Below are 115343 nucleotides of genomic sequence, written 5' to 3'. Positions count from 1 at the left end.
ACCCAGGTCAGCCCTGCGATCGGCCACGGCTCGCGACCGCGCGCTACGGCTGCAGCGCCCGCAGCACCCGGCTCGGTGAGGGCCGCCCCAGGTGGCCCTCCAACCAGCCGCCGGTCTCCACCAGGCGCGGCATGGAAACCCCCGTGGCGATCCCCAGCCCGTCCAGCATCCAGAGCAGGTCCTCCGTGGCGAGGTTGCCGGTGGCCGACTCCGCGTACGGGCAGCCGCCCAGCCCGCCCGCCGACGTGTCGAACGTGGTCACCCCGTGCCGCAGCGCGGCGGCGACGTTGCCGAGCGCCTGCCCGTAGGTGTCGTGGGCGTGCAGCGCCAGCACGTCGTCGCTCAGGCCGGCCTCGTTCAGCGCGTCCAGGAGCGCGACGACGTGCCCCGGCGTGCCGACACCGATCGTGTCGCCGAGCGAGAGCTGCTCCGCCCCGAGGTCCATGAGCCGCTTGCCCGCCGCGACCACCTGCGCGATCGGCACGTCGCCCTCCCACGGGTCGCCGAAGCACATCGAGACGTACGCCCGTACCCGCGTCCCCGCCGCACGGGCGCGCGTCATGACCGGCTCGAACATGGCGTACTGCTCGTCGAGGGTCCGGTTCAGATTGCGGCGCGCGAACGAGTCGGTGGCGCTGGCGAAGACCGCGACGTGCCGCAGGCCGAGGTCGAGGGCGCGGTCCAGGCCGCGCTCGTTCGGCACGAGCACCGGCAGGTCGCGGGCCCGGTCGCCGAGCCGGTCCACCAGTGCGCCGAGCACCTCCTCGGCGTCGGCGAGCTGGGGTACCCAGCGCGGGTGCACCAGGCTGGTGGCCTCGACGAGAGGTAGGCCGGCGTCGAGCAGCCGCTCGACCAGGTCCACCTTGACCGTGGTGGGCACCACCGCCTTCTCGTTCTGCAGGCCGTCGCGCGGTCCCACCTCGTAGATCGTCACGCGGTCGGGCAGGCTCGGGTCGGGTACCACCTGGGGGCGACGGAGCTCAGTCATCGGTCGCCTCCGGTCCGTCCACGACCGGTTCCACCACTGCCGGTTCCACCTCGAAGAGCACCTGCCGCGCCGCGACCTGCTCCCCCGCCGCCGCGCGGACGCGCACCACACCGGCAGCGGGCGCCGCGAGCGCCACCTCCATCTTCATCGCCTCCAGCACACCGAGCGACTGCCCGGTGGTCACCTCGTCGCCGTCGTGCACCTCGACCCGCGCCAGCACACCGGGCATCGCGGCGAGCACCACGCCGTCGGACAGCTCTGCCCGTGCCGCACGCGTGGCACCCGGCCGGACGAACCGGAACGTGTGCCCGCGCGTGCTCACCTCCACCGACCGTGGGCCCACGTCGACGGCGAACCGTACGGTCGCCCCGCCCAGCTCCAGCAGCCCGTCGCCCACCGCCCGGCACGACGTCGGCGGCTCGCCCTCGCGGCGCACCTCGCCGCGGGCAGTACTCACGCGCAGCACGGTGTCGTCCAGCTCGACCCAGGTGTCGGCGGGCGGGCCGCCGAGGCGCCATCCGCCACCGTTCGGCACCGCGGCCGCCGCCACCGACCAGGCCGCCGCCACCAGCGCCGGCCCCGGGTCGGGCGCCGGTAGCGGGTGGGTGTCGAGCCACGCGGTGTGCACGTCGCCGTCGCGGAAGGCGTCGGAGTCGGCGAGCGCCCGCACGAACCCGGTGTTGGTGACCAGGCCGCCGATCGCCGTCGCGTCGAGCGCGTCGACCAGCCCTCGCCGGGCGGTCTCCCGGTCGGGGCCCATGGCCACGACCTTGCCGATCATGGGGTCGTACGCGGCGGGCACGACGGTGCCGTCCTCGATGCCCGCCTCGACCCGCACCGCGGCGGTGGCACCGGGCCAGCGCACGTGGGTGGCGGTCCCCGCCTGCGGCAGGAATCCGTTGAAGGCGTCCTCGGCGTAGACGCGCGCCTCGATCGCGTGGCCGACGACGGCGACGTCGTCCTGCGTGAAGCCGAGCTCGGCGCCGGCCGCGACGCGGAGCTGCTGCTCGACGAGGTCGATGCGCTCGCCGCGCACGGTGACCACTTCTTCGGTGACGGGGTGCTCGACCTGGAGTCGGGTGTTCATCTCGAGGAACCAGGCGCCGCCGGGGCCTGCGCCCACGTCCACGAGGAACTCGGCGGTTCCCACACCGGTGTATCCGGCCTCGCGGGCCAGGGCCACGGCCCAACCGTGCAGCGCGTCGCGCAGGGTCGGGTCGAGGTCGGGCGCCGGCGCCTCCTCCAGGACCTTCTGGTGGCGGCGCTGGGCGGAGCAGTCGCGCTCGTGCAGGTGCAGCACGTTGCCGTGCTCGTCGGCGAGGATCTGCACCTCGACGTGCCTGCCGCGCTCGATGTAGCGCTCCAGCAGCACGGTGTCGTCGCCGAACGCGGCTGCGGCCTCGCGGCGGGCGGCGGCGACGGACGGGCCGAGCTCGTGCTCCTCGTGGACGATGCGCATTCCCTTGCCGCCACCGCCGGCGGCGGCCTTGACCAGCAGGGGGAAGGTGAGGTCGGCTCCGTCGGCGTCCGCCTGCTGCTGCAGCGGGATCGCTCGCAGCACGGGAACGCCTGCCTGGTCGGCGATCTCGCGCGCCGTGTCCTTGCGGCCCAGGGCGTCCATCGCGTCGGGCGGTGGGCCGACCCAGGTGAGTCCGGCGCCGAGGACGGCACGCGCGAAGTCCGCCTGCTCCGACAGGAACCCGTAGCCGGGGTGCACGGCGTCGGCCGCGCTCTCCTTGGCGGCGGCGAGCAGGGCGGGGATCGACAGGTAGGACTCGGCGGCCGGGGTCGGGCCGATCCGTACCGCCACGTCGGCGGCACGGACGTGGGGGGCGGCGCGGTCGGCGTCGGAGTAGACAGCGACGGTGCGCAGTCCGAGGCGGCGCGCGGTGCGGATGATCCGCAGGGCGATCTCGCCGCGGTTGGCGATCAGGAGGGTTCGGATCACTGGGTGCTCACATCCGGAAGATGCCGTAGGACGGCTCGGCGATCGGGGCGTTGGCGGCAGCGGCGAGGCCGAGGGCCAGCACGCGGCGGGTGTCGGCGGGGTCGATCACGCCGTCGTCCCAGAGGCGGGCGGTGGCGTAGTAGGGGTTGCCCTGGGCCTCGTACTGGGCACGGATCGGGTCCTTGAACGCTTCGACCTCCGCGGCGGGGGCGTCGGCGAGGTCGCGGCGCACGGTCGCGAGGACGGACGCCGCCTGCTCGCCGCCCATGACGGAGATGCGGGCCCCGGGCCACATCCACAGGAACCGGGGATCGTAGGCGCGGCCGCTCATGCCGTAGTTGCCGGCACCGAACGAGCCGCCGAGCACCACGGTGAACCGTGGCACCGAGGTGCAGGCCACGGCGGTGACCAGCTTGGCGCCGTCCTTGGCGATGCCGCGGTGCTCGTACTCCTTGCCGACCATGAAGCCGGCGATGTTCTGCAGGAAGATCAGCGGGATGCGCCGCTGGTCGCACAGCTGGACGAAGTGGGCGCCCTTGAGCGCCGACTCCGAGAAGAGGATGCCGTTGTTCGCGACGATGCCCACCCGGTACCCGTCGATGCGGGCGAAGGCGCACACCAGGGTCTCGCCGTAGCGGGCCTTGAACTCGGTGAGCTCGGAGCCGTCGACGATCCGGCGGATCACGTCGCGCACGTCGTACGGGGTGCGCGGGTCGGACGGCACGTCGTAGAGGCCGTCGGGGCCCAGCTCGGGCTCCTCGGGCTCCTCGCGGTCCAGGCTCGGGGCCGGCGCCGCGCCGGTGGTGGTCGCGATGATCTCGCGGACGATGCGCAGGGCGTGCGCGTCGTCGTCGGCCAGGTGGTCCGCGACGCCCGACGTCGTGGTGTGCACCACGCCGCCGCCGAGCTCCTCCGCGGTGACGACCTCACCGGTGGCCGCCTGGACCAGGGGCGGCCCGCCCAGGAAGATGGTGCCCTCGTCGCGGACGATGACCGCCTCGTCGCTCATCGCGGGCACGTACGCGCCGCCCGCCGTGCAGGACCCCATGACGGCCGCGACCTGCGGGATGCCCCGTGCGGACAGGTTCGCCTGGTTGTAGAAGATGCGCCCGAAGTGCTCGCGGTCCGGGAACACCTCGTCCTGCATCGGCAGGTACGCGCCGCCGGAGTCGACGAGGTAGACGCAGGGCAGGTGGTTCTCGGCGGCGACCTGCTGGGCGCGCAGGTGCTTCTTGACCGTCGCCGGGTAGTAGGTGCCGCCCTTGACGGTGGCGTCGTTGGCGACGATCACGCACTCGCGGCCCGCGATGCGGCCGATGCCCGTGACGATCCCCGCGCTGGGTACCGCCCACTCACCCCCGTACATGTCGTAGGCCGCGAGGGCTCCGATCTCCAAGAACGCGGACCCGGGGTCGAGCAGGCGGTCCACGCGGTCGCGGGCGAGCAGCTTGCCGCGCGCCGTGTGTTTCTCGCGAGCGGCGGGCGAGCCGCCCTCGCGGACGCGCGCCAGCCGCTCGCGCAGCTGCGCGGTGAGAGTGCGTAGATCCGGTCCAACGCCGGTGTCGGTGGCCATGTGCCGCAGCATAGTCCGCTGGTTAATGATCGTTAACCCCCTGCGGGTCGCGCGAGCGCCGCGACCTCTCCGCAGACGTGCACCTGGACGCCCAGCCCTGCGAAGAACGCCGCCTTGGCGACGAGCGCGTCGTCGGCGGTCGCCGCGTCCGGGGCGTAGGCCACGTTGAGGTGGTTGGCCTTGTGCCGCGCCATGAACTGGTCCCGGCTCACCCCGTGCAGCACGGCGTGCATGATCGGCCACTCCGGGTTGGTGGCCTGCCAGCGACGCTCGGTCTCCTCCGGGGGCAGGGTGACGGCCGTGGCGCGCCCCAGGTCGACGTGCAGGCGCCCGCCGGCGATGTAGACGCGGGACCAGACGATCTCGCCGGCCCGGGAGACGCCCTTGACGGTGGAGCCGCCGAGCGGGAAGTACACCGGGTTCTGCCGCCACCCCTGGGCGCCCGCGTAGCCGCCCTCCAGGTGCGACGGCGGCACGGAGCCCGAGATCTCGAACACCCACACGAACCGCCCGTCGTACTCCTCGCCCCAGCGCACGTCGTGCAGGGTCGTGGCCGGGTCCAGGCCCATCGCGGTCCAGAGCCGGTTGGTCACCAGCGCGTCCACCGCCACGCCCTCGTCGGCCTCGTTGAAGTGCGGCAGCGCCTTGCCGTCCCAGAGCACGCGGGCACCGTCGCGCGAGGTGACCGGAGGGCGCACCACGTTGTTGAGCAGGCCCTCGGCCAGGTCGGAGGCGGGACTCAGGTCCTTCAGCCCCTGCTGGTACTGGATGCCGACGGCGTCCAGCCCGAAGTCGTCGGCGATGCGCAGCGCGGCGACGTACATCTTGTGCTGCCAGCGCAGCTGTGCGGCGGTGAGCTCGGTGGCCTCGTCCTGCCCGAGGCGGAACGTCATCCCCGCGCCCTCGAGCCACGCCTGCACGGCGTCGGCCTCGCCGTCGGGCACCTGCTGCATCTCGGCCCACAGCGCGGACTGGCTCAGCCGCTCCTTGTAGATGCCGATCGGGCCCAGCAGCTCGTCGTCGATGATCGCGTTGTACATGCCCATGCAGCCCTCGTCGAAGACGCCGATGATCGCCTTGTCGCGCAGCAGCTGGTCGGCGAGCGCCCGCCCGAGGTCGACCTGGGGCCCTGCGGGCAGGTCCGGTGCGTCGGTCACGTGCGACGCGTCGTGCTCGATGCGGCCGGTGTCCAGCCACTGCCGGAGGCCGTCCCGGAACCACTGGTCCGTGAAGTCCACGCTCCAGATCGTCGAGTACGGCTTGTCCATCTTGGTCAGCCCGGCGTTCAGGCCGAGCAGACCCACGAGGCCCGGCCAGTCCCCCACGAAGTTCGCGACGGTCAGGATCGGGCCCTGGTGCGTGCGCAGGCCGGCCAGCACGTGGTGGCTGTACTGCCACACCGCCTCTGCCACGATCAGCGGCGCCTCCGGCGGGACCGAGCGGAACACCTCGAGCCCCATCCGCTGCGAGCTGATGAACCCGTGGCCCGTGGCGGGGTCGACGTCGTTGGCGCGCACGACCGTCCAGCCGAGCTCGGCGAAGGCCGCCGTGAGGTCGGCCTCCATGGCGGCCTGGGTGGGCCAGCCCGCCTGGTTCGCCGACTCGCGCAGGTCGCCGCTGGCGACGAGGTACGCGGTCTGGGGCGCCACCTGCGGGCGGGGGGTGACGGCGGGAAGTTCGTAGGACATGTGGGACTCCTTCATCCGCTCATGCTGCTCCGGCACTCCGGCTCCGGACACTCTGACAGATGCCGATCGCTCGCTCCTAGACTGCTCCCGTGACCCCGCGCCGGCAGCAGATCCTGAGCACGGCAGCCGACCTGTTCGCCGCCCGTGGCTTCCACGGCGTCTCGATGGGCGACATCGGTGCGGCCGTCGGCATCTCCGGACCAGCCCTGTACAAGCACTTCGCGAGCAAGGACGACATCCTCGGGCAGTGCCTCCTGCACGCGTCGGACCAGCTCCTCGCCGGGGCACGGGAGCTGCTGTCCGCACCGGATGCCGCACCCGAGGGTGCGCTGGAGGCCCTGATCGCCCGGCACGCCGACTTCGCGCTCGACAACCCGGCGCTGATCGTCGTGCAGGAACGGGAGTGGGGCGCGCTCGGGGCCGACGCCCGCGGACAGGTCCGCGAGCGCCAGCTCGCCTACGTCGACGTGTGGTGCGACGCGCTGCGTCCACTGCGGCCGGACCTGTCGGGCCCGCAGGCTCGGGCGGCCGTCCAGGCCGCGTTCGGCCTGCTCAACTCGACCCCGCACAGCGCCCGCATCGGCCGCACCACGATGCGCGGTATCCTCACGACGATGGCCCGCGCGGCCCTGCTCCCCTGACTACTCGACGGGGAGGCCCAGGCCCCGCGCGATGAGCATGCGCTGCAGCTCGGAGGTGCCCTCGCCGATCTCCAGGACCTTCGCGTCGCGGTAGAAGCGGGCGATGGGGCCGTCCTCCATGACGCCGTAGCCGCCGAACACCTGCGCCGCGATGCGCGTGGCGGTCACGGCGGACTCCGTGGCGTAGAGCTTGGCGACGGACGAGGCGCGGCGGAACTCGTCGAGCGGCGCGCCGCCGTCCTTCAGGGCCGCTGCCCGGTAGGTGAGCGCCCGGCTGGCCTGGAGCATCACCTCGACGTCGGCGATCTGGAAGGCCACGCCCTGCTTGCGGCCGATGGGCCCGCCGAAGGTGGGGCGCACGCCCGCGTGCTCCACGCTCAGGTCGAGCATCGCCTGGATGCACCCGGTGGCCAGGGCGGCCACGGCGACCCGGCCGGTGTTGAGCGAGATCATGAGCTGCTTGAACCCGTTGCCGCGTACGCCGAGCAGGTTCGCCTCGGGGACGCGGACGTTCTCGAACCGCAGGGCGTGGGTGTCGCAGGAACGCCAGCTCATCTTGTCGTGCAGGGGTTCGACGATGAACCCGGGGGTGTCGGTGGGCACGATGATGGCGCTGAGCTCGGGCCGCCCGTCGGGCAGGGTGCCCGTGCGCGCCGCGACGGTGCAGAGGCTGGTGATGGGGGTTCCGGAGTTGGTGATGAACTGCTTGGCGCCGTTGATGACCCACTCGCCGTCGACGAGCTCCGCCGTGGTGCTCATGGCGTTGGCGTCGCTGCCCGCGCCGGGTTCGGTGAGGCCGAAGGCGCCGAGGCGGCGGCCCGCGACAAGGTCGGGCAACCAGGTCTGCTTCTGCTCCTCGGTCCCGTAGGCCAGCAGGGTTCCCACCCCGAGGCCGACGCCGGCTCCGAGCGTGATGCCGACGGACTGGTCCACGCGGCCGATCTCCTCGACGGCGATGCTGAGCCCGGTGAGCCCGAGGTCGGACCCGCCGTATTCCTCCGGGGCGGTCAGGCCGAACAGGCCCAGCTCTCCCATCTGGTGCACCACCTCGACGGGCAGGCGACTCTCCCTGTCCCATCGGGCGATGTGGGGCGCTATCTCGCGGTCGGCGAAGTCCCGGACCGCGTCCCGGAGCTTGGTGTGCTCCGGGTTCTCTGGTGAGGTATGCATGTTAGGCATGCCACTGAGGTTAACCACCATTAACCTCATCGCGCCAGGCCCCCACCCGAAGGACTTCCCATGCCGAACCAGAGTCAGGTCGCCTACGACGTCGTAGAGCCCGAGCAGGCCGACGCCCCAACCGTGCCGTACGCCCGGATCACGCTCGACGCCCCGGAGCGTCGCAACGCGCTCTCGTACGCCGTGCTCGACCAGCTCGATGCCGCCCTGGATCGTGCGGCGCACGACGACGTCCGCTCCGTGGTCCTGGCCGCGAACGGCCCGGCGTTCTGTTCCGGTGCCGATCTCACGGAGGCGCTGGCCGACGGGATGAGCCGCTCCGCACGGCGGCTCGCGGAGGTGCTGCGTACCATCCTCGCCCTGCCCAAGCCCGTCGTGGCGCGCGTGCACGGGCCGGTGCGGGCCGGCGGGATCGGGCTGGTCGCCGCGTGCGACGTCGCGATCAGCGCCGACCACATCACGTACGCCTTCACCGAGGCCCGCCTCGCGCTCGCGCCCGCCGTCATCTCGCTCGCCGTGCTGCCGCGGATGACGCCGCGCGCCGCGTCCCGCACCTTCCTGACCGGTGCGCAGTTCACCGCCGCCGAGGCCGCGGCCTGGGGGCTGGTGACGCAGGCCGTGCCGTCGGCCGACCTCGACCAGGCCGTCGACGCCGTGCTGGCCGACCTCGCGGCGGGCGACCCGCAGGGCCTGACGGCGACCAAGGCGCTGCTCAACGAGGACGTGCTGACCCGCTTCGACGCCCACGTGGACGACGCCGTCACCGGGTCGGCCGAGCTGTTCGGCTCGGAGCGCGCACGGGCGGCGATGGAGCGGCTGCTGCGGCGCTGACCGGGAAACGGTGTTGGATGGGGGTGTGGCCACCCGGATCTCCCTGCGCAACGCGCGCTTCCAGCAGTTGCAGACCCTGCTCACCAACCGCAACAAGCGGCATCGCGCCGGGCAGTTCATCGTGCAGGGCGTGCGCCCCATCACGATGGCCGTCGAGCACGGCTGGGAGATCCAGGCCCTGCTGTACGACGGCGAGCGCCGCCTCTCGCAGTGGGCCAGGGACCTGCTCGCGGCCCACCCGCACACCGAGCACGTGAAGATGTCGCCCGACCTCCTCGCCGAGCTGGCCGAGAAGGACGAGGCCGAGCTGCTCGCCGTCGTCGCGATGCGGCCCGACGACCTGAACCGCATCGAGGCGGGCCAGGACCTGCTCGGGGTCGTGTTCGACCGGCCCACGCAGCCGGGCAACATCGGCGCGGTCATCCGGTCCGCCGACGCGTTCGGGGCGCACGGCGTGATCACCACGGGCCACTCGGCCGACGCCTACGACCCCAAGGCGGTGCGCGCCACCACCGGATCGTTCTTCGCGATGCCGGTGGTGCGGAGCCCCTCCCCCGCGGCGGTAGTCTCCTGGGTCGAGGAGCGCCGCGCCGCCGGCCTCCCGATAGTCGTCGTGGCCACGGACGAGGGCGGCGAGGCCGACGTGTCCGCGTTCGACCTCACCCAGCCGGTCCTGCTGCTGGTCGGCAGCGAGACCGACGGTCTGACCCGCGCGTGGCGCGACGCGGCCGACGTGACGCTGAGCATCCCGATGACCGGCTCGGCCAGCTCGCTCAACGCGGCCAACGCCGCCACCGTGGTGCTCTACGAGGCCCGGCGCCAGCGCCTCGCCGGGCGCTGACGGCGCCCGGCGCAGCGCCCCGGCTCAGAGCTCGATCGAGTACATCCGCGATCCCGACGTCTTGACGTAGCCGAGGCTCGCGTAGAGGCCGTGCGCGCCGCTCGGGTTGGCCGTGTCGACGTCGAGCGCCGCGTACTGCATGCCGTCGGCGGCGAACGCCCGCATTCCCGCGGCGAGTGCCGCGAGGGCGGCCTTGCGACCTCGGTAGGCACGGCGCGCCCCCAGGATGTCCGTGTACCCGAACGTGTAGCCACGCACGGCGAAGTCCTCCGTGTACCGCGCCGCCAGCTCGTAGCCCACCACGAGGGGCTGCCCGGCACGCAGCACGGCGGCCGTCTCCGGGTCGGTGTCCGGCGAGGCCAGCAACGCGTCGACGTCCGGCTCCGGGTCCACCACGAGGAAGGACCACTCGGGCGCGAAGCAGGCGCGCTGGGCCCACTGCTCACGAGTCTGCGGCTGGCTGCCCCAGTGGTCGCGGAAGGCGTCGTTGTGGGCGAGCCGGGTCGCCTCGTCCAGGTCCTTCGACCAGGGCACGAGCCGCAGCGAGCCCGCCAGGGGTACGTCCGGCACGGGCCCCGCGTCAGGTCCGCTCAGCGGCCGAGCCAGGTCGGAGTAGTACCGGCGCACCTCGAACCCAGCCCGCTCGTACAACCGGTGCTTGCCGGCGGGCCCGTCGTCCTCGGTGAACACCCCGATCCGCCCGGGCACCTCCTTGCCCGACGCCGCCAGCAGCTGCCGGGCGCGGCCCGCCTCCCAGGCCAGCAGCTCACGGCCGATGCCCTCGCCGCGCCGGTCCGGGTGCACCCCACCCCAGCAGAAGGCGCGGACCTGCGTCACGTCACCGGGCGGGCACTCGACCTGGGCCCAGGCGACCAGGGCGCCGTCGTCCGCCGTACCGGTGGAGAAGCCGAGCAGGGAATCGGCGGCCATGTCCCCCCACGCGCCCTCGAACAGCTCCTCGATCTCCTCGAGGGTCTCCGCGTACGGCTCGGCGTCGGCCCGGGCGATGTGGTTGCGCAGCGCCAGCCAGGCGGGCGCGTCCTCGCGGGTCGCGGCGCGCCAGGTCAGGTTGCCCGCCGTGGGCAGGGGCAGGGCCGCCGGCGCGGCCGCGCGCTCGGCGATGGGGGCGAGGTGCGGGGTGTCCACGGTCATGATCTCTCCGGCTGCTCAGAGCTAGATGAAGTGCTGCTGGATGAGGTGCTCGATGTGACGTGCTCGACGTGAAGTCAGAGCTCGATGGTGAAGAGGGTGGAGCCGTCGCTCTTGGTGAAGCCGAGCCGTGCGTACAGACCGGTCGCGCCGGTCGGGTTGTCCGTGTCCACGTCGAGCTCGGCCTGCTGCATGCCGGCGTCCGCGAAGACGCGCATCGCGTGCGTGAGCAGCGCCACCGCGATGCGCCGGCCACGGTAGTCGCGCCGCACGCCCAGCAGGTCGGTGTACCCGGCGGTGTACCCCTGCGACTCCCAGTCGTGCTCGTACCGCGCGGCCAGGTGCAGCCCCACGACGTAGGGCGTGCCCGGCGCGACGGTCGCGTCGCCCGGCTGCTCCTGCTCGGACCCCTGGTACCGCACCGACTCGTCCACCACCACGAACGACCACTCGGGGGCGAACGAGCTGCGGTACGCCCGCCACGACTCGGGCGTGCGCGGCTGGCTGCCCCAGTGGTCGCGGAACGCGTCGTTGCGCGCGAGCCGCGTGGCGTCGTCCAGGGCCTCCGACCACGGCAACAGGCGCAACGGCGGCTCCAGGCCGACGGCAGACACCGGCACGCTCAGGTCCCGCAGCAGGTTCGCGTAGTACCTGACGGGTTCGAAGCCACCGGCACGCAGCAGTTCTCGCCGCTCGGCGGGGGCGCTGTCCTCGATGTGCGCCGAGATCCGCGCGGGCAGGACGTCCAGCCGCGGGTCGCCGCCCAGAGCGGCGAGCGCGTGCCGCGCCCGTCCGGTCGCCCAGTCCAGCAGCTCGGTGCCGATGCCCCGACCGCGGTGCGTGGGATGCACACCGCCGGAGACGCTGACGCGCAGGCGCGTGGCCCCGTCGGTGGGGAACCGTTCGACCTGCGCGTACGCACGCAGCATCCCGTCGGCGTCGGTGCCGACCAGGGTGTCGGCGGAGGCGTCGAACACCGGGGCGTCGAAGCTCTCGGCGATCTCGTCGGCCGAGGTGAACCAGTCGCGACCGTCGGCCTCCTGGACGGTCCGCAGGAGCGTCGCCAGCGCGGGCACGTCCTCGCGGGCCCAGGCACGCCAGGTCAGATCGCCCGCCGTCGGCAGCCGCGGGGTCGCGGGCGCGGCGGCGCGCTCCGCGATCGGCGCGGGGGCCGGCTCGGGTTCCACGGGGCGGAGGGACGCTGGGGAGGACATGTCGGCCACGCTAGGCGACTGCTTCGGCGTCGGCACGGGATTTTCGGCGACCGGCGGCTCCGTTGACCAGGTCCGAACCGTGAGTTCGGCCGGATGGGATGAGATCGGTCAGTCAACCGACCGATCTCATCCCATCCGACCGAACTCAGCACGCAGCACCCAGCACCCAGCAACAGACCGAACTCAGCAGGCATCATCCAGCAACAGTCACCGCAGCGCGATCACCAGGTGGGTCAGCAGCGGCGCCACGATCAGCGCGGGCAGCAGGTCCCCCACCGGGATCTGCTTGATGTTCAGCAGCCGAAGGCCGATGCCCACGAGCATCAGCCCGCCGGTGGCCGTCAGCGCGGCGATGTGGGCGTCCGGCAGGATCGACCCGAGCAGCACGCCCGCCAGCGTCACCAGTCCCTGGACGACGCCGACCGACACCGCGGACAGCAGCACCCCCACGCCGAACGAGGATGCGAAGGCCAGCGCGGCGAAGCCGTCGAGCACGGACTTCAGCAGGAGCTGGTCGATGCCGCGGCCCAACCCGTCGGACAGCGAGCCGAGGATGGCGAGCGGCCCGACGCAGAACAGCAGCGATGCGGTGAGCCACCCCTCGATGAAGCGCTCGCGCGCCGCGTGGTCCTGGCCGGTCTCCGTCGCGTCGATCAGTACGGGGCGTCGACCTGTGCGCGTCCCGCCGGAGCGCCGGGCCAGCCAGCCCTGGATCACGCCGGCCAGCCCTTCGAGGCGCGCCTCGACCCGCAGCAGCGAGCCGGCGATGCCGCCGATGAGCAGGGAACCGAGCACGATGAGGACCGGAGCGCCGCTGCCGGTCGCGGCCTCGAAGGCGGCGTCGGTGACCGCCATCGCGGACAGCGCCGCGACGAGCAGGGTGACGAGGCCGAGGATGTCGGTCACGACCGCGTGCGTGCGCTGCGGCAGCCGGTGCCCCACGGCCATCCCGAGGAGCGACCCGACGACGATCGTCCCGACATTGACGAGCGTGCCCAACCCGGGGAAATCGACGTCCACCGCGCGAGCCTAACCCTGGGGGTGCCGGGGAACGGTACGCGACCGGGGTCTGTTGCTTGGCGTAGACATTGTCTTCCGTCGGCAACCAGCTCCGCCCGCGGGACCGTTCCCCGACACCCGGTCACCGCGTGACACGAGGACCACGGCCGGCACCGGAGCTCAGTGCACCGAGAAGCCACCGTCGATGAACAGCGAGTGGCCCGTGACGTAGGCGGAGGACGCGCTCGCGAGGAAGACGGCGGCGCCCGCGAAGTCCTCGGGCACGCCGTTGCGGCCCACCGTGGTGCGGGCCGCGAGCGCCTCGACCTTCTCGGCGTCGTCCTGGAGCCGCTGGTTCAGGGGCGTGAGCACGAATCCGGGCACGAGCGTGTTGGCGGTGACGCCGCGCGACGACCAGGCCTCGGACTGGGAGCGCGCGAGGGACTCGAGGCCGCCCTTGGAGACGCCGTAGACGCCGCTGTCGACGAACGAGCGGTGCGCCTGCTGGGAGGAGATGTGGATGAGCCGACCGAAGCCGCGCTCCGCCATGCCGGGTGCGAACCGCTGCCCGAGCAGGAAGGGGGCCTCAAGGTTCACGGTCATGGTGACGTCCCAGGTCGCCTGGTCCACCTGGCCCAGGTGCGGCCGACGGTTGATGCCCGCGCTGTTGACGATGATGTCGGGCTCCCCCGCGGCGGCGATGCCGTCGGCGGCGGCGTGGATGCCGTCTCGGGTGGAGAGGTCGGCGACCACGGGTTCGACGGCGCAGCCGCGCTCCCGCAGGCCGGCGGCGACCTCGGCGAGCCGGTCGGCGCCGCGGGCGACGAGCACGGTGTGCGCCCCGGCCTGCGCGAGGGCCTCGGCGATGGCCCGCCCGATGCCGGAGCTCCCGCCGGTGACGACCGCGGTGCGGCCCTCCAGGGAGAACAGGGACGCCAGGTAGTCGCGCGTTGTCATGACGGGGACGATACCGACCTTCGACGCCGGCGCCGGTACCGGCCCCCGGGCAGGCGCGGCGCCGTCGTGCGGCCAAGGTTTACGCTGCCGGGGTGACCGCTCTTCCCGCACTCGCCGAACGCTCCGCCGCCCTGCTGGAGGCCATGCGCACGCGCGTGGTCGTGGCCGACGGCGCCATGGGCACCATGATCCAGGCGGCGAACCCCACCCTCGAGGACTACCAGAACCTGGAGGGCTGCAACGAGATCCTCACGGTCTCGCGCCCCGACATCGTCGCCGGGGTGCACGACGCGTTCCTCGAGGTCGGCGTGGACGCGATCGAGTCGAACACGTTCGGGGCGAACTGGTCGAACCTGTCGGACTACGGCATCGACGACCGCATCCGCGAGCTGGCCCGCAAGGGTGCGGCGATCGCCCGCGAGCGTGCCGACGTGTACTCGACGCCCGAGAAGCCACGCTGGGTGCTGGGCTCCATGGGGCCGGGCACCAAGCTGCCGTCGCTGGGCCACACCACGTACGCGCACCTGCGGGACACGTTCGCGGAGCAGGCAGCCGGCCTGGTCGAGGGCGGCGCCGACGCGCTGCTGGTCGAGACCAGCCAGGACCTGCTGCAGGCCAAGGCCGCGGTGACGGGTTGCCGGCAGGCGATGGCCGACGTCGGGCAGCGGGTGGCGATCATCGTGTCCGTGACCGTGGAGACCACCGGGACCATGCTGATGGGCTCGGAGATCGGCGCGGCCCTGGTAGCCCTGCAGGCGATGAACATCGACGCGATCGGCATGAACTGCGCGACCGGCCCGGAGCAGATGAGCGAGCACCTGCGACACCTGTCGCAGCACGCCGAGATCCCCGTGACCTGCATGCCGAACGCGGGCCTGCCGGTACTGGGCGCCGACGGTGCCTCGTACCCGCTCACCCCGGAGGAGCTGGCCGCCGCGCACACGCAGTTCGCGCGGGAGTTCGGTCTGGGCCTGGTGGGGGGCTGCTGCGGTACGACGCCGGAGCACATGCGGCTCGTGGTCGAGGCCGTGGGCGGCAGGCCGGTCGGCGAGCGCGAGCCGGTGCGGGAGAACGCCGTCGCCTCGCTGTACTCCGCGACCGACCTGCGCCAGGAGACGAGCTTCCTCGCGATCGGGGAGCGCACCAACGCGAACGGTTCCAAGGCGTTCCGCGAGGCGCTCCTGGAGAGCCGCTGGGACGACATCGTCGACATCGCCCGCGCGCAGACGCGCGACGGGGCGCACCTGCTGGACGTGTGCGTGGACTATGTGGGACGCGACGGCGTCGAGGACGTGCGCGCCGTGGTCTCGCGGCTGGCGTCCGCCTCGACGCTGCCGCTCGTGATCGACTCCACGGAGCCCGCGGTGATCCGCGCAGGCCTGGAGCTGCTGGGCGGCCGCGGCGTGGTGAACTCGGTGAACTTCGAGGACGGCGAGGGGCCGACGTCGCGGTTCGGGCGCATCATGCCGGCGGTCATGGAGCACGGCGCCGCCGTCGTCGCCCTCACGATCGACGAAGAGGGCCAGGCGCGTACGGCGTCCGGCAAGGTGGAGATCGCCTCCCGACTCATCGACACCCTGGTGGGCGAGTGGGGCATGCGCGTCGATGACATCATCGTCGACGCCCTGACCTTCCCCATCGCCACGGGCCAGGAGGAGACGCGGCGCGACGCGATCGAGACCATCGAGGCGATCCGCGAGATCACGCGCAAGTACCCCGGTGTGCACACGACCCTCGGCGTCTCGAACGTGTCGTTCGGGCTCAACCCGGCGGCGCGTGCGGTGCTGAACTCGGTGTTCCTGCACGAGGCGACGGAGGCGGGGCTGGACTCGGCGATCGTGCACGCGGCGAAGATCCTGCCGCTGGCCTCGATTCCCGATGAGCAGCGGCAGACGGCGCTGGACCTGGTGTGGGACAAGCGCGAGTGGGACGCCGACGGCAACCTGACCTACGACCCGCTGTCCAAGCTGCTCGACCTGTTCGAAGGAGTCGACGCCGGAGCGATCCGGGATGCCCGGGCCGCGGAGCTGGCGGGGCTGCCCGTGGGTGAGCGGCTGGCGCGGCGCATCATCGACGGCGCCCGCAAGGGTCTGGAGCCGGACCTGGAGGAGGCGCTCGGCTCGGGGATGAAGGCGCTGGACATCGTCAACGACCACCTGCTGGAAGGCATGAAGGTGGTGGGCGAGCTCTTCGGCAAGGGCGAGATGCAGCTGCCGTTCGTGCTGCAGTCCGCGGAGGTGATGAAGGCCGCCGTCGCGCTGCTGGAACCGCACATGGAAAAGGTCGAGGGCGACCAGACGAAGGGCACGATCGTGCTGGCCACCGTGCGCGGCGACGTGCACGACATCGGCAAGAACCTCGTGGACATCATCCTGACGAACAACGGCTACAAGGTGGTGAACATCGGCATCAAGCAGCCGGTGAGCGCCATGATCGACGCCGCGCTGGAGCACGACGCCGACGTGATCGGGATGTCGGGGCTGCTGGTGAAGTCCACCGTGGTGATGAAGGAGAACCTCGCGGAGCTCGTCTCCCGCGGGCTCGAGAAGAAGTGGCCCGTGCTGCTGGGCGGGGCCGCGCTGACCCGGACCTACGTGGAGGACGATCTGGCGTCCGCCTTCCCCGGCGTCGTGCGCTACGCCAAGGACGCGTTCGAAGGGCTGCGGCTGATGGAGCCGCTCGTCGCCGTGGCGCGTGGGGCGTCGCCCGACGACGTCGGGCTGCCCGCGCTGCGCAAGCGGAGGCACTCCGTGGTGACGGTGACGCAGACGGCCCCGGAGGATCTGCCGGCGCGATCGGACGTCGCTGCCGACAACCCGGTCCCGGAGCCGCCGTTCTGGGGCACGCGGATCGTCAAGGGCGTGCAGCTCTCGGAGTACGCCGCCTTCCTGGACGAGCGGGCCACGTTCATGGGGCAGTGGGGGCTCAAGCCAGGGCGCTCCGCGGACGGCGCGTCCTATGAGGAGCTCGTCGAGACCGAGGGCCGGCCGCGGCTCGCGGAGTGGCTGGACCGGATCCTGACCGACCAGATCATGGACCCGACGGTGGTGTACGGGTACTTCCCGGTGTGGTCGGAGGGTGACTCCGTGGTGGTCGCCCACCACGACGGGCCCGACGGCGGGTCCGGCGGCGCACTCGGGACGGAGCGGCTGCGGTTCACCTTCCCGCGGCAGCGACGCGACCGGCACCTGTGTCTTGCCGACTTCGTCCGGCCGCGTTCCTGGGTGGAGGAGACCGGCCGGTTCGACGTGCTGCCGGTACAGCTCGTGACCGTCGGGGACTCGGTGTCCGCGCATACCGCGAAGCTGTTCGAGGCGAACAAGTACCGCGAGTACATGGAGCTGCACGGGCTCTCCGTCCAGCTGACGGAGGCCCTGGCCGAGTTCTGGCACGCGCGGGTGCGGTCGGAGCTCGGGTTCGCCTCCGAGGAGCCCGCCACCGTGGAGGGCATGTTCAAGCTGGAGTACCGCGGGGCGCGGATGTCGCTCGGGTACCCGGCGTGCCCCGAGATGGAGGACCGGCACAAGGTGGTGGAGCTGCTGCGGCCCGAGCGGGTCGGGGTCACGCTGTCGGACGAGCTGCAGCTGCACCCGGAGCAGTCGACGGACGCGTTCGTGTTCCACCACCCGGAGGCGAAGTACTTCTCGGTGTGACTTCTGAGGTGGTCGGCACTTGAGCAGGTCGGACGTATTCTTGCTGGTTAGAGTACCGAGCGTATTCCCGGGAATCCCCTATCCAGACGTCGCTGAACGTACTTCAGCGTATCAACTCGTGTCACATGCGTGTCAGGATCCACGGGTTCGGGATCCGGATCGGGACAGTGACACGAATCGAGCCCCTGACCTGCGCGGACACCGGCGTGCATGGCACGAATGGGGTGCTGACCTGCGACTTCATCAGAGTGCCCCACGTCGGCAGCATTGAGGTGCCCAGTCACGAGCCTCTCGTTTCCGGCTCGGCGCCGCGATCAAGATCGCACCGGAGGCCGGGCGCCTGGGCGTGCCCGTCGGGGCAGTCCCCGGACCGATCACGAGCATTAAGCAGGCTTGCCACGCGCGGCGATGCCCGGACTTCTGTCAAGGCGGGATCACGGGGTGTCGATGCGCTGCTGCCACCATAGGGTCAGGGCGATGACCACAGCAGTGAGGCCTGCCACGAGCAGCGCGACGATCGCGACCACGTCGATGCTGTCGGCGGTGACGAGGTAGCTCACACCGTTCGCGGCGAACACCCTGGCCGCGAGATAGCCCAGCGGCAGTGCGACGAACATGGGCAGCATGGTCGCCAGCCCGTACACCCAGTCCGCTTCTTCGCTTCGCAGTCCGGCGCGCAGCAGGTGTGATCGCTCGCTCACGACGACCAGGACGCGGTCGCCGATCTCGCGGATCAGGCCGATCGCCAAGAGGCCGGTGGCGGCGATCATCCCTCCGGCAAGCCAGTCGTAGGTTGCGGTGCCGAAATCGTCGTGGCCCACGAGTTTCCACGCGTTGACCGCCGGCAGGCCGGAGAACAGGGTGATGGCGTCAGCTTCCGTCCACGTTGTCGGAACGCTGAGAAGCAGCTCGGAAATGGGCTGGGCTGGATCACCGTCTCGGTTCCCGTGGGAACCGAACTCCACGAGGTATGGCAGATCGGACACGATCGCGTCGCTGGCCGTGCACGCCACGGCTTGCTCGTCCAGGCCGAAGAACTGCTGTGCCGCATGACAGTCCGGGAGGGTGACTTCGGCCAAGGGCGCGGGCCCGTTGACCAGGTCCTCGGGCTCGGGGGGCGGCAGCGGCGTGACGGCCAGGGTTTCCGCGCTTGCCTCTGTCGCCCGTTCGGTGACCGTCTCGATGTCGCTGTCGCGGGAGTCGACCCAGCTGACGGACCACACTGCTCGGTCCACACTTGGTAGCACTGGTACCGGAGGATTGGTGGTTAGTGCTGCGATCATCGCTGTGGTGGCTCCGGCCAGGTATACCAGGACGGCGGCCATCACGGCCGGGCGGGCCAGGGTCGACCGGCGGGTCACGACCAGGCGGCTGGCTAGCCATGCCGTTGGTCTCCGTACCAGTTTCCCTACGGCGCCCATACCCCCGAGCAGTGCTGGTATGGCCATGGGCAGCGTGATAGTCGCTCCGACACCCGCGCAGATCAGCACTGCGACGCCGACGTCGTAGAACGAGTCGTACCCCAGGATCTGCGGTGCCCAGCCAGCGACGGTCATCAAGCCCACGCACAGTGTGAACGGGAGCACCCACAGGATCGACGTACCGATGCGTGGCTGGCTCCGCTCACGCTTGACCCACAAGGCGGCAAGCATTCCGTTGAGCAGGATCAGCACCACCGCCGCGGCGATGACGTATACAGGCAGCTCGAACGACTGCGGTAGCAGGGTTGCGCGGATTCCGGGCAATGACGTTCGGGGAGCCACGGCTACTGCCCAAGCCACGACGCCGAGCACGGCACCGATCGCTGCCAAGGACAACGTCTCCAGGGCTAGCAAGCTGGCGATGCTGCGGCGGGCAATGCCTAGTCGCCACAGTATGCCTGCCCGCTCGGTGCGAATCTGTGACTCCGCCCGGGCCGCACTTGTCATGAGCAGTAGTGCAGGCAATATCAGCAGCCAGACGGCTCCGAGCATCGCAGCGCCGGCCGACGGCACATCGAGCGTGGTCTCGACCGGATACTGGGACCCTGGTCCACCGAATCCGGAGCTGAACGTCGCACTCTCGCCCAGGGAGCGCCCTTCGGCTACGCGTGCGTAGATGAAGCCTTCTGAGCGGGAGGCCAACCCGGCGTCGCCGATCGCGCCGTCGTGACCGGTGCCCGCGTCACTTGCGTCGAACCCGAAATCCGGTGAGGTGTAGCCGAGCGCGATGAGGCCGGGCGAGAGGACAGCCTCCCCGGGCCTAGGCAACGAGGACAGTCCTGGAGGAACCACGGCTGGATCGTCCTCGAACCCGGGGCTTCACCCCGTTTGGTGGACACGCTGATACTGGATCGTGGATCCAGAGGAAGCGAGTTTGATCCGCATGGCTATGAAGAACTATCCGGAGGAGTTCAAGGCCGATGCTGTGGCCTTGTACGAGTCCACACCCGGGGCGACGATCAAGGGGATCGCCCGGGACTTGGGCGTCTCGCGAGAGACGTTGCGGTTATGGGTGCGCCGCGCGGCTGAGCAGCGCGGGCAGGCCGCCGTGACGGCCGGTCCGGCAGCGGGCACGACGCCCGGCGAGCCGGCGGTGCGTTCCGGTGGCCGGGTCGGGCAGCTGGAGGCACGGGTCGCCGAGCTCGAGGCAGCCAACGCTCGCCTGGAGGCTGACAAGCGCAAGCTCGCCACCGAGCGGGAGATCCTGCGCAAGGCCGCGAAGTATTTCGCGGGAGAGACGACCTGGTGAGCCGCTTCCAGTTCGTCGCCGAGCACCATCCCACCTACTCGGTGAAGCGGCTGTGCCAGGTTCTTGAGATCAACCGGTCGAGCTACTACAAGTGGCGCGACGGTGCCGCTGGTCGTGCCGCCCGGGCCAGGGCTGATGCCGGGCTGGCGGCACGGATCCGGGCCCTGCTGAAGGAGGATCCGGCTCTTGGCTCGCCGCGGGTCACGACCGAGCTGCGTAAGACCGACCCGGTCGGGCCGCCGGTGAACCACAAACGGGTCGCTCGTGTGATGCGCGAGCACGGCATCGCGGGGATCCGGCTGCGCCGACGGGTACGGACCACGGTCCCGGACCCGTCCGGGCAGAAGGTGGCCGACCTGATCAAGCGGGACTTCACCGCTCCGGCACCCAACCGCCGGTATGTCGGCGACATCACCTACCTGCCGATCGGTGGCGGGCAGTTCTTGTATCTGGCGACGGTGATCGACCTGTACTCGCGCCGTCTCGTGGGCTGGTCGCTGGCCGATCACATGCGCACCGAGCTGGTCACCGACGCCCTGCAGGCCGCCGTAGCCGAGCGGGGTTCGCTGGCCGGAGCAATCTTTCACAGCGACCACGGAGCCCAGTACGGATCGAAGGACTACGCGCAGCTGTGCGGCCGGCTGCAGGTGACTCAGTCCATGGGCGCGGTCGGCACCAGCGCCGACAACGCCCTGGCCGAGTCGTTCAACGCCACGCTGAAACGCGAGACCCTGGCCGGCGCACCCGCGTTCGACGATGCCCGCGCCTGCCGCCTCGCAGTGTTCCGCTGGATCACGCGCTACAACCTGCGCCGACCGCATTCCCGGCTCGGGAACCAGAGCCCCATCGACTACGAACACGAAACCGACCCGGCTACGCTACGGCTGGCCGCCTGACCACACGAAGACGTGTCCACTTCTCGGGGCGAAGGCCCCCCGGGCTCCGGATCGAGCCAGACCACGGGAAACTGGTTCAGGTCAGGCTGGACCGGCCCGGTGACGTCGACCGCCATCTTGCCCTCGGTCGTTGCCTCGGCGACGACGGGGTGCCGCGCGTTGGTGTGCTCGGTGACTTGCACGCCGAGGTGGATGATGCAGATTCCGGTCAGCGCAGCGCATGTGGCAAGCATGGCACCTGCCACGACGCTGATCTGGCGCCACCGCTGACGACGATCCGTGGACAGAGCCAGACGGCGGGCAACTGTCCAGACCGCTCTGTTCACTGCGCCATCGCCATCCGCAGCTCAACAACACGGTCGCAGCGATCTGCCACGCGCTGATCGTGGGTGGCGATCACGGCCCCGATACCGCGCTCATGCACCATGCCGGTCATCAGTTCGGCGAGCCGGACCGCGTTCGCTCCGTCGAGGCTCGCGGTCGGCTCGTCCGCGACCAGCAAACTCATCGACTCTCGCACCAGAGCGCGTGCTAACGAGACCCGCTGCGCCTCACCGCCTGACAGGTTTTCCACGCCGCGCGCGGCCAGGTGCTCGATCCCCACGGCCGCCAGCGACCGGCGCGCGTCCGACAGCGCCTTGTCACGGCCGACGCCTTCGAACAGCAGTGTGATCGCCACATTCTCCTGGACACTGATCTCGGTCAGCAGATCCGGCGTCTGGTAAGCCGTACCAATGAGCTCACGCCGCAGATCGGCGCGCTTTGCGGCCGAAACACCTGTCATCGCCGACCCGGCCACTTCGATACTGCCAGCGGACGGAATGGTCAGTCCGACCAAGCACTTCAACAGACTGGTCTTGCCCGAACCGCTCGGGCCCATGAGCGCAACCGACTCCCCAGGATCAACCTGGAGCGCGAAATCCCGGAGAAGAACGTGGTCAGCAAACTTGACAACCACCTCGTCTACACTCAATGGAATTCGCATGCAGTTCTCCTCATAATTCCTTCGACCAGGTCTCGTGCCAGCAGGCATCGGTAGCGGCCGATCGATTTTGGTTCGACCGGAGGGGCGCGGTCAACGCTTTGCCAGTACGCCACTAACATATCGTCTCCTGAACTTGCTGAGAGTTCATCAGGGGAACTCACGCACTGCAGGGGACCGCAGTTGTCGAACACTTGGTCGCGGCAGCCGCGGAACCTTACCTGCTCCCGGACGTAGCTGAGCCCATTGCAGATACCACCAACATTGTCCCTGATGACCGACCTCTGGTTCGAGGAATTCCAGCTCTGGTTCTCGAACGCGGCTCCGTCGTCCCGCGTGTCGCACGAGTACATGCTCTGGGTGCTCTAGTTGTAGGCGTAGCCACCTGTGGTTGAGCTCGTTAGTGCCTGAGCCACCGTCGTCGTTGCTGAGACGCTGAAGACAGCGACGATAAGCAAACCGAGGAATTTCCTCATGGGACCCCGCTTTTGAGTCACATGAAATCTACAGCCAGACATTTCGGGAATCAACCGACTTGACGATCTTCAAGGACGCTCAGGAATCCGCTCCCAGGAATTCTTCACCCGGCTTGTTTCCTGATTTTCCTTGACTACGTCGAGACGGAGAGGGCGGAATCGAGAAAGAACTCCACGTGCCGCTGGGCGAGCTCACGCGCCGTGGCTCGATCCTCGGCACTGGCTGCTGCGTGCAGGTGCAGGAACCGGACAGCGAACAACGATGTGAACAGCTCCCACACCAGCGTCGAGGCCGGGACACCGTCCCGAAACTCTCCCCGCTGACGCCAGGACTCGAAGACCGGCTCCAGGCGCTGACGAGCAGCGGCTGCTGCAGCGGCAAGTCCATTCATTCCTGCGCCCGGTATTCCCTCTCGCAGCAGCATGCTCGTCAGCGCGCGGGAGGCGGGCTTCTCCCACAGCCGCAGTAGCCGGTCGACGATCTCGGGCACCGCTTCGCTGGGCGAATCTCCCGCCAGCTCGTCCGGGTCGAGATCCAACGCACCGAGGAAGACCGGGCCCATCTGGCTGAACAACTCGTCGTAGATAGCCTGCTTGCTGGGAAAGTGCGCATACAGGCCGGCTTCACTGAGCCCCGCTTCACGCGCGATCTGGCGAACCGACGTGCCAGCGAATCCATGCGAGGCGAACAGGTCAAGTGCCGCTTTCAGCAGCAGTTCGCGGGTGTCCTGGGCTTCGCTGGCCCGAGGCCGGCCCCGTCGACGAGTTCCGTCGCTCATCGCGCGGTCCCGCCGGATCGCTGTGCCCGGCCGACGCGGCTGATGACTCCGACCAGGGTCGTGTCCACGAACCGGTCCGGTAGCAACCCCGCGAGCCGCACCCGGGCTCTGGCGTCCCGGCCCACCACGTAGCGTGTGCGCGGCCGGGAAACGGTGAGTGCGCGAAGGACGACTGCGGCCACCGCATCGGGGCTCATACCGTGCTGTGCGCTGCGTTCGACGATGCCGTGCCGAACGCCCGCGAGCAGGTCGCCGTACACGTCGTCCGGCCCCGTCGGATCGAGCCTCAGCGATGCCTTGCCCCAGATCGGAGTAGCAATGGCTCCAGGTTCCACCAGAACCACGTGCACTCCCTGACCACGAACCTCGCGGCGCAGTGCGTCACTAGCACCTTCCAACGCGAACTTCGTCGCCGCGTAGGGCCCGAAGACCGGGCCGGCCACTCTTCCAGCCATCGAACCGATGTTGACCACACGGCCGCCAGCACGGCGCAGATGCGGCAGAAGCGCCTGGATCATCGCCATCTGCCCGACGACGTTGACCTCCAGCAGCTGGCGGAACTCCTCGAGACTTACCCGTTCCCAAGGCCCCAACAACGTCGCACCGGCATTGTTGACCAACCCATGAACACCGGCGCCGTCCTGCTCCGTCGCCATGCGCGCCGCGACCGCTGCGACCTGATCGGCGTCGGTGACATCCAGCCGGACCGGTACGACATCGCCGCGCACGTCGGCCACCAACCGATGCGCATCCTGATCTCGACGCACGCCCGCGAACACCCGGTACCCGGCAGCGGCGAGGCGCAACACAGTCGTCCTACCGATCCCGCTGGAGGCTCCCGTGACTACTACCGCGCGCCCTGCAGGCCTCCTCTCCACATCAGAATTAAACAATCGATCGCTTATTTTTTCAAGACCGGATGCACGACGGAGACCTGTTCGCCTACCGGTGCCGCTCACCTCGGTCCACACCCCGTTCGAGCAGATCGCGACGACCGCGCTCGAGATGCTCCTCGCCGACACGAGCCCGAGCACGCCTTTGCGACGCGCACTACCGACCCTCATCCCGCGCGCGTCCACGACTCGCGCCTGAGGACCATCCGACGCACGCCGAACGCGCCGAGGAGACGTGACCCATGGGTATCGCTCTGGCGCTGGCCTCGGCACTGAGCTACGGGATATCCGATGTGCTCGGCGGGCTGGCATCACGGCGCATCGGCGCACGGCCACCCTGGTTGACGTGGACAGGGATTCTGATCGCGCTGCCCGTCCGCGCTCCGCACCGAGCCCTCCGCCAGCCAGTCAGCCGTCCGGAAGGTGCGGCCCTGGATCAGTCGCCGTCGTCGGGGACCCACCGCAGCACATCTCCAGGCTGGCAACCGAGAGCCTCGCAGATCGCGTTGAGCGTCGAGAACCGGACCGCCTTCGCACGGCCGTTCTTCAGCACCGACACGTTGGCCGGGCTCAGGCCGATCGCATCGGCGAAGTCGCCGACCGACATCTTCCGTTTCGCCAGGAGTACATCGATCTCGACGACGATCGCCATCAGAGCACGCCGTCCAGCTCGGTCTGCGCGTCCGTCGCTCGTTCGATGAGCCGATGTGTCACGAACACGACACCGAGCAGCGCGACCCCGACCAGAGATCCCATGCCGCTCGCCATCCACAGCCCCAGCTCCCCCATGTCCTCGTCGGGCATCGGGATGCCCACGAACGTCAGGTACAGGAAGAAGCCGCCGGTGAGCAGCGTCGCGGCGCCGATCGCCGCGCCGATCGCGATCACCCAGCGCTGCGTGCCCGGCCGGAAGAAGATGCCCGCCTGGGCGCGGAACACGAGGGCCCAGAGGGCCGCGAGCGACACCTGCGCGCAGGCGATGAACGAGATCCCGGCGGCCAGGAGCGGGACACGGTAGGGCTCGTAGGCCGGAAAGTGCCTCACCTCGTCGGCCGCGATCCCGGGCAGGATCACCATCTGGGCGAACAGGCCGAGGGCGATCCCGCCGACGATCAGGAGCGTGAGCATGGTGAAGACGATGCGATTCATACAGCGATTGTCGATGAGAATCGCTCGATAATCAATAGATTATCGCCAACCCGAACTCCGGCGGTCGCACCGACTCACTCCTCGATGGCCCCACCGATGGCGCGGAGGTGCTGACGGAAGGTCGTGCCGTCCCGCTCGCGCGCGGCGAGGTAGTCGGTGAACCTGGTCTGCTCGCGCAAGCTGGTGCCGAGGTGCATGTGTATCGCCTGCCGGCGTTCGGTGTCGCGGATCGTGGCCGCGAGCTCCGCGATGTCGGCCGCGCGGTCGAGGGGGAGGAACAGCACGCCGTCGTCATCGCCGAGCACGAAGTCGTCGCCGGTGACCGTATGGTCGCCGAATCGCGCGGCGGTGAGGGCGTCTGCGTGCTGGGGATCGAGGCGCTGCGGGCCGGCCGGGACCGTGCCCTGGCTGAACACGGGCAGGCGGATGGTGCGCAGCTCGCGCGAGTCGCGGTGCAGGCCCCAGATCACGATCCCGCCGAGCCCGGCACGCTGGATCTCGAGGGTAATCAGGTCTCCGACGCAGGCCTCGTCGTCCCGACCTTCGTTGTCGACCACGAGGACGTCGCCCGGCTCGCCGCGTTCGATGGCTTCGAGGAACACGTCGACGCTGCCGACATGTCGCGCCGGCCGAGCGCGGCCGACGATGTGCGTGTCGTCCCAGAGAGGACGGACGTCCGGAGGCGCCTGGCGGACGGCGATGCCCAGGCGCACCATCGCGTCGGCGACATGCGGTGTCGTGAGGTCCACGTAGGCGCCTTGCAGGTCGAGCGCGTCCATCAGTCTCCTCGGGGTAGGGGCGCCGAGCAGGCTCCTGACGCTCTCCGACGCAACCATAGCGGCGGGCGGGACCACGCGGTCCGACCTGGCACCCGACCTGGCAAGATCCAGCCGTGGACTACTACGAGCAGTTTCGGCGCGCGGCGATCAAGCAGGGTGTTCCCGAGGACGAGGCAGAGAGGTTCGCTGGACTCCTCCGGTTCACGGTCTGCGCGAACCGGCGCCACGACGGCCACGTCCTGCCGTATCCGCAGGGCCTGCCGCCGGGGCAGACCGCCGACGTCGTGGTCGGCCGGACCGGTGGGTTGCCCCGGCTCCCCGTGGGTATGCCATGGCCGACGACCGACCCGGGGGTCCCGCTGCCGTTCGTCGCGTCCTTCGACTGTGCCGCACTTCCGCGGGTCGACGGTCTGCCGCTGCCGCTGGATGGCTCGCTGCTCGTCTTCCTGCATCACGAAGATGCCTACGACACCGACCGGCGCAGCGAGGAGCAGCAGTTCGCGCGCCTCGTCCACGTTCCGGCCGGCACGGAGACCGTGGTAGCGACCCTCGCGGACTACCCCCGGAACCACTTCACCACGGAGCGGGAGTTCATCGGCCCGGAGCACGACCTCTTCGCCACCGTCCACGCCGACCTCCCCGCCTGGCTGGCGGACGAGGACGACGAGGACGCGGAGGAGCTGACCTCCTTCCAGGAGCAGCTCGCGCGCGACCTGCCACACCGCCGGGAGCTCCGCGCTCTGGTCGACCAACTGTGGCCGAACGGGAACTTCGCCGCCTTCCAGTTCGGCGGCTACTCGTGGAACACGGGTGAGCTTTCCCGGGACGGCATGTACGACGTCCCCGAGCTGACGATCGCGGAGGAGAACGTCTCGGCCCGGCAGAAGTCCGGCGCCACGGTCATCGATCCGGACCAGGAGGACTTCCTGGTGGAGGAGGAGCAGCAGCGCGTCCAGCGGGAGTGGATCCCGCTCGTCCAGCTCGATCCTGGTTCCCCGGTCTACTTCGCCCGCTTCCTGATCCGTGTCGAGGACCTCACCGCGGGCAGGTTCGACCGGGCCGTCTCCTGGACCGAGTTCACCGAATGACGTCGGCGGGCCGGTGGTGCTCCAGCAGGAGCCGGGTTCTCGCCGGGTAAGGTCCGGCGTTGCGCCGCCCCGTGGGCTACTCCGACGGCACGTCGCTCCGCAGCCGCTCCGCCAGCCCGCTGGCCCGGCGTGCCCGGCGCTCCACCGCCGCCCGCACCGCCTCCGGCGTACCGACCACCCGCACCCTCCGCCGGGCCCGCGTCACCGCGGTGTAGAGCAGCTCGCGCGTGAGCAGCGGCGAGCCCTCGTCCGGCAGCAGCACCGTCACGGTCTCGGCCTGGCTGCCCTGGCTCTTGTGCACGGTCATGGCGTGCAGCGTCTCGACGTCGCCCAGGCGGGAGACCGCGAACGACGCGCCGTCGCTGAGGTGGGCGCGCAGGGCGTCGCCCTCGGCGACCACCACGCCGGTGTCGCCGTTGAACAGTCCCAGGCCGTAGTCGTTCGCCGTGATCAGCACCGGTCGGCCCGCGTACCACTCCGTGCCGACCGCGGCGCCGAGGTAGACGCCGGAGGCCGCACCGAGCCGCCGTTCGATCTGCCGGTTCCAGTGTGCCGCGCCCCACGGGCCCTCCCGGTGGGCGCACAGCAACCGGTGCCGCTCGGCCAGGGCGAGCGCTTCGGCGGCCTGGCCCGCCAGCGCCAGGCCACGTACGTCGAGCGCGTGCCGGGTCAGCTCGTCCTGCAGGTCGGCGAGCCCGGCCGCGTCGTCCGGATGCACGAGCTCGACGGCGCCGTCGCCCGCTTCCAGCTCCGCGAGCACCGCCGCCGGGTCGCCGTCCTGGATCGCGGCGGCCAGCCGCGTGATCGCCGCGCTCTCCGACCGGTGGTCGGTGACCAGGGCTGCCACGACGCCGTCGGCGCGCTGCCCGAGCCCGGCCACGAGGTCGGCGAGCACGGCCCCCGCCTCGACGGACGCAAGCTGGTCGGGGTCGCCCACGAGCACGAGCCGCGCGTCGGGACGCACCGCCTCCAGCAGCCGGGCCATGAGCGTGAGCGAGACCATGGACGTCTCGTCGACCACCACGACGTCGTGCGGCAGACGGCCCTCGCGGTCGTGCCGGAACCGGGTGCTCGAACCGGGCCGCCGGCCGAGCAGCCGGTGCAGCGTGCCCGCCTGGAGCCCGGCGAGCCGGCGCCGGTCGTCGTCCGTGAACTCCGGCCGCCCGGTCTCGGGGCGAGCAGCGAGCGCCTCGGCCACGGCCTCCTGCAGGCGTGCGGCCGCCTTGCCCGTGGGAGCGGCGAGCGCGATGCGCAGGCGGCGTCCGCCGGCGTGCTCGGCCTGCTCCGCCAGCAGCGCGAGGAGGCCGGCCACCGTCGTCGTCTTGCCGCGGCCGGGACCGCCGGTGAGCACCGTGGTCAGGCGACGCACGGTGGACAGTGCCGCCCTGCGCTGCTCGGCATACGCGTCGCCGGGGAACAGACGCGCCGCGCCGTCCTCGAGGAGGGCGTCGTCGACCGGCGGGGCGGGCGCCGCCAGCCGCGCGACGAGGTCGTCGCGCACCAGCCGCTCCTCGCGCCAGTACCGGTCGAGGTAGAGCAGGCCGAGGTCGGCCCGCACCACCGACCGCTCCGCGAGCGCGCTGGCCGCCACCCGGTCGAGCCAGCCGTCGGCGGCCGGCCAGGGCAGCGGCGTCTCGTCCGGCCCGCGCTCCGTCCCGGCCACGCCCGAGGTCCCGCTGTCATCGAACGCGCCGAGGTCCACGCACACCGACCCCTGCCGCACGGCGCGCACCGCGAGCGCCACGGCGAGCCGCACGCTCTCGTCGTCCTCGCCGACGATGTCGGCGGTGCGGCGTGCGACGTGCACGTCGGCGGCGGTGAGCACACCGGCGTGGTTGAAGGTGCGCAGCAGCCCGGTCGCGCCGAGCGCGAGCCGCGCGTCGCGGGGGTCGTCGCTGGTCCAGCGCTCGATCGCCGTCGTCATGCGGCCTTCTCCCCCGCGGCGCCCGCGAGCAGGTCGGACAGCGCGTCCAGGAGCGCCGCCGGCGGCTGCCACGAGAACACGCCCGCGGGGCTGCCGCCCGCGTCGGGGGTGTCCGGTCCGGCCATGCCGCGGACGAAGAGGTAGAGCACCCCGCCCAGGTGGGTGTCGGGATCGTAGCCGGGCAGCCGCCAGCGCAGGTAGCGGTGCAGCACCACGCCGTACAGCAGGGCCTGCAGCGGGTAGTGGGAGTGCAGCATGGCCTCGGCCATCCGGTCCCGCGAGTAGTCGGCGACGGCGGGGCCGAGGAAGTTGGTCTTGTAGTCGACGACGACGAACCGACCGGTCGGCAGCCGGAGCACGACGTCGACCGACCCGGTGAGGTAGCCGCGCAGCGTCTGGTCACCGAGGGCGGGCTGCTCGAGCCGGTCGGCGTAGGCGGCGAGCGGGTCGTCGGCGGGCAGGTGGGCACGCAGGAGCGGGGCGAGGTCCCGCAGTCTCGCCTCGGCCCGCTCAGGACCACCGAGGTCCCCACCGTTCAGCGGCAGCTCGAACGTCAGCTCGCGGAGCCGGTCCGGGAGGCCGATCTCGCCCAGCGTCAGGCCACCGGCCAACGGGCCGAGCGGGGTGCGGTGCAGCGGCAGGAGCCCGTCGGCGAGCGCCTCGGGGTCGGCCTGCACCGGCCACCAGCGCAGCTGCTCGGTGACGTGCTCCAGCAGCTCCGCGCGCAGGTCGGGCGCGAAGGGGTCGGCGTCCTCCAGCACCGCGTGCACCAGGGACCCGAAGGCGGCGCCCATGGGCAGGTCCGCCATCGGCGACGCCGCGGCGTCGCCGGGCGCGGCCGGCTCTGCGACGTCGGCCTCGGGTGCGGCCGGCTCGTCGTCCTTGCCGACGGCCTCGGGTTCGCTGCTCACTCCGCTGCCGACCCCGCTGCCCGCCCCTGTTCCGGCGACGTCGTCGGCGGCCGCTACGAGGCCGCTGTAGGAGGTGCGCCGCCAGCCGGTGTCGACGGCGCGGTCGAAGCCACGTGCCTCGAACGGTGCGTGCCGGTCCGCCGGTACGGGCGCGGACGCCTCGGCGGGCACGGCGAGCTCGGCCGCGGGGCCACCCAGCTCCTCGAGCAGCCGCAGCACGCGGGTGGCGTAGGCGTCGTCCTTCACCGGCTGCGTACCGGGCACGTCCCGCGTGCCGGGGGTGCGGCCGAACACGAGGCGGTGCAGCCCGCTGGTCGGGGTGCTCGACGTCGGCGCCCACCACGCCACGACCTGTGACTGCGCACGGGTCAGAGCCACGTAGAGCTTGCGGAGCTCCTCGCCGTCCTCCTCCGCGCGGTGCGCGGCGCAGTGGGCGTCCCAGTGCGCGCCGGAGCCGGAGACGTCGATCGTCCGTGCGCCGCGCTCGTCGTGGTAGAGCGCGATCTCGACCGGGCGTGCGTAGTTGTCGTAGCCGAACGGCAGGTAGACCACCGGGTACTGCAGCCCTTTGCTGCCGTGCACGGTGACGATCTGCACGGCCGCGGCGTCGGAGTCCAGGCGGCGCGGCCGCTCGGCAGTACCCGTCCGGCGCCGCTCGTCGCGGAACCAGGCCAGGAGGGCGGTCAGGCCGAGCGACTCGGTGACGCTCACCTCGTGCAGCAGCTGGCCCAGGTGGCGGACGTCGGTCAGCAGCCGCTCGCCCTCGGCCTCGGCCAGCACCCGGCCGCTCAACCCGTGCTCCTCGGCGGCCTCCAGCAGCGCGGCCACGCCCCGGTGCCGGAGCAGGAGCGCCCAGCCGCGCAGGGTGTCGGCGTCGCGAGTGGTCAGGTCCTCGCCGCCCGTGTCGAGGTCGGCGGCCGTGCGGCCGAGGAAGGGGGTGAGGGCCGCGGCGCGCACCAGGCCCGAGCGGTGCGGGGACTCCAGCGCCTCCAGCAGCGTCAGCCACTGGTCGGCCGCGGGGGTCTCAAACACGTCGCCGCCGGGCAGCACGGCCGTGACCCCGCGGGCGGCGAGCGCGTCCTGCACGAGCCGGCCGTGCACCCGCGCCGAGACGAGCACGGCGACGTCGCCCGGCACCAGGCGCCGCCCGTCCCACGTCGCGCCCGAGGCGAGCAGGCCCGCGACGTCACCGGCGAGGTCCGTCGCGACGTGCCGCCGCGCGGCGCCGACCTGGATCGCGCTGCCCCTGACCTGGGGCAGCCCCTCGCGCAGCACCTGCCGCAGCCGGAACGGCGCCGGGTGCGGCGCCCCGGACAGCCGGCCGGCCCCGCCCTCGGCCGTCACCGGGTGCACCACGATCTCCTCGTGGCCGAGCGCCGCGTCGCCCAGCAGCACGCCCAGCGTGTCGACCAGCGGCGCGTCGGAGCGCCAGTTGCTGCCCAGCGTCGCGCGGGTGGCGGCGTGCCGCGCGGCGTCGAGGTAGGCGACGACGTCGCCACCACGGAAGGCGTAGATGGCCTGCTTGGGGTCGCCGACCAGCACCATGGCCCCGGCCTGCGCAGCACCGAAGGCCCGTTCCAGCACCTGCCACTGCACGGGGTCGGTGTCCTGGAACTCGTCGACCAGCACGACCTTCCAGCGTTCGCGCATCCGGGCACCGACGGCGGCGCCGCCGTCGGCCGACGCCGGGTCGAGGGCGTCGGCGAGCCGCCCGAGCAGGTCGTCGTAGGACAGGACGCCGAGCCGACGCTTGCGCCGCTCCATCTCGGCGCGCACCGCGCGGGCGAACGAGACGCGTGCCGAGCCGACGGCGTCGTCCGGGTCGGCGTCGGCGAGCGTGGCGCGCGGGTCCTCGACGGCGGCGGTGGCGACCCGGAGGGCACAGGCCCGGTCGAACGGCGGCGGCTCGGGGGCGCTGCCGTACCGGTGCAGGTAGAGGTCGTCGACCACCTCGACGGTGAGCTCGGTCAGGGACTCGACCAGCTCGGCGCCGGGCTCGGTGTCCCCGGCGACACCGAGCGAGCGCAGCACGAGCTGGCAGAACTGGTGGATCGTCGCGATCGTGGCGTGGTCGAACGCGGCCAGGGCGTCGGCGAGCCGCCGGTGCCGTGCGGCCCGCTCGGCCTCGTCGACGTCGAGCAGCGCGGCCAGGACGGCGTCCACCGGGCCGGTGTCGCGGCCGGCGAGGGCAGCGGCGAACGTGCGCTCGGCCCGCAGCAGGGCGCCACGCACCCGGTCGCGCAGCTCCTGGGTCGCGGCGCGGCCGAAGGTCACCACCAGCATCTGGTCGAGCGGTACGACGCCCTCGGCGACGTACCGGGTCACGAGCGCGCCGATCGCGAAGGTCTTGCCGGTCCCCGCGCTCGCCTCCAGCAGCGCGGTGCCCTGCGGGAGCGGCCCGGTCAGGTCGAAGACGTCCATCAGTCGCTGAACCTCTCGTTCTCCAGCAGCGGGCTCCAGACACGCATCGCCAGCGCACCGAAGCGGGTGGTCTCCCCCGGGTGCCCCTCGCCGGGGGGCGGCTCGTCACCGGTCCCCGGCAGCGGCGCGCCCGGGCCGTGGACGCGCACGTGCTCGGGATCCGCGCACTCGCCGTCGAAGCGGCCGCCGGGCCCCATCTGCCCGGTCCAGGTCCGTCCGGCCCGGAACCGCGCGTCGACCGGGTCGGCGCTGCTCCGGCGCGCCTCGGCGTAGACCACCGACGCCTTGACCGGCAGGGGCAGCGGCTCGGCGAGCCCCCGGTCCCGCAGCGCGACCAGGTCCCGCAGCAGGTCGACGGCGGTGTGGTCCAGCGGCCCCAGCCGGGACCCCTGCCATGTCTTGCGCGACCGCGGGTTGGTCGGCCGGCCGAGCGTGTAGCCGACCCAGGGGCGGTCGTCGTCGGACGCCGCGAGCGCCAGCAGCCGGATCCACGTCTGCAGGCGCTGCCTGCCGCCGAGCCGGCCGTACGACACCGCCACCAGGCGGTCGCCGTGCACGCCGGGCACCGAACCGCGCAGGCTGCGCCCGTCGCCGAGGTCGACGCCGATGTCGACGACTCGTGCGGGGCTCGCGCGCAGTCCGGCGGCGGCGTCGGCGAGCGGGCCCACCTCCTCGGCGATGCCGACCAGGGGGCGCCAGCCCAGGCGTCCGGGCGGCAGCCGGCCGCGACGCCACTCCTTCTGCACCGCGTCGGGGAGCGCGACGCCGGACAGCACGTCCCGCAGGACCCGCTCCCCCACGGCCCAGCGGCCCAGCCCGTCGAGCTCGACGGGCAGCCCGTCGTCGAGCGGTTCCTCGTCCCAGGCGCGGCCGACGTCGAGGCGCTGGAGAAGGAACCCACGCGCGGGCGAGCGGTAGAACGCGAGCAGGTCGTCCAGCGCGACGACGCCGTCGTCCGCCGGCGCCGGCGGTGCCAGCGGCGCGGCCAGGAACGGGCCCGCCGGGGTGCGCGGTCCGGCCGCTGCGCGGGCTCCGGCCAGGGCCGCGTGGTCGAACGTGAAGGCCGAGCCGGGCACGAGGGCCCCGGACTCGACGTTGCGCCGGTCGAAGGGCTGCAGCGGGTGCCGGACGGTGGCGGCCTGGGACACCGGGCGCCCGTCGGGCGTGTGCGCCGTCTCGTCCAGGGCGTCGAGCAGCTCGCCGAGCGGCACCGCGGGTGGCCGTTCCTGGCCCGAGTACTCGTCGGCGCCGCTGTAGGTGACCACGAGGGTCTCGGTCGCGGCGAGGATCGCGTCGAGGAACAGCTGCCGGTCCTCGCTCCGCGGGTCGCGTTCGCCGGTCCTCGGCTCGCGGGCCAGCACGTCGTCGCCGTCGGTGATGCCGACGCGCGGGAACACGCCGTCGTCGAGACCCAGCAGGGCGATGACGCGGTGCGGCACCGACCGCATCGGCACGAGCGTGGCCACCGTCAGCGTGCCGGTGCGGAAGTTCGACCGGGTGGGACGGCCCGCCACCCGGTCGGCGAGCAGCGCACGGACGTCCGGCAGCCGCAGGGGCACCGCCGGGTCGGGTGCGTCGGCCCGCACGCGGGCGAGCTCGCGCCGCACCTGCGCGAGCTGCCACGCGTCGGTGGTCGGCACGGTGGTGAGCGCCGCGACGCCGTCCCCGAGCGCGCTCAGCCAGTGCTCGAGCGGATGCCCGCCGACGAGCGCGTCGGTGACGTCCCGGAGCCGCTCCACGAGCTCGGTCAGCCGGCCGACCAGCTCGACCTGCCCGCTGCCGACGTCGTCCAGCGGCAGGGTGCGCTCGAGCCAGGTGCCCGTGTCGTCCGACATCGCGACCCCCGCGAGCAGCCGGTCCACGCCCTCCTGCCAGGTGCCGGACCCGTAGCCGGCCAGGCCGAAGTCGGCACGGTGCTCGGCGTCGAACCCCCACCGCACACCGGTCTCGCGCGCCCACCGGGCGAGCTGTTCCAGGTCGTCGTCACGGAACCCGAAGCGGCGGCGCACGGGCTCGGCGTGGGCGAGATCCACGACGTCGCCGACGCCCGCCCGGCCACCGGCCAGGTCCAGGAGGCGCATCACGACGGCGAGCAGCGGGTTGGTCCGGTCGAGCGCGCGGTCGGCGAGCCGCACCCGCAGGCCGTGCGCGGGGTGGCCGTGCGGCCCGACGACGTCGGCCAGGCCGAAGGCGGCGGTGACCAGCGGTGCGTAGGTCTCGATGTCGGGGCACATGACGAGCACGTCACGCGGCTCCAGCGTCGGGTCGTCGGCGAGCAGGCCGAGCAGCACGTCACGCAGCACCTCGACCTGCCGGGCCGGGCCGTGGCAGGCGTGCACTTGGAGCGAACGGTCGGCGGGGTCGAGCACGCGCGTGCCGGCGTCGCCGACGGCATCGGCACGCAGGTCGTGCTGCAGCATCCCCAGCAGGGTCGACGGCGGTTCGGGCGCGCCGCCGTCGCCCGCGACCTCGGCGGGCTCGTCGCGCAGCTCGATCGCGGACAGGGTGCGCTGCAGCTCGCGGGTGTCGCGGCCGAGCGTGGCCAGGAGCCGGTGCCCGACGCGCTCGTGGGAGCGGTCCGCGGCCCGGTCGACGGGCCCGCCGAGATCCCCGCCGAGATCTTTGAGCGCCGACCACAGCGGTGCCGAGGGATGCGGCAGCCACAGGTGCACGTCGCGGTGCGCCCCGAGCGCGCCGACGAGCTCGACCTCGCTCGCGGTCAGGCGCGTGTGGCCGAACAGGGACAGGCGCGCGGGCAGGTCGAAGGCGCCGGGTTCGGCGCGCAGCCGGTCGACGACGGCGGCGTGCCGTACGTGCGGCGGTTCGCCGTCGACCCGCTCGGCCAGGGCGCGCCAGAGGGGCGGCTGCCACGCGAGGTCGGCGGGGACCGCCCGCCCGCAGCCGTCGGTGTCGCGGCCCGCGGCCCAGTCGGCGACGAGCGCCGGGCGCTGGGTGGCGTAGCCCGCCAGGAGCCGTGCGAGCCGGCGGGCGACGGAGAGCCGGCGACCGCGCCGCAGCTCACCCTCCTCTCCCGGGATTCCGTGCCCGAGGTGCTGGGCGAGCAGCGCGGCCCACGGTTCGTCGAGGCTCGCGTCGATCACCGCCAGCAGCGGCCAGGTCAGCGCGTCCGGCGCCCACGGGTCGTCGTCGCGGGTGCCCGTGACCTCGGCGAACAGCGAGCCCGGCGAGCGCAGGTCCACGCCTGCGCACACGCCGTCGTCCCGCCCGTGGGCGGCTCCGAGGTGGTGGCTGAGGCGCTGCGCGAGCCAGCGTTCGACGCCGCGGGCGGGCACCACGACCACCTCGGTCGCGAACGGGTCCGCCAGGGGCGTGCTGAACAGGTCCCCCAGTGCCCGCGCGAGCAGGTCCGTACGCGGAGCCCGATGAAGGACGACTGCCATCGCGCCAACGTATCGCGCACGGCTGTCCGGCGTGCGCCGGGGGATCACTCCGTGTGGTCGTAGACCTCCTGGGCGGCCGTCACGTCGCCCAGGTGCGCGATCGACCATTCCTGGAGCGCCCGCAGCGGCTCGCGGAGGGTGCGCCCCGCCTCGGTGAGCCCGTACTCGACGCGCACCGGGACCTCGGGGTACACGGTGCGGCGAACGAGCCCGTCCCGTTCGAGCCCGCGGAGAGTCTGGGTGAGCATCTTCTGCGAGATGCCCTCGATGCGCCGACCCAGCTCCGAGAAGCGGGCGCTGCCGTCCCAGAGGGCCACCACGATGAGCACCGTCCATCGGTCGCCGATGCGATCCAGGACATGGCGGGTCGGGCAGTCCGCGCGGTAGGGGCTACCCGACAACACCGGTTCCGCTTGGTCAGTTACCACGAGGTGCCTACTTCCTTTTGGAGAGTTGCTCTCCTACGGTAATCGCAGGCGTCGACCGGCGCCACGATCTCCACAGAAGGGCACTCCCGTGTCGCACATCACCGTGATCGGCGGTACCGGCTATGCCGGTTCCGCCATCGTCGCCGAGGCCGCTGCTCGCGGCCACCAGGTCACCGCGCTGAGCCGCTCACGTCCGGACGCGCCGGTCCCGGGCGTGACCTATCTCCAGGGCGACGCCACCGACGAGGCAACACTGTCGGAGGTCATCGAGGGCGCGGACGTCGTGGCCGGCGCCTACGCCGCACGCGGCCCGCACTCGAGCAGCTTCCGCGAGGCCTACCGCGCCATCGCGCGGACAGCCGATGCCGCGGGCGTACCCCTGTTCATCGTCGGCGGCCACTCGTCGCTGCGCCCGGCGCCAGGGGCGGACCGCTTCGTCACCGACCTCAGCAACATCCCCGCAGAGCTCCACGACGAGATCCGCGCCGGTTCGGCGCTGGTCATCGAGGACCTCCCGGCCACCCCCGAGACGCTCGACTGGGTCTATGTGAGCCCGGCCCTCCGGTTCGGCGCACAGATGCCCGGCGAGCGGCTCGGCCACTACCGGCTCGGTGACGACGTCGCGGTCCAACCCGAGGACGGTGGCGCGATCTCCGCCGCCGACTACGCCCTCGGGTTCGTCGACCTGATCGAGAAGGGCGAGCACCACAGGGCGGAGGTCAACCTCGGCCACTGAGCGGACGGCCCTGGCCACCAGGCCCGGGGCCGCCCGCCACCGCGGGGTCGGCCCCGGTCGGGTCCCTACGGGCGGACCACCACGCCGGTCGCGCCGGCCTCCTGGATCGCGCTGAGGAGACGGACCGTCTCCAGGGCGTCGTCGATGCCGACGGGCACCGGGCCGGACGTCTCCAGGGCCGAGACGATCTGCGTCCACTGGGCCAGATGTCCCGCGTGGCCGATCGCGAGCGGGTCGGCCGCACCGCTCGCGATCCCCCGCGTCCGCGGCTCCGGCACCCCCGGGACGTCCCAGCGGCGCACCTCGCCCTGGCCGAGCTCGACCGAGCCCCGGGAGCCGAAGAGGGCGATCGTCGCCGGGAACCCGGGCGGCGTCGCGGTCGTCGTGGTCACCACGCCCAGCGCACCGGACCGGAACCGGAGCGTCGCGACCGTCGTGTCCTCGGCCTCGATGGCGTGCGCCAGGGTCGCGGACTGCGCCGTCACCGTCTCGACCGGGCCGCACAGCCAGCGCAGGAGGTCGACGTTGTGCACGCCCTGGTTCATGAGGGACCCGCCGCCCTGGTCGGCGGTGGAGCGCCAGCCCGCCGCGCGGTAGTAGTCGTCGTCGCGGAACCAGTGGACGTTCGTCATCGCGAGCCGCAGCTCGCCCAGCGCCCCGTCGTCGAGAGCCTTCTTCAGCGCGACGTGCTCTGCCTCCAGGCGCCGCTGGGAGATCATCGAGACCATCAGCCCCCGCTCGCGGGCAGCACGCGCGACGCGCAGCGCGTCGTCGACGTACAGCGCGAGCGGCTTCTCGACGACGACGTGCCGGCCGGCCTCCAACGCCGCCAGCGCGAGCGCCGCGTGCGTCCCGCTCGGCGAGCAGATCGCGACCACGTCGACGTCGGGGTGGGCGATGACCGCGTCGGGCTCGAGGCGCTCCGCGGGCCGGCCCGCGAGGCCGTGCGGCTCCGCGGGCGCCCTGCCGCTGAACGCGACCAGCCGTGCCCGGGCGTCGAGCTCACGCAGCGCCCGGGCATGCATCGCGCCGATCCCGCCCATCCCGATGATGCCCACCCCGAGGCGGTCGTCGCTCATCCGCTCGTCTCCGTCATCGGTCAATCGGCCATCGGTCACTCGGCCACGTGGCTGGCGCCGAGCAGTTCGCGCAAGCGCTCGGCGGCCGCCGTGAACCTCGGGTCGGCGAGCGTCGCACCGTACTCGCGGTGGTCCGGCAGCCCCGGTTCGAGCGTCTCCACGATCCGGCCCGGGCGCGGGCTCATGACGACGATCCGGCTGCCCAGGTACACCGCCTCCGGTACGGAGTGGGTGACGAGCACGACCGTCGTCCCCGTCTCCCGCCAGATCCGGTTCATCTCGATGTTCATCTGCTCACGCGTGAGGGCGTCGAGCGCCCCGAACGGCTCGTCCATCAGGAGCACCCGAGGCTCGTGCAGGAGAGCGCGACACAACGCGACCCGCTGCTGCATGCCGCCGGACAGCTCGTGCGGGAGCGCCTTCTCGAACCCGGTGAGCCCGGTGAGCTCGATCAGGTGCTCCGCACGCTCCTCCGCACGACGGCGGTCCATCCCGCGCATCTCGGCCTGGAGCAGGATGTTCTTGCGCACGCCCCGCCACTCCAGCAGAGCCGAGCGCTGGAACGCGAACCCGATGTCCCGCTGCGGCCGGGTCACGCTCTCCCCGTACAGGCGGACGTCGCCCTCGGTGGCACGGGTCAGCCCCGCGACGATCTTCAGCAGCGTCGACTTGCCGCAGCCGGACGGTCCCGCGATGGTGACGAACTCTCCCGGCAGCACGGCGAGCGACACGTCGTCGAGCGCGACGGTCTCCGAGCGCTTCGACGTGAAGCGCTTGGTGAGGTGCGCGACCTCGATGATCGGTTCGGTGCCGACGGACTCGGCGGAGGCTCCGAGGGCGGTCGTGGCGGTCACAGACCCTCCCCGAAGGTCCCGTCCCAGTACGTGTCCGGCGTCGACTCACCCTCGAAGTCCGTGTTCTCCGACAGGAACGTCAGCGTGTCGGTCCACTGCTCCTCGGAGTTGACGCCGGGAGCGGGTGCGCCCTCGAGGTCGAGGAGGCCGATCGTCGCCTCGAGCTGGGCCGCGAGGACGCTCTCGTCGGGCGCCTGCTCCGCGCCGGCCGCCATCGCGGCGACGGCGGCGTCCGGATCCTCCGACGCCGCGAGGAACGACTCGGACGTCGCCCGCACCATCGCCTGCACCAGCTCGGGATCGCTGTCGATCATCGCCTCGTTCGCCACGAGCCCCGTGCCGAGCAGGTTCATGCCGAAGTCCGAGAACGGGAGCGCCGACACCTCCTTGCCGGTCTGGTTCTCGATCGTCGGTGCCTGGTCGTGGTGGAAGCCCTGGATCGCGTCGACCTTGCCCTCGATCAGCGCGGCGACCTTGCCCGCCGCGTCGACGTTGACCACGGTGACGTCCGCCGGGTCGACACCGTTGATCTCCAGCCACGCCGGGAACGTGCCGTACATGGCGTCACCGGGGGTACCGCCGACCGTCTTGCCCACGAGGTCGGCGGGCTCCGTGATGCCCTGGTCGTCGAAGAACTCGACCGAGCTGGGTCCGGTCTGCAGGAAGACGCCGACGCTGCGCACGGGCATGCCCGAGCTGATCCCGTTCGCCAGGGGCGGGGTGTCCGCCCACCCGAAGTCGGTGTTGCGCTGCGCCACCTGCTGGACGGTGTTGCCGGAGCCGTTGCCCGGCTGGATCGTGAGGTCGATCCCCTCGTCCTCGAAGATTCCCTGCTCGACCCCGTAGTAGAACGGGGCGTGCTCGCCGTACGGGACCCAGTTGAGGGTCACCGTGACCTCGCTCAGGCCGTCCTCCCCGCCCGAGGACCCCTCGTCCGCCGGCCCGCAGGCAGCGAGCGTCGCCACCGCGACGCCGGCCACGACCAGCGACGTTCCGAACTTGCCACCACGCATGGGTAGAGCCTTTCTGGTCGGTTCGCCCTCGCGGACAGCGGGGACGCGGGAGTCGTGCTCATCGGTCCGGCGGGTCATACGGTCGCCAGGGCGAGGTTGCCGCGCCGGGACGCGTGCCACGGGATGAGGAGACGTTCGAGCACCTCGACGAGGACGAAGAGGACCACGCCGATGAGCGACATGAGGATCAGGTCGGCGAACAGCAGCGGCGCGTCGAGGTTGCCGCTGGCGAGCAGCAGCACGTACCCGAGCCCGCGGTCGGCGCCGACGAACTCGCCGACGACCGCACCGACGACCGCCAGCGTGACCGCGACCTTCAGGCCGGACATGAGCTGCGGCAAGGAGCCGGGGAAGCGGATCTTGCGGAACGTCTTCCACCGCGACGCCCCCATGGTCGCGGACATCTCCAGCAGCTCGGGGTCGACCGAGCGCAGCCCCGCGACCGCGGACACCACGACCGGGAAGAAGGCGATGAGCACGGCCAGGATGATCTTCGGCGTCATCCCGAACCCGAACCAGACCACCAGGATCGGCGCGATGGCGATCTTCGGGATGACCTGGGCGAAGAGGATGAGCGGGTAGAGAGACTTCTCCGCCGTCCTCGAGTAGACGAGGAGCACGGCCGTCGCGACGCCGATCACGGCCGCGAGCACGAACCCGACGATCGTCTCCAGCGTCGTCACCCAGGTGTGCTCGAGCAGCATCGGCCACTCGGCGACCATGGTCTGCGCCACCGCACCGGGCGAGGGCACCAGGTAGGCGGGGACGAGCTCGCGCCAGGCCACGAACCACCACGCCGCGAAGAGGGCGAGCAGCACCGCCACCGGTCGCCACGACTCCGAGAGCAGTGCGAGGGCCCGGCTCCCGACCGACGGGCTCCCGGCCGCTCGTTCCACCGGTCGGGACCTGCGCGACGGCGGTGCCGTGGGGCGCGCTTCCTGCACCCGCGGAGCCTCGAGCTCACGCGCCGTGCCGTTCACTTCGTGGTGCATCGGACTGCCTCTCCGTCGAGGTTCCGTCGGCCGCCCGGTCGTCCAGCCGAGGCGGGTCGTCGTGCGTTACGCACGGACACTATGAGGCCCACCCCGGCCCGACAACGAGTTGCCACTTGTTGCACCCGACGTGCGCGATCGCCGGCTGGCGGTTGCCATCGCCCGGTGGGATCCGCCGCTCGTGCGCCGGCTCGGCTCAGGCATCGCGCGGGTCCGTGGCGGCGTCGAGGTCGAGCGCGACGGCCCGGAAACCCGCGGAGCGCACGGCGCGCAGCACCTCCCCGCGCAGCGGCTCCGCCGCCACGCTCGCGAGGTCGGAGCGCGGTGCCTCCAGCCGGGCGAGGTCGCCGTGGTGCCGGACGCGTATCTCCTCGAGGCCGAGGCGTCGGAGCTCGCTCTCCGCGGCCTCGACCTGGACGGCGTCCTCCTCCACCCCCGTCGGAATCCCGGCGTCGTCCGGGTCGTCGGGCGTCGGCGCGCTGTGTGCGGGCGAGATCCGTCGGGTCACCGACGGGCCCCGCAGCAGGGCCCGGCCCCACGGCTCCCGACCGTTCCCCGGTAGCGGACTCGTCCCAGTGGCCCATGCCGCCGCCGTGCGCGCGTGATCATGCAGTCATTCGAGGGGGCCGCACCGGAGCCGTCAAGGAGTTGCCACCACTTGCCGGGCATGCGCGCGGGAACCGCGCGTCCCGGCCGTTCGACGGCAACTGGTTGTTGCCCCGTGCCTGGTAGCCCTACGCTCCGGGCGCATGGGCGAACCCGAGAGTTCCGGCTCCACCCCGACGATCTACGACGTCGCGAAGGCGGCCGGCGTCGCTCCGTCCACGGTCTCGCGAGCATTCTCCCGGCCCGGGCGCGTCAACGCGGCGACCGCAGAACGCATCCGCCGTATCGCGCACGAGCTCGGCTACCGCACCAACCCGATCGTGCGAGGGCTGCTGGCCGGCAAGACCTCGCTCCTCGCGATCGTCGTGGCCGATCTGACCAACCCGTTCTTCTTCGAGATCATCCGCAGTGCGGAGAAGACCGCCATCGATTCCGGGTACACGCTGCTGGTGGTGGACGCGCACGAGTCGGACGAGGCGGAACGCCAGGCCCTGGAACGGACGCTGCCCCTGGTGGAGGGCGTCGTGCTGGCCACGTCCCGGCTCTCCGACTCGTCCATCCGGGTCATCGCCAAGCAGCGCCCGACGGTCGTGATGAACCGCGTCGTCACGGACGTCCCCAGCGTCATCACGGACAACGCCCAAGGGATGCGACGCGCCGTCGAGCACCTGGCCGGCCTGGGGCACGAGAGCATGACCTACCTCGCCGGCCCCGAGGCGTCCTGGGCGGACGGGATGCGCTGGCGCGCGTTCCGTGCGGCGACCCAGGAGCTCGGCCTGAAGGCACGGCGCCTCGGCCCGTTCGCGCCGACGCTCGCGGGCGGGCTCTCGGCCGCCAAGGCCCTGACCACCCACTCCGCGACCGCGACGATCGCCTACAACGATCTCGTCGCGATCGGCGCGATGCGGGGCCTGGTCCGGCTGGGGAAGGAGATACCCCACGACCTGAGCGTCGTGGGGTTCGACAACATCTTCGGTTCCGACTTCTGCACCCCGCCGCTGACGACGGTCGCCGCTCCCCTGCGCCGCTTCGGGGCGTTCGCCGTCCAGCGCCTCCTGAGCCAGCTGCGTAGCTCGTCACCGGGTCCGGCCGCGCCGGCGCTGCTCCCCGCGAAGCTCGTCGAGCGTGGCTCGACCGCCCGTCGCGGCCGGCCGGCTCGGTCCTGACCGCCGCGACGTACGCCGCGGCTCCACGTCCCGCCGTGGGCCAGGGCAACAAACGGCAACTCGTTGTCGGGCACCACCGCCGCCCGCATAGTGACGGGTGCACGGTCCCCGACAGGCACAGGTCCTCGATGGAGAGGCAGACCGATGGAACTCAGCTCGCCCGTACCCCGCAGCCGGATCCTCGCCGCGATGCTCGGCGCGCTCGCGCTGCCGCTCGCACTGCTCCCGGCCCCGGCATCCGCGAACGACGACGTCCGGCCGCAGGAGCCCGGCGTCACCCTGCGGGTGTTCGACGTCCAGGTCCCGCTCGACGACTACTGCACGCTCAAGCCCGGCCAGACGCCGAACGTCGACAAGCTGATGCCGACGATCGACTGGGCGACGACCGAGGACTTCGGCATCCCGGACCGGTTCGTCACCGAGGTCACCGGCTACCTGGACGTCCCCGTGGACGGGACCTACGACTTCCGGCTGACCAGCGACGACGGCGCGCGGCTCCTGCTCGACGACACCCTGGTGGTGGACCACCCCGGCAGGCACGGCGCGACGCCCAAGGACGGGTCCGCCGAGCTCACGGCCGGCTACCGCGCGCTGCGCATCGACCACTTCGACGGTGACTTCGACCAGCGGCTGAAGCTGGAGTGGCGCCCGCCGGGCTCCTCGGACTTCGCGCTGGTGCCGAACTCGGTGCTGAGCACCGACGCCGACGTCACGCGCGTCACCTCGCCCGGACGCAAGTCGTGCGAGGGCGTCACCGAGGTGCCCGGCGACGGACTGCCGCTGACCGAGGTGCACCCGGACTACACGCTGACCGACCTGCGCCCCGACGGGTTCGAGCCGCAGGTCACCGGGATGGACTGGCTACCGGACGGCCGGATGGCCATCTCCACGTGGGGCGGCGACCGCGAGACGGTGCTCGGCGAGGTGTACCTGGTCGACAACACCACGGGCGACGGCGACGCCGACGACGTGACGTACACGAAGATCGCCGAGAACCTCGAGGAACCGATGGGCCTCAAGTACGTCGACGGCAGCATCTACGTCTCCGAGAAGCACGGACTGACCGAGCTGGTCGACGACGACGGCGACGAGGTCACCGACGAGTACCGGTCCGTCGCGTCCTGGCCGTTCGGCGGCAACTACCACGAGTTCGCGTTCGGCCTGCTGTACGAGAAGGGGTACTTCTACGTCACGACGGGGATCGCGATGGTCCCCGGCGGTGCGACCCGTGACCCACAGCTGGTCGAGAACCGTGGGTCGGTGATGAAGATCGCCAAGGACACCGGTGAGGTGGAGTACGTCGCCGGCGGCCTGCGCACCCCGAACGGCATCGGCTGGGGAGCCGACGGCGGCATGTACGTCACCGACAACCAGGGCATGCACGTACCGACGTCGAAGCTGGTGCGCGTCGAGGAGGGCGCGTTCTACAACCACTACACGAACCCGGACGGCCCGTACGACGACCAGCCGGTGACCGAGCCCGTGCTGTGGCTGCCCCACGGTGAGATCTCCAACTCCCCGAGCAACCCCGTCGTGCTGACCGACGGCGTGTTCGCCGGGCAGCTCGCGATCGGCGACGTGACGTACGGCGGCCTGCAGCGCGCCTACCTCGAGGAGGTCGCCGGGCAGGAGCAGGGCGCGGTGTTCCGGATGACGCAGGGGCTGGAGTCCGGCGTCAGCCGGACCAGCATCGGCCCGGACGGCTCGATCTACGTCGGTGGTATCGGCTGGTCGGGCAACTGGGGCCAGGCGGGCAAGCTCGGCCACGGCCTGCAGAAGCTCACGTTCGACGAGAGCCGGGCGTTCGACATGCTCGAGATGCGCGCCGTCGACGGCGGTTTCGAGATCGAGTACACGCAGCCGCTGTCGGACGAGACCGCGCAGGACCTCGCCGCGAAGTACGAGGCAGCGCAGTGGAGGTACGTCTCGACCCCGCAGTACGGTGGGCCGAAGATCGACGAGGAGGACCTCGAGATCGCGTCGGCGACGCTGTCCGAGGACCGCAGGACGGTGACGCTCATGATCGACGGCCTACGACCCGGGCGGGTCGTCAACGTGCACTCCCCGCGCCCGTTCGCGTCGGCGAGCGGTGACGAGCTGTGGAGCACCGAGGCCTGGTACACGCTCAACCGTCTGCCGGACGGCTCGACGCCCCCGCCGGTCTACGAGGCAGAGGCCGCCGACCTCTCCGGCGGCGCCGGCTGGAACACGAACCACGCCGGGTACTCGGGCGCCGGTTTCGTCGACCGCAACTGGGAGCCCGGCTCGCGCACGACGTTCGCCGTGCGCGCCGAGAAGGCCGGCCCGCACGATCTCGAGCTGCGGTACGCCAACGGGCAGAACTCCGACCCGAGCCCGCTGCCCCGATCGTTGAGCCTGTATGTCAACGGCGAGAAGCAGCGGCAGGTCTGGCTCGACAGCACGGTGAGCTGGTCGAGGTGGGCGACGCAGGTCGAGACCGTGCGGCTCGAGAAGGGCGCCAACTCGATCGCCTACGTCTACGAGTCCGACGACGTGGGCCACGTGAACCTCGACAACCTCACCGTCACGCCGACCGAGCGCATCCCGCTCTTCGACGGCGGCGACCTGGACGCGTGGGAGAAGGTGGGCGGCGGGCCCGCGACCTGGCCGGTCGAGGACGGGTCGATGGAGTCCTTCGGCGGCGACATCCGGACGAAGGAGAAGTTCGGCGACTTCCGGATGCACGTGGAGTGGTACCAGCCGGAGCACGCGCCCGACGTCACGGGGCAGGCCCGCGGCAACAGCGGCGTCTACATCCAGGAACGCTACGAGGTCCAGGTCCTGGAGTCGTTCGGCATCGATCCCCCGGCGACGAACGATGCCGGCTCGATCTACCTGAAGAAGGCTCCGGACGTGAACGCCGCGACGCCGATGGGCACCTGGCAGACGTACGACATCGCGTTCCGCGCCGCCCGGTTCGACCCGGACGGGACCAAGGTCGAGGACGCACGGATCTCGCTCTGGTGGAACGGGCAGCTCGTGCACGACGACGTGGCCGTCGACGGCAAGACCGGAAACGGCAGGGCGGAGGGGCCCACGCCGGGGCACATCCGCCTGCAGGACCACGGGGACCCCGGTCTGAACCCACGGTTCCGCAACGTCTGGATCGAGCGACTCTCCGAGCAGGACGCTCCCGGACAGGGCGCGACCACCGAGGTCTCGGCACGGCTCGCCCCACCGCAGGTCGACGCCGGGCAGGACGCCCTCGCACTGGTCCAGGTGGCCGGCACGGAGGACGGCCCGGCGCCGACGGGCCAGGTCCGGGTCACCCTCGGGGACGAGTCCGTCCGGACCGAGCTGGGCCGTGGCCCGGCACGGCTCCCGCTCCCGACGTCGGGACTCGACGAGGGTGTCCACCAGGTGACGGTGGAGTATCTCGGTGACGCGGCGCACAAGCAGAGCACGACCACGGTCGAGCTGACCGTGCGCTGACCCTGGTCGCCCCGAGAACGGGGTTGTGTTCCTGACAGGAGGTGTCCGGAGCACAACCCCGTTCTCGTCGGATGGTCAGGGTCCGTTCGACTCCGCTTCACCCTGGCGCCAGCGGGTCCGGCGACGATGCGTCCGTGGAAAACAAGCTCTCCCGACGCTCCTTGCTCCAGGCAGCAGCGGCCGTGCCGATCATGTCAGCAGCCTCCGCGACCGTCGCGACGACGCCGGCCTCCGCCGCTACCGTCCCCGCGACGCCGCACGGCGGCCGGCCGGACACGACCGCCGCGCGGTTCACGATCGCCGTCCTGCCCGACACCCAGTACCTCCTGGACGACGGCGGCTCCGACGCCGAGCCGGTGCGTGCGACGCTGCGCCACCTGGTGCGCGAGCAGGCCCGGGACAACATCGTCTTCATGACCCAGCTCGGCGACGTGACCGAGCACGGCACGGCGACCGAGATGCGTGCGGCGAGCCACGCGTTCGAGGCCGCCGGCCGCCTGCCGTACAGCGTGCTGGCCGGCAACCACGACGTCAGCGGCGACGACCAGCGGGGCGACTCGCCGTACCTGCGCACCTTCGGGCCGCAGCGGTTCTCCCGCATGAAGACGTACGGCGGCTCGTCCCCCGACGGCTACAACAGCTACCACGTGGTGCGCGGCGGCGGCAGGGAGTGGCTGGTCCTGGCCCTGGACTGGCGGGCCTCCGACGCCGGGCTCGCCTGGGCCCAGGGGGTGCTGGACGAGCACGAGCTGCCGACGATCCTGACCACCCACGACCTCGTCTGGGCCGAGGACGACGGCAAGGCGCACCTGTCCGGCAACGGACAGCGCCTCTGGGACCGCCTGATCCGGGGCAACGACCAGATCTTCCTCGCGCTCGGCGGGCACTACTGGCCGTCCGGCCGCACCACGCTCACCAACGACGACGGCAACGCCGTGCACCTGCACATCACCAACTACCAGGACCGCTACTACGGCGGCGCGGGCATGGTGCGGTACTACGCCTTCGACCTGGCGCGCGGCGTCATCGACGTCGAGACGTTCTCGCCCTGGCTGCAGTCGAAGAAGGACCCCACGCCGCTGGAGACGGAGCACGTCGAGCTCAGCGGCGACGTCGACCGGTTCACCGTCGAGATCGACTTCGACGAGCGCTTCGCCGCGTTCGCGCCGCCGGTGGTGCCGGCGCCGCTGCCGCCGTCGGCCGTCATGCCGCGGGGTACCGCCGCGTACTGGCGGTTCGACGAGGCCGGGCTGGCCGCAGCAGGTACCGACGGCGCCCCCGTGGCGCCCGGGACGATCGCCCGCGACCTGACCGGCAACGGCAACGACCTGACCTCCTCGCTCCTGCACGCCAGCGCGGCGGAGGCGCTCACCTGGTCGGCCGAGCACCACGACGCCCAGCCGGCCCACGCCAGCCTGCGCTTCGACGGTGGCAAGGGGCCCGACCGCGGCGCCGTGCTGCGGACCGGACCCGACTCGCCGATCAACAGCGCGACGTTCGAGTCCGGTTACACCATCGAGACGTTCCTCAAGCTGCCGGAGCCCTTCGAGGGCGACCACGCCTGGATGGGCATCCTCAGCTGGGAGGGTCGCGCGGGCGACGCGGGCAAGCACAGCGGCTGGTCCGACGACGAGACCACGTGCAGCCTGAACCTGTCGGGCGAGCGGTTCCTGCAGTTCGTCGTCTACCCCGTGCCGGTCGACGCCGACCCCACGTCCTGGAGCCACGCGATCCCGGTCGGCCGATGGATGCACGTCGCGATCGTCAACGACGGCCGGCACACCGTGATGTACGTCGACGGCTCGAAGATCGCGCGCAACGCCGCCGAGGAGTCGCGCGGTATCTCGACGCTCGGCAAGCCGTTCGCGATCGGCGGTACCCAGTCCGCCGAGCGGTACGGGCAGGGTTTCTACGGCTGGATCGGCGACACCCGGATCGTCTCCCGCGCCCTGCGGCCCGACCAGTTCCTCACCGCCGGGAGCAGGTGACCGACGGCGCCGGGGCGGGTCCTGAGGTGCTCAGGACCCGCCCCGGCGGCTCCGGCTGTGGTGGTGCGGCAGCGGTGTCCGGCCCAGCGCGCCCAGCAGCGTGCTGACCAGCAGCTCGACCCGGGCATCGAGGTCATCACCCGGCTCTTCGACCGCCCCGGTCAACGCCGGGGAGCCCGGGGGCAGCTCGTGGACCTCGTGCAGGAGCGCGACGTAGAGACGCCGGCACCACGCCGGGTCGTCGACCGCGATCTCGCCCGCCGCACGGAGGCGGGTGAAGAGCCGCTCCAGCCCCGCCTGGATCTCGGGGTCCGACGCGGGGGTCTCCGGGCCCTGCCCGGCGGACGTGAGGCTGATGACGAAGGGGTGGCTGACCTTCAGCTCGAAGGCCGTCTCCGTGAGGCGGTACAGGCCGACCAGCGGCGGACCACTCATCACCCGCGCCTGCTCGAAGGCGTTCCGGTAGCGGGCGTTGAGATCGTCGACCAGCGCCGCGAGCAGCGACTGCCGGGACGGGAAGTGCCGGTGCACGGTCGCCCGGCCCAGCCCCGCCGCGGCCGCGACCTGCTCCATCGAGGCGCCCGGGTCACCGGCGAGCACGCGCTGCGCCGCGTCGAGAATCCGGGCAATGCTCTGCTGCGCGTCCGCGCGCACCGGCCTGGACCGAACGTCCTCGCTCATCGCTCATCGCCTCCCGCGCTCATGCTATCCGAGCCGGATACGCCGCGACCTCGGCTCCATCTGAGACAATCATGTCTTAGTTATTGACTGTGGCGGAACATCTGTGGTCCAGTTATGCCATCGGAAATCGCCCCACGAACGGGAGAACATGATGGATCTCGACCTTGCCGGCAAGCGCGTCCTGGTGACCGGAGCGAGCAGAGGGATCGGCCTCGCCACCGTCCAGGCGTTCCTCGCGGAGGGCGCCTCGGTCACCGCCGTCGCCCGGCGCACCACCCCAGAGCTCGAGGCGACCGGCGCCACGTTCCTCGCCGCCGACCTCGCCACGGCCGACGGACCGCTGCGCATGGTCGAGGCCGCTCTCGCGGACGACCCCCGGCTCGACGTGCTCGTCAACAACGCCGGAGGTGGAACCCTCCCTGCCGAGGCGCTCAGCGACCCGGTCGGGGGTGACGACGACGTGTGGGAGCAGGCCCTCGCGCTGAACCTCTACGGCACCGTGCGCACCACGCGCGCCGCCCTGCCCGCGCTGACGACGGCACGGGGCGCCGTCGTGAACGTCGGCTCCGACTCGGCGCTGATGCCGCACCGGGCACCGCTGCCCTACTCCACGGCCAAGGCGGCGATCAACGCCTTCTCCCGCGGGCTGGCCGAGCAGGTCGGCGGCGCGGGCGTGCGGGTCAACGTCGTCACCCCGAGTGCGACACGCACGTCTCTCCTGACCAGTGAGGACGGCGTCACCGGCCAGGTGGCCGCCGCCATGGGCGTGAGCCACGCCGCCGTGCTGGACGGTTTTCCCGAGCAGAACGGCATGCTGACCGGGCGGCTGATCGAGCCCTCCGAGATCGCCCGCGTGATCGTGCTGCTGTGCTCTCCGGCACTGCCCAGCGCCGTCGGGTCCAACTGGGCGCTGCACGGTGGTTCGGTCAAGGCACCCGCCTGAGCAGCGGACCCGCTGCCCCTGGTGGACACCCCGCGTGCGCACGGCTAACGTTCCCGCCATGACGTCGCACCTGATCTGCCAGGACTGGTGGCCCGCCGACTAGGCGGGCTCGCGACGCATCCACTCACACGTCCACGACCGCCTCGCCCCGAGGCGGTCGTTTCGTGTGTCCACGAGACGGTCGGTCCGGGGCAGCGCCCCGAACCGAGAGGCCCCGCATGTCCCGTCTCCCCCACCCCGCCGCCCAGCATCCCCTCCTCGACCGGATCCTGGCCTCCGACGGCTCGCTCCCCTTCGCGCTCCTGCGCCGCCACGGCGGCACCGAGGTGGAGGTGCTGACCGGTGACGTCGTCGACGCCGACCTGCTGCGCGACATCCCGCTCGACGGCGCGCCGGTGCTCGCCGTCGTCCCCTTCCGTCAGGCTCGCGAACGCGGGTTCACCGTGCACGACGACGGTGCTCCGCTGCGCTGCCTCCTCGTGCATGAATCGGAGCGGGTCCCGCTGTCCGACGCGCTCGCCGCACTCCCTCCCCGGCCCGTCGCCGCCGAGCCGCTCGGCTTCGACATCCCCGACGACGAGTACGCGGGCATCGTGCGCCGCGTGATCGACGACGAGATCGGGCAGGGCGCGGGCGCCAACTTCGTCGTGATGCGCCGCTTCGAGGGCCGCACCTCCGCTGCGCCCGTTCCCACGCTGGCCTCGTGGTTCCGTGCTCTGCTCCTGCACGAGGTCGGGTCGTACTGGACCTTCGCCGTGCACGCCCCCGCGCCGGGCACCGAGGCGCTGTCCATGGCCGGCGCCACCCCCGAACGGCATCTGACCCTGCACGACGGCGTGGCCCGGATGAACCCGATCAGCGGCACCTACCGCCACCCGGCGTCGGGTCCCACCCGCGACGGCGTCCTCGGATTCCTGAGCGACACCAAGGAGAACGAGGAGCTCTTCATGGTGGTCGACGAGGAGATGAAGATGATGAGTGCGCTCTGCCCTGACGGCGGGCGCATCGTCGGCCCGTACCTCAAGCAGATGGCACGCCTGAGCCACACCGAGTACCTGCTGGAGGGGCGCACCACCGTGGACCCGCGGGAGGCGCTGCGGCTGACGATGTTCGCGCCCACCGTGACCGGGTCCCCGATGGAGAACGCCTGCACGGTCATCACCCGGCACGAGGTGCGCCCGCGCGGCTACTACTCGGGGTTCCTCGCCCTGTTCGAGCCCGACGGTGCCCGCGCGCCGGCCGAGCTCGCCTCGTCCGGCCCCACGCGCTACTCGCTCGACGCCCCCATCCTCATCCGCACGGCGTACCTGCACGACGGCGGCCGGGTGTCGGTCCCGGCCGGAGCGACACTGGTACGGCACTCGGTCCCCGAGCACGAGGTCGCGGAGACCCGGGCCAAGGCGGCGGGCGTGCTCACCTCGCTCGGGCTGGTGCCGCGCGGGGCCGGGGCCGACGCCGTCGTCGACCTGAACGCGCAGGCCGGCGTCGCCGAGGCGCTGAGTGCCCGCAACCGCCAGCTCGCCGAGTTCTGGGTCCGTCCGCAGGACACCGCGACGACAACGGCTCCCTCCGCCACGACACCCGGACCCACCGAGCTCTCGCCCCTGGCCGGGCGGAGCGTCCTGGTGGTCGACCACGAGGACCAGTTCACGGCCATGCTCGCCCATCAGCTGAACCATCTCGGCATGAACGCTCGCGTGGTCCGGTGGGATGCCGTCACCGACGTGCTCGCGGACGACCTGGTCGTCCTCGGCCCGGGACCGGGCGACCCGCGCGACCACGCGAACCCGCGCATCGCCGCCATCACCCGGCGGATCCAGGAGCGTGTCACCGCGGGCAGGCCACTGCTCGCGGTCTGCCTCAGCCACCAGGTACTCGCCGGGCTCGCCGGCTTCCCGGTCCGCCCGCTGACCTCGCCACGTCAGGGGCTGCGCATCGACGCCGACGTATTCGGCACCACGGCAGCCGTCGGCTACTACAACACCTTCGGTGCGCGGCTGACCACCATCGTCGCTGCGGCCGCCGACAACCCCGTGGCCCGGCTCGCCCTGGAACCCTCCGCGGACGCGGACGGTGTGCTCACGGCGCTGCGCGGCCCCGGGGTCGCCTCGGTCCAGGGGCACCTGGAATCGGTCCTCTCGGCCGACGGTCTCACCGTCCTCGACGCCCTCACCCGCCACCTCCTGGGCACCCCGGCGGAACCGTCGTGGGCTCGCACACCGTGAGCGCGCTCGCGCCTCGACGTCCGGACCGGTGACGGCGGCGGTGAAGCACACCGCCGATACGAGACGATGGGCTCATGCCCGCACCAGTCCGTCCCGGCCTCACGGTGACCCCCGCACTGACCATCCCCCGGGCCGAGCTCACGGAGCGGTTCTCCCGCTCCTCCGGCCCGGGTGGTCAGGGCGTGAACACCACGGACTCGCGCGTCGAGCTGTCCTGGGACGTCGGCCGGTCCGCCGTCCTGAGCGAGGCCCAGCGTCAGCGCCTCCTGGAGCGGCTCGCGGAACGGCTCGTCGACGGCGTCCTCACGGTCGTCGCCTCGGAGCACCGGGAGCAGCGGCGCAACCGGGACGCCGCCGCTCGGCGCCTGAGGGCTCTCGTGGCCGACGCGCTGGCGCCTCCGCCGCGCGCCCGCCGCCCCACGCGCGCGACTCGTGGTTCGCAGGAGCGCCGGCTCACCGCCAAGAAGCAACGCTCCGCGACCAAGCAGCTGCGCTCGTCGAAACCCCGGCGCGAGGACTGACGCCTCAGCCGACGACCACCTGCCCGAGCTCCTGCGTGCACCGGGTGAGCGCGACGTACAGCGCGTTCCACCCGCGCGGACCGGACGCGATGCCATCGGGATCCACCACGAGCGACGCGTCCCACTCCAGGCCTTTCGCGTCGGTCGGCGACAGGACCGGTACGTCGTCGGGCAGGACCTGGCGCAGTGCGGCGAGCCGCCCGGCCGGCGCGACGACGCCGACCGTCCCGTCGCCGTATCGCTCCTGGAGCCCGACGACGGCGTCCCGGGCCACCGCGGCCAGGTCATTCTCGGTTGCGTGGCGGACCCACGGCTCGACGCCGGAGGACCGCACCGCGCGCGGTGGGTCGTTCCGGCTGCCCGCGGCCCGCAGCACCTCGGCGGTCAACGCCATGACCTCCCGTGGGGTGCGGTAGCAGATCGTCAGGTCGGTACGGCGCCAGCGCTCGCCGAGGGCGTCACCGACCGCGTGCGCCCAGTCGGTGTGCAGGCTCGCGGACTCGGCCTGGTCGATGTCGCCGACGGCGGTGATGGAGCGGGACGGGCAGCGGCGCACCACCATGTGCCACTGCATCGGCGACAGCTCCTGGGCCTCGTCGACCACGGCGTGCCCGAAGGTCCGTGCGTCCGGGTCCCCGAGCAGCTCCCGCAGCGCGTCGAGCAGCGCGAGGTCGGCACTCGACCAGCTCCGCGGCTCGTGCGCGGACCCGGGGACTCCGGCCGCGGACGCCGCAGGGCCGACGGCGTCCGCGGCGGCGACGGCGGCGATCTCGTCGTCGGTGAGCTCCGGAGCGTGTGCGCGCAGCAGCACCGGGTCCGCCAGCAGGGCGGCGAGCTCGTGCACGGCGTCCCGTCGCGGCCACCAGGCAGCCAGGGACCCGGCGATGTCGGGGTCCTCGGAGATCCTGGCGCGCAGGGCATCCAGGTCGGCCTCGGAGAGCACACCGTCGACGTCGGATCCGCTGACCCCGCTGGGCGCCGCGCGGTCGTCCCGCCGGGCGAGACTCGCGTCGAGCCGCCCGAGCACGTCCTCGAAGCCCTCCTCGGCACGGGCGAGCAGCTCGGCCTGCCGGTCGGCCACCGCGTCGGTCAGCAGGTCGTGCACCCGGTCCACGAAACGTGCCCGGGCCTGGTCGAGGCTCATGGACCCGGACCGTGCGCCGCGGCGCGCGGCAGCGACCTGGTCCGGGGGCAGCACGTACTCCTCACCGTCGAGCACCAGGGCGAGGCGGTCGGTGGTCGGCACCATGGTCTCGACGTAGCGCCGCAGTGCGGCGAGCCACGACGCGCGGCCCTTGATCTCTGCGGCCGTGCGGGTCTCGTCACGCTCCGCCCCGGTGTCGGAGACCAAGGTGTCGCACGTGGCGGCCACCGCTGCCGTCTCCCCCAGCGCCGGGAGCACCTGGCCGATGTAGTCGAGGAACCGGGTGGACGGGCCCAGGACCAGGACGCCCCGCTCCGCCAGGTGCTGGTGGGTGAACAGGAGATAGGCGACCCGGTGCAGCGCCACCACCGTCTTGCCGGTACCCGGGCCGCCCTGCACCACCAGGGCGGTGCTCGCGTCCGCGCGCACCACGTCGTCCTGCTCGCGCTGCAGCGTCGCGACGGCCGTACCCATCCGGCCGGTGCGCCGTTCGTCCAGGGCGGCCAGCAGTGCGCCCTCACCCACGAGGCCCGAGTCGTCGAGCCCGCCGTCCATCGGCTCGTCGTCGACGCCGAGCACCTCGGGTCCCCTGGTGCGGACGTGGCGCCGGCGGCGGACGCCCTGTGGGTCCAGCGGCGTGGCCGTGTAGAAGGCGCGCGCGACAGGGGCGCGCCAGTCGACCACCAGCGGGTCGCTGTCCTGCGCGACGCCGGGCAGACCGACCCGCCCGAGATGGCGCACCGAGCCGTCGTCGCCGTCGATCCGCCCGAAGATCACGCCGTCGGCGGCGCTCCGGAGCTCGCCGCGACGGGTGTTCAGGCGCGCGAGCCGGGCATGTTCGGTGGTCCGCGAGTCGGTGGCCGGGGCGGCCTCGAGCTCGCTGTCGAGCTCGGCGAGCAGGTCGGCGCGCCGGTGCCAGGCGGCGTCGAGCACACGCTGCTCCTCGGCAAGCGGGGTGGTCTCCTGGGAAGTGGGCACAGATCCTCGTTTCGTACGTTGTACGGTGGACTCGGACCTAACGCCCCGCACCCTAAAGTTGTTCCCGATGCCCCGAACCGCTCGCCCGCCCCGCGACCCGCTCGCGCTGGTCGGCCTGCTCTGGGAGCCGTCGACCAGGGTGGGTCGTTCCGGCGTGACGATCGCGTCGATCGTCACCGCGGCGATCGAGCTCACCGACGCCGAGGGCCTGAGCGCGCTGACCATGCGCCGCGTGGCCGACGACGTCGGGGTGCCCGTGATGACCCTCTACGGCCACGTACCCGGCAAGGCCGAGCTGATCGAGCTGATGCTGGACCGCGTGGCCGGAGCCACCTACGCCGGGCACGACGTCCCGGGCGAGGTGGGCGACTGGCGCGCAGGGCTCGAGCACGTCGCGCAGCGGGTGTTCGAGCACGGGTGCGCCCACCCCTGGGCGCTCGAGGTGCCTCCCGCACGCCCCGTCCTCGGGCCGGGCGTCTGCCGCACCTACGAGCTCGAGCTCGCCCCGCTGGACGGCATCGGCCTGGAGCTGCTCGAGATGGACGAGACGCTCACCGCCGTCCGGTCCCTCGCGACGTCGGCCGCCCGCTGGCAGGTCACGCTCGACGGCGCCCGCCGCGACTCGCAGCTGACCGACCTCGAGTGGTGGGAGCTGGTCGGACCACGGATCGCCCAGGCGATGCGCGACGAGCACCTGCCGATCTCGTCCAAGGTGGGGCAGGCCGTCGCGTCGGCGGGCGACCCGCAGCGCACTCTGACGGCCGGGCTCACGCTGATGCTCGACGGCCTGGAGCGCCGGCTGCACGCTCGCTGAGCGGTGCGGTGCGGTGCGATGTGGTGCGATGTGGTGCGGGCCGGGACCGACCTGGCTCGGCCCTTCGCGTGCCGAGAGCCAGGTCGGTCCGCAGGTCACCCCTCGGTGCGGCGCTCCGCGAGGACGTCCTCGAGGACGTCCGGGAAGTTGGTGATCACGCCGTCGACACCCCGGTCGAGCACCCGGTTCATGTCGCCGGCCGTGTTGACGGTGTAGGTGTGCACCTCCATGCCGAGCTCGTGCACCGTCTCGACGTAGGCGGCGTCGAACGTGGTGTAGCCCGGGTTGATCTGGTCGGCCCAGGTCGACAGCTCGGGAAGGAGCGCCTCGGCGGGGCGGCCCAGCAGGCCGACGGGGACGGACGGCTGCACCGCGTGGTAGCGCGCCATCGACGCCCAGTCGAAGCTCTGCACAACCAGCCGCTCGGCGCTGACCGCCGACGTGACGTAGCCGGGGTAGCTCGCGAACTCCTCGGCGACCTGCCGCTCGATGCCCGGGTAGAGCGCCGGCGACTTCAGCTCCATCAGGATGCCCGCGCGGGTCGGCCGGACCAGCTCGATCATCTGGGCCATCGTCGGCACGGGCTCGCCCGCGAACTCCTCGGAGAACCAGGAGCCGGCGTCGAGCTGCTGGATCTCCTCGTAGGTGAAGTCGCTGACGCGCCAGGGCGCCCGGTCGGGAAAGACCTGCTCGACGTCGGTGGTGCGCGACAGCGTCGTGTCGTGCATGAGCACCAGGACACCGTCCTTGGCCCGCTGCACGTCCGACTCGACCAGGTCGGAGCCCATCTCGACACCCAGGGCGAAAGCCGCCAGCGTGTTCTCCGGTGCGTGGCCCATGGCCCCGCGGTGCGCGGTGTTGACGACGTCGACGTGCTCGGGAGAACCGGCCGCCAGGGCGGACGAAGCGGGCAGCACGGTGGAGGCACCGGCGACGGTGAAGGCAAGCACGGCGGACAGGCGTGGGGTCAGGCGCATGATCGATCTCCCGAGGGGTCGAACGGACAGGGCAGGACGTGACGTTGCCGAGCCCGAACGACCCGGGGATGGCCCAGGGATGACTCAGCCGGAAACCTGTCCGGAACATCTTGCCAGGTCGCGTTCCGGGACGGGTCGTGCGGCACCGCTGACCCGACGCGCAGGACACGCCCGTGTTCCGAGGATCCAGGGCCTAGGCTTGGGCCGTGGCACTGGCCGTATGCCTGCTGTTCGACAGGCCGACCGAGCGAGTCCTGCGACAGCTGTGGCAGCGGCTGGAGGCCAGAGGTGTGCAGACACCGGCCACGCACACCCACGGCCGGCACGTGCCGCACCTGTCGATGGCGGTGCTGCGCTCCTGGGACCTGGAGACGGTGCGTGCGGCCGTCGAGGCGTTGCCCGACGCCGGACCGGCCACCGTCCGGTTCGACGCCGTCGCAGCCTTCCGGCGCGGCCGGATGAACCTGGTCCCCGCGGTGACGAGCCGCCTCGTGGCACGCCAGGAGCGGATCGTGGCGGCCCTCGGGGCGTCGGAGGACGAGCTGCACAAGCACTACGTACCCGGGATCTGGACACCGCACGTCACCGTGGCGACGCGGGTGCCCCTGGAGCAGACACCTCTGGTCATCGAGGCGGCCTACGAGATAGTGCCCCTGACGGGCGTGCTGACACGCCGCGCTCGTGGACGCGGGCACCGGCACGGTGCACCCGTTGAAGGCCGTCCCTTGATCGCCCGGGCAGGCTTTCCCGTCGTCAGCGGCTGAGCTCGATGAGCGCGAGCAGCGCCCGGCCGTAGGCCTCGGCGGGTTCCGGGTCCGTGAAGACGCGGGCCTGACCCAGGAGGTCGACCTCCACCTCGTGGGTGCCGTCGCCGTGTCGTCGCAGCGCGCGAAAGCTCGAACGCAGGAGCACCCGCAGCTGGTCCTCGCGCGGCAGCCAGAGCGTGTCCTCGATGGCGACCGAGTCCAGCGCCCACTCGGTGGTGCCGTTGAAGCCCAGGATCGTGCCCGTCGGGAACTCGTGCGCCTCGATGGTCATCGTGCTCACGGTGAAGACGTCGCCCGTGAGCTCGGGGGCTCGGACCTGGAACTGGTCGCCGTCGACCGGCGTCCAGACGAGGCCGGCGGCACGCAGCTCGGCAGCAAGACCGGTAGAGATCATCGGCCCATTGTCGTGCACCCGCAGGCGTCACTGCAGATGGCGCTCGGCCTTTTCGACACGGAACACGGCGTCCTCCGGGACGTCGTCGAAGAAGTCGGCCATGACCTCCTTCTTCTCGCCGGGCTCGAGGTCCTCGGCGAATACCGTTCCCGTGCCGTAGGAGGTCGATCCGTCCGCGCTCTCGGCCACGACGTCGACCATGTACGTGACCGTCCGGCCGCTGCTGTTGGTCACGGTCACCGGGAGAGAGACCCAGCCGAGCTGGTCCCGGACCGTGCTGCCGAGCTCGACGTCCTTGCTCAGGTCGGCGTAGCCGACGTCCTTGAACCGGGCGATGTCGAGTACCGGCACCGTCGCGACGCCGCCCAGCTGGTTCTCGTACTCCAACGAGCCGACCACCACCGCATGGATCTTCAGCACGTCACCGGCCGAGACGCCGTCGAGCAGCGCCTCGTCCCCGACGAAGACCGTGTTGGTCCCCAGCTCGAGCGTGGCGCCGGGCCGGTCGACGCCGGCGCCGGCCCGGAACCTGTCGGGACCCGTGTCGCTGTCGAACTGCGTGACCTCGGCGAACACCACGATGGCACGGTCCTTGGCCCGGTCAGGGTCCTTCGCGATGGCGTCCCACTGCTTCGCGTCGACCCTGAGGAAGTCGGCCGGATCGGGTGCGGGCGCCTCGTCCTCCGCCCCCGCGGAAGCTCCCGCCTCGACGCGGTCCGCGAGGTCCGACACCGCGTTCGACAGGAGCGTCACCAGGAAGACCCCGAGGATCGCGCTGAGCACCGACAGCACGATGCCGGTGATCGCCCTGCCCCGCCCGACCGGCGGGTCGGTGCGGCCCGATCGGACGAGGCCGACGATCCCGAGCACGATCCCGACGATCGCCGTCGCGAACAACGCGCTGGTGAGAACGATCGACACGATCCCGAGCACGAGGCTCGCGGTCGCCTGCGGGTTGCTCGGCGACGGCTGTGCGGCGCCCGGCTGGTACGCCATGCCCGGCTGGTACGCGGGGCCTGGGGGCGGCGGGTACGCCGTGGCCGGCTGGTAGGCGGTCGCCGGGGCCTGCGGGTACGGGAGCTGCTGGCCGGCCGGTTGAGCGGCTCCGGCCGGCCGCGTGTCCGACGGCGAGGTGGGCAGGGCGAAGGGCGGCTCGGGACTCGGTGGTCCGGCCGGCACCCAGAACTCCCAGCCCGATGGTGCGGCAGGCCAGGAAGGGTCCGGCTGCCAACCCGGTTCGGGACGCCAGCCCTCCGGCTGCGCCGGCCATCCGGGGGGCATGTTGAAACGAAGGTCCTGCGTCATCTCTCGACTCCCTGCCGTCACCACGGCCTGCTCGACGTCACACCTTCTCCCCTGGAAGGCTATGAGCCACGTCGGGCCGCGAACTCACGAGTGGCCTGCTCACGAGCAGATTCACCCGGGTGAATCTGCTGGTGAACCTGCCTCGTCAGGGCCTGCCCCGCGGAAGTCCGCCGGCCCCACCACGACCGGGGCGTCGGCCAGCCGGCGCCGCACCTCGCGACCCCGCCATCGCAGCACCACCGTCCGCCCTTCGACCGCCTCCGGTGCAGGGGAACGGGGCCGCACCGTGGCCTGCACGAGATCGCCGTCGGCCCAGTCGAGGTCCACGACGACGCCCGGCCGCGCGACCAGGCCGTGTGCCGACCCGGACGCGAGCTCGGCCGGCAGCGCCGGGAGGAGCTCGACGTACCCGCGATGGCTCTGCACCAGGCACTCGGCGAGCGCCGCCGCGTACCCGAGGTTGCCGTCGATCTGGAACGGCGGGTGCGCTGCGAACAGGTTGCGGTACAGGCCGCCCGCCCACTGTCCGTGCACGCCGGTCGCGTCGCGGAAGACGAGGTCGAGCAGGTCGGAGACGTGGTCGGGGCGGTGCAGGCGGGCCCAGAGCGCGATCTTCCACGCCAGCGACCAGCCGGACGAGTCGTCGCCGCGGCCGTCCAGGGACGCGACCATGGCGGCTTCCTCGGCGGCGGTCAGGGCCTCGTCACCGGGGAACAGCGGGTAGAGGTGGCTCACGTGCCGGTGGTGGGGGTCGCTCTCGACCTGCTCCGCGCCCCACTCCTGGACTCGTCCGTCCGTCGCCACCCGGATCCCGGGCAGGTCGGGAAGCACCGCGCCGGCACGGCCGGCGAGGTCGGTGGCGTCCGGGCCGACCCGTGGTGCGAGCTCGACGACGGAGCGCAGCGCGTCGCGCACCAGGGCCCGGTCCATGGCGCTGGACCAGGCCACGGCGACGGTGCGGCCGTGCGCGTCCACGAACGTGTTCTCCGGGGACGTGGACGGCACGGTGCCCCAGGAACCGTCCGGCGTGCGCACCAGCCACGAGAGGGCGAACTCCGCGGCGTCGCGCAGCACGGGCCACACGACGTCGCGCACGTGGTCGTCGCCGACCGGCCGTCGCAGCAGCTCGTCGGGATCCTGGGCGAGCACGCGCTCGACCCGTGCGCGCGCCCGGCCGGCCAGCTCCGTGGCCGGCCCGCGCAGCGCGGAGCCCGGCCCGTCGTACGTCGTCTCGACGGCGACGGCGAGCACCCACCGGTCGCCGTGCTCGCGCCAGCCGACGACGACGCAGGCCTCGACCGCGCCGGGACCCCAGGTCGCGGCGGGCAGGTCCGGCTCGTGACCGGGCGCGACGTCGGACGGCGCACGGAGCCAGAGCTCGATGCCTGTCGTGTCCTGCTCCCGGTGCAACTCGTGCAGCGGGGAGGTGAGGCGCACCTCGACCGGGTGCGACGACGCGCCGTCGACCACGTGCAGCAGCACGTCGTCGACCGCGGAGACCACCGTGCGCGACCGCCCTCCTGGCCAGCTCCAGGTGTGGGTCCCGGTGCGCAGGTCCAGCGACCGCCGGCCCGGACCGGCGTCGGCCGTCCTGACCTCCAGCGTGCCCAGGGGCAGGAACGCCTGGGCATACGGCGCCTGGAGCGCCTGCAACGGCTCGGTGGCCTCGTGCCCGTGCTCCGACGCCGCCGCGGCGCGGGCCCGGGCAAGGAGCTGCCGCGCTTCCCGGTCGGTGCCGCCGGCGGACGTCGCGTCGCCGGCGGGCGATCCGGACCACAAGCCCTCGTGGTTGAGGTCGAACCGGGCAGAGGAGCCGCCCCAGCACATCGCGCCCAGATGTCCGTTGCCGAGCGGCAGCGCGTGCAGCCACTCCGCCGCCGGCCCTGGGTACTCGAGCACCGTCATCGGCTCGCGGGGGCCGGGCGAGCGGGGTGCACAGGCATGCCGCGAGCCTAGTGGCGACTCGCCCACCGGTCCGCGGACCCAGATGCGTACATGTGCGGGAGGTCTTGTCGGGATGGACGATCGAGGTCCGGGATGGCCGTAATGTCTACGCCGTGAGAACACCGAGAGCTGGGATCGTCATCGTCACGACCGCGCTGCTCCTGGGTGGCTGCGGCATGGACGCACCACGCCAGAGCCCGCCGGTCCTCGAGTTTCCCCCCGCGCCACTCCAGCTGGTGCCCGAGTCCGCCGCGAAGCCCGACAAGGCGGCCGACGCCGTCCCCCTCGCCGACCTGGCTCGGCCCGAGTGGCTCCGGGACGTCTCGGAGAGCACGGCGATCCCCGAGCGCGCCCTCGCCGCCTACGCCGGCGCGTCCCTCCGGCTGGCCCAGACCCGGCCCGAGTGCGGCGTCGGGTGGAACACGCTGGCGGGGATCGGCGCCGTCGAGACGATCCACGGCAGCTACGGCGGGGCGAGCGCGTCCACCGACGGCACCGTGCGCCCGTCCATCATCGGTATCGCGCTGGACGGCAGCGAGGGGGTCAAGGAGATCCTCGACACCGACAAGGGCGAGCTCGACGGCGACGAGGAGTACGACCGCGCCGTCGGCCCCATGCAGTTCATCCCGACCACCTGGAAGGATTACGCCGAGGACGGCAACCTCGACGGCGAGACGGACCCCAACCAGATCGACGACGCCGCTCTGACGGCCGCGCTCTACCTGTGCGACAGCGGCGGCGACGTCACCACCGACGACGGCTGGAGCACGGCGCTGGGCACGTACAACCAGTCGGTGTCCTATGCCCACAAGGTGGCCGAGCTCGCCGAGTCCTACACCCCGTAGGCGCGGCCGGACGACGCGACGCCCGGCCGCGGCCCGCAGCACCTGACATTGCGACGGCATGCACCCCGGTCTAGGTTCGAGACGCTCTCGGACCGAGGAGCGACCGCTGACGAGCGAAGGTGCGCACAGATGACGAATGTCGCCGAGACCGTCGTGGAGATCATCGAGGACGCGGGTGTCGAGCGGGTCTACGGCCTGCCCGGCGACTCGCTGAACGGGTTCACCGACGCCATCCGCACCAGCGACGGGGTCACCTGGGAGCAGGTGCGCCACGAGGAGTCGGCGGCGTTCGCCGCGGCGGCGGAGGCGGCCCTGACCGGCCGGCTCACCGTCTGCGCGGGCAGCTGCGGACCCGGCAACCTGCACCTGATCAACGGGCTCTTCGACGCCAACCGGAGCCGGGTGCCCGTGCTGGCGATCGCGGCGCAGATCCCGACGGCCGAGATCGGCAGCAACTACTTCCAGGAGACGCACCCGCAGGACCTCTTCCGCGAGTGCAGCGTCTACACCGAGCTGGTGAGCATCCCGGAACAGCTGCCCCGCGTCCTCGAGATCGCCATGCGCACCGCGGTGGAGAAGCGGGGCGTCGCCGTGTTGGTCATCCCGGGCGAGGTCTTCCTCTCCGAGAGCGTGGGCCGCAAGAAGTCGGCGCCGATCCGGGCGACGCGGAGCGTCGTGCGGCCGGCTGACGACGAGCTCAGGCAGGCCGCCGAGATCCTGAACTCGGCGAAGAAGGTGACGATCCTCGGCGGTGCCGGGACCGAGGGATCCCACCGGCAGGTGCTCGAGATCGCCGAGAAGCTCAAGGCGCCGGTCGTGCACGCCCTGCGCGGCAAGGACTTCCTCGAGTACGACAACCCTTACGACGTCGGCATGACCGGGCTGCTCGGGTTCACCTCCGGATACCGCGCCATGGAGGCCTGCGACGCACTCCTGATGCTCGGTACCGACTTCCCCTACCAGCAGTTCTACCCGTCGAAGGCGAAGATCGTGCAGGTCGACCTCCGGGGCGAGCAGCTCGGCCGGCGCACCCCGATCGACCTCGGGCTCGTGGGCGACGTCGGCGACACCGTCGACGCGCTCCTCCCCCTGCTCGACGAGCACACCCACCGCAAGCACCTCGACTCCTCGCTCAAGCACTACGCGAAGGCGCGGAAGGACCTCGACGACCTCGCCGACAACGACCGCAACCGCGAGCCGATCCACCCGCAGTACCTCGCGCGGCTCGTGAGCGAGCTGGCCACCGACGACGCGGTGTTCATCCCGGACGTCGGCTCCCCGGTGGTCTGGGCGTCCCGGTACCTGACGATGAACGGCGCCCGCCGGCTGATCGGCTCCTTCAGCCACGGGACCATGGCGAACGCCGTACCCCACGCCATCGGCGCCCAGTCGGCGTTCCCCGAGCGGCAGGTGATCGCCTTGTCGGGCGACGGCGGGCTCGGGATGCTCTTCGGCGAGCTGCTGACCATCCGGCAGAACAAGCTGCCGGTCAAGGTCGTGGTGTTCAACAACTCCTCGCTGAACTTCGTCGAGGTGGAGATGAAGGCCGCCGGGTTCGTGAACTTCGGTACGCAGCTCGACAACCCGAACTTCGCCGACGTCGCGAACGCGATGGGTATCCACGGCCAGCGCGTGGAGCAGCCCGACGACCTGGAGGGCGCCCTGCGCACGGCCTTCGACCACGACGGCCCGGCGCTGGTCGACGTCGTCACCGCCCAGCAGGAGCTGTCGATCCCGCCGGCGATCTCGGCCGAGCAGGTACGGGGCTTCACGCTGTACGCGATCCGCACGATCATGTCGGGGCGCGGGGACGAGCTCGTCGACCTCGCCGACACGAACGTGTTCCGGCGCCTGTTCGACTGACCGCGTGCCGTGCCCGCCCGGCCGGTCACGAGCCGCGGGCGTGTCAGTGGCTCGTGGCAGCATCTGGGCATGGCATCGATACAGCGTCTTCGCCCCGAGGGGCTCGTCTCGAGCCCGGCCTTCAGCCACGTCGCGGTGGTACCGCCCGGCGCGACCACCATCTACGTGGGCGGCCAGAATGCCGTCGACGCGGACGGCTCGCTCGTCGGTGCGGAGGACGTCGTCGTGCAGGCGGCACGTTCCCTGGAGAACGCCGGGGTCGCACTGGCCGCTACCGGGGCCACCTTCGCCGACGTCGTGCAGTGGACCGTGCTCTTCGTGGACGGTGTCGACCTCCGCGCGGCGTACGGGGCGATCGCCCCGGTGCTCGCCTCCGACGAGCCGCCGTTGGTGCTCGGGGCGCGCGTCGTCGGGCTGGGGGTGCCCGGCGCGCTCATCGAGGTCAGCGCGATCGCGGCGGTGGTGCGGTGACGGGGCCCGCCAGCGACCAGCTCGCCAGGAGGCTCAACGCCCGCTCCGACGGCGAGCCTGCCTCGGCCGAGTAGGCGTACAGCGTCGTGCGGGCGTCGCCGGGCAGCGTGAGCGTCTCGTACTCGACCGTGAGGTCCCCGACCACGGGGTGGCGCAGCCGTTTGGAGCCGTGCGTGCGCTGGTTGACCCGGTGCTCGTCCCACCAGCGGCCGAAGTCAGGGCTGGCCCCGCGCAGCTCCTCGACCAGGTCGGCGGTGGCCCGGTCTGCCGGGTCGTTGCCCGCCTCCAGCCGCAGGCTCTGCACGGCGACGCGCGCCTGCTCCTCCCAGTCGACGAACAGGGTGCACGCGTCGTCGTCGAGGAGCATCCAGCGCGCATAGTTCCGGCGCGCGGCCGGGAACCGCTCGAAGTCGGTGAAGAGGGCCTTGCCCAGGCGGTTCTGCGCGAGCACGTCGGCCCGGCGACCGAGCACGAGCACCGGCACGTCGCCGAGGGCGGCGAGCAGCTGGTACAGCCCCGGACGGACCCGCTGGACCGGTCGCGCGCGTGGCCTCGAGCTGGTGGAGTCCAGACCGATCAGGTCCGCGAGGTGAGCCCGTCCCGCCTCGTCGAGCTCCAGCGCCCGGCCGATGGCGTCCACCACCGACGCGGACGGGACGATGCGCCGCCCCTGTTCGAGGCGTGCGTAGTAGTCGGCCGAGACCCCCGCGAGGAACGCGACCTCCTCGCGGCGCAGTCCCGGCACCCGGCGCACCCTGCCGTCCGCCGGCAGGCCGGCACGGGCCGCGTCGCACTGGCCGCGGGCCTTGCGGAGGAAGTCCGCGAGCTCACCGTTCTTCTCGGGCATGCCACCATTCTGGGCGCCCGCTCGACGCGACGGCGCCCCGTGGGTAGGCCTCTGCGTCCTGGTCCGCGCGCGCCCAGGACGCACCCGACGGGTTGTGGAGCCCTCGGGCGCCGCGTCCGACAGGAGGGTTGAGGGGTCGGCACGACGTGCCGACGTCCGACCACCCAAGGAGCACACCACCATGGCTTACCCCACTGACCGCCCGGCCACCTGGTTCGTCACCGGCGCTTCGCGCGGCCTCGGCCTCGAGCTCGTCCGGCAGCTGCTCGAGCGGGGCGACGACGTCGCGGCCACCACCCGCTCGACGGAGCGGCTGGTCGCGGCGCTCGGCGGGACGGACACGTCCCGCCTGCTGCCCCTCGCGGTAGACCTCGCCGACCAGGCGCAGGTCACGCAGGCGATCGCCACCACCGAGCAGCGGTTCGGAAACCTCGACGTGGTCGTGAACAACGCGGGCTACGGCTATCTCGCCGCCGTCGAGGAAGTCTCCGACGCCGACGCCCGCGCGATGTTCGACGTGCAGGTCTTCGGCGTCTGGAACGTGCTGCGCGCGGTCCTGCCGGGTTTCCGCGAGCGCCGCAGCGGCCACGTCGTCAACGTGTCCTCCGTCGTCGGGCTGGTGCCCTTCCCGGGCTGGGGCCTGTACGCGGCGGGCAAGTTCGCCCTGGAAGCACTCACGGAGTCGCTGGCCGCCGAGGTCGGCGACCACGGCGTCCGCGTGCACCTGATCGAGCCCGGCTACCTGCGCACCGACTTCCTGCGCCCGGTCTCGCTCGGCATGCCGCGGTCCACCAGCGACGCCTACCCCGCCGTCCGGGAGATGGTCGAGCAGCACCTGGCGATGCCGGGGACGCAGCTCGGCGACCCCGCCAAGGTCGCTACGGCCATCATCACCGTCGCGACCTCCGGCGAGGCCCCGCTGCACCAGCTCCTCGGCTCGGACTCCCTGTCGCTGGCGGCCGGCCGCCTCGAGGCCCTGGCGGACGACTTCGACGCGTCGCGCGACCTCGCGATGACGACCGACGTCATCGGTGCAGCGTCGGCCGGTAGCTGAGCTCCAGGGTGCGGCCGTCGAGCGTCCGGCTCTCGATCAGCTCGAGGTCGAAGTCGGCCGCACCCTGGAAGATCGGGTCCAGCCCGGAGCGGCCGGTGACCACGGGAAAGAGCGTCACCTGGACGAGGTCGACCAGGCCGGCCGCCATCAGTGCCCGGTTCATGGACAGGCTGCCGTGGGAGCGCAACGGTACGTCGGACTCCTCGGTGCCCGCGGCCAGCATCTGGGCCAACGCCCGGTAGGTGTTGGCGCCGAGGACCATCCGCTGCTCGGGTTCGTAGAGGGCGAGCCGGTGGTCGAGCAGCTCGGGGCCCTGCTTGCCCCAGTAGCCGGACCAGTCCCCGTCCGCGGCACCGAACCCGTCGAGGCTGGAAAACACGTCGAACGTGTAGGTCGTGGTCATGATGTTCTCCTCGGAACCCGGTTGATCGGTATGTCGGGACAGACTGGGAGCCTCGGCGAATCTCATCGCCGTGGGGCACGAAGGGAGACTGCGTGATGAACGAGGTGACGACCGGACCGGGCGGGCTCGGCGGCCGCGGGCACCTGCTGCGGCTCGGGGCCCCGCGCGACACCGCCGCGGTGCGGCACCTGGTGACCTTCCTCGTGGCGAGCGTCGTGACCGTGCTCACCACGCGGGCGGCGCTGGCCGCGACGGGCTACCCGCAGGTCGGTGGCGGTGGGCTGCATCTCGCCCACGTCCTGTGGGGCGGTCTGCTCATGGCACTGGCCATCATGCTGCTGCTGTCGTACGTGGGACCGGCACCGCGGTCGCTCGGCGCGGTCCTCGGCGGCGTCGGCTTCGGGTTGTTCATCGACGAGGTGGGCAAGTTCGTCACGTCCGACAACGACTACTTCTATGCGCCCACCGCCGCGATCATCTATCTCGTCACGGTGCTGCTCGTGCTGGTCGTCGAAGGGCTGCACGGCCGGCGGGCGCACCACCCCGCCGAATACCTCGCCGTGGCGGCCGACCGGCTCACCGCCGGGCTGGCCGGCGGCTTCACGCCGACCGCCCGGGAGGAGGCGCGCGCGCTCGCCGCGCAGGGTGCCGGCGAGCCCGGCGCGGAACGGGTGGCCAGGCTGATCGAGGCGGTTCCGGACGACGACACCGACGTGCCGGACCCGGTACGCGGCGGCGTCGACCGCGTGGTGCGGTGGCTCGACGGGCTCGTGGACCGGACGTGGGCCGCGTGGCTGGTGATCTCCGTGCTCCTGGTCGTCGGTGCGACGCAGGCGTGGGTGGGCGCCCGGGTGGCTCGGGGGCTCGTGCCCGGGCTGCCGGAGTGGACCGGCGTCGCGATCCTCACGGCTGTCGGGGCGTCCGTGACGCTGCTGGTCGTCGGCGTCGTCGCCGGCCGGCGGGCCCACCTGCGCGGCGCCGTCTGGGTGCGCCGCGCGGTGCTGATCAGCCTGCTGTTCACCCAGCTCCTGGTGTTCCGCGCCGTGCAGTGGACTGCCGCGTTCGGGCTCCTGCTGGACGTGCTGGCGTTCGTGGCGCTGGAGGTGGCGCTCCGCGAGGAGCGGGCCGGGCCGGGCCGGCGGGCGTGAGTTCGGGCGGCTGACCGCACGGGCGTCACGCCCGGGAACGGCTCAGGAGCCAGACGAAGTAGGGCGCCCCGAGCAGCGCGACCGCCAGGCCGGCGGGCAGCTGCGCCGGTGCGATCACGGTCCGGCCCAGGGTGTCGGCCAGACCGAGCAGCACGGCCCCGAGCAGCATCGCCACCGGCAGCACCCGTGCGTGCCTGCCGCCCACGAGAGCGCGCGCGGCGTGCGGAGCCACGAGACCGACGAACCCCACGACGCCGACGGCCGTCACGCTCGTCGCGGCCAGCACGGCCGCGGCGGCGAGCACGAGCAGCCGGCTGCGCTCCAGCCGGACCCCCACCAGGCGCGGCGTGTCGTCGTCGACGGCGAGCAGGTCCAGCTCACGACGGACCAGCAGCCCGAGGGGCACCGCGAGCGCCAGCACCACGACGACGGGCAGGATCTGGTCGAAGCTGCGCCCGTACGTGGTGCCCGACAGCCAGGTGTAGATGCGCGGGGTGTTCCACGGGTCGGAGTTCAGCAGCAGGAACGTCGTCAGCGCGGTGGTCAGGTAGCCCAGGCCGATGCCGATGAGCACGAGCCGGTCGGCGTGCAGCCCGCCGCGCCAGGCCAGCAGGTAGACGACGCCGAAGGCCAGCAGGCCGCCGGCCACGGCGGCGACGAGCATCGCACCGTTGCTCGCCGCGATCCCGTTGCCCCAGGCGGTACCGGCGACCGCCGTCACCACGATCACCGCGCCGAGGCCCGCTCCCCCGGTGATCCCGAGGATGGCGGGTTCGGCGAGCGGGTTGCGGGCCGTCGCCTGCACCATCGTCCCGGCGAGGGCGAGCGCCGCCCCGGCGGCGATGGCGGCCAGCAGCCGTGGCGCGCGCTCGTCGAGCGCGAACTGGACCACGGCCGGCCCCTGGCCCTGCAGCCACAGGGCGATGTCGCCGGTCCGGAGCCAGGTCGACCCGGCGAGCAGGCCGAGCACCGCCACGCCGATTGCGAGGGCCACGCAGACGCTCAGCACGACGACGAAGCGCCGCGTGCTGCGTGGCCCGGCCGTCGCCGTCGGTGGTCTCCGGGACGGCCCGGCGTCGCGCAGGTGTCGCGCGAGCAGCACCATGATCAGGGCACCGGCGATCGTCGTGGCGACGCCCGTCGGCACCGACAACGCCTCCTCGGCACCCAGCACGGCACGGACGACGACGTCGGCGGCCACGACGACGAAGGATCCGAGCAGCCCGGCGGCCGGCAGCAGGATCGCGTGCCGGTGCAGCGCGGGGACCACCCGCGCGAGCAGCCGGGCGACCACGGGTGCGGCCAGGCCGACGAACCCGAGCGGACCCGCGAGGGTCACCGCGGCGGCGGTGAGGAGCACGGCCAGCAGCACACCGAGCACGCGGGTGAAACGCACCGGCACACCCAGCGCGCTCGCCGTGTCGTCGCCCAGGCCGAGCGCGTCCAGGCGCCGGGACAGCAGCACGCCGCCCACGGTGACGAGCACGACGACGGGCAGCACCCGCCAGAACGCGGTGAGGTTGAGCTGGCTCAGGGAGCCGCTGCCCCAGGCGAACAGCCCCGTGGTCTCCGCCTCGAACAGGATGAGCAGCGCGGAGGTCGCGGCCTGCAGCGCCAGGGCGACGGCGGTCCCGGCGAGCACCAGGCGCGTGGTGGACGAGCCCCCGCCCCCGGCCAGCCCGAGCACGAGCCCGGCGGCGGCGATGCCACCCGCGAACGCGACGGCACCCGAGGCCCAGAACGGGACCGCCAGCCCGAACGCGGACACGACGACGACCGCCAGGTAGGAGCCTGCGGTCACCGCGAGGGTGTCCGGCGAGGCCAGGGCGTTGCGGGCGATCGACTGGAAGAGCGCACCCGCCACGCCCAGGGCGAACCCGACGGCCACGCCCGCCGCGAGGCGCGGCAGGCGGGAGCCGACGAGGATGTCGCGGACCGCACCGGAGTCGCTCGGGTCCTGCCCGGTGACCAGGCGCAGCAGGTCGCCCGCTCCGACGCCGGACGTGCCCTGCGTCAGGTGCCAGGCACCGACGACGAGCACGGCCAGCGCGAGCACCACCAGGGTCGCGGCACCGGTCGCCCACGCGGTGGGGCGGGAGGCGGGTGCCTGGGGCAGGGTTTCCGTCGGGGACGGCGACTGGGTGACGGTCATCGCGTCACTTCGCGAAGACGTCGACGTAGGCGTCGATGACCTTCTCGGCGGAGCGCGGGCCGCCGAACGTCCAGATGTGCTCGGGGAACGCGTGGGACCGGTCCTCGGCGACGGCGGGCAGGCCGGCCCAGACGTCGTTCTTGGTCAGCTCCGTGGCCCAGTCGGTCTCACCCTCCTTGGTGCCGGTGCGCAGCAGGGTGGCGGAGCCGACCTCGGTCATGCCCTCGATGTCGGACTGGCCCAGGCCGTAGGCGGGGTCGACCTCGCCCGTCCAGGCGTTGGTCAGACCGAGCTCCTCGCCGAGCTCCCCGATCAGCGAGCCCTGCCCGAACGGGCGCAGCGCGACGTTGCCGCCGTCGACCGAGCCGTCGAAGTAGACGAAGTCGGTGTGCTCCGGATCCGCCTCCGCGATCTGCGCGGCGCCGTCGGCCACGTGCTGCTCGAACTCCTCCGTGACGCTCTCGGCACGCTCCGTGCGGCCGGTGGCCTGCGCGATGAGGTCGAAGGTGGCGAACATGTTCTCGATCGGGTCGGCGGCGTCGCCGCCCTTGGTGGCCAGCACGGGGACGTCGTACGCCTCGAGCTTGGCGATGATCTCGTCGTCAGGCGTGTAGGCCTCGATGATGACGAGGTCGGGGTCCGTCGCGTACAGGGCGTCGAGGTTCGGCTCGCCGCGCGTGCCGACGTCGGTCACGCCCTCGGGCAGCTCCTCGGCGTTGTTCCAGGTGGTGTAACCCTCGACGTCGGCGACGGCCACCGGGTTCACGCAGAGGCTGAGCAGGTCCTCCGTCTGCTGCCACTCCAGCACCGCTACGCGCTCGGCCGGCTGGTCCAGCTCGACCGTGCGACCGAAGGAGTCGGTCAGCGAGACCGGCCCGGTCGCTGTCGTGACGTCCGCGCAGTCGCCGGAGGCCGCCTCGGTCGGGGCCGCCGGGGCGGCCGTGCTCGGGTCGGTGGTGCCGCAGCCCGCCAGCACGAGCGGCAGGATCAGTGCGGCGCCCGCCAGGGGCGCGGTGGAGCGCAGGGACATGGGTCTCCTTGAGGTTCGTGACACGTCGTGTCGGTCGGTACTCGCCGCGTACGGCGGATGGTGCGGGGCGCCGAGGCGCCCGAGGGCGGTTGCGGGTCAGCGCGTCCGGCCGTGGTGGCGGCCGCGCGGGTGCACGCGGACCCGCCCCGTGCCGGGGTCGGTGGTGACGTCGATCGGCAGGCCGTAGGCGAGCGACAGGTGCTCGGACGTGAGCACCTGGGCGGGCGGCCCTGCCGCGAGCACACGTCCCTGGTGCAGCAGGACGACGGAGTCGGCGACGGAGGCGGCGTGGTCCAGGTCGTGCAGCACGATGCCGACGGCGGTGCCGTGCTCCTCGGCGAGGTCGCGCACGAGGTCGAGCGTCTCGACCTGGTAGCGCAGGTCGAGGTGGTTGGTGGGCTCGTCCAGCAGGACGACGCCGGTCTCCTGCGCCAGGCAGGTCGCCAGCCAGACCCGCTGCACCTCGCCGCCCGACAGTTGGTCGACGCCGCGGCGGGCCATCCCGGCGACCCCGGTGATGGCCATCGCCCGGTCGATCGCGGCGTGGTCGGCGTCGGTCAGCGGCGCGAACCGGCGGCGGTGCGGGTGCCGGCCGAACGTCACGACGTCGCGCACCTCGAGCCCGGCCGGGTGCGGACGGGACTGGGCGAGCAGCGTGACGCGGCGGGCGAACTCGCGCGCCGACAGCGGCGCGGCGTCGACGGCGTCGTCGGGTGTGGCGCCGAGGTTGACGGTGCCCTGCTGCACCGGGTGCAGGCGGGCGAGCGAGCGGAGCACCGTCGACTTGCCGGACCCGTTCGGGCCGACGAGGGCGGTCACGACGCCCGGCGTCAGGTGCACGACGACACCGTGCACGACGGTGGTGCGCTGGTAGCCCAGCACGAGGTCGTCACCACGGAGAGCAGTAGGAGTCACGCAGGTAAGCCTAACCTTAGATCGGCGTGCCTCCGATCGGCTCTCACCAGACGAGAACGGCCGGTCCGGGTGCCGCACCTCCCGCCACGTCCCGCCCGGCGCTGCCCGTCAGCCGGTCCGCACAGCCTCGGACCCGACCGTGGCAGTCCGGTAGCCGTCGAGCGTGCCGGTGACCTCGACGGTGATCTCGTGACCCTTCCAGCGCCCGGTGAGGTGGAACCGCTCGCCGGTCGCCCCGTGGATCGGCTCACCGTCCGCCAGCCAGCGATAGGAGAGGTCCGGGACCGGGTGCCACCGGCCTGCCTCGACCGAGAGCCATGCGCCCGGCCGGATCCGGCCCTTGCTGTCGTCCGACGTGATCACGGGGACCGAGGTCCGCAGCGGCGGCTCGAAGCCGCTCGAGTACCGGGCCTCGGCACCCTCGGTGTTCGCCGCCAGAGCGTAGTCGCTCGCGCCGCCGTCGGGCAGCACGATCGAGATCTCCGCGTTCCCTGCCTCGTCGAGCGTGACCTCGTTGAGGTACACGACCGACTCCGCCGTCGGGCGCTCCAGGTCCGCACCACGGTCCTGGACCAGTACCGACAGCTGCTGTCCCCCGGCGGCGGCGCCCGCCCGCAGCGCCAGGGTCACGGCAGGCCCGTCGGCCGCGATCACCTCGTGCGAGATCACGACGCCGTCGGCGTCCGCGACCCGTACCGTGCGCGGTGCGGACGTCTGTGCCGCCGTGCGGACCGCCCCGGCGCCCTCGGCAGCCGGTGCGCCCTTGGTGGCGCCACTCTCGGTGACGCCGCGCAGGACAGGACGCCGCAGGTTCTCGTCCCACTGCCATACCGTCTCGAAGTCCCAGCCCAGGCCCTCGTCCCACGTCGCGACGCGCTGGGCCGCCGCGACGGTCGTGGTCGCACCGTTCAGCGTGGCCGGCCCGGTGGCGGTCACGGACGGCACTCCCCACGTCATCGTCTCGATGGCGTAGTTGTTCGCGAGCGTCGCCGTCTGGCCGCCGGCGGAACGGGCGACGACCCGGTGCGCGATCGACGACGCGGTGACGCTCGGGTTGAGCGCGAAGCTGTCACGCACCTCGCAGGTGGAGTCGCGGCAGTACCCGGTCAGCCCGCCCGCCGTCGTGCCACCAGAGGTGACCTCGCCGGTGGCGTAGCCGTTCTCGAGCAGGCTCCGCGAGTCGTCGACGCCGATGATCCCGCCCGCATAGTTGCCGGTCGTCGTGGCCACCGCGGCGGTCGAGTAGACGTCGCGGATGGTCCCGAAGGACGAGCCCACGAGCCCACCCGCATAGGTCCGGGCCGTGACCGAGCCGGTGACGTACACGCGCTCGACCACGCCGTCGTCCGCGAGGGCGCCCGCCAGGATGCCCGCGCCCTGGCCGTCCTTGGAGACCGACGCGTCGACGATCGCCAGGTCGTGCACGTACCCGCCGACCGTCCCGAGCAGACCGCCGGTGTCGCTCGTCAGGCCGGTGATGGTGTGGCCCGCACCGTCGAGCTCCCCGAGCAGCGGGACGGCGGGCGTCTCGTACGTCACCGCGGACAGGTCGAGGTCCGCACCGAGCACGTAGTCGTACGCGCCGAACTCACCCAGCACGGCGAGGTCGTCCGCGCTGTCGATCACGTGGAAGCCGCGCCCGTCGGTCGGCAGGTCCGGCGCCGGGACCGACGCCACCTCCTCGGGCACCGCACGCAGTACCGGGCGCCTACCGGTGGTGCTCCAGTCCCACACGGCGCCGAAGTCCCAGCCCCGGGCCTCGAAGAATGCCTGCGTGCGTACCTCCGACACCGGGGCGACGCCGCCCTTCCAGTTCGTGGGCGAGCCGGGCTCGGTGAGGTACGGCGCGGAGACGGGCGTCGCTGCGCTGGTCCAGTTGTCCTGGAGGTCGGCCACCTGACCGGCGCCCACGCGCCCCACGACACCGTGCGTGAAGGACGGCGAGGTGACCGAGGCGTTGATCGAGACCACGTGGTGGATGACCGTCTCGTTGTAGCCGTACCCGACCACGCCGCCGGCGTTGCGGGTGTCGGCGGAGACGTGCCCGCCGGCGAACACCTTCTCGGTCACCGAACCACCCATCGCGATCGCGACGACGCCGCCCGAGTAGAGGTTGGTGGCGCGGACGTCGGCCGACGAGTAACTGTTCCGCACGACACCGTAGGAGTCGCCGACGATGCCGCCCACGCGCTGCCTGGCGGTGATCTGCCCCGCGGTCCGAACGTTCTCGATGGTGCCGTGGTTGACGTCGGCCAGGAGCCCTGCCGTGGTCTTGTCGTTCGTCACGTCCCCCTCGACCGCGAGGTTCTTGATCGTGCCGTGGTTCACCGCGAACAGGCCGGTGCCCTGGTCGGCAGGTGCCGTGTAGCTGCTGATGGTGTGGCCGGCGCCGTCCAGCGTGCCGTCGAAGTCGACGCCGCGGCCGAGCTGGTCCATCGACACGCCCGACAGGTCGAGGTCGGCCGTGAGCCGGTAGTGGCCGGCCGGGTCGTTCGCGATCTTCGGCAGGTCGTCGGCCGTCTTCAGCAGGTACGGGTCGTCCGCCGTCCCGCTGCCGGTGATCCGCTCGCGGACGGTGACGCCGGGCTGCAGCGGCGTGCCACCCGCCAGGCTGTCCCAGACGAAGGCCTTGACGGTGTCGCTCGGGTCGACCGGCAGGGGCGTGTCGAACTCGACGTACTGCTCCCTGCCGCGATGGTCGAGCTCGAGCTGCTCGACCCGCAGGCCGCGCAGTCGCTCCTGGTCGGCGTCGTACGTGCCCACGGCGACGGCGAGCGAGTCGCGGCTGCCCTCGAAGGAGCGCACGCCCACGCCGTCGACGGTCCGGGTCCCGGTGTCGATCTCGACCGAGCCGAGCGCCCACTCCCCCGTGGCCTTGCGGATCGTGTGGCTGTCGACCACTCGGCCGTCGATCGTGTAGGTGGTCAGCTCCAGGCCGTCGTCGTCGGCCTCCATCACCGTGCCGACCTGGGTGTCCTCGTCGAAGACGACGTCGTCCCACCAGTGCGCCGTGTTGTCGTAGAACTTGGGTCCGGCCGAGCCGAGCGTGACGTACGTGGTGCCGAGCACCTCCTCCCGGTCCGTGGCGGCGAGCCGGCCGTCGTAGATCGTGGAGCGCTTGTAGACGTGGTCGTGGCCGCCGACATAGAGGTCGACGCCGAGATCGGCGAGGGCCTGGGTGACCTTGGGCCGGTCGGCCGCCGGACCGGCGTCGTCGGCGTGCCGCCCGCCGTAGTACGAGAAGTGGCCGGTGACGACGTTCCACGTCTTGGTCGACGCGCGGATGTCGTCCTTGAGCCAGGCGAGCTGCTCGTCCAGGTCGACGGTGGAGTTGAGCACCGCGATGTGCACGTCGCCGCGGTCGAAGGAGTAGTTGCTCTCCCCGATGACGCCGTTGTCCGGGGTGGCGAACATGTTCGAGAAGATCTTGGCGCGTTCCTCGGTGAACGAGTGGTAGTCCAGGTCGCCGTACGTCTCGTGGTTGCCCACGACCGGGGCGTACAGGAGGTCCAGACCGTCGAAGACGTGCTCGGCGGCCTCGTCCCAGTACTGGCCCCGCCCCCCGTTGTCGACCACGTCACCGGTCTGCACGAGCGTCCTGCCACCCGGCGCCTCGGTGCGCAGCCGGTCGAGCACGTCGCGCAGCAGCCCGACGTCGGCAGCGTCGTGGCTGCTCGCCTGCAGGTCGCCGAGCCAGTACAGCGGCTCGCCGGCCGCGCCGCCGGCGACGAACTCCCCCTTGACGCTCGTCCACGCGCCGGCATCGTCCGCGGCCGGCGCCGCACCGTCGACGGCGACGCCGAACCGGTACTCGTAGGACGTGCCCGCGGCCAGGCCGGTGACGTCGAACTCGTGGCCGCGCAGGGTCTGCCCGGTGATCGAGTGCTGGTACTCCGGCTCGTCGTTACCGATGGCGTTGACCTCGTAGGCCTCGTCGTCCGTGGCGGTCAGCACCTCGGCGCCGGACCAGGAGGCCGCACCGGCCTCGCGCACCTGCGCGTAGGCCGTGGCGATCCTGCGGTCGGTGGAGACGGCGAGGCCGGCGCCGCCCGGCTGCTCGGCGACGACGGCGGTGGGGCCGAAGTACTGGAAGACGCCGGCCGGGTCGAGCTCGTCCTGCGCGACCGTGATGCGGACCAGCTCCGCTGAGACGTTCCCCTCGTCGTCGGTAGCCCTGACGACGACGAACGCGTCGTCGTACGAGCGGATCTCGAACGTGCCGTCCGCGACAGGCACCTCACCGCGCGAGTCGAACACCTCGTAGGCGACCGTCGGCCTCGTGCCCGAGTCGTCCGTCGCGGTGGCGGCGGGCAGCGTGATCGTGTCGCCGTAGGCCGCGGTGGCCGGAACCGTGTCGGGGACGGTGATCGTCGGCGCGTAGTTCGCGCCGCGGACCTTCTCGCCGACCCAGATCGGCGCGGAGATGACGTGGTTTCCGTCGGCCTGGTCGGCGCGCACGTAGTAGAAGTCACCGTCGTCGGCCGGGAGCGTGACGCCGAGCTCGACGTCGTTGCTGCCCGGGTCGCCGAAGTCGTGCGCGACCGCACCGGCGTTCGTGATCAGCTTGATGGAGGTGAACCGGTCGCCAGGAGCCGTGTCGGGGTCCTTGAGCCAGACCTCGATGTCGAGCTCGGCGGTGTCGCCGGGCAGGATCGAGCCCATCAGCTCACCGTTCGCGCCGAAGCCGAGCTGGGCGTTCACGTCGAGCGTGGAGTACGTGCTGCGGTCCTGCATCGCCGCGTAGAGGCCTTCGGGCGACTTGTCGGTCGCCCACACGCCGGTGATGGCCGGGTTGCCGGAGACCCACGTCGCGCTGTGCTCGTCGCCGCTGTAGACCGGTCCGAGGTGCCAGCCCTTGTCCAGGGCCTCCTGGTACTGCGAGGCCTGGCCCGCCGACTTCACCTCGATGAGCTCCATGCCGGCGTCGACCTGCTCGGTCAGGCCGTTGAAGCCGAAGAAGTTGCCCTTCGACGTCGTGCTCGGGTGGTTGAACTGGCCGATCGCATCCGGGTCCTGCTTGAGGCGGGCGAAGTAGGTGTACAGGTCGTACTTCATGTCGCCGGTGCCGAAGGAGTTCGTGAAGCCGTCGACGGACCCCTTCGACGTCGCCCGGGCGGTCACGTGCCAGGGCGCGTTGAACGTGTTGATGTGCCCGGTGCCGTCGTACCAGGTGTTCTCGATGGACGGGATGGCCACGAGGTCGTCCTGTGCCGCGTTGAACTCATCGGCCTGCTCGTGCACGCGCCGCCACTCGGCGGAGTCGGCCTGAGCCGGGTCGGTGAGGAAGTCGTCGCCGTTGCGGATGTCCCACATCACGTCGTGCTCGGAGACGGTGAAGAAGTCCGCGTCCGTCTCCCCGTGCACGTGGTCGAAGGCATCCGGGGGGAGCTGCACGCCGTCGCTGACCGAGGTGTGCGAGTGGAACTCGCCGGTGTACAGCGTCCTGCCGAGGAACGTCGGGTGCGCGGCGGGGTCGTCGGGCTCGGCCGCGACCACCGCCACTGGGTTGAGCGACGTGAGGACGAAGGCCCCCGCGAGGCCGGCTCCCACCCCTCGTGTCCAGCGGCCTCCCGTACGACGATGACCGAACCGCATCTCAGACTCCTTGCCGCTGTGCACATGAGCGCTCGTGGCGCAGCGGCCACGAGCGCCCACAGCATCGGCAGGCCGGATGAACTCGCGATGAACCGGTCCCGAAAGGGCCGGGAACACTCGGGGGACCGGGCAGACTTCACCCGCTGTCGAACCGGGTCAGCGGGCCGAGGTACCGTCCCGAGCGTGATGGGACGGGCACCTACTCCAGGTGCCACACCTCCCGCATGTCCCGCCACGTCTCACCGGGTCCGGCGCCCCGCCCGAAGGGTGTCTGGCACGGGTCCGTATGTGTCCACCACTCCCGGGTGACCGGGTCCTGCGCGATCCGCGCCATGTCGGCCGCGTGGTCGGCGCCGGTGTACTCGTAGTAGGCGAACAGCGTGTTCTCCAGGACGAAGATCGTGTAGTTGTGCACGTTGCAGGCCTGGAGGGTCGCCTCCACCTGCGGCCAGACCGCCGCGTGCAGCCGCAGGTACTCCTCGCGCTTCTCCGGGACTACGTCGACAACGAGACCATGTCGCTCCAGCACCATCGTCGAGATCACTCCTTCGGTCCGCCGGCGGCGAGGCGTCTGCCCTGGCCGTCCGGAGAGGTCATGTCGTCAGGCCGACGAGGCCGGCACCGTACCAGCGCGCCCCGGTCCGATGGAGATGGGTGGGACGCCACCGCGCGCCCTGAGCACCTGACACGTCGGCCTCGGACCCTTGTCAGTGACCCCGGCTACGTTGACGGTCATGGCTCGCCAGCGCTCCACCACCCCGCCCCGCCCGCTCGCTCCGGGCGACGTCGTCGTGACCTTGCACGAGAACCTCGGCGAGTGGACCGCCGCCCAGGTCACCCGGCTGGACGCGGACGAGGAGCTGGCCGACGTCCTCGATCTCGACTGGTCCAGCCCGGCTCGACCGGAGTCGCTCGCGGACCTGGGCGTCCTGCGTCCGCTGTCCCGGCACGCCGGCAGCTGGAACGGCCGACGCAGCCACTGCCACCATCCCTGGGTGCTGCCGCGCAGCTGCACGGTGCTCGGCAACGCGGAGCCGCTCGTGCCGGGATCGTCCCAGGCGTTCGGCCAGGGATGGAGTGTCGGTGACGCACTGTTCTGGGAGCGTCGCGTCGCCCGCGCCCGGAGTGACGAGGACCCGTGGGCGGAACCCGGCCGGCTGTCGGTCGAGGGTCCCGAGCTCCAGGTCCCGGACGGTGTCGACGCCCCGGCCGTCCGGCACCTGTTCGTGAACGGCGTCGCACGCCTCGACGCCGCAATCGTCGCCGCCGCCTTCCCGAACCTGACGACTCTCGCCCTGCACGGCGAGCTCGGCGAGCTGACGAACGCCGTAGCCCTCAACCAGCTCCCGAGACTGCGGGAGCTCTCGGTCACCGGGTACTTCGGGATGACGGCCGCAGACTGCGCCACCCCGGTGAGAACGCCCGAGCTGGAGCACGTCGACCTGCACGACGTCCCGCACGAGTACGCGACCGCGATGCGTCGCGTCTGGCGGCCCGAGGCCGCCCACGGCACCTACCTGAGCGTGACGGGCGCCCGGAAGCCCGGCTGGGTGGCCGAGAACAGGGACAACCCGCTGCGGGACTGGGACGGGCGCGCGGGCGTCAGCAAGGCCGCCTACCGGAAGTCAGTGGCGCAGTTCCGCAGGACCCGCCGTCAGCTCCTCGCTGCGCTCGACCACTCCCCGGGTGACCGGACGGCAGCCATGGAACGCATCGGCACCGAGTACGGCGAGGCGTTCAACGCCATCGACGACGCCGCCTCCAACGACCTCATCATGACCGAGGAACGCGAGGAGCTCTACGCGGCCGTGACCGGTGTGCTCGAGGCCGCGGCTGCCGAGCGCGGCATCGAGCTCACCGCCGAGCAGCGAGCGCTGCTCGACGGCATCGACGCGGTCCGCGACTGGTAGTCCAGGTCCGGACCGCTCACGGCGTGAGCAGCCGTGCCCCCTGCTGGGCCAGGACGCTGAGCTCGGCAGCCTTGAACGCGTGCTCCTGCGTCATCGCGGTCTCCGTGCGTTCGAGGCAGTCGATGACGAGCTGGCCGAAGAAGGGGAAGCCCACGTTCCCGTCCGCGACGAGGTGGTGCTCGCGCTCGCCGTCGACGAGGAACACGTGGCCCGGGCCCTCGTTCGTGCCGACGTTGGCGTACTTGCGCAGCTCGATGTAGCCATCGGTGCCCAGCACGAAGGTACGTCCGTCGCCCCAGGTGCTCAGGCCGTCCGGGGTGAACCAGTCGACGCGGCAGTAGCCGCTGGCGCCGTTGTCCATGACGATCGTCGCCTCGCCGAAGTCGTCGAGGCCCGGGTGCTCGGGGTGGTGGTAGTTCGCGATCGCCGAGTACCCGACCTCGGCGTCCTTGGCCCCGGCGAAGTGCAGCATCTGCTCGAAGTTGTGGCTGCCGATGTCACACAGGATCCCGCCGTACTTCTCCTTCTCGAAGAACCAGTCCGGACGTCCCGTGCCCAGGCGGTGCGGGCCGAGGCCCATGACCTGCAGCACGCGGCCGATCGCGCCCTGGTCGATGAGCTGGCCGGCCAGCACCGCCGCCTCGACGTGGATCCGCTCGGAGTAGTAGACGGCGTACTTGCGCCCGGTCCGCGCGGTCGCCTCCCGGGCCGCCGTGAGCTGGTCCAGGGTGGTCAGCGGAGCCTTGTCGGTGAAGTAGTCCTTGCCCGCCTCGATCACGCGCAGGCCCAGTGCACAGCGCTCCGAGGTGACCGCGGCGCCCGCGACGAGGAGGACGTCGTCGTCGTCGAGCACCTCGTCCTCGCTGCGCGCCACCCGCACGTCCGGGAACTTCTCCCGGAACGCCGTCACCTTTGCGGGGTCCGGGTCGTAGACCCACTTGAGCGTCCCACCGGCACTGATCAGGCCCTCGCACATCCCGTAGATGTGCCCGTGGTCGAGGCGCACTGCGGCGAACGGGAACTCACCCGGACGGACAACGGGGGCGGGTATCGGGTCGGGCGCGTAGGCGGCGCCGCTGGTCGTCGTCATGACGTCTCTGCTCTCTCTCAGACTTTCTCGGGCTCGGACTTTCTCGGGCTCGGACTTTCTCGGGCTCGGACTTTCTCGGGCTCGGACTTTCTCGGGCGGGTCAGTCGTCGCTGCTGCTGCCGACAGTGATGTCGCCGGGCAGCTCGGCCACCGAGGCCGTCTTCTCGAAGAAGCGCGGGGCCCGCTCGACGAGCGCGCCCGCGCGGTAGTACGGGTCGTGCGCCGGCAGCGGCAGGTCGACGGTGCGGCGCTCGATGCCCGCCACGTAGATGGCGGTGACGAGCTCGATGGCCCGGCGGCCGTCCGTGCCGTCCACGACGGGACGACGGCGCTCGCGCACCGCACCGAGCACGTCACCGATCTGCCCCGCGTGCCCCTCGTGCTCCAGCGGGGTGTGCGCCGCTGCGAGCGCCTCGATCTTGGTGGCGCGCGTGGCGTCTCCCCCGGCGGCCGGGAACCCGTTGGGCTCGGCGACGTCGGCGACGACCTTCCAGGGCTGGGACACCCGCGCGTGCCGGCCCTGGACGACGATGGCCTGCTCCTCACCGTGGTGCACCACGGAGCTGGTCACCTCGGCGAGCGCCCGGTCGTACTGCAGGACGGCCACCGAGAGGTCCTCGACCTCGGAGTTCTCGTGCGCGGCGTTGGTGAGCACCGCGGTGACGGCGCTGGGCGCGCCGAGCATCCACGCGGTGAGGTCCAGGTGATGGATGGCGTGGTTGAGCGTGCACCCGCCCCCCTCGGACTCCCACGTGCCGCGCCACCACAGGTCGTAGTACTCGGTGCCGCGCCACCACGCCGAGGAGACCTGCGCGTGCGAGACGGGGCCGATCAGGCCCGAGTCGAGCACCTCCTTGAGCGTGGCCATGTCGTCGCGGAAGCGGTTCTGCGCGACGACGGACAGGATCCGGTCGTTCTCGGCGGCGGCAGCGACCATCGCGTCGCACTCCTCGAGCGACGGTGCCATCGGCTTCTCGACGAGCACGTCGACGCCGGCCCGCAGGGCGGCGACCGTCAGCTCGGCATGCGTCGACGGCGGGGTCGCGATACTGACGAGGTCCAGGTCCTCGGCCGCGAGCAGGTCCTCGATGCGCTCGTAGGTCCGCACGGACGACAGGCCGAGCTCGGCGCGCACGGCGTCGGCCTTGCCGGGCGCGATGTCGCACAGGGCGACGATCGCGCACTCGGCCGCGAAGCGTCCGTAGCCGTCGATGTGGGTGCGGGCGATCCCGCCGGTCCCGATGATGCCGATCTTGAGCATTCTTCCTCCGGTCACTTGGCGGCGCTGGTCGAGCTCTGGACCTCGGCGATCATCGCGTTGGCCGCTTCCAGCGGTGTCAGCTCCTCGAACATGACCTCCTGCAGGTAGCGCTGCAGGATCGTATCGATGTCCGAGGCACCGTTCGGGACGATCGCAGGTGCCTCGCCCAGGTGCGGTTCGCGCTGCTCGGCGAAGTCGGCAGCCTTGCGCTCCTCGGGCGTGAGGTCCTGGCCGAGCGACTCGAGCGTCCGGGCGTTGGCCGGGATGCCCCGCTCCGTGCCGATGATCTTGGCCGCCTCGGGGTCGTTGACCAGGAAGTCGACGAGCAGCGCGGCCTCCCCCGGATGCTCGGACTTGGACGACACCGACCAGTACATCCCGGGCTTGAAGTAGTCGTAGTTCGTGGTGTCCTCGTCGGGGGTCGGCAGCTGCACCAGCTCGAGCTCGGCTCCGCTGGCCGCCGCATACGCGGTGATCATGGTCGAGGGCGTGAAGACGGCCGCGCTCTCGCCGGTAGCGAACGGCGTCTGGTCGAGCGCCAGGCCGGTGGACTCTGCCTGGTTCGACGCCGGGGCGGCGGCGCCGCTTGACGTCCAGTCGAGCGCTAGCTGGAAGAAGGCGGCCAGCGTCTCCGGCTGGATCACGATGTCGTCCTCGGAGAACAGCTGGTCTTCGTGCTGACGGGCAAAGAGCTGCAGGGCGAACTCGTTGTTCATGATGCCGGTGCCGAAGCTGTCGCCCGACGACTTCTCGGTGACCTTCTGGGCCCATGCCTCGAACTCGGCCCAGTCCCAGGTCGAGGTGTCGGGTAGCGGGACCCCGATCTCCGCGATCAGGTCGGTGTTCACCAGCAGGCCGGTCGAGGTGGTCGAGATCGGCATCCCGTAGAGGGCGTCGCCCCACGCGCCCATGTCCAGCACGGGCTGCTCCAGGCCTGAGGTGTCGAGCTGGGGCAGAGAGCCGAGGTCGACGAGGCTGCCGCGCGAGGCGTACGAGGACAGGTAGAGCTGATCCATCTGGATGACGTCGGCCGAGTTGCCCCCGGCCGTGGCGGTGGCGAGCTTCTCCCAGTAGCCGGTCCAGTCGGAGAACTCCGGTTCGACGGTGATGTTGGGGTACTTCTCCTCGAAGAGGTCGAAGACCTCCTGGGTACGGGCATGGCGCGTGTCGCCGCCCCACCACGTGACGCGGAGGGTGACGGGCCCGTCCGCGAGCTCGGTCGATCCCTGTGGCTGTGCGACACCGCACGCGACGAGCGTGAGCGTCATGGCCGTGGCGACGATGCCGACGACGGTCCGGCGGATCCGGTTCATAGCGGGTTCCTTCTCGTGCGGGGGCTCACTTGAGCCCGGTGGTGGCGATGCCCTGCACCAGGTACTTCTGGCCGAGGGCGAAGGCGAGGACGAGGGGCACGATGGCGACGACGCTCATCGCGAACATCCCGCCGAACGACGAGCTCGACTGCGCGTCGATGAAAGAGCGCAGCGCGATCGGGACCGTGTACCGCTGCGGGTCGGTCAGGTAGATGAGCTGGGAGAAGAAGTCGTTCCACGTCCAGATGAACGTGAAGATCGCGGTGGTGGCCAGGGCCGGCTTCATCAGCGGCAGGATGATCAGGAAGAAGATCCGGCCGTGTCCCGCTCCGTCGATGCGGGCGGCCTCGTCGAGCTCGCGCGGCAGCCCGCGGATGAACTGGACCATGAGGAAGATGAAGAACGCGTCGGTGGCCAGCAGCTTGGGGACGATGAGCGGCCAGAAGGAGTTCACGAGCCCCGCCTGCGCCCACAGGATGTACTGCGGCACGATCACGACGTGCACGGGCAGCATGATCGTGACGAGCATGTAGGCGAACGCCGGTCCCTGGAATCGGAACCGCAGACGGGCGAACGCGTAGGCCGCCATCGAGCAGCTCACGAGGTTGCCGATGATCGAGCCGATCACGACGAACGCCGAGTTGAGCAGGTACACGCTGAAGGGCCTGCCCAGCGCCGTCCAGCCGTAGACGTAGTTCTCGACGTGGAATGTCGTCAGCAGCAACGACGGGTTGCCGAAGATCTCGCCGTCCGGCCGCAGCGAGCTCACCACCATCCACAGCACCGGGTACAGGGTGGTGATGACACCCAGGACGAGCAGGGCGTGCTTGACGACCCTGCGGAGCACCTGACGGAACGGGCGGCTCTCGGGACGCCTGCGAGCGGCGCCCGGCGGCCCGGCGGGCTTCGGCCGGACGGTGCGGGCGGGCTGGTGCGGCACGGGTCGGATCGTGGACTCAGTTTTCATAGTGCACCCAGTACTTCGAGAGCCAGAAGTTGATGGCGGTGAATACGCCGATGATCAGGACGAGCAGCCAGGCGAGCGCCGACGCGTAGCCCATACGGAAGGACGAGAAGCCCTCCTGGTAGAGGTAGAGCGTGTAGAAGAGCAGCGAGTCGGACGGTCCACCGGTACCGCCGGAGACGATGAACGCCTGGGTGAAGGACGAGAACGAGTTGATGGTCGCCAGGACGAGGTTGAAGAAGATGATCGGCGTCAGCAGCGGCAGCGTGATGGCGCCGAACCTCCGCCACGGTCCCGCGCCGTCCGTGGCGGCGGCCTCGTAGAGCTCGACCGGGATCTGCCGCAGGCCGGCCAGGAAGATCACCATCGGTGACCCGAAGGTCCAGATGTGCAGCAGGATGATCGTTCCCAGCGCCGTATCCGGACTGCCGATCCAGCTCGTGGTGCTGTGGATGCCGACGACGCCGAGCAGCGCGTTGACGAGCCCGTCGCTCCCGAACACCAGACGCCACAGCACCGCGATCGCCACGGAGGCACCGAGCAGGCTGGGCAGGTAGAAGGCCGAGCGGTAGATCGCCCGGCCACGTAGCCCACGGTCGAGCAGCAACGCGAGCGCGAGCGCCACCAGGAGCTGCCCCGGCACCCCGACGAGGACGTAGACGAACGTGACCACCAAGGACTGGTGCAGCCGGGTGTCGGTGAGCATGCGCTCGAAGTTGGCGAGACCGATCCAGCTCGCGTTCTGCAGCAGGTTGTAGTCGGTGAACGCCAGGTACAGGGACGCGAGGATCGGGCCGAGCGTGAGCACGAGCGCGCCGAGCACCCAGGGCCCGAGGAACGCGAGTGCCGCCTTGTTGTCCGGCGTGGCCTGCGGGGACCTGCGAGCCAGCCGTTGCAGCTCGACGACAGACATGGACACCTCCTCCTTGAGGGTCGTGGCCCGCATCCGGGGCCGGTGATACGTGTCACTGGTGATACGTGCCACTATAGTTGAGCCTGCTGGGACCACTGTCAAGGGCATGGAGAATATGAACGTGTCACTACCGCCAACCAGCCGTGACGTCGCGCGCATCGCCGGCGTCTCCCAGACGACGGTGTCCTACGTCCTGACGGGGAAGGGCGCGATCTCCCCGGCGACCCGCGAGCATGTGCTGAAGGTCGCCGACTCGATCGGCTACCGCCCGAACCTCGCCGCACGGTCGATGCGCACACGCCGGTCCGGACGCCTCGCCGTGATCATGGGGGTCGCGTTCGACAACCAGATCCGCATGCTGACCGGCGCGGGCGACGTCGCGAACGAAGCCGGCTACGTCATGGAGACCCACAGCGTCGAGGGCACCGTGGAGGACCGGACCGAGCGCGTGCTCGAGCTGGCCGCCGGCGGGCAGTACGAGGGGATCCTGACGTTCGTCCCGGTGCTCGGCTCGGCCCTGTCGGACGGCCAGGACACCCCTCCGGTCCTGGCCGCGACGGCGTTCGACGAGCAGATGCGGAGCGTGGGCGAGCTGGCCGACGCCGGCCTGATCGAGGTGTTCGTCCGCGCGCTCGTCGCGGCAGGTCACCGCCGGTTCGTGCACGTCGCGGGGCCGCAGGGCTTCTCGTCGGCGCGCTCCCGCCATGACACCTACCTCGCCTCGGTCAAGCGCCTCGGCGTCGAGTCGCTCGGTGTGCTGGGCGGGGAATGGCCGGCCGAGACCGGCCGGCAGGCCGTTCTGGCGCTGCCCGACGACGCTCCCCCGGTCGCGGTCATCGCGGCCAACGACGACCTGGCCATCGGCGTCCTGCGCGGTGCCGCCGAGCGCGGCTGGACCGTACCCGGCGACCTCGTGGTGACCGGCTGGGACAACGCCCGGTTCGGCGCCTACACCATGCCGTCGCTCACGACCGTCGACGTCGACTTCCGGGCGGCCGGGGGCCACGCCATGCGGCTCCTCGTCGCGGCGCTCCGCGGCGAGGAGCCGCCGCCGCAGGGGGACTCCCTGCAGCACATCGTCTGGCGAGAGTCGACGGGCGCGGCCGAGCCCCCGCGATGACGCATCGCGGCGGCTCCCCACTTGACCCGGACCGCCCGGCGGCGGAGCGTGAGGAGGGACGGCAGCGCCGTCCGGACGCTGCTGGCGAGCACAGGGAGTCCGCCATGTACCTACGCACCACCGAGATCAACGGAGAACCCACCAGCATCGAGGAAGGGCTGCGGCTCGTCCGGGAGGAGATCTTCCCGGCCGTCTCCGCGATGGACGGCTGTGTCGGGATGTCCATGCTGGTCGACCGGAAGTCGGCGCGCTGCGTCACCACCACCGCGTGGTCGTCGCGGGACGCGATGCAGGCGAGCGCCGCCTCGGTGCGCCCGCTGCGCGACCGGGCCGAGCGCGCGCTCGGCAGCACCACCGGCAGGTACGTCCACGAGTGGGAGGCCGCCGTCGTCCACCGTGACCGCGCCGTGCCCGACGGCGGCTGCGCCCGCCTCACCTGGCTGAGCGGTGCCCGGGACATGGTCGAGGACGCCATCGACATGTACCGGATGGTGATCGTGCCGCAGATCCAGCAGCTCGACGGGTTCTGCAGCGCCAGCCTGATGGTCGACCGGGAGACCGGCCGGCTCGTCAGCACCACCGCCTTCGACAGCCCGGAGGCTCTCGCGGCCAGCCGCGCGCTCACTGCCGGCATCCGCGAACGGGCCGCCGCCGAGCTGGGCGCCACGGTCGACGACGTGGAGGAGATGGAGATCGCGTTCGCGCACCTCCACGTGCCGGAGATGGCCTGACGCCGCCCCGGCCGCACGTGCGGGGCGCCGTCAGTCGCCGCGCCCCGCACCGCGGTCGGGTGCGTCCATGTCGCCCGTCGCCGGGATGCCCTCGGCCAGCCCGTAGCACAGGTGCACGGCGCCCTTCGGACCGGCCGCGGGCGGTTCGAGGAGCGTGAGGTTGGTGGGCACCTCGCCGCCGTCGAACACCTTCTTGCCGACGCCGAGCACGATCGGGTACAGCCAGAGATCGAGCCGGTCGAAGAGCTGCTCCCGCAGGAGCGTCTGGACCAGGTCGAGGCTCCCGACCACCTTGACGTGCTCGTGCCGGTCGCGGATCTCCCGCACCGCGGCCGGGAGGTCGGGACCGAGCTGCGTGGACCCGGCCCACGTGAGGTCGGGGTTGCCGCGGGAGGCGACGTACTTCGGGACCCGGTTGAAGAGCGTGGCGATCTGGCTGTCCTGGCCACCCTCCTGGTGCGGCCAGTAGGCGGCGAAGATGTCGTACGTCCGCCGGCCGAGCAGCAGGGCGTCGGTGTCCTCGTACGCGGCGTCGATCTGCGCACCGGCGACGTCGTCCAGCAGGGGCGCCTGCCAGCCGCCGAACGTGAACGCCACCGGGTCCTCGTCCGGCCCGCCGGGCGCCTGTGCGACAAGGTCGAGGGTGGCGAACAGCTCGATCTCGATGTGGCCCATGATGTGCTCCCGGTGCTCGTTCGGCTGGTCGGGAGGTAGACCGGTGGGCCCCGGCGAACTCATCGCGACCGGCCGGGTCGTTGCCGCGGCTAACTATCTGGCAAGATGTTGGGCGTGACCGGAACGGGCGAACCAGCCGACGATCCGGCGTTCCGCTTCCGCGACATCGCCGTCGTCGCCTACCTGCCGTCCGTCGTCAGCTCGATCGGCCACGGCGCCGTCCTACCGGTGCTGGCGCTCCACGCCGCCGACCTCGGGGCGAGCACCGCCATGGCGGCGTTCGTGGTCGCGCTCCTCGGCATCGGGCAGCTGGCCAACTCCCTGCCCTCGGGCGCGCTGGTGGCGCGGCTCGGCGAGCGCCGCACCCTGGTGGTCGCCGGGCTCGTCGACGCGGTGGCGATGCTCGCCGCCTTCCTGGTGCCCTCGGTCTGGCTGCTGTGCGTGTGCGTCTTCGTCAGCGGGATGAGCTGGACGGCGTTCCTGCTCGCTCGGCAGGGGTTCCTGATCGACGCGGTGCCGATCAGCCACCGGGCGCGCGGCATGGCGCTGCTGGGCGGCTCGATGCGTCTCGGCGTCCTGGTCGGTCCGCTGCTGGGAGCGCTGCTGATCCACCTGCTCGAGGTCCGTTCGGTGTTCGTGCTCGCGGCGTGCGCGTCGTTCGCCTCGGCCCTGATCGTGACCCGGATGCCGGACTTCGGCCGCGTGGCCCGCACCGCCACCCCGCTGCCCGTGCACTCGGTGCTGTGGGATCACCGGCGCACGCTGCTCACCCTCGGTGTGGCCGTCATCATCATCGGCGCCTCCCGGTCGGTACGCACGGGCCTGCTGCCGCTGTGGGCCGATCACGTCCACATCTCCGCAGCGGTGGTCTCGCTCCTGTTCGCGGTCGCGGCGACCATCGACATCGCGCTCACGCTGCCGGGCGGCTGGCTGCTCGATACCCGGGGCCGACAGGTGGTCGCGGTCCCGGTGGTCCTCGCGGTCGGCGTCGGGTGCCTGCTGCTCCCGCTGACCGACACCGCGCTCGGCGTCGGGCTCGTGATGGCGGTGATCGCGCTCGGCAACGGGCTCGGTTCAGGGATCGTGATGACCCTCGGGGCCGATGCGGCACCCGAGGCGGGCCGCGCCCAGTTCCTCGGCGGGTGGCGGCTGTGCGGTGACATCGGCAACACCGGCGGGCCCCTGCTCGTCGCCGCGGTGGCCGCCGTCGCGCCGCTGGCTGCCGCGCCGGTGCTCATCGGCGTGCTGGCGCTGCTCGGTGCGATCTGGGTGGGCCACTGGACGGGCAAGGCCGACCACAGGCGCCGCGAGTAGGCGGTCGGCGGCCCTACCGGTCCGCCGCCGGCCCGGCCGGGCCGCCCGACGACGTCTCCGCCCCGGTGTGCAGGATCTCGCGTGCCTGCTCCGCCGCACGGGCGATGCTCTCGGCGATGAAGTCCATGAACCGTGCGATGTTCTCCAGCCGGACGGCGGCCGGCGTGTCGCGGCCGAGCACGCTGACCCCCTGCCGCGCGGTCACCGCGAGCTGGGTGTTGGCCTGCGCGCCCGCGAGCGTGGCCTGGTAGAAGAGCTCGTCGTCGACGACGTACCGGTCGCGGCGCCCGTCGGCACGTTCCCGGCGGACGAGGCTCTGCCCCTCCAGGAACGAGACCGCCTTGGAGACGGATGCCGGGCTGACCTGCAGCCGCTGGGCCAGCTGGGACGCGGTGAGGCTGCCCGCGTCCGCGATGAACAGGGCCGCCAGCACCCGGGCTGTCATCCGGGGCAGGCCCGAACCCATGAGGACCGTGGTGAGCGTCTCCTCGTAGTCGGCGACGGCCGCGGCGTCCCGGCCGTGCGGCTGAGGAGCGGCGACCGCCCCGCTGCGGACGGCGGGCCCGCGCCGGTGAGCGCGGCGCTCGGTGGCGCGATGGGCCAGGTCGGGCCGGTAGGCGGTGGGGCCGCCGTTGCGCATGACCTCACGCGTCACGGTCGACGTCGGCCGGCCGAGGCGTCTTGCTATCTCGGCGTAGGGAAGCGCATCGGCCAGCCCCAGCGCGATCTGCTGGCGCTCCTGCTTGGTGAGCCTGCCTCCGGGCATCGTGATCTCCCTCGTGGTCGCCGGTCCTGACCTGCTCCGGACACCATAGCGTTCACCACTCTTTCATTGCAACGGTGGGGCGAAGATGCATTGCATTGCTTCTTGACTCGTTGCAACAGTTTATCCGCTCTGACCTGCACGTATGTTGTGCGGGTGCAATCTCATCGTTGCCGGAATCGCGAACGCAACGTAGCGTTTCCGACATCAGAAACACCGGGAACCACCGAGCAGAGGAGCAGAACCCATGCAGAACTTCGACACCCCCGCCGCCATCTCCGTCGTCCTGGACATCCCCGCCGGCCGGGTCCAGCTCATCGCCGCCGACCGCACGGACACCACCGTGGAGGTGCTGCCCGCCGACGCCGCGAAGAGCCGCGACGTCCGGACCGCCGAGCAGACCACCGTCACCTACGCCGAGGGCATCCTGCGGATCGCTGCCACCGCGCCCGAGAACAAGGTCGTCGGCCACTCCGGTGCCGTCGAGGTGACGGTCCAGCTGCCCGCCGGCTCCCGCGTCGAGGCCACGTCCGCCAGCGCGGAGCTCCGGGGCGTCGGACGGCTCGGCGAGGTCGTCTTCGAGGGCGTGTACCGCCAGATCAAGCTCGACGAGGCCGACAGCGTCCGCCTCAGCGCCGTCGACGGCGACGTCGAGGTCGGCCGCCTCACCGGGCCCGCGGAGATCAGCACCCAGCGGGGCGCCATCCGGATCGCCGAGGCCGTGCGCGGAACGGTCGTCCTCAGCACCCAGTCCGGCGACATCTCCGTCGCCGCCGCCACCGGGGTCTCGGCCACCCTCGACGCCGGCACCAGCCTCGGCCGTATCAGCAACTCCCTCAAGAACGACGGTGCCACCGAGCTCGACATCCGCGCCACCACCCTGCAGGGCGACATCAGCGCCCGCAGCCTCTGACCCGGCTCCCGGGCCCGCGCTCGCCGCGGGCCCGGCGCAGCCACCCACGGCAGCCAACCCACCCGAGACGTTCCGGACGACCAGGAGATGAAGATGACCGACACCAGCACTTCCTCGACCGACGCGCAGTGGACCGGCATGGTGCCGGTCGACGACACGGCCCTGGCCGTCACCGACTCCGGCGGCTCCGGCATCCCGGTGGTCTACCTCAACGGCCAGTTCGCCACCCAGGGGTACTGGCGGCGCACTGTCGCCGAGCTCGGGCCGGAGTTCCGGCACATCACCTACGACGAGCGTGCTCGCGGCAAGCGGTCGCTGCGCTCGGCGGACTACTCGTTCGAGGCGGCCGTCCGGGACGTCGACGCGGTTCTCGCGGCGCGGGGCGTGGACCGGGCGCTCCTGGTGGGCTGGTCCTACGGGGCGTTCGTCGCCGCGCACTGGGCGAGCCGCGACCCGGACCGCGCCCTCGGCGTGGTCCTGGTGGACGGCGCGTACCCGTACGACTGGATCGACGAGGCCATGGAGCGGCGGATCCGCACGATGTTCCGGCGCATGAGCTGGTTCATGGTCCCGCTGCGCGTCACGGGTCTCGCGCCGCGGATGAGCGCCGACCAGCAGGCCGACAGCAACATCGAGCTCGGCCACGTCTCCCGCACGAGCGAGCTCGGCCCCGTGCTCGACCGCATCACCGTCCCGACGCGGTACGTCGTCGCGTCGGGCACGTCGCTGGGCAGCAAGGGCGACGAGCAGGAACGCATCCGGACCAGCCTGGACGGAGTGACCGCCCGCAACGCGAACATCAAGGTCAGCGCGAAGGTCGCCAGCAACCACGGCGCGATCCTGAAGAAGGACGCCCCGGCCATCGCGGGCGCGGTCCGCGAGGTAGCGGGCTCCTGACCCGTCAGGGCGCTCCACGGCTCGGGCGCTCGGCGGCCGCGGCCCGGCTCGTGCGCAGGTGGTCGTGGGCGAGCCGGGCGGCGGTCTCCGCGGCGCCGGCGCGGACGGCGTCGAGGAGAGCCCGGTGCTCGGCGGCGATGCCGGCGAGGTCGGCATGCTGGGCCAGCAGCCACCGCACCCGGCTGGCGGTGACGGCGTGCAGCTCCGCGAGCACCGGATTGCCGGCGGCGCTCACGACCACCTCGTGGAAGTCCGCCGCCGCCCGGCGCGCCCCCGGACCGTCCCCGGCGGCCGCGGCGGCGGTCTCGCGCTCCCACGCCTCGGTCATCGCCGCGAGCTGCTCCGGCGTGCGGCGCTGGGCGGCGAGCCGGAAGTGCAGCGGATCGGTGGCCTCGCGCACCTCCTGCAGGTGCGCGACGTCGGCGTCGGTGAACTCCCGCACGACCGCCCAGCTGCGCGGCCGCGGCGTCACCAGCCCCTCCGCGGCGAGCGCACGCAGCGCGTCCCGCACCGGGATGCGGCTCACGTCCAGCTCCGCGGCGAGGTCACGCTCGACGAGCCGGCTTCCGGGTGCACGCGTGCCGTCGACGATCTGCTCCCGCACCACTCGCGCGACGCGCCGGGACTCGGGCTCGAAGTCGCTCGCGGGGCCGGGGCCGGCTTCGCCTGACGGCAGGGTCATGGCGCCATCCTGCCAGGCGCGTCCTCCTGCCCGGCGCGCCCGCCTGCCCCCGGAGCGGCATCCAAGCGCGTCCCGCAAATGGGATACCATTTTGGGATGCCTCGTCCCGTCCCCCGCCGCAGCAGCCTGAGCACCGGGTCCCTCGTCGCCGCCGGGGTCGCCTGCGTCCTGCTGGCCGGGTGCGCGCAGGACGCCCCTGCCGCCGGATCAGCGGAGGCGTCCGGCCCGAGCGCCCGGCCGTCGACGTCGCCCTCGCCCGCCGCGCCGCCGCCGAGACCGACGGCGACAGCACCGAACCGGCGGACCGGGCCGGCGACCCGCAGCTCCTGCTGGTCACGCAGGCGGACCGGGACTCGGTCGCCGTCGTCAACCCGCGTGACCGTGACGGTTCCGCCGTCGTCGACGAGATCACCGTGGGCGCGGCGCCGTGGGACGTCGCCGTCCACCCGGAGAGCGGACGCGCCTTCGTCTCCACGGCGCTGGGCGTCGCCGTGGTCGACGTCGCCACGGGTGAGCGGACCCGGTTGCTCGACTACCGCCACCGCCCCCGCGAGGTCGCGTACGGCGAGTACCGGCCGGGCGGGCTCGGTCTCGCCGTCTCCGCCGACGGCAGCACCGTGCACGTCGCCGTGAGCACGGGGGACGAGGCGTTCCTCGAGACCATCGACGTGGGCACGGGTCGGGTCGAGCGCTCCACGCCGGTCGGACGACGGCCGTTCGACGTGCTGATCAGCCACGACGGCCGCGAGGTCTACACGATCGACCACGACGGGTTCACCGTCACCGTCGTCGACACCACCACGTTCGACGCCCGCGCCATCGAGGTGGCCCCGTTCGGCACCGAGGGCGGGCTCGCATCCTTCGAGAAGCCGCACTACGCGGTGCTGGACCCGGGTGGCGACCTCCTCCTGCCCTACCAGGGGCGGGCACTCGCCCGCGTCGACCCCGTCTCGGGCGAGGTGACCACCAGCGCGCTCGGTGCGGACACCCACCAGCACGGTGTGGCCCGCGCGGACGACGGCACCCTCGTCCTGGCCGGGAACGGACCGTTCGGCAACGCCGGAGGCGGCGCGAGCATCGAGGTCGTCTCTCCCGACGGCGGCTCCACCGTGCTGCCGACGGAGCGCCGTCACGAGACGGCGGCGATCTGGCAGGACGCCGACAAGACCTACGGCGTCCTGACCGGCGGATACACGCAGGACGGCGCCTGGGACGGGATGACGGTGGTCGCGCTCGACGCCGCCCTCGGCGGAACCGACGACTCGTACGAGATCCGCGTGCCGGGCCGCCCGCAGGCGGTCGTCCCCGTCACGCTCCCTCACCGGGAAGGAACCCCATGAGCACCACCACCGTCACCGTCCTGCGCGACGTGCGCCCCTGGGGCGGCGAGCGCAGCGACCTGCACATCGCCGACGGGCTGATCACGGCAGTGGTTCCGCACGCCCCGGTGCCGTCGACGGCCGAGGCACGGGAGGGCGCCACCGCCGGCGTCCTCGACGGCGGCGGGCTGCTCGCGCTGCCCGGCCTCGTCAACGCGCACGCCCACGTGGACAAGCCCTGGTGGGGCAAGCCGTGGGTGAGCTACGGCGGGGAGGGCGGCGTCCAGGGTCGCATCGCGCACGAGCGCGCCCATCGCGACGAGCTGGGCATCCCCGGCACGGACGTGACGCTCGCCGTGCTGCGCGAGTCGGTCCGCACCGGCACCACCGCCGTGCGCACGCACGTCGACGTCGACCTGGGCGTCGGTCTGCGCGGCATCGAGGTGGTGCGCGAGGCGGTCAGCGAGCTGGGTGGCGCGATCACCGCGCAGATCGTGGCGTTCCCGCAGGACGGCGTGCTGCGCCGCCCGGGCGTCCTGCAGCTGCTCGACGACGCTGCTGCCGCGGGCGCCGAGCACGTCGGCGGCCTCGACCCCGCCTCCATCGACCGCGATCCCGTCGGACAGCTCGACGGGCTGTTCGCGATCGCGGAACGGCGAGGCGTCGGCATCGACGTCCACCTGCACGACGGCGGGGAGCTCGGCGCCTTCCAGATCGAGCTGATGATCGACCGCACGGTGCGCGCCGGCCTCCAGGGCAAGGTCAACGTGGCGCACGGCTTCGCCGTCGGACAGCTGCCTGCCACCCGCCAGGCCGAGCTGGTCGCGGCGATGGGCGAGGCGGGCATCACGATGACCACGGTCGCACCGATCGGCGCCGCTCCCCTGCCGCTGCGCGCGCTGCGCGACGCCGGGATCGCGGTCGGTCTCGGCACCGACGGCATCCGCGACCTGTGGTCCCCCTACGGCACCGGCGACCTGCTGACGCTGACCACGCAGCTCGCCCGCCTGTCCGGGTTCCGGTACGACGAGGACCTGGTCGCCGCGGCCCGGATCGCGTCGGTGGACGCCGGCCGCTTCGTGGGGCGCGCCACGCACGACCTGGTGGCGGGAGCGCCCGCCGACGTCGTGCTCGTCGATGCCGAGAACGTGCCCGACGCCGTCGTCCGCGCCCCGCGCCGCGCACTGGTGGTCGCGGGCGGCCGGGTCGTCGCCCGCGACGGTGAGGTGCTGGTCTGACGGCGGCTGTGGCGGCAGGCAAGTTCGGTCGGTTGGGATGCGCGGCGGCCGTGCAGCAGATGAGTTCGGTCGGTTGGGATGAGATCGGTCGGTTGATTGACCGATCTCATCCCAACCGACCGAACTCACGTGCTGGACAGTGCAGGGGACCGAACTCATGGCACTGCCACCAGCACCAGCACCAGCACCAGCACCACATTGATCGAACCAATCCCCTGCCTCTTGCCCCCGAGTCTTGACCGTTGCGCCTGGCATCCGTAGATTGCTGGCAGTTCATCGGATGTTTGCAAGGGAGCAGGCATGGCCACGATCACAGGTGTCCGCGTCGAGGACGTGCGGTTTCCGACGTCGGTCACCGCCGACGGTTCCGACGCGATGAACAAGGACGCCGACTACTCGGCGGCCTACGTCGTCCTGGAGACGGACGCGCCCGACCCGGACGATCCCGGCGGCACGCTCGGCGGGTACGGGCTGACGTTCACCATCGGCCGGGGCAACGACATCGTCGCCGAGGCCGCACGCCAGCAGGCGGCGGCGCTGGTGGGCCGGGACGTGGACCAGCTGGCCGCCGACATGGGCGCCGTCCACCGCGACCTGACCGCCGACAGTCAGCTGCGCTGGCTCGGACCGGAGAAGGGTGTCGTGCACCTGTCGCTGGCCGCCGTGCTCAACGCCGCCTGGGACCTGGTCGCACGCCGTGCGGGCAAGCCGCTGTGGCGCCTGCTGGTCGACATGACGCCGGAGGAGCTGGTCGACGTCGCCGACCTGCGCTACCTCTCGGACGCGCTGACCCGCGACGAGGCGCTCGCGATCCTCCGCACGCACGAGGACACCAAGCAGGAGCGGGTCGCCGCCCTGGAGCGCACCGGCTACCCGGTGTACACGACGTCGGCCGGGTGGCTCGGCTACAGCGACGACAAGCTGCGGCGCCTGTGCCAGGAGGCCGTCGACGCCGGCTACCAGCACGTGAAGCTCAAGGTCGGCGCCGACCTCGGCGAGGACCTCCGTCGTCTGACGATCGCACGCGAGGTCCTGGGGCCGGACCGTGCCCTGATGATCGACGCCAACCAGGTCTGGGACGTGCCGGAGGCCATCGAGTGGATGGGCGCGCTGGCGCGGTTCGACCCCCTGTGGATCGAGGAGCCCACGTCGCCCGACGACATCCTCGGGCACGCGGTGGTGCGCCGCGCCGTCGCACCGATCGGGGTGGCGACGGGCGAGCACTGCCACAACCGTGTGATGTTCAAGCAGCTCTTCCAGGCCGGCGCCATCGACTACTGCCAGCTCGACACCGGTCGGCTCGCGAGCATCAACGAGATCGTCGCCGTCCTGCTGCTCGCGGCGAAGTTCGGTGTGCCGGTGTGCCCGCACGCGGGCGGCGTCGGGCTCTGCGAGATGGTGCAGCACGTCTCCGTGCTCGACTACGTGGCGATCGGCGCCGACCTCACCGGCCGGGTGACCGAGTACGTGGACCACCTGCACGAGCACTTCACCGACCCGTGCCTCGTCGCGGACCGGGGCGCGGGCACCGCCTACGTGCTCCCGGCCCGGCCCGGCTACTCCACCCGGATGCACGAGGAGTCCCTGGACCGCTTCCGGTTCCCGCACGGGACGTACTGGGTGCGCGATACTGCGGACCATGTCCCGCACTGACGAGGTCGTCGACGGCATCCGCAGGATGATCCTCGACGGACGGCTCCGACCCGGCGACCGGCTGCCGGTCGAGAAGGACCTGGCCGACACGCTCCAGGTCTCGCGCGGCTCCCTGCGCGAGGGGGTGCGCGCCCTGTCGATCCTCGGCGTCGTGCACACCCGCCAGGGGGACGGCACCTACGTCACCAGCCTCGACCCGGCCCGCCTGCTCTCCCCCATGGCACTGGTGCTGGACCTGCAGGACGACGGCGCCATGCCCGCGTTCCACAGCGTGCGCCGCGTGCTCGAGACGGAGGCCGCCGGCCTGGCTGCCGGCCGGATGCCCGACGCCGCGGTCGCCGAGGCGCGGGCGATCCTGGACCAGGTCACCGACGTCCTGCAGGCCACGCCCGTGGACCACGACAAGTTCATCGAGATCGACATCGCGTTCCACCGCGTCATCGCGGCACACACCGGCAACCCGGTGCTGGAGGCGCTCATCGAGTCGTTCGCCGGCCGCACGGTCCGGGCACGCCTGTGGCGGGTGCTGCACACCGAGGGCATCGAGGAGCGCACGCACGACGAGCACGAGGCCATCTGGCGTGCGCTCGCGGCGCACGATCCGGAGGCGGCCCGGATCCGCATGGCGAGCCACCTGCTCGGCGTCGAGGACTCCCTCCCCAAACCGGAGAACCTGGACTAACTCTGCTGTCCAGCGAGGTTGCTCGGAGGCGGCCGGCGTGCGGTTCGCGCCGAACCGCAACCTGCGCGTCGCGGGTCAGGCGCCCGGGCGCGCCGAACCGCAACCTGCCCGTCCAGGAGCCGCCTCAGCCGAAGGTTACGAGTCCATACAGGGTTCCGGTGCACGTGTTCGTTGCGGCTCGGCGCCGCCGGTGACTCGTCACGTGCGGTTCGACGCCACCAGCACGACCAGTTCTTCTCGCGGGACGTCATTCGTAGAGGACCGCGGCGATCTCCTCGTCGTCGATGTTGTCCTTGTCGTACCAGTAGAAGCCCGAGTCGACGACGGGCTCCAGCTCCTCGCCCTCGATGGCCGCCACTGCCGCCTTGACGGTCTCGTAGCCCATCTTGATCGGGTCCTGTGTGATCGCCCCGGCCATCAGCCCGTCGCGGATCGCGTCGGTCTGCGCCTTGCCCGAGTCGAAGCCGATCACCGTGAGCTCGCCCGCCATCCCCGACTCCTGCACGGCCTTGACCACGCCGATGGCGGAGCCCTCGTTGGTGCCGTAGATGCCCTTGAGGTCGGGGTGGGCCTGCATGATCGCCTTCGCGGCGTCGGCGGACTTGAGGTGGTCGCCCCCGGCGAACTGCGTGTCGACGATCTCGAGGTCCGGCGCGTTCTCCTCGATGTACTGGGTGAACCCCTCGACCCGCTGCTGGCCGGTCTGCGACGTCTGGTCGTGCCCGACGATCGCGATCTTGCCGCTGCCGACCAGGTCGGCCATGTGCTTGGCCGCCTCGGCGGAGGCGGCGAGGTTGTCGGTGGAGACGGTGGTCACCGGCACGTCCGACTCCACACCGGAGTCGAAGGCGATGACGGGGATCCCCCGCGACTCGGCGTCGGTCATCATCGGGATCGAGGCCTCCGAGTCGAGGGCCGCGTAGCCGAGCGCGTCCGGGTTCTTGTCCAGGGCCGTCTGCAGCATGGTGAGCTGCTTCTCGACCTCGGTCTCCGTCTCCGGCCCCTCGAAGGTCACCTCGACGTCCAGCTCGGCGGCGGCGTCGTCGGCCCCCTGCTTGACCGCCTGCCAGAACTGGTGCTGGAACCCCTTGGAGACCAGGGCGACGTAGGGCTTGCCCCCCGCACCCGGCTCCGTGCCGTCGCCGGAGCCGCACGCGGCGAGCGTGAGCACGACGACGACGGACGTGGTGGCTGCCGCGACCGCGGCGAACCGTCTGCGCGTAGTGGTGGTGACGTTCATACCGGTCCAGCTCCTTCGGTGGTCGGGTCAGACAGGGTCAGGCTTCCGGTCAGGCTTCCTTGCCGCGGCGCAGGATGTCGGCGTAGACCGCCAGCACGATCACGATGCCGACGGCGACCTTCTGCCACTCCTGCGGGATCGACATGATCCGCAGGCCGTTGGTGAGCGTCGCCATGATCAGGGCACCGATCACGGTGCCCAGGATGGTCGCCTTGCCGCCCCGCAACGAGGTACCGCCGATGACGACGGCGGCGATGGCCTCCAGCTCGTACCCAAGGCCGAGACCGGGCTGCGCCGAGTTGAGCCGGGAGGCCATGACCACGCCGGCCAGGCCGGTGAACAGGCCGGCGACGACGTAGATGACCACCTTCCAGCGACGCACGTCGACGCCGGAGATCCCCGTCGCCTCCTCGTTGGAGCCGATCGACAGCGCGTAGCGGCCGATGAGCGTCTTGCTCAGCGTGACCCCCGCGATCGCGGCGGCGGCGAAGAAGATCAGCACGGCGTTCGGCAGCCCCGGGATCAGCTCGCCGGCGGCGAGCTGGTCGAACCCGGCCACGTCGCTGAAGTAGATGGGCTTGGTCCCGGAGATGACGAGCGAGAGCCCCTGCGCCACCATCATCATCGCCAGCGTCGCGATGAACGGCGGCAGCCGCAGGTAGGAGACGTTCAGGCCGTTCAGGAGGCCGATCAGCGCGCCGATCGCGAGTCCCCCGAGCACGCCGACGACGAGCGGCAGCCCGAGGTTCGCCAGGAACACGCCGGTCATCACCGAGCAGAGGGTCATCCCGGTGCCGACCGACAGGTCGATGCCACCGGTGGCGATGACGAACGTCGCTCCCAGCGCCATGATCCCGGTGACCGCGGTCGCCAGCAGGATGCCCTTCACGTTGCCCCAGTCCAGGAAGTACGGGCTGGCGATCGAGAAGAAGGCGAAGATGGCCACGAGCCCCGCGAACGCGAGGATCTGCTGCAGCTGTTGCCGGTTGCCGAACCGCGTGGCCGGCCGGTCGGATGGCGTTGACGTCGTCGTCATTCTGCGTCTCCGGTCGTGACGAGCGAGCGGTCGGCACCGAACCGCGTCGCGAGCTCCATGATGTCGTGCTGGCTGGCCTCGGCGTTCGTGAGGGTCCCGGTGATCCGGCCCTCGCACATGACCACTATCCGGTCGGCCAGGCGCAGCACCTCCGGCAGCTCGGACGAGATCACGATGATGGACTTTCCCTGCGCGGCCAGGCTCGTGAGCAGGCCGTAGATCTCGTCCTTCGCCCCGACGTCGATGCCGCGGGTCGGTTCGTCCACGATCAGCACGTCGCAGTCGCGCACCAGCCACTTGGCGAGGACCACCTTCTGCTGGTTGCCGCCCGAGAGGTTCTTGGTCCGCTGGTTGACCGACGGCGTCCTGATCGCCAGCCGGTCCACCATCTCGGTCGTGACCTTGCGCCCCGCGGCGTCGCGCACGAAACCCGCCCGCGTCATGCCGGGCAGCGAGGACAGCATCACGTTGCGCACCACGTCCTGGTCGAGCAGCAGGCCGTAGCGCTTGCGGTCCTCCGAGAGGTAGCCGATGCCGTTCCGTACGGCGTCGGCGGGGTTGCGCACCGTGACCGGCCGGCCGTTCACCTCGACCACACCGGTCGAGCGGTCCGCCCCGATGATGGCGCGGGCGACCTCCGTGCGCCCGGCCCCCATGAGCCCGGCGAAGCCGAGGATCTCACCGCGGTGCAGCTCGAAGGACACGTCCCGCAGGAGCTTCCGGGTGCTCAGCCCGCGCACGGCCAGCGCGACGTCGCGGCCGGACCCGCCGGACCCGCCCGACCCGTCGTCGTCCGCCGGGACCGGTTCGGGGCGCACCCCGGCCGCGAGCTGCCGGCCCACCATCGCCGCGATGACCTCGCGGGTGGCGGTCCGGTCCGTCGGCAGCGTGTCGACGTAGCGGCCGTCCCGCAGGACCGTGATGCGGTCGGAGATCTCCTTGACCTCGTCCATGCGGTGCGAGACGTAGATGACGCCGGTGCGCGGCGAGACGAAGTCGCGGACGATCCGGAACAGGGTCGCCACCTCGGTCTCGGTGAGCGCGGCCGTCGGCTCGTCCATGATCAGCACGCGGGCGTCGAACGAGAGCGCCTTGGCGATCTCGACCATCTGCTGACCGGCCACGCTCAGGTGCGAGACGGGCTGCCGCGGGTCCAGCGGGATGCCGAGGCGGTCGAAGAGGGCGGACGCCCGGCGGACGAGCTCGTCGTCCCGGATGAGGCCGGCCCGCCGCGGCTCGCGGCCGATGAAGATGTTCTGCGCGACCGTCAGGTCGGGCATCAGGTGGAACTCCTGGTGGATCACGCTGATGCCGAGCTCGTTCGCCTGCCGCGGGCCCCCGGGCCTCATCGGCGAGCCGTCGAGCTCCATGGTGCCGGCGTCCGGCCGGTAGAGGCCCGAGAACAGCTTGAGGAGGGTCGACTTGCCCGCGCCGTTCTCGCCGACGAGCGCGAGTACCTCGCCGTGGCGCAGGTCGAGGTGCACGTCATCGAGCGCGCGCACTCCGGGAAAGGACTTGCCGATCCCCGTGGCGCGGAGAAGTGCTGGACTGTCCGACACGTGATGCTCCCTTGCGTCCGTGCTCCGCATTCATACCGCAGACATCCGATGCATCTCAAGACCCTGGGCCATATTGACCGTCAAACTGGCACCAGAACGGCTTCTGACGGCGATAGATCAGATGACCTTGCCCTCGGGCAGGTGTAGGGGAACCGCGGTCTCGGCGAGCAGGCCCGCGTCGGCCAGCGCCCGCCAGAGTCCCGACGGCACTCGTGCCGCCGCGCGCTCCCCCGCCTGCCGTGCCTGCTCCGGGGTGCCGAGGCCCACCACGGTGCTCGCCACCGCCGGGTGCGTGCGCACGTACGCGAGCGCCGCCTGCGGCAGCGTGACGCCGTGGTCGGCGCAGACGACGGCGACGCGGCGCGCCCGGTCGAGCAGCCCCGGCCCAGCGGGGGCGTAGTCGTACGTCGCGTCCGGCGGCGGGACGTCGTGGGCGAGGATCCCCGAGTTGTAGGCGGCCGCGGCGACGACCGCCACCCCGTGCTCCGCGGCCGCGGGGAGCAGGTCGGCCAGCGCCGGCTGTTCGAGGAGCGTGAACCGCCCGGCACACATGACCACGTCGACGTCGGTCTCACGCACGAACCGGGCCAGCGGCGCCGACCGGTTCATCCCCGCGCCGACCGCCCGCACCACGCCCTGGTCCCGCAGCTCGGTGAGCGCGGGCAGCGCCTCGCGGGCCGCCTGCTCCCAGTGGTCGTCGGGATCGTGCAGGTAGACGACGTCGACGCGGTCCAGGCCCGTGCGCTCCAGGCTCGACTCGAGTGACCGGAGCACGCCGTCGCGGGAGAAGTCCCAGACCCGGCGGGCGGCGGCCGGCACCTCGAACATGTCGGGGTCGGTGCGGTGCGCCGTCTCGGGTGACGGCACGAGCAGCCGCCCCACCTTCGTGGAGACCACCAGCTCGTCCCGCGGCCGGGTGCGCAGGAACGCGCCGAGCCGGCGCTCGGACAGCCCGAGGCCGTAGTGCGGCGCGGTGTCGAAGTACCGGATCCCGGCGGTCCAGGCCGCCTCGAACGTCGCGTGTGCCTCCTCGTCGGTCGTCGCCCGGTACAGGTTGCCGGCGGGGGCCGCGCCGAGGCCGAGCGTGGTGAGCCGGACCCCGGTGGCGCCCACCGCCGTCGTCTCCATCGCGCGCCGCCCGCCTACCCCTGCCCGGGCGCCCGCGTGCGCAGCGCGTGCGAGCCGCCGTCCACGGCGAGCACCGCGCCGGTGGTCGCGGCGGCGAGCGGGCTCGCCAGGTAGCAGACCGCGTGCGCCACCTCGTCGGCGCTGACGAGCCGGCCCGACGGCTGCCGGGCCTCCAGCGCCGTCCGCTCGGCGGCGGGATCGTCGGCGGCGTCGAGCAGCCGGCTCACCCACGGGGTGTCGGCGGTGCCCGGGTTGACGCAGTTGACGCGGATCCCCTCCCCGACGTGGTCGGTCGCCATGGCCAGCGTGAGGGACTGCACGGCGCCCTTGGACGCCGAGTACAGGGCCCGGTTCGGCAGCCCGGTCCACGCGGCGATCGAGCAGGTGTTCACGACGGCGGCGTGCGGCGACTCGCGCAGGTACGGCAGCGCGGCGCGGGTCACGCGGACGATCCCGAGCACGTTCACGTCCAGCACGCGCAACCACTCCGCGTCGTCGTTGTCGGCGACGGTGCCCTGCGCGCCGACCCCCGCGTTGTTGGCGACGACGTCGATCCCGCCCATCGCCTCCGCCGCGGCCAGCACGGCGGCGCGCACCGCCGCGTCGTCGGTCACGTCGGCGACCTGGGCCCCGGCACCCGCCGGCACGCCGTCGGCCACCCGGTCGATGGACGTCACCCGAGCGCCCCGCGCGAGCATCGCGCGCACGATCGCCGCCCCGATGCCCGAGGCACCACCGGTGACGACGGCGCGGACACCGGCGAGCTCTGCGGCGCCGACAGCCGTGGTCTCCGAGGTCATGCGTGGCTCTCCTTCAGCTCGTGCGTGCGCTCCAGCTGGTAGACCCGCCGCGCGGTGCCTGCCCACACGGCGGCGGACTCGTCCGGGCTCAGCCCGCGCAGCAGGTCGCCGAGCGTCGCCATCCATCCGCCGTAGTCGCTCGCGAGCAGGCAGACGGGCCAGTCGGAGCCGAACATGAGCCGCTCGGGCCCGAAGACCTCCAGGGCGTGGTCGACGGCCGGCCGCAGGTCGTCGGCGCGCCAGTCGTCCCAGCGTGCCTCCGTGACCAGGCCGGAGAGCTTGGCCGTCACGTTCGGCCGGGCGGCGAGGTCGGCCAGGCCCTGCTTCCAGGCGGCCGACGGCAGGTCACCGCTGGTTCCGGTGCCCAGGCGCGGCTTGCCCAGGTGGTCGAGCACGAAGGAGACCTCGGGCAGCGCCGCCGCGAGCCGGGCGCAGGCGGCGAGCTGGTCGGCACGTACCACCAGGTCGAACACGAGCCCGTCCCCGCCGTCCGCGTCGGCGGCGCCACAGGCTGCGACGATGCCACGGCGGACGTCGGCGCGGTCCAGGTACCCCGGGTCCGCCTCGGTCTGCACCTGCGTGCGGATCCCGGTCAGCGTCCCGCCGCCGGGCCCCGCCCGCAGGGCGGCGACACGGTCCCGCACGCCGGGGTCGAGGAGGTCCGCCCAGGCGACGACGCCACCGATCCGGGCAGCGCGCCCGGCGTCGGACGCGGCGACGGCCAGGAGCTCGCGGCTCTCCGACCACAGGCTCGCGGACTGGACCACGACCGTCGCGGTCACGCCGTGCGCGGCCGCCGGCAGGTCCGCGGGCGTGAAGTCCGCGTCGATGGCGGCCATGGTCACGGGGTCGATCCAGTCCTGGGGCGCGCGCGAGCGCACCCACAGATGATGGTGCGCGTCCACGACGTCGTACAGCACCCGTTGCTCCCTCCGGCGACGTTGCTCGGAAACATCCGATGTATAGCACGACGCCGGTCCACGGCGACAGCACCGGACGGCACCGCGCTGGAGGGTGGGGGCTGGTCAGCGCCGGTCGTCCCGCTCCCGCTCCCGCTTGACCTTGGTGGCGGTGAGCGAACCCGCGTGCGCCTTCGCCTCCGGCACGCCACGCGTCTTGATGAGGCTCGCGACGGTCGCCACGACGAGGACGCCGAGCACGACGCCGAGGCTCAGCGGTGTCGAGATCTCGGGGATCGACTCGTCGAGGTCGACGTGGGCCCAGTGCAGGATCAGCTTCACGCCGATGAACGCAAGGATGACCGCGAGACCGGCCGAGAGGTAGACGAGCCGGTCGAGCAGGCCCTTGACGAGAAAGAACAGGGCGCGCAGGCCCAGCAGCGCGAAGGCGTTGGCGGTGAAGACGATGTACGCCTCCTCGGTGACCCCGAAGACCGCGGGGATCGAGTCGAGGGCGAACAGCAGGTCGACGCTGCCGATGGCGACGAGCACGATGAACAGCGGGGTGACCACCCGGCGGCCGTCCTCCTTCGCGAAGAGCCGCCCGGCGATGTAGCCGTCGCTGACCGGCAGGAACCGCCGCGCGCCGCGCACCATCAGGTTGCTCTCGATGTCCGGGTCCTCGTCCCGGTGCCGGAACAGCTGTATCGCGGTATAGAGCAGCAGCAGCCCGAACAGCAGGAACGTGAACGAGAACAGGCTGATGAGGGACGCACCGAGGGCGATGAAGACGGCCCGCATGATGAGCGCGAGCACGATGCCGAACACGAGGACCTTGTGCTGGTGCTTGTCGGGGACCGCGAAGGTGCTCATGATGATCACGAACACGAAGAGGTTGTCGACCGACAGGCTCTTCTCGATGATGTACCCGGCGAAGTACTCGGTGCCCGCGGCGTTCCCGTACTGCAGCCCGAACCAGATGCCGAACCCGATGGCCACCGCGATGTAGAACACCGACCAGGCAGTAGCCTCCTTGAACCCGACGTGGTGGGGGCGGGCCGCCGCCAGAACCAGGTCCACCGCCAGCAGGAGAACGATGAATCCGATGGTCGCGGCCCAGGTCAGCAAACTGATGTCGAGCAAGGGTCTCTCCGTCGGGTCGCCGGCACAGGGACTGCAGAACTGCCATTATCGAATAACTTTCCGGCTCCCGTCGGGTAGCAACCGAACCACACCCGCCACCGTCACCGCGTCGCCGGACGTGATGGTCGCCGGGCACAAGGAGAATCCATGAGCAGCGCCGAGAACCCGGTCGACGTCAAGCCCCGTTCCCGCACGGTGACCGATGGCCTGGAGGCCACCGCGTCGCGCGGGATGCTCCGCGCGGTGGGGCTCGGCGACGAGGACTTCGCCAAGCCGCAGATCGGCGTGGCGAGCTCGTGGAACGAGATCACGCCGTGCAACCTGTCGCTGGACCGGCTGGCGCAGTCCACCAAGCAGGGCGTGCACGCGGCGGGCGGGTACCCGCTGGAGTTCGGCACGATCTCCGTCTCCGACGGCATCTCCATGGGCCACGAGGGCATGCACTTCTCGCTCGTGTCCCGCGACGTCATCGCCGACTCGGTGGAGACCGTGATGCAGGCCGAGCGCCTGGACGGCTCGGTGCTCCTAGCCGGCTGCGACAAGTCGCTGCCCGGCATGCTGATGGCGGCCGCCCGCCTGGACCTGTCCAGCGTGTTCCTCTACGCGGGCTCGATCATGCCGGGCTGGGTCAAGCTCGAGGACGGCACCGAGAAGCAGGTGACGATCATCGACGCCTTCGAGGCGGTCGGCGCGTGCTCCCGGGGCCTGATGAGCCAGGGCGACGTCGACCGGATCGAACGGGCGATCTGCCCGGGCGAGGGTGCGTGCGGGGGCATGTACACCGCCAACACGATGGCGTCGGCAGCCGAGGCGCTCGGCATGTCGCTGCCCGGCTCGGCGGCGCCGCCGTCGGCCGACCGCCGCCGGGACACCTGGGCGCACCGCTCGGGCGAGGCAGTGGTGAACCTGCTGCGCCAGGGCATCACCGCGCGGGACATCATGACCAAGGAGGCGTTCGAGAACGCCATCGCCGTGGTCATGGCGTTCGGCGGGTCCACGAACGCGGTGCTGCACCTGCTGGCCATCGCGTACGAGGCCGAGGTCGACCTCACCCTCGACGACTTCTCCCGCATCGCCGACCGCGTGCCGCACCTGGGCGACCTCAAGCCGTTCGGGCAGTACGTGATGAACGACGTCGACCGGATCGGCGGTGTTCCGGTGGTGATGAAGGCGCTGCTGGACGCCGGGCTGCTGCACGGGGACGTCATGACGGTCACCGGCCGCACCATGGCGGAGAACCTCGCCGAGATCGCCCCGCCGGACCCGGACGGCAAGATCCTGCGCGCCATGGACGACCCGATCCACAAGACCGGCGGCATCACCATCCTGAACGGGTCGCTCGCTCCGCAGGGCGCCGTCGTGAAGTCGGCCGGTTTCGACTCCGACGTGTTCGAGGGGACGGCACGCGTGTTCGAGCGCGAGCGCAGCGCGCTCGACGCCCTGGAGGACGGGACGATCCAGGCGGGCGACGTCGTCGTCATCCGCTACGAGGGCCCCAAGGGCGGACCGGGCATGCGCGAGATGCTCGCCATCACGGGCGCCATCAAGGGCGCGGGCCTCGGCAAGGACGTGCTGCTCATCACCGACGGCCGGTTCTCCGGCGGCACCACCGGCCTGTGTGTCGGGCACATCGCGCCCGAGGCCGTGGATGCCGGGCCCATCGCGTTCGTGCGCGACGGCGACCGCATCCGCCTCGACGTGGCGTCCAAGACCCTCGACGTCCTCGTGGACCCGGCCGAGCTGGCCGCCCGTGCGGCGGGCTGGGCGCCGGTGCCCCACGGGTACACGCGGGGCGTGCTGGCCAAGTACACGAAGCTGGTCCAGTCGGCGTCCCAGGGCGCCGTGCTGGCGTAGGCGGGGCCGCCCGGGTCGGCGTCGCCCCGTGGCCGGCCACGCCACTGGCGGACGCCGAGGAGCAGCAGCAGGGCGCCGAGGACGATCTTCAACCAGCTCGTCCAGGCGGCCGGCCCGTCGGCGTCGGGCGGTGCGGAGCCGGCGAGCAGCGCGACGACACCGACCACGGCGACGGGTAACGACTGACCGATCGCAGCGCCCACACCGACCACCTCCGTCCGTCGGGCCGGGCGACCCGTGCGGTCGACGCTAGGGACGGGCGAAGGCGACGGCGTCACCCAAACAGGGTGACCCCGGCACGGGGGCCGCTGCCGACGATGAGGCGTGAGCACCCACGACCTCGCGTCTTTGTTCAGGTCGCGGATACGCCAGGCGGCCCGGCGCGCCGGACGGCGCGTGAAGCAGGAGAGCGCCGACGTCATGCCGCGACGACGACACCTGCGCACCGACATCGTCGCCGGCCTCCCGGGCGCGATCTCGAGCGTGCCCGACGGCATGGCGGCCAGTGTCCTGGCCGGCGTCAACCCGGCTCACGGGCTCTATGCGTCCTTCGTGGGTCCGATCGGCGGCGGACTGACCAGCTCGACGCGCCTCATGGTGGTGACCACCACCAGCGCGGCGGCCCTCGCCGCCGGGTCCGCGCTCGCCTCGTACGGGGGCGACGACCGGTCCGCCGCGATGATCCTGCTGACGCTGCTGGCCGGCGGGCTGATGATCGGCGCAGCGCTCCTGCGGCTGAGCCGCTACATCCGGTTCGTCTCGTACTCGGTCATGCTGGGGTTCCTCACCGGTATCGCCGTGAACATGGTCCTGGGCCAGATCCCTGACCTGCTCGGCATCGACGCGGAGGGCTCCGTGTCGATCGCCAAGGCGTGGTACGCGCTCTTCCACCTGGGCAGTGCGGAGGCGGCCGCGGCGCTCTGCGGCGGGGCGGCGCTCGTCCTCCTCGTCCTGCTCGGTCTGACGCGCTGGTCGGTCACGAGCTCGCTGGTCGCCCTGCTGCTGCCGACCGCCGGCGTGCTGCTGCTCGGTGCGTCCACCGTGGCCCTGGTCGAGGACACCGGGCGCGTGCCCCATGGCCTGCCGACCCCCGGGCTGCCCGACCTGAGCCTGTTCAGCATGGAGCTGCTCGGCGGTGCGGCGGCGGTCGCCGCCCTCGTGCTCATCCAGGGCGCGGGTGTGGCGGAGGCCGTCCCGAACCCGGACGGGTCACGCAGCTCGACCCGGCGCGACTTCGCCTCCCAGGGGATCGCGAACATCGCGGCCGGCGTGTTCGGCGGGCAGCCGGTCGGCGGCTCGGTCGGCCAGACGGCGCTCAACCTCACGGCCGGTGCGGCGAGCCGCTGGGCCGCGATCTGGTCGGGCATCTGGATGGGGATCATCCTCCTTGCGTTCTCCGGCCTGGTCGGCAAGGTGGCGATGCCGACGCTCGCGGCGGTCCTCGTCTACGCGGGCGCCAAGGCCGTCTCCCCCCGGGAGCTGGTCGCGGTCGCCCGCGCGGGGCGCATCTCGGCGCTCGCCATGGTGGCGACCTTCACCGCGGTCCTCGCGCTGCCGGTCGCCCAGGCCGTGGGCGTCGGCGTGATCGTCTCGCTGATCCTGCAGCTCAACCAGGAGGCGCTCGACCTGAAGGTGGTGCGTCTGGAGCACGACGCCGCCGGCCGCCTCACCGAGTCCCGTCCGCCGCACGCCGTGTCCGCCGGCGAGGTGGTGCTCCTGGACGCGTACGGCTCCCTCTTCTACGCCGGCGCCCGCACGCTGCAGCGCCGCCTGCCCGTGCCGGTGGCCGAGCAGGGCGACGGCGACGACCCGGGTCCGGTGGTGCTCCTGCGCCTGCGCGGGCGCAACACGCTCGGGGCGACCTTCCTCAAGGTGATCGGCGACTACGCCAGGGCGCTGGACGACGCGCGCGGCGCGCTCTACCTCACCGGCGTGGACCCGGAGCTCGCGGCCGCGTGGGAGCGTGACGGCACCGTCAAGGGCCTGGCCGGCGTGCACATCCGCCCGGCGACGCCGCGGCTGGGCGAGTCCACCCGAGCGGCCCTCGCGTCGGCCACGGCCCGCGACCAGCATCCCGACCACGGCGCGGTCCACCAGGTGCACCTGGCCGAGGACGCCGCGGACGGCGGGGACGCTGAGGACGCTGAAGGCGGCGACGCGAGCGGCGACCGCACCGGCGACGGCCAGTCCCCCGACCATCCTGGAGGCTCCTGATGTCTGCCCTCACCGCGATCCTCATCGGCCTGGTCCTGTGCCTGGCGGGATCGCTCTCCGTCCGCCTCGCGGTGCTGGCCGCCGGCTTCGGCGTCGCCTGGACGCTCGCCACGGCGCTCGACGCCGACACCGGCACGGCACTGCTGATCGGCCTGGGCGGTGCGGTCCTGGCGTTCATGCTGACGCTGCTGGCCGCCCGGTTCCTCTTCTTCGTCGGCGGGCTGTGCGTCGGCGCGGTGATCGGCGCCAAGCTGTTCGTGCTCGTGCAGGGTGGCGGCGCCGACCTGCTGCTCCTGCTCATCGTGGTCCCCGCGGTGGCGCTGGCCGGCGGTCTGCTCGCCCGCCGGTTCGAGCACCCGTTCCTCCGGTGGGGCACGGCGGTCGGCGGCGCGGCGCTGGTGCTGTCCGGCATCGGGCACCTCTGGGCCGACGTCGCCGGCGACCTCTGGCGTCCGCAGTCCACCGCGGGCGTCGCGCTGGCGCTGGTGCTCTGGGCCGTGCTCTCCGTCGTGGGCTGGGTCGTCCAGCGGCGCGGCGTGCCGGGGCGGCGCAAGAGCCCGGCGGGCCCGTGACCGAGCCGGTGGCACCGGCGGCTCAACCGAGGAGCCGCACCAGCCCGCGCACCGTGAAGACCATGCCGAACACCAGGAGCACCGCTGCCCCGATCATCCGGTCGTTCCGGACCAGCCAGGCCCGCACCGCATGGAGCTGACGGCGACCGGGCAGCCCCGTGACCGCGTAGACCACGGTCGGCACCACGTAGTCCAGCACGGCGGCGACCACGAGGACCAGCACGGCGACCACCTGCACCCCCAGCGTGACGTCGGCGGTGACGACCGACCCCAGGCCGGAGACGTAGATGGCGACGTTGGGGTTGACGAGCGCGAGCACCACCGCGCTGCCGACCAGCACCGGCACCCTCGGGGAGGCCAGCCCGCGGGCCCACGCCGGCAGCTCCTCCCCCGTGCTCGCGTCCCCGGCGCGCCGGGTGGCCGGCCGGCGGACGACTGCCGCGACCCCACCGGCGAGGAACAGGACGCCGACGACCAGGCCGATCCAGCCGCGCACCGTGCCGGGAGCGTCGGTCTCGTGCGCGCTGGACGCCCGGCCGACGACCAGGGCGACGGCCCCTAGGACCGCATAGACCACCAGCACGGTGCCACCGAACACGACGACGTTGCGGTAGGGACGTGCGGACCCCAGCAGCAGGAGACACGCCACGATCGCCGCGGGGGTCACGGCGAGTCCGATGATCTCGGGTGCAAGCGCTGCCAGCACGTCGCCCATCCGTCCAGCGTCGCCCGGTCCGCGGCCGGGCGCGTCACCCCTTCCGGGTGACCTGGCGCCCGCCGGCCCTTGCCTACGGTCGGCCCGGACCACCCCTGTCATCCCCGGAGAGGCGGCTTCCGTGGCCAGTTTCCTCGCCCCGTCGTTCTCGGGGTACGAGCACCGATGGATACGTCCCGACATCCTCGCGGGCCTCGCGGTCTGGGCGGTGCTCGTGCCCGAGTCGCTGGCCTACGCCACCATCGCCGGGGTGCCACCCGTCGTCGGCCTCTACGCGGCGGTGCCCGCCCTCGCCCTCTACGCGGTCGCAGGCACGTCGCGCCAGCTCGTGGTCTCCCCGATGTCGGCGACCGCCGCGCTCTCGGCGGGCATCGTCGCGAGCGTCGCCGGAGCCGACGGCGACCCGGTCGCCCTGACCACCGCGCTCGCCCTGGCGACCGGCATCGCGGCGATCATCGCCGGCCTGCTCCGCCTGGGCTTCCTCGCCGCCTTCATCTCCGAGCCGGTGCTCAAGGGCTTCATCATCGGCCTCGCGCTGACGATCATGATCGGTCAGGTACCCGACCTGATCGGGGTCGAGGGCGGGCACGGCAGCTTCTTCGAGAAGACCTGGGCCCTGCTCGGTCAGCTCGGCGACGTCGACGCGCTCACCCTCACGGTCGGCCTGGCGAGCCTCGCCGCGCTCGTCGTCGTGCGCCGCACCATGCCCTTCCTGCCCGGTTCGCTCGTCGTGGTGCTCCTGGCGATCGGCGCCGCGATCCTGTTCGGTCTGAGCGACCGGGGGCTGGCCGTCGTGGGTCACATCGACGCGGGCCTGCCGCGCGTCGGGCTCCCCGACGTGACGGCCCCGCAGTTCCTGGAGCTCCTGGGCGGTGCGGTGGGCCTGATGCTCGTCGGGTTCGCCGAGGGCCTCGGCGCCGCGAAGACCTACGCGGCGAGCCGGGGCTACGACGTGGACCCGAACCGTGAGCTCGTGGGCCTCGGGATATCGAACCTCGGCTCCGGGGTGCTCTCCGGGATGGTCGTCAACGGAAGCCTGTCGAAGACCGCGGTCAACGCGAGCGCCGGCGCCCGGTCCCAGATCTCCGCCCTGACCGCCGCGGCCCTGACGGTGGTCACCCTGCTCTTCCTGACCGGTGTCTTCGAGCAGCTTCCGCTGGCGACCCTGGCCGCCGTCGTCGTGGTCGCCGTGGTGGAGCTGGTCGACGTCCGGTCGCTGCGCCGGCTGTGGCGGGTGCGGACGGGTCGCCTGGTGCACGTCTACCAGGTCACGGCCCGGGCGGACTTCATGGCTGCCGGTGCCGCCCTCCTGGGGGTCCTGATCTTCGACACCCTGCCCGGCCTCGTCATCGGCATCGCCGTGTCGCTGATCCTCCTGCTCGCCCGGACGTCGCGCCCGCGGGTCACGGTGCTCGCCCCCGTGGGCGACGAGCTGGGCCGCCCCTGGGTGGACGCGGAGCGCAACCCCGACTACGCCACCGTGCCCGGGGTGCTCGCGGTGCGGGTCGAGGGGTCCCTGCTGTTCGCGAACGCCGAGTTCGTGCGCGCACGGATCCGGCACCTCGCGGCCGAGGCGTCCGACCTGCGGCTCGTCGTCCTGGACGGCCGCGGGACACCGTCGGTGGACGTGACCGCCGCCGCGATGCTGGTCCAGCTCCGCGGAGACCTGCGGCGCGACGGCGCCGACCTGGCGCTCGCCGAGGGCATCGGCCAGGTGCGGGACGTCCTGGCCCGGATCGGCGCTGAGGGCGAGCCTCCGCTGTTCAGCACGCTCGACGACGCCATCCGGTCGGGCCGTCCGGACGACGAGACCGGCTGAGCAGGTTCACCGGGAACGGGTGAGGCCCGGGCGCCGCCCGAGCGCTGGAGTAGCAGGGTCAGGCCACTGTCGTTGATCCCGAAGGAGCCTCCCATGTCTCAGGCAACACTGACCGTCTGGAAGTTCAAGAGCGCCGACGGCGCGGAGACCGCGTCGAACACGGTCCAGCAGCTCGCGAAGGAGAACCTCGTCGTCATCCACGACGCGGCGACCGTGCGCTGGGAGGAGGGCGCCAAGAAGCCCAAGACCCGCCAGCTCGCCTCGACGACCGGCGCCGGCGCCCTCGGCGGCTCCTTCTGGGGCATGCTCTTCGGTCTGCTCTTCTTCGTCCCCCTGCTGGGCGCGGCCATCGGTGCGGCCACCGGAGCCCTGAGCGGTGCCCTCACGGACGTGGGGATCGACGACGGCTTCATCAACCGGGTCCGGGACGAGATCACGCCAGGCACCTCGGCGTTGTTCATCATGTCCTCGGACGCGGTGGTGGACAAGATCCACGACGCGTTCGCGGGCCAGGAGCCGCCGGAGCTCATCTTCACCAACCTCAGCACCGAGCAGGAGGCCGCGCTCCGCGAGGTCTTCGGCGAGGACTGACCGATACCGACCGCCGAGTACGTCTACCAGCTCGACGTGGCGAGCTGGGGATGGATCCACATCGTCGTGGGAGCGGTCGCGCTCGCGACGGGGGTCGGTGTCCTCGCCGCCCAGGCTTGGGCTTGTACGGCCGGAATTGTGCTCGGCGTCCTGTCGAGCATCGCGAACTTTGCATTCCTGCCTTATTACCCCATATGGAGCGCGATCATTCTCGCGTTCAATGTCGCCGTGATATGGGCGTTGTGCACCCTTCTCACCACGGGGAACGGCGACTGAACGCCTGAGATCGGGCGGTTCCCGCCACTTACCGAGCGACAATCGATACGGGCATGCATTATTACCTGTAAGCGCATGACTGATTCTTGAGCCAACGTTATTCATGTCAAGTCATGTACGGATATCAGGTATGTGAAAACGCATTCGGCGGCTGGGGGGCGGCCGCCACCTCACCTTTCGAGTGGAGGACAGCGCGGTATGCATCCCGAATCGATACCAGTTGCGCAGCGCCGAGGAACCCTCGCCCCGCGGGCACCCCGGATGATGGTCGCACCAGAGCCCTCCGGCAGAACCCGCCCGCTCGTCGACGACGCTCCCCCACCCCGCCTACCGCGCATCTACGTACCGCGCCCCCGCCTGTGGCAGCGGCTGGACGAGGCGATCGAAGGATCCGTCACGCTGGTCGTGGCCCCGGCGGGGGCCGGTAAGACGCTGGGCACCGCGGGTTGGCTCCGGTACTCGGCCTCGCGGCGGGCCGAGCACGCCGTCTGGATCCGCGCCGACGACTCCTGGACAACCGAGCGGCTCGGCCCGGTCCTCGACGCCCCAGGACACGCACCGGGGTCGACGCCGTCCCTGGTCGTCGTCGACGACGCCCATCTCCTGCCCGCCGCGACGCTGCGCCACATCGACGAGCGGCTCAACACCGCACCGGAGTCCCTGCGGGTCCTCCTGCTGAGCCGCTGGGCCCTGCCGCTGACCCGGCTGGTCCCCGAGCTCCTCGGCAACTTCACGTTCCTGCGCGGGGACCTGCTGCGGCTGAGCGACGCCGAGAGCGCGTCGCTCGTCGCCCAGCACGCCAGGACCGACAGCGCGCAGGTGCTCGCCGCGGTGGCCCGCCAGGCCGACGGCTGGTGCGCCGCCGCGGTGCTCGCCGCCCGCGGCCTGAGCGCCACACCGGACCAGGCGGTCGCGGCCCGCCTGCTCGCCGCCGACGCCGTGCCGATCGCCGCCCGCGTGGCCGGCGAGGTCTTCGGCACCCTCACCCCGCGGCAACGGCACCTCCTGCTGTGCATCGCCGGGGAGGACGCGATCACCGTCCCCACGGCAGCGCACCTGTCCCACGACCCGCACGCCGGAGAGATCCTCGGCGAGCTGGAGGACACGGGTCTGCTCCTGCTGCGCGCGAACCACGACGGGTGCGACGACGGCTCCGCGGTCCCGGGCCCGCAGGAGCCAGGCGCCCCGGACGGGTTCCGGGTCCATCCGCTGCTCGTCGAGGTGGTCCGGCAGCGGCTCGCGGCCGGCGGCGTCGACGCCGTCCGCGCCCGCGCCACCGTGATCCGTGCGGTGAGCCTCGACGTGGCGCGCGGCAACCTGTCCGAGGCGTTCGCCCGGCTCGTCCGGGTCGGCGCGCCGCTCGAGGCCGCCGAGGTCCTCGCCCGGGACGGCATCCGCATGGTCCTGAACCAGTGCGGCCGCGACGAGGTGGGCGAGTTCGTCCGCGCCGAGCCCGAGGTGGTCGACGACCGCCCGGACATCTGGTTCGCCATCGCGCTCGACTGCTGGGTGCGGGACGACGTCGAAGGAGCACGCCACTGGGGCGACCGGATCCTGGACGCCCGGCGGCGCTGGTCGCACTCGTGGCTCCCCGGCGGCATGGACGGTCTCGACGCGACGCTCGCCTGCGTGCGGCTGTGGCGGGTCGCGCTCGGGCTCGAGCCCGCGTACGCGGCCGTCGGTCACGCCAAGCGGGTGCTGGTCGCGTCGCAGACCCGCCCGGCCGTCCGCGAGGCGAACGCCGAGGTGCTGCCCGTGCTGGCCAACGAGCTGGGTGTGGCGCAGAACTGGCTGGGTGAGCTCACGGACGCCGAGGCCAGCCTCACGCTCGCCGTCAGCCTGTCCCACAGCCAGGGTCTGGCGCCGCTGGGCACCAGCGCCCTGAGCCACCTCGCCTTCAACCAGTACATGCGCGGACGAGAGAGCGCATGTATCGAGCTGGCCGGCGAGGTCCTCGTCGCGACGCGTGCTCCCGGTGCGACGCAGCTCCGGTTCGTCGCGGCGCGGGCCGACCTCGCGCAGCTGCTCGCGCGCCTCCTGGACGTGCCGGAACCGACCGAGGCCGCCGGGAACCCTTTCCCGGACGCCAGGTACCACAGCGGCGACCTGTGCACCCGGTTCTGGTTCCGCGTCTGGGACGCCCGCCAGGAGGTACTCGTCGGCAACGTGGTCGCGGCACAGCGCATCCTCGCCGGCCCTGGCGAGTGCCTGCGGCTGACGGACGACCAGCTCCCCGAGCACCTGCGGGTCGCCCTCCTGGTGGAGCGCGCCTTCGTCGCCACGCTGGCGAGCGACCGGGAGACGCTCAAGACGGTGCACAGCACCCTCGGACGACTCGGAGCCGTGGGCGAGTCGGCGCTCGTCCAGGGGCTGCGCGCCGACCGGGACGGCGACCGGCGGGGTGCCGCCGCCGCGTTCGAGACGGCCTCCGCCGACGCCACCTACTCCCAGCCGCCGACCCGCGCGATCGCGCTGGCGTGCGAGGCACAGCTGCTCGACGCGCTGGGCGACACCGCGCGTGCGCACGACCGGCTGGCGGAGGCGGTCTCGGTCACCGAGGCGCGCCGCAACGCGAGCCCCTTCCTCGGCTGGGTCCGGCAGGGCACCCCGATCGAGACGCTGCTGAGGCGGCTCGCCG

General features: G+C 72.0%; 91 protein-coding genes (1 of these 91 running past the window's edge). 37 read left to right on the top strand and 54 right to left on the bottom strand.

Annotated features, from left to right (window positions below):
* Positions 1 to 43 precede the first annotated feature (43 nt).
* The 4 genes from ACFSL2_RS26690 to ACFSL2_RS26675 are packed head-to-tail and all read right to left on the bottom strand — an operon-like array spanning position 44 to position 6197.
* Positions 44 to 988 carry a hydroxymethylglutaryl-CoA lyase gene (locus tag ACFSL2_RS26690; protein WP_377195906.1) on the bottom strand — a complete coding sequence of 315 codons (945 nt, stop codon included), beginning with the start codon at positions 986 to 988 and terminating at the stop codon, positions 44 to 46.
* Positions 981 to 2936, bottom strand: a complete 1956-nt coding sequence (locus ACFSL2_RS26685) for an ATP-binding protein (RefSeq protein ID WP_377195905.1) — start codon at positions 2934 to 2936, stop codon at positions 981 to 983. The genes ACFSL2_RS26690 and ACFSL2_RS26685 overlap by 8 nt, the downstream gene beginning before the upstream one ends.
* Before the next feature lie 7 nt (positions 2937 to 2943).
* Entirely contained in the window at positions 2944 to 4509 is a 1566-nt protein-coding gene (locus ACFSL2_RS26680) for a carboxyl transferase domain-containing protein (RefSeq protein ID WP_377195904.1), read from the bottom strand.
* Between the two features lie 32 nt (positions 4510 to 4541).
* Positions 4542 to 6197, bottom strand: coding sequence for a fucose isomerase (locus tag ACFSL2_RS26675; protein WP_377195903.1), 1656 nt, complete (start codon positions 6195 to 6197; stop codon positions 4542 to 4544).
* An 89-nt stretch (positions 6198 to 6286) separates the two neighbouring features.
* Between ACFSL2_RS26675 and ACFSL2_RS26670 the strand changes: the two genes are divergently transcribed.
* A complete protein-coding gene (locus ACFSL2_RS26670) occupies positions 6287 to 6838 on the top strand; it encodes a TetR/AcrR family transcriptional regulator (protein ID WP_377195902.1) in 552 nt (183 codons plus the stop codon).
* On the opposite strand, the gene ACFSL2_RS26665 is transcribed toward ACFSL2_RS26670, so the two are convergent.
* On the bottom strand, positions 6839 to 8008 hold the full coding sequence (locus ACFSL2_RS26665) for an acyl-CoA dehydrogenase family protein (protein WP_377200745.1): 1170 nt from the start codon (positions 8006 to 8008) through the stop codon (positions 6839 to 6841).
* A 69-nt stretch (positions 8009 to 8077) separates the two neighbouring features.
* On the opposite strand from ACFSL2_RS26665, the gene ACFSL2_RS26660 reads away from it, so the two are divergent.
* Entirely contained in the window at positions 8078 to 8848 is a 771-nt protein-coding gene (locus ACFSL2_RS26660) for an enoyl-CoA hydratase-related protein (RefSeq protein WP_377200743.1), read from the top strand.
* Between the two features lie 25 nt (positions 8849 to 8873).
* Positions 8874 to 9689, top strand: coding sequence for a TrmH family RNA methyltransferase (locus tag ACFSL2_RS26655; protein ID WP_377195901.1), 816 nt, complete (start codon positions 8874 to 8876; stop codon positions 9687 to 9689).
* A gap of 24 nt (positions 9690 to 9713) precedes the next feature.
* Here ACFSL2_RS26655 and ACFSL2_RS26650 read toward each other — a convergent pair whose 3' ends face one another.
* From ACFSL2_RS26650 to ACFSL2_RS26635, 4 genes are all read right to left on the bottom strand, one after another.
* The gene (locus ACFSL2_RS26650; RefSeq protein ID WP_377200742.1) at positions 9714 to 10841 is read right to left on the bottom strand and encodes a GNAT family N-acetyltransferase; all 1128 of its coding nucleotides are present in this window, start codon (positions 10839 to 10841) and stop codon (positions 9714 to 9716) included.
* 74 nt (positions 10842 to 10915) lie between these two features.
* The gene (locus ACFSL2_RS26645) at positions 10916 to 12052 is read right to left on the bottom strand and encodes a GNAT family N-acetyltransferase (RefSeq protein ID WP_377200741.1); all 1137 of its coding nucleotides are present in this window, start codon (positions 12050 to 12052) and stop codon (positions 10916 to 10918) included.
* Between the two features lie 207 nt (positions 12053 to 12259).
* Positions 12260 to 13072, bottom strand: coding sequence for a DUF554 domain-containing protein (locus ACFSL2_RS26640; protein WP_377200740.1), 813 nt, complete (start codon positions 13070 to 13072; stop codon positions 12260 to 12262).
* Between the two features lie 159 nt (positions 13073 to 13231).
* Positions 13232 to 14008, bottom strand: coding sequence for an SDR family NAD(P)-dependent oxidoreductase (locus ACFSL2_RS26635; RefSeq protein WP_377200739.1), 777 nt, complete (start codon positions 14006 to 14008; stop codon positions 13232 to 13234).
* 143 nt (positions 14009 to 14151) lie between these two features.
* On the opposite strand from ACFSL2_RS26635, the gene metH reads away from it, so the two are divergent.
* Entirely contained in the window at positions 14152 to 17661 is a 3510-nt protein-coding gene (gene metH / locus ACFSL2_RS26630; RefSeq protein WP_377200898.1) for a methionine synthase, read from the top strand.
* A 434-nt stretch (positions 17662 to 18095) separates the two neighbouring features.
* Here metH and ACFSL2_RS26625 read toward each other — a convergent pair whose 3' ends face one another.
* Complete coding sequence (locus ACFSL2_RS26625) at positions 18096 to 19934, bottom strand: hypothetical protein (protein ID WP_377200738.1); 1839 nt, start codon at positions 19932 to 19934, stop codon at positions 18096 to 18098.
* A gap of 91 nt (positions 19935 to 20025) precedes the next feature.
* On the opposite strand from ACFSL2_RS26625, the gene ACFSL2_RS26620 reads away from it, so the two are divergent.
* Positions 20026 to 21287, top strand: a protein-coding gene (locus ACFSL2_RS26620; RefSeq protein ID WP_377183469.1) for an IS3 family transposase whose coding sequence is annotated in 2 segments (ribosomal slippage) — positions 20026 to 20371 and positions 20371 to 21287 — 1263 coding nt in all. Because the reading frame shifts where the segments join, the coding sequence is not laid out codon by codon here.
* A gap of 322 nt (positions 21288 to 21609) precedes the next feature.
* Here the strand turns inward: ACFSL2_RS26620 and ACFSL2_RS26615 are convergent.
* The 6 genes from ACFSL2_RS26615 to ACFSL2_RS26590 all read right to left on the bottom strand — a co-directional run bounded on the left by ACFSL2_RS26615 (position 21610) and on the right by ACFSL2_RS26590 (position 26345).
* A complete protein-coding gene (locus ACFSL2_RS26615; RefSeq protein WP_377200737.1) occupies positions 21610 to 22272 on the bottom strand; it encodes an ABC transporter ATP-binding protein in 663 nt (220 codons plus the stop codon).
* A 607-nt stretch (positions 22273 to 22879) separates the two neighbouring features.
* Positions 22880 to 23524: a TetR/AcrR family transcriptional regulator gene (locus ACFSL2_RS26610; RefSeq protein ID WP_377200736.1), complete on the bottom strand. Its 645-nt coding sequence runs from the start codon at positions 23522 to 23524 to the stop codon at positions 22880 to 22882.
* Positions 23521 to 24588 carry an SDR family NAD(P)-dependent oxidoreductase gene (locus ACFSL2_RS26605; RefSeq protein ID WP_377200897.1) on the bottom strand — a complete coding sequence of 356 codons (1068 nt, stop codon included), beginning with the start codon at positions 24586 to 24588 and terminating at the stop codon, positions 23521 to 23523. Before ACFSL2_RS26605 ends, ACFSL2_RS26610 begins: the two co-directional genes overlap by 4 nt.
* A gap of 265 nt (positions 24589 to 24853) precedes the next feature.
* Positions 24854 to 25069, bottom strand: a complete 216-nt coding sequence (locus tag ACFSL2_RS26600) for a helix-turn-helix domain-containing protein (RefSeq protein WP_377200735.1) — start codon at positions 25067 to 25069, stop codon at positions 24854 to 24856.
* Positions 25069 to 25566 carry a DUF2975 domain-containing protein gene (locus ACFSL2_RS26595; protein WP_377200734.1) on the bottom strand — a complete coding sequence of 166 codons (498 nt, stop codon included), beginning with the start codon at positions 25564 to 25566 and terminating at the stop codon, positions 25069 to 25071. Before ACFSL2_RS26595 ends, ACFSL2_RS26600 begins: the two co-directional genes overlap by 1 nt.
* A 74-nt stretch (positions 25567 to 25640) precedes the next feature.
* Positions 25641 to 26345, bottom strand: a complete 705-nt coding sequence (locus ACFSL2_RS26590) for an RraA family protein (RefSeq protein WP_377200733.1) — start codon at positions 26343 to 26345, stop codon at positions 25641 to 25643.
* Between the two features lie 113 nt (positions 26346 to 26458).
* On the opposite strand from ACFSL2_RS26590, the gene ACFSL2_RS26585 reads away from it, so the two are divergent.
* Entirely contained in the window at positions 26459 to 27433 is a 975-nt protein-coding gene (locus ACFSL2_RS26585; protein WP_377200732.1) for a DUF1963 domain-containing protein, read from the top strand.
* A 76-nt stretch (positions 27434 to 27509) separates the two neighbouring features.
* On the opposite strand, the gene recD is transcribed toward ACFSL2_RS26585, so the two are convergent.
* Genes recD through ACFSL2_RS26565 form a run of 4 tightly spaced genes read right to left on the bottom strand, consistent with a single transcriptional unit; the run spans position 27510 to position 36518 of the window.
* Positions 27510 to 29357 (bottom strand): exodeoxyribonuclease V subunit alpha, encoded by a 1848-nt coding sequence (gene recD / locus ACFSL2_RS26580; protein WP_377200731.1) that lies wholly within the window; start codon positions 29355 to 29357, stop codon positions 27510 to 27512.
* Positions 29354 to 32689: a UvrD-helicase domain-containing protein gene (locus ACFSL2_RS26575; RefSeq protein WP_377200730.1), complete on the bottom strand. Its 3336-nt coding sequence runs from the start codon at positions 32687 to 32689 to the stop codon at positions 29354 to 29356. Before ACFSL2_RS26575 ends, recD begins: the two co-directional genes overlap by 4 nt.
* A complete protein-coding gene (gene recC / locus ACFSL2_RS26570) occupies positions 32689 to 36090 on the bottom strand; it encodes an exodeoxyribonuclease V subunit gamma (protein WP_377200729.1) in 3402 nt (1133 codons plus the stop codon). The genes ACFSL2_RS26575 and recC overlap by 1 nt, the downstream gene beginning before the upstream one ends.
* Before the next feature lie 44 nt (positions 36091 to 36134).
* A complete protein-coding gene (locus ACFSL2_RS26565) occupies positions 36135 to 36518 on the bottom strand; it encodes a winged helix-turn-helix transcriptional regulator (protein ID WP_377200728.1) in 384 nt (127 codons plus the stop codon).
* A gap of 88 nt (positions 36519 to 36606) precedes the next feature.
* Here ACFSL2_RS26565 and ACFSL2_RS26560 point away from each other — a divergent pair, with 88 nt between their 5' ends.
* Positions 36607 to 37254, top strand: a complete 648-nt coding sequence (locus ACFSL2_RS26560; protein ID WP_377200727.1) for an NAD(P)-dependent oxidoreductase — start codon at positions 36607 to 36609, stop codon at positions 37252 to 37254.
* Positions 37255 to 37319: 65 nt separating this feature from the next.
* On the opposite strand, the gene ACFSL2_RS26555 is transcribed toward ACFSL2_RS26560, so the two are convergent.
* The 5 genes from ACFSL2_RS26555 to ACFSL2_RS26535 form a co-directional block, all read right to left on the bottom strand.
* On the bottom strand, positions 37320 to 38333 hold the full coding sequence (locus ACFSL2_RS26555; RefSeq protein ID WP_377200726.1) for a Gfo/Idh/MocA family protein: 1014 nt from the start codon (positions 38331 to 38333) through the stop codon (positions 37320 to 37322).
* A 35-nt stretch (positions 38334 to 38368) separates the two neighbouring features.
* Positions 38369 to 39187, bottom strand: a complete 819-nt coding sequence (locus tag ACFSL2_RS26550; protein ID WP_377200725.1) for an ABC transporter ATP-binding protein — start codon at positions 39185 to 39187, stop codon at positions 38369 to 38371.
* Positions 39184 to 40200 carry an ABC transporter substrate-binding protein gene (locus ACFSL2_RS26545; RefSeq protein WP_377200724.1) on the bottom strand — a complete coding sequence of 339 codons (1017 nt, stop codon included), beginning with the start codon at positions 40198 to 40200 and terminating at the stop codon, positions 39184 to 39186. Before ACFSL2_RS26545 ends, ACFSL2_RS26550 begins: the two co-directional genes overlap by 4 nt.
* A 74-nt stretch (positions 40201 to 40274) precedes the next feature.
* On the bottom strand, positions 40275 to 41192 hold the full coding sequence (locus tag ACFSL2_RS26540) for an ABC transporter permease (protein ID WP_377200723.1): 918 nt from the start codon (positions 41190 to 41192) through the stop codon (positions 40275 to 40277).
* Between the two features lie 196 nt (positions 41193 to 41388).
* A complete protein-coding gene (locus ACFSL2_RS26535; protein ID WP_377200722.1) occupies positions 41389 to 41700 on the bottom strand; it encodes an adenine nucleotide alpha-hydrolase family protein in 312 nt (103 codons plus the stop codon).
* Between the two features lie 241 nt (positions 41701 to 41941).
* Here ACFSL2_RS26535 and ACFSL2_RS26530 point away from each other — a divergent pair, with 241 nt between their 5' ends.
* The 3 genes from ACFSL2_RS26530 (at position 41942) to ACFSL2_RS26520 (ending at position 48405) form a co-directional block, all read left to right on the top strand.
* The gene (locus ACFSL2_RS26530; RefSeq protein ID WP_377200721.1) at positions 41942 to 42964 is read left to right on the top strand and encodes a LacI family DNA-binding transcriptional regulator; all 1023 of its coding nucleotides are present in this window, start codon (positions 41942 to 41944) and stop codon (positions 42962 to 42964) included.
* A gap of 144 nt (positions 42965 to 43108) precedes the next feature.
* Positions 43109 to 46417, top strand: a complete 3309-nt coding sequence (locus ACFSL2_RS26525; RefSeq protein ID WP_377200720.1) for a 3-keto-alpha-glucoside-1,2-lyase-like domain-containing protein — start codon at positions 43109 to 43111, stop codon at positions 46415 to 46417.
* 134 nt (positions 46418 to 46551) lie between these two features.
* Positions 46552 to 48405 carry a LamG-like jellyroll fold domain-containing protein gene (locus ACFSL2_RS26520; protein ID WP_377200719.1) on the top strand — a complete coding sequence of 618 codons (1854 nt, stop codon included), beginning with the start codon at positions 46552 to 46554 and terminating at the stop codon, positions 48403 to 48405.
* A 30-nt stretch (positions 48406 to 48435) separates the two neighbouring features.
* Here ACFSL2_RS26520 and ACFSL2_RS26515 read toward each other — a convergent pair whose 3' ends face one another.
* Complete coding sequence (locus tag ACFSL2_RS26515; RefSeq protein WP_377200718.1) at positions 48436 to 49086, bottom strand: TetR/AcrR family transcriptional regulator; 651 nt, start codon at positions 49084 to 49086, stop codon at positions 48436 to 48438.
* Between the two features lie 151 nt (positions 49087 to 49237).
* Here ACFSL2_RS26515 and ACFSL2_RS26510 point away from each other — a divergent pair, with 151 nt between their 5' ends.
* From ACFSL2_RS26510 to arfB, 3 genes are all read left to right on the top strand, one after another.
* Positions 49238 to 50029: an SDR family NAD(P)-dependent oxidoreductase gene (locus tag ACFSL2_RS26510; protein ID WP_377200717.1), complete on the top strand. Its 792-nt coding sequence runs from the start codon at positions 49238 to 49240 to the stop codon at positions 50027 to 50029.
* Positions 50030 to 50247: 218 nt separating this feature from the next.
* On the top strand, positions 50248 to 52254 hold the full coding sequence (locus tag ACFSL2_RS26505; protein ID WP_377200716.1) for an anthranilate synthase family protein: 2007 nt from the start codon (positions 50248 to 50250) through the stop codon (positions 52252 to 52254).
* 74 nt (positions 52255 to 52328) lie between these two features.
* Positions 52329 to 52775 (top strand): alternative ribosome rescue aminoacyl-tRNA hydrolase ArfB, encoded by a 447-nt coding sequence (arfB, locus tag ACFSL2_RS26500; protein WP_377200715.1) that lies wholly within the window; start codon positions 52329 to 52331, stop codon positions 52773 to 52775.
* Positions 52776 to 52779: 4 nt separating this feature from the next.
* On the opposite strand, the gene ACFSL2_RS26495 is transcribed toward arfB, so the two are convergent.
* Complete coding sequence (locus tag ACFSL2_RS26495; RefSeq protein WP_377200714.1) at positions 52780 to 54897, bottom strand: HelD family protein; 2118 nt, start codon at positions 54895 to 54897, stop codon at positions 52780 to 52782.
* Between the two features lie 67 nt (positions 54898 to 54964).
* Here ACFSL2_RS26495 and ACFSL2_RS26490 point away from each other — a divergent pair, with 67 nt between their 5' ends.
* A complete protein-coding gene (locus tag ACFSL2_RS26490; protein WP_377200713.1) occupies positions 54965 to 55711 on the top strand; it encodes a TetR/AcrR family transcriptional regulator in 747 nt (248 codons plus the stop codon).
* 95 nt (positions 55712 to 55806) lie between these two features.
* On the opposite strand, the gene ACFSL2_RS26485 is transcribed toward ACFSL2_RS26490, so the two are convergent.
* Positions 55807 to 56688 (bottom strand): glycerophosphodiester phosphodiesterase, encoded by an 882-nt coding sequence (locus ACFSL2_RS26485; protein ID WP_377200712.1) that lies wholly within the window; start codon positions 56686 to 56688, stop codon positions 55807 to 55809.
* A gap of 206 nt (positions 56689 to 56894) precedes the next feature.
* Between ACFSL2_RS26485 and ACFSL2_RS26480 the strand changes: the two genes are divergently transcribed.
* Positions 56895 to 57452 carry a 2'-5' RNA ligase family protein gene (locus tag ACFSL2_RS26480; RefSeq protein ID WP_377200711.1) on the top strand — a complete coding sequence of 186 codons (558 nt, stop codon included), beginning with the start codon at positions 56895 to 56897 and terminating at the stop codon, positions 57450 to 57452.
* On the opposite strand, the gene ACFSL2_RS26475 is transcribed toward ACFSL2_RS26480, so the two are convergent.
* From ACFSL2_RS26475 to ACFSL2_RS26465, 3 genes are all read right to left on the bottom strand, one after another.
* Positions 57442 to 57849 (bottom strand): pilus assembly protein CpaE, encoded by a 408-nt coding sequence (locus ACFSL2_RS26475; protein WP_377200710.1) that lies wholly within the window; start codon positions 57847 to 57849, stop codon positions 57442 to 57444. The two genes, ACFSL2_RS26480 and ACFSL2_RS26475, sit on opposite strands and share 11 nt — an antisense overlap.
* Positions 57850 to 57876: 27 nt before the next feature.
* On the bottom strand, positions 57877 to 59154 hold the full coding sequence (locus ACFSL2_RS26470; protein WP_377200709.1) for a DUF4190 domain-containing protein: 1278 nt from the start codon (positions 59152 to 59154) through the stop codon (positions 57877 to 57879).
* 111 nt (positions 59155 to 59265) lie between these two features.
* On the bottom strand, positions 59266 to 61053 hold the full coding sequence (locus ACFSL2_RS26465; protein WP_377200708.1) for a glycosyl hydrolase family 95 catalytic domain-containing protein: 1788 nt from the start codon (positions 61051 to 61053) through the stop codon (positions 59266 to 59268).
* Positions 61054 to 61211: 158 nt separating this feature from the next.
* Here ACFSL2_RS26465 and ACFSL2_RS26460 point away from each other — a divergent pair, with 158 nt between their 5' ends.
* From ACFSL2_RS26460 to ACFSL2_RS26450, 3 genes are all read left to right on the top strand, one after another.
* A complete protein-coding gene (locus ACFSL2_RS26460) occupies positions 61212 to 61943 on the top strand; it encodes a lytic transglycosylase domain-containing protein (protein WP_377200707.1) in 732 nt (243 codons plus the stop codon).
* Between the two features lie 129 nt (positions 61944 to 62072).
* Positions 62073 to 63806, top strand: a complete 1734-nt coding sequence (gene poxB / locus ACFSL2_RS26455; protein ID WP_377200706.1) for a ubiquinone-dependent pyruvate dehydrogenase — start codon at positions 62073 to 62075, stop codon at positions 63804 to 63806.
* 69 nt (positions 63807 to 63875) lie between these two features.
* Positions 63876 to 64277 (top strand): RidA family protein, encoded by a 402-nt coding sequence (locus ACFSL2_RS26450; RefSeq protein ID WP_377200705.1) that lies wholly within the window; start codon positions 63876 to 63878, stop codon positions 64275 to 64277.
* Here ACFSL2_RS26450 and ACFSL2_RS26445 read toward each other — a convergent pair.
* The gene (locus ACFSL2_RS26445; RefSeq protein ID WP_377200704.1) at positions 64249 to 65124 is read right to left on the bottom strand and encodes a helix-turn-helix transcriptional regulator; all 876 of its coding nucleotides are present in this window, start codon (positions 65122 to 65124) and stop codon (positions 64249 to 64251) included. The two genes, ACFSL2_RS26450 and ACFSL2_RS26445, sit on opposite strands and share 29 nt — an antisense overlap.
* A 181-nt stretch (positions 65125 to 65305) precedes the next feature.
* On the opposite strand from ACFSL2_RS26445, the gene ACFSL2_RS26440 reads away from it, so the two are divergent.
* Positions 65306 to 66178, top strand: coding sequence for an SDR family NAD(P)-dependent oxidoreductase (locus ACFSL2_RS26440; RefSeq protein WP_377200703.1), 873 nt, complete (start codon positions 65306 to 65308; stop codon positions 66176 to 66178).
* On the opposite strand, the gene ACFSL2_RS26435 is transcribed toward ACFSL2_RS26440, so the two are convergent.
* Entirely contained in the window at positions 66150 to 66581 is a 432-nt protein-coding gene (locus ACFSL2_RS26435; protein ID WP_377200702.1) for a dihydrofolate reductase family protein, read from the bottom strand. The genes ACFSL2_RS26440 and ACFSL2_RS26435 overlap by 29 nt on opposite strands.
* Positions 66582 to 66676: 95 nt before the next feature.
* On the opposite strand from ACFSL2_RS26435, the gene ACFSL2_RS26430 reads away from it, so the two are divergent.
* The gene (locus ACFSL2_RS26430; protein WP_377200701.1) at positions 66677 to 67729 is read left to right on the top strand and encodes a hypothetical protein; all 1053 of its coding nucleotides are present in this window, start codon (positions 66677 to 66679) and stop codon (positions 67727 to 67729) included.
* 25 nt (positions 67730 to 67754) lie between these two features.
* Here the strand turns inward: ACFSL2_RS26430 and ACFSL2_RS26425 are convergent, their stop codons facing one another.
* From ACFSL2_RS26425 to ACFSL2_RS26405, 5 genes are all read right to left on the bottom strand, one after another.
* On the bottom strand, positions 67755 to 69881 hold the full coding sequence (locus ACFSL2_RS26425) for an iron ABC transporter permease (RefSeq protein WP_377200700.1): 2127 nt from the start codon (positions 69879 to 69881) through the stop codon (positions 67755 to 67757).
* Positions 69882 to 69885: 4 nt separating this feature from the next.
* Entirely contained in the window at positions 69886 to 70911 is a 1026-nt protein-coding gene (locus ACFSL2_RS26420; RefSeq protein WP_377200699.1) for an ABC transporter substrate-binding protein, read from the bottom strand.
* Between the two features lie 96 nt (positions 70912 to 71007).
* Positions 71008 to 71826, bottom strand: coding sequence for an ABC transporter ATP-binding protein (locus ACFSL2_RS26415; RefSeq protein WP_377200698.1), 819 nt, complete (start codon positions 71824 to 71826; stop codon positions 71008 to 71010).
* A 108-nt stretch (positions 71827 to 71934) separates the two neighbouring features.
* The gene (locus ACFSL2_RS26410; RefSeq protein ID WP_377200697.1) at positions 71935 to 77421 is read right to left on the bottom strand and encodes a metallophosphoesterase; all 5487 of its coding nucleotides are present in this window, start codon (positions 77419 to 77421) and stop codon (positions 71935 to 71937) included.
* 199 nt (positions 77422 to 77620) lie between these two features.
* Positions 77621 to 77953 (bottom strand): L-rhamnose mutarotase, encoded by a 333-nt coding sequence (locus tag ACFSL2_RS26405; protein ID WP_377200696.1) that lies wholly within the window; start codon positions 77951 to 77953, stop codon positions 77621 to 77623.
* A 202-nt stretch (positions 77954 to 78155) separates the two neighbouring features.
* Between ACFSL2_RS26405 and ACFSL2_RS26400 the strand changes: the two genes are divergently transcribed.
* Positions 78156 to 79331, top strand: coding sequence for a hypothetical protein (locus ACFSL2_RS26400; protein WP_377200695.1), 1176 nt, complete (start codon positions 78156 to 78158; stop codon positions 79329 to 79331).
* Between the two features lie 16 nt (positions 79332 to 79347).
* Here the strand turns inward: ACFSL2_RS26400 and ACFSL2_RS26395 are convergent, their stop codons facing one another.
* The 5 genes from ACFSL2_RS26395 to ACFSL2_RS26375 all read right to left on the bottom strand — a co-directional run bounded on the left by ACFSL2_RS26395 (position 79348) and on the right by ACFSL2_RS26375 (position 84872).
* Positions 79348 to 80421, bottom strand: coding sequence for a Gfo/Idh/MocA family protein (locus tag ACFSL2_RS26395; RefSeq protein WP_377200694.1), 1074 nt, complete (start codon positions 80419 to 80421; stop codon positions 79348 to 79350).
* 100 nt (positions 80422 to 80521) lie between these two features.
* Entirely contained in the window at positions 80522 to 81697 is a 1176-nt protein-coding gene (locus tag ACFSL2_RS26390) for a Gfo/Idh/MocA family protein (protein WP_377200693.1), read from the bottom strand.
* Positions 81694 to 82995: an ABC transporter substrate-binding protein gene (locus ACFSL2_RS26385; protein ID WP_377200692.1), complete on the bottom strand. Its 1302-nt coding sequence runs from the start codon at positions 82993 to 82995 to the stop codon at positions 81694 to 81696. The genes ACFSL2_RS26390 and ACFSL2_RS26385 overlap by 4 nt, the downstream gene beginning before the upstream one ends.
* A gap of 25 nt (positions 82996 to 83020) precedes the next feature.
* Entirely contained in the window at positions 83021 to 83962 is a 942-nt protein-coding gene (locus ACFSL2_RS26380) for a carbohydrate ABC transporter permease (protein WP_377200691.1), read from the bottom strand.
* Positions 83952 to 84872, bottom strand: coding sequence for a carbohydrate ABC transporter permease (locus tag ACFSL2_RS26375; protein WP_377200690.1), 921 nt, complete (start codon positions 84870 to 84872; stop codon positions 83952 to 83954). The genes ACFSL2_RS26380 and ACFSL2_RS26375 overlap by 11 nt, the downstream gene beginning before the upstream one ends.
* A 121-nt stretch (positions 84873 to 84993) precedes the next feature.
* On the opposite strand from ACFSL2_RS26375, the gene ACFSL2_RS26370 reads away from it, so the two are divergent.
* Together ACFSL2_RS26370 and ACFSL2_RS26365 are read left to right on the top strand one after the other, a co-directional pair.
* Positions 84994 to 85992 carry a LacI family DNA-binding transcriptional regulator gene (locus tag ACFSL2_RS26370; RefSeq protein ID WP_377200689.1) on the top strand — a complete coding sequence of 333 codons (999 nt, stop codon included), beginning with the start codon at positions 84994 to 84996 and terminating at the stop codon, positions 85990 to 85992.
* 104 nt (positions 85993 to 86096) lie between these two features.
* Entirely contained in the window at positions 86097 to 86723 is a 627-nt protein-coding gene (locus tag ACFSL2_RS26365) for an antibiotic biosynthesis monooxygenase (RefSeq protein ID WP_377200688.1), read from the top strand.
* Between the two features lie 30 nt (positions 86724 to 86753).
* On the opposite strand, the gene ACFSL2_RS26360 is transcribed toward ACFSL2_RS26365, so the two are convergent.
* Positions 86754 to 87398, bottom strand: a complete 645-nt coding sequence (locus tag ACFSL2_RS26360; RefSeq protein WP_377200687.1) for a dihydrofolate reductase family protein — start codon at positions 87396 to 87398, stop codon at positions 86754 to 86756.
* A 114-nt stretch (positions 87399 to 87512) separates the two neighbouring features.
* On the opposite strand from ACFSL2_RS26360, the gene ACFSL2_RS26355 reads away from it, so the two are divergent.
* Entirely contained in the window at positions 87513 to 88712 is a 1200-nt protein-coding gene (locus ACFSL2_RS26355; protein ID WP_377200686.1) for an MFS transporter, read from the top strand.
* A 13-nt stretch (positions 88713 to 88725) separates the two neighbouring features.
* Here the strand turns inward: ACFSL2_RS26355 and ACFSL2_RS26350 are convergent, their stop codons facing one another.
* Positions 88726 to 89478: a GbsR/MarR family transcriptional regulator gene (locus ACFSL2_RS26350; protein WP_377200685.1), complete on the bottom strand. Its 753-nt coding sequence runs from the start codon at positions 89476 to 89478 to the stop codon at positions 88726 to 88728.
* A gap of 244 nt (positions 89479 to 89722) precedes the next feature.
* On the opposite strand from ACFSL2_RS26350, the gene ACFSL2_RS26345 reads away from it, so the two are divergent.
* Together ACFSL2_RS26345 and ACFSL2_RS26340 are read left to right on the top strand one after the other, a co-directional pair.
* The gene (locus ACFSL2_RS26345) at positions 89723 to 90388 is read left to right on the top strand and encodes a DUF4097 family beta strand repeat-containing protein (protein ID WP_377200684.1); all 666 of its coding nucleotides are present in this window, start codon (positions 89723 to 89725) and stop codon (positions 90386 to 90388) included.
* A 93-nt stretch (positions 90389 to 90481) separates the two neighbouring features.
* Positions 90482 to 91285, top strand: a complete 804-nt coding sequence (locus tag ACFSL2_RS26340) for an alpha/beta fold hydrolase (RefSeq protein ID WP_377200683.1) — start codon at positions 90482 to 90484, stop codon at positions 91283 to 91285.
* A 4-nt stretch (positions 91286 to 91289) separates the two neighbouring features.
* On the opposite strand, the gene ACFSL2_RS26335 is transcribed toward ACFSL2_RS26340, so the two are convergent.
* Positions 91290 to 91967 carry a GntR family transcriptional regulator gene (locus ACFSL2_RS26335; protein ID WP_377200682.1) on the bottom strand — a complete coding sequence of 226 codons (678 nt, stop codon included), beginning with the start codon at positions 91965 to 91967 and terminating at the stop codon, positions 91290 to 91292.
* Positions 91968 to 92146: 179 nt separating this feature from the next.
* Here ACFSL2_RS26335 and ACFSL2_RS26330 point away from each other — a divergent pair, with 179 nt between their 5' ends.
* From ACFSL2_RS26330 to ACFSL2_RS26315, 4 genes are all read left to right on the top strand, one after another.
* On the top strand, positions 92147 to 93307 hold the full coding sequence (locus ACFSL2_RS26330) for a YncE family protein (RefSeq protein ID WP_377200681.1): 1161 nt from the start codon (positions 92147 to 92149) through the stop codon (positions 93305 to 93307).
* Positions 93304 to 94524 (top strand): amidohydrolase, encoded by a 1221-nt coding sequence (locus ACFSL2_RS26325; RefSeq protein WP_377200680.1) that lies wholly within the window; start codon positions 93304 to 93306, stop codon positions 94522 to 94524. Before ACFSL2_RS26330 ends, ACFSL2_RS26325 begins: the two co-directional genes overlap by 4 nt.
* Before the next feature lie 300 nt (positions 94525 to 94824).
* On the top strand, positions 94825 to 96177 hold the full coding sequence (locus ACFSL2_RS26320; RefSeq protein WP_377200679.1) for an enolase C-terminal domain-like protein: 1353 nt from the start codon (positions 94825 to 94827) through the stop codon (positions 96175 to 96177).
* Positions 96164 to 96859: a FadR/GntR family transcriptional regulator gene (locus ACFSL2_RS26315; protein ID WP_377200678.1), complete on the top strand. Its 696-nt coding sequence runs from the start codon at positions 96164 to 96166 to the stop codon at positions 96857 to 96859. Before ACFSL2_RS26320 ends, ACFSL2_RS26315 begins: the two co-directional genes overlap by 14 nt.
* 247 nt (positions 96860 to 97106) lie before the next feature.
* On the opposite strand, the gene ACFSL2_RS26310 is transcribed toward ACFSL2_RS26315, so the two are convergent.
* The 7 genes from ACFSL2_RS26310 to ACFSL2_RS26280 all read right to left on the bottom strand — a co-directional run bounded on the left by ACFSL2_RS26310 (position 97107) and on the right by ACFSL2_RS26280 (position 104664).
* Entirely contained in the window at positions 97107 to 98099 is a 993-nt protein-coding gene (locus ACFSL2_RS26310; RefSeq protein WP_377200677.1) for an ABC transporter substrate-binding protein, read from the bottom strand.
* A 49-nt stretch (positions 98100 to 98148) separates the two neighbouring features.
* Positions 98149 to 99135: an ABC transporter permease gene (locus ACFSL2_RS26305; RefSeq protein ID WP_377200676.1), complete on the bottom strand. Its 987-nt coding sequence runs from the start codon at positions 99133 to 99135 to the stop codon at positions 98149 to 98151.
* Entirely contained in the window at positions 99132 to 100694 is a 1563-nt protein-coding gene (locus tag ACFSL2_RS26300; RefSeq protein ID WP_377200675.1) for a sugar ABC transporter ATP-binding protein, read from the bottom strand. The genes ACFSL2_RS26305 and ACFSL2_RS26300 overlap by 4 nt, the downstream gene beginning before the upstream one ends.
* A 117-nt stretch (positions 100695 to 100811) precedes the next feature.
* Positions 100812 to 101822, bottom strand: a complete 1011-nt coding sequence (locus tag ACFSL2_RS26295) for an aldo/keto reductase (protein ID WP_377200674.1) — start codon at positions 101820 to 101822, stop codon at positions 100812 to 100814.
* Positions 101823 to 101836: 14 nt separating this feature from the next.
* Complete coding sequence (locus ACFSL2_RS26290; protein WP_377200673.1) at positions 101837 to 102622, bottom strand: SDR family NAD(P)-dependent oxidoreductase; 786 nt, start codon at positions 102620 to 102622, stop codon at positions 101837 to 101839.
* Positions 102619 to 103542 carry an amidohydrolase family protein gene (locus tag ACFSL2_RS26285; protein WP_377200672.1) on the bottom strand — a complete coding sequence of 308 codons (924 nt, stop codon included), beginning with the start codon at positions 103540 to 103542 and terminating at the stop codon, positions 102619 to 102621. Before ACFSL2_RS26285 ends, ACFSL2_RS26290 begins: the two co-directional genes overlap by 4 nt.
* A 105-nt stretch (positions 103543 to 103647) precedes the next feature.
* Positions 103648 to 104664 (bottom strand): TerC/Alx family metal homeostasis membrane protein, encoded by a 1017-nt coding sequence (locus ACFSL2_RS26280; RefSeq protein WP_377200671.1) that lies wholly within the window; start codon positions 104662 to 104664, stop codon positions 103648 to 103650.
* A 147-nt stretch (positions 104665 to 104811) separates the two neighbouring features.
* Here ACFSL2_RS26280 and ilvD point away from each other — a divergent pair, with 147 nt between their 5' ends.
* The 3 genes from ilvD (at position 104812) to ACFSL2_RS26265 (ending at position 109304) form a co-directional block, all read left to right on the top strand.
* Entirely contained in the window at positions 104812 to 106518 is a 1707-nt protein-coding gene (gene ilvD, locus ACFSL2_RS26275) for a dihydroxy-acid dehydratase (protein WP_377200670.1), read from the top strand.
* Positions 106519 to 106842: 324 nt separating this feature from the next.
* Positions 106843 to 108732 (top strand): SulP family inorganic anion transporter, encoded by a 1890-nt coding sequence (locus ACFSL2_RS26270; protein WP_377200669.1) that lies wholly within the window; start codon positions 106843 to 106845, stop codon positions 108730 to 108732.
* Positions 108732 to 109304, top strand: coding sequence for a DUF4203 domain-containing protein (locus tag ACFSL2_RS26265; protein ID WP_377200668.1), 573 nt, complete (start codon positions 108732 to 108734; stop codon positions 109302 to 109304). The genes ACFSL2_RS26270 and ACFSL2_RS26265 overlap by 1 nt, the downstream gene beginning before the upstream one ends.
* A 22-nt stretch (positions 109305 to 109326) precedes the next feature.
* Here the strand turns inward: ACFSL2_RS26265 and ACFSL2_RS26260 are convergent, their stop codons facing one another.
* Positions 109327 to 110019 carry a GAP family protein gene (locus ACFSL2_RS26260; RefSeq protein ID WP_377200667.1) on the bottom strand — a complete coding sequence of 231 codons (693 nt, stop codon included), beginning with the start codon at positions 110017 to 110019 and terminating at the stop codon, positions 109327 to 109329.
* Positions 110020 to 110140: 121 nt separating this feature from the next.
* Between ACFSL2_RS26260 and ACFSL2_RS26255 the strand changes: the two genes are divergently transcribed.
* From ACFSL2_RS26255 to ACFSL2_RS26240, 4 genes are all read left to right on the top strand, one after another.
* On the top strand, positions 110141 to 111838 hold the full coding sequence (locus ACFSL2_RS26255; protein WP_377200666.1) for a SulP family inorganic anion transporter: 1698 nt from the start codon (positions 110141 to 110143) through the stop codon (positions 111836 to 111838).
* Positions 111839 to 111931: 93 nt separating this feature from the next.
* Positions 111932 to 112429 (top strand): DUF1269 domain-containing protein, encoded by a 498-nt coding sequence (locus ACFSL2_RS26250; protein ID WP_377200665.1) that lies wholly within the window; start codon positions 111932 to 111934, stop codon positions 112427 to 112429.
* A 3-nt stretch (positions 112430 to 112432) separates the two neighbouring features.
* Positions 112433 to 112705 carry a DUF7144 family membrane protein gene (locus tag ACFSL2_RS26245; protein WP_465264548.1) on the top strand — a complete coding sequence of 91 codons (273 nt, stop codon included), beginning with the start codon at positions 112433 to 112435 and terminating at the stop codon, positions 112703 to 112705.
* A 261-nt stretch (positions 112706 to 112966) separates the two neighbouring features.
* On the top strand, positions 112967 to 115343 hold the 5' portion of the coding sequence (locus tag ACFSL2_RS26240; protein ID WP_377200663.1) for a LuxR C-terminal-related transcriptional regulator. Its footprint extends 323 nt past the window's final position; only the first 2377 of its 2700 coding nucleotides appear in the window; the start codon lies at positions 112967 to 112969; the stop codon falls past the right edge of the window.

The sequence above is a fragment of the Promicromonospora aerolata genome (assembly GCF_042682255.1).
Classification (GTDB): Bacteria; Actinomycetota; Actinomycetes; order Actinomycetales; family Cellulomonadaceae; genus Promicromonospora; species Promicromonospora aerolata.
Note: the sequence above shows the minus strand (reverse complement) of the source record. Positions and strands in the feature narration are given on the sequence as shown.

Excerpts from the sequence above, each read along its gene's own strand:
- ACFSL2_RS26690 (WP_377195906.1), bottom strand. The coding sequence starts at position 988 with ATGACTGAGCTCCGTCGCCCCCAGGTGGTACCCGACCCGAGCCTGCCC.
- ACFSL2_RS26680 (WP_377195904.1), bottom strand. The coding sequence starts at position 4,509 with ATGGCCACCGACACCGGCGTTGGACCGGATCTACGCACTCTCACCGCG.
- ACFSL2_RS26675 (WP_377195903.1), bottom strand. The coding sequence starts at position 6,197 with ATGTCCTACGAACTTCCCGCCGTCACCCCCCGCCCGCAGGTGGCGCCC.
- ACFSL2_RS26665 (WP_377200745.1), bottom strand. The coding sequence starts at position 8,008 with ATGCATACCTCACCAGAGAACCCGGAGCACACCAAGCTCCGGGACGCG.
- ACFSL2_RS26660 (WP_377200743.1), top strand. The coding sequence starts at position 8,078 with ATGCCGAACCAGAGTCAGGTCGCCTACGACGTCGTAGAGCCCGAGCAG.
- ACFSL2_RS26650 (WP_377200742.1), bottom strand. The coding sequence starts at position 10,841 with ATGACCGTGGACACCCCGCACCTCGCCCCCATCGCCGAGCGCGCGGCC.
- ACFSL2_RS26645 (WP_377200741.1), bottom strand. The coding sequence starts at position 12,052 with ATGTCCTCCCCAGCGTCCCTCCGCCCCGTGGAACCCGAGCCGGCCCCC.
- ACFSL2_RS26635 (WP_377200739.1), bottom strand. The coding sequence starts at position 14,008 with ATGACAACGCGCGACTACCTGGCGTCCCTGTTCTCCCTGGAGGGCCGC.
- metH (WP_377200898.1), top strand. The coding sequence starts at position 14,152 with ATGCGCACGCGCGTGGTCGTGGCCGACGGCGCCATGGGCACCATGATC.
- ACFSL2_RS26615 (WP_377200737.1), bottom strand. The coding sequence starts at position 22,272 with ATGCGAATTCCATTGAGTGTAGACGAGGTGGTTGTCAAGTTTGCTGAC.
- ACFSL2_RS26610 (WP_377200736.1), bottom strand. The coding sequence starts at position 23,524 with ATGAGCGACGGAACTCGTCGACGGGGCCGGCCTCGGGCCAGCGAAGCC.
- ACFSL2_RS26605 (WP_377200897.1), bottom strand. The coding sequence starts at position 24,588 with ATGAGGGTCGGTAGTGCGCGTCGCAAAGGCGTGCTCGGGCTCGTGTCG.
- ACFSL2_RS26600 (WP_377200735.1), bottom strand. The coding sequence starts at position 25,069 with ATGGCGATCGTCGTCGAGATCGATGTACTCCTGGCGAAACGGAAGATG.
- ACFSL2_RS26595 (WP_377200734.1), bottom strand. The coding sequence starts at position 25,566 with ATGAATCGCATCGTCTTCACCATGCTCACGCTCCTGATCGTCGGCGGG.
- ACFSL2_RS26590 (WP_377200733.1), bottom strand. The coding sequence starts at position 26,345 with ATGGACGCGCTCGACCTGCAAGGCGCCTACGTGGACCTCACGACACCG.
- recD (WP_377200731.1), bottom strand. The coding sequence starts at position 29,357 with ATGACGACGGCGATCGAGCGCTGGACCAGCGACGACCCCCGCGACGCG.
- ACFSL2_RS26575 (WP_377200730.1), bottom strand. The coding sequence starts at position 32,689 with ATGGACGTCTTCGACCTGACCGGGCCGCTCCCGCAGGGCACCGCGCTG.
- recC (WP_377200729.1), bottom strand. The coding sequence starts at position 36,090 with ATGGCAGTCGTCCTTCATCGGGCTCCGCGTACGGACCTGCTCGCGCGG.
- ACFSL2_RS26555 (WP_377200726.1), bottom strand. The coding sequence starts at position 38,333 with ATGAGCGACGACCGCCTCGGGGTGGGCATCATCGGGATGGGCGGGATC.
- ACFSL2_RS26545 (WP_377200724.1), bottom strand. The coding sequence starts at position 40,200 with ATGCGTGGTGGCAAGTTCGGAACGTCGCTGGTCGTGGCCGGCGTCGCG.
- ACFSL2_RS26540 (WP_377200723.1), bottom strand. The coding sequence starts at position 41,192 with ATGCACCACGAAGTGAACGGCACGGCGCGTGAGCTCGAGGCTCCGCGG.
- ACFSL2_RS26530 (WP_377200721.1), top strand. The coding sequence starts at position 41,942 with ATGGGCGAACCCGAGAGTTCCGGCTCCACCCCGACGATCTACGACGTC.
- ACFSL2_RS26525 (WP_377200720.1), top strand. The coding sequence starts at position 43,109 with ATGGAACTCAGCTCGCCCGTACCCCGCAGCCGGATCCTCGCCGCGATG.
- ACFSL2_RS26515 (WP_377200718.1), bottom strand. The coding sequence starts at position 49,086 with ATGAGCGAGGACGTTCGGTCCAGGCCGGTGCGCGCGGACGCGCAGCAG.
- ACFSL2_RS26510 (WP_377200717.1), top strand. The coding sequence starts at position 49,238 with ATGGATCTCGACCTTGCCGGCAAGCGCGTCCTGGTGACCGGAGCGAGC.
- ACFSL2_RS26505 (WP_377200716.1), top strand. The coding sequence starts at position 50,248 with ATGTCCCGTCTCCCCCACCCCGCCGCCCAGCATCCCCTCCTCGACCGG.
- arfB (WP_377200715.1), top strand. The coding sequence starts at position 52,329 with ATGCCCGCACCAGTCCGTCCCGGCCTCACGGTGACCCCCGCACTGACC.
- ACFSL2_RS26490 (WP_377200713.1), top strand. The coding sequence starts at position 54,965 with ATGCCCCGAACCGCTCGCCCGCCCCGCGACCCGCTCGCGCTGGTCGGC.
- ACFSL2_RS26485 (WP_377200712.1), bottom strand. The coding sequence starts at position 56,688 with ATGCGCCTGACCCCACGCCTGTCCGCCGTGCTTGCCTTCACCGTCGCC.
- ACFSL2_RS26475 (WP_377200710.1), bottom strand. The coding sequence starts at position 57,849 with ATGATCTCTACCGGTCTTGCTGCCGAGCTGCGTGCCGCCGGCCTCGTC.
- ACFSL2_RS26470 (WP_377200709.1), bottom strand. The coding sequence starts at position 59,154 with ATGACGCAGGACCTTCGTTTCAACATGCCCCCCGGATGGCCGGCGCAG.
- poxB (WP_377200706.1), top strand. The coding sequence starts at position 62,073 with ATGACGAATGTCGCCGAGACCGTCGTGGAGATCATCGAGGACGCGGGT.
- ACFSL2_RS26450 (WP_377200705.1), top strand. The coding sequence starts at position 63,876 with ATGGCATCGATACAGCGTCTTCGCCCCGAGGGGCTCGTCTCGAGCCCG.
- ACFSL2_RS26445 (WP_377200704.1), bottom strand. The coding sequence starts at position 65,124 with ATGCCCGAGAAGAACGGTGAGCTCGCGGACTTCCTCCGCAAGGCCCGC.
- ACFSL2_RS26440 (WP_377200703.1), top strand. The coding sequence starts at position 65,306 with ATGGCTTACCCCACTGACCGCCCGGCCACCTGGTTCGTCACCGGCGCT.
- ACFSL2_RS26435 (WP_377200702.1), bottom strand. The coding sequence starts at position 66,581 with ATGACCACGACCTACACGTTCGACGTGTTTTCCAGCCTCGACGGGTTC.
- ACFSL2_RS26430 (WP_377200701.1), top strand. The coding sequence starts at position 66,677 with ATGAACGAGGTGACGACCGGACCGGGCGGGCTCGGCGGCCGCGGGCAC.
- ACFSL2_RS26425 (WP_377200700.1), bottom strand. The coding sequence starts at position 69,881 with ATGACCGTCACCCAGTCGCCGTCCCCGACGGAAACCCTGCCCCAGGCA.
- ACFSL2_RS26420 (WP_377200699.1), bottom strand. The coding sequence starts at position 70,911 with ATGTCCCTGCGCTCCACCGCGCCCCTGGCGGGCGCCGCACTGATCCTG.
- ACFSL2_RS26410 (WP_377200697.1), bottom strand. The coding sequence starts at position 77,421 with ATGCGGTTCGGTCATCGTCGTACGGGAGGCCGCTGGACACGAGGGGTG.
- ACFSL2_RS26405 (WP_377200696.1), bottom strand. The coding sequence starts at position 77,953 with ATGGTGCTGGAGCGACATGGTCTCGTTGTCGACGTAGTCCCGGAGAAG.
- ACFSL2_RS26400 (WP_377200695.1), top strand. The coding sequence starts at position 78,156 with ATGGCTCGCCAGCGCTCCACCACCCCGCCCCGCCCGCTCGCTCCGGGC.
- ACFSL2_RS26395 (WP_377200694.1), bottom strand. The coding sequence starts at position 80,421 with ATGACGACGACCAGCGGCGCCGCCTACGCGCCCGACCCGATACCCGCC.
- ACFSL2_RS26385 (WP_377200692.1), bottom strand. The coding sequence starts at position 82,995 with ATGAACCGGATCCGCCGGACCGTCGTCGGCATCGTCGCCACGGCCATG.
- ACFSL2_RS26380 (WP_377200691.1), bottom strand. The coding sequence starts at position 83,962 with ATGAAAACTGAGTCCACGATCCGACCCGTGCCGCACCAGCCCGCCCGC.
- ACFSL2_RS26375 (WP_377200690.1), bottom strand. The coding sequence starts at position 84,872 with ATGTCTGTCGTCGAGCTGCAACGGCTGGCTCGCAGGTCCCCGCAGGCC.
- ACFSL2_RS26365 (WP_377200688.1), top strand. The coding sequence starts at position 86,097 with ATGTACCTACGCACCACCGAGATCAACGGAGAACCCACCAGCATCGAG.
- ACFSL2_RS26360 (WP_377200687.1), bottom strand. The coding sequence starts at position 87,398 with ATGGGCCACATCGAGATCGAGCTGTTCGCCACCCTCGACCTTGTCGCA.
- ACFSL2_RS26350 (WP_377200685.1), bottom strand. The coding sequence starts at position 89,478 with ATGCCCGGAGGCAGGCTCACCAAGCAGGAGCGCCAGCAGATCGCGCTG.
- ACFSL2_RS26345 (WP_377200684.1), top strand. The coding sequence starts at position 89,723 with ATGCAGAACTTCGACACCCCCGCCGCCATCTCCGTCGTCCTGGACATC.
- ACFSL2_RS26340 (WP_377200683.1), top strand. The coding sequence starts at position 90,482 with ATGACCGACACCAGCACTTCCTCGACCGACGCGCAGTGGACCGGCATG.
- ACFSL2_RS26335 (WP_377200682.1), bottom strand. The coding sequence starts at position 91,967 with ATGACCCTGCCGTCAGGCGAAGCCGGCCCCGGCCCCGCGAGCGACTTC.
- ACFSL2_RS26325 (WP_377200680.1), top strand. The coding sequence starts at position 93,304 with ATGAGCACCACCACCGTCACCGTCCTGCGCGACGTGCGCCCCTGGGGC.
- ACFSL2_RS26320 (WP_377200679.1), top strand. The coding sequence starts at position 94,825 with ATGGCCACGATCACAGGTGTCCGCGTCGAGGACGTGCGGTTTCCGACG.
- ACFSL2_RS26315 (WP_377200678.1), top strand. The coding sequence starts at position 96,164 with ATGTCCCGCACTGACGAGGTCGTCGACGGCATCCGCAGGATGATCCTC.
- ACFSL2_RS26310 (WP_377200677.1), bottom strand. The coding sequence starts at position 98,099 with ATGAACGTCACCACCACTACGCGCAGACGGTTCGCCGCGGTCGCGGCA.
- ACFSL2_RS26305 (WP_377200676.1), bottom strand. The coding sequence starts at position 99,135 with ATGACGACGACGTCAACGCCATCCGACCGGCCGGCCACGCGGTTCGGC.
- ACFSL2_RS26295 (WP_377200674.1), bottom strand. The coding sequence starts at position 101,822 with ATGGAGACGACGGCGGTGGGCGCCACCGGGGTCCGGCTCACCACGCTC.
- ACFSL2_RS26290 (WP_377200673.1), bottom strand. The coding sequence starts at position 102,622 with ATGACCTCGGAGACCACGGCTGTCGGCGCCGCAGAGCTCGCCGGTGTC.
- ilvD (WP_377200670.1), top strand. The coding sequence starts at position 104,812 with ATGAGCAGCGCCGAGAACCCGGTCGACGTCAAGCCCCGTTCCCGCACG.
- ACFSL2_RS26265 (WP_377200668.1), top strand. The coding sequence starts at position 108,732 with ATGTCTGCCCTCACCGCGATCCTCATCGGCCTGGTCCTGTGCCTGGCG.
- ACFSL2_RS26260 (WP_377200667.1), bottom strand. The coding sequence starts at position 110,019 with ATGGGCGACGTGCTGGCAGCGCTTGCACCCGAGATCATCGGACTCGCC.
- ACFSL2_RS26250 (WP_377200665.1), top strand. The coding sequence starts at position 111,932 with ATGTCTCAGGCAACACTGACCGTCTGGAAGTTCAAGAGCGCCGACGGC.